Source organism: Streptosporangium sp. NPDC002524 (assembly GCF_040295985.1).
GTDB lineage: Bacteria > Actinomycetota > Actinomycetes > Streptosporangiales > Streptosporangiaceae > Streptosporangium.
Genome location: NZ_JBEOWK010000031.1, coordinates 1 through 113,880 on the forward strand (window position 1 = coordinate 1; position 113,880 = coordinate 113,880).

Sequence of the window (113,880 nt, forward strand, 5' to 3'; positions counted from 1 at the left end):
AGCAGGAACGCGAGGGCCGCCAGCAGCGGGACGCTCAGCACATCGAGCGCCGCCGCCGCGGCGGGTATGGCGAGCAGCACCGCACGCGCGGCGTCGGTGACCCACATCGTGCGGCGGCGGTCCCAGCGGTCCACCAGCGGGGGCGGCCGGAATACGCCGGAAAGACACCGCCGAGACTGTGTGCTGCCTGGGAGTGGCGTCTGAAGTGCTGAAACTTAGGTTTCAATGGATGCATGGCCTCCTCGCCGCGTAAGCCGTTGACCGCAGGTTCCGTCCGGACTGCCTTGCGCCGCTTCTTGCGCGAGCGGGCGGCCGAGACCCGTGCTTTCCCCGATGATCCGGTCCTGGCCCAGCTTGCCGCTGCCCGCTGGCTTGCCACCGAACTGGACCTTGTCGCCCGTGAGCTCGTGGTGACCGCCCGGCGGGGCGAGCGCCGCTACTCCTGGCGGCAGATCGGCGAGGCGATGGGCACCTCCGGCCAGGCCGCTGGTAAATGGGCGCGATCGCACGGTCTTCCCGTCGAGGAACCCGCCGACGGCCGCGCCGTTGAGGAGGGGCGGGCGCTCGTCGCGGCGCTTCTGGTTATGTCGGTGAGAAGCAGAGCCGAATATTGCTGACGGGCTCGCTTGATCGAATCGTCCGGGAAGCCGTGTCGGTGAGTTTGGGAGCCACCTCGATAGCTTGGCCTGCCCGATGGCAGTCCCTGGCCTTCCTCCATAGGTGCCGACCCCGCTGTCGACGAAGCCCCAGATCCAGGTGAAGCGGCCTGAGCGGAGCGAGGGACAACTGCCTGGGGCTTGAGGACTATCGCTCGGAAAAAGCGCGCGTGTTCCGGCTTCAGGCCGAGGATCTCGTCTCGGCGTCCGCCAACCGCTCACCCGCGTTCTGCGGGTGGGTCGGCTGGCTAAGGGCTGGTCGGCGGGGCGACGACCAACTTGGTGTCCGGGTCGTGGTCGATCTGCGGAGGGCCAGCGACGATCATGGTGGCTTGGGCCCACGGCTGTTCTCGCAGCAGGAACGGCAGTTCCTCCAGCAGCCAGTTCGCCACGTGCTCCAGCTGCTCGGGGGAGTCACCGTCGCGGACGACCAACAGGCGCCCTTGCTCGTCGAGGTCACCCTGCATCCACACCGAGGCGTCCAACCACGGGGCGAGCTCTTCGCGGATGATGCCGGTGCCCTCGACCCAGATGAAGCCGGCACCGGCGGGGATGGTGATCGATCCGGGCCGGTCGTGGGTGATCCAGGCATCAGGGCGGAAGTCCACCGCCTCACCCCGGTGCAGGGGTCGCAGGATGTTCTCGACGAGCATGGCGCCCCAGTCGAAGTAGGCGTGGTTCCAGGCGATGTCGTCGGTGTGCACAATGGCGGAGTCGGGCACCAGCTTGCGTAGCCGCTCGGCCAGGATCGTCTTGCCGGCGCCGCCCCGACCGTCGATCGCGATCACCCGCGGACGTCCGGTGACGCCCGGTGATGCGTCGCGCAACTGCCGGACGGCGTCGAGCACGGTCACCACCCGCCAGCCAACGGCCTCGGTCTCGCCTGGATGTAGACGCATCGACAACCTGTCTCCGGAGGCGAGGGCACAGGTCCGGCCTGCCCGGACGGACCGCCGGTCGCTCAACCTTATCGACGTCATGGTCCAGAGGCCACGCCGGTGTCTGCCGGCGGCGCTTGATCCATTTCGCAATCCACAAGATCACCCTCAGCGCGACTTTCCAAGCGATAGTCCTCAAGCCCTTACCAGGAGGTGAGGCGAGCGACGGCCATACTCGGCGACGAGGAAGGTCGGAGTGGCTCCCAGACTCGCCGACACAAATCTGGTCCCAGGACCGTAGCCCGGCTCTCAACGTGGCTGATATCTGGCTCTCGTAGTCACCGACATAGCCACGCTCCATACCCGTCGTCACCTCGGACGGCCCCCTGGTATGGCAGAAAGGGGCCACGGAGGTGTGATCGGGTGTTCGTCTAACGATCGTCTGATGAACGTCGGCGGGCTCACCCTCAGTGCGGCCGACGCGCCCGGCGCTGGCGTTCATTTTCCCGTTCGTTTTCAATAGTGTTCATCTAACCCGCACAGTACGTTTGATGAACGGAGAGGCGCTCCTCGATGGCGCTCATCAGCCCAGTCGAGGTCAGCACCGACAACCAGAACACCCAGCGGCAGCACGACGCCCTCAACCCCATCTGCCTGAGGGTCTTAAAAAAGATCAGCGGTAAGCTCGTCGCTGACGACCGGCCCGCGCTGTTCAACGCGTTGGGCTGGATACGCGAGAGAGACCTGTTCTGCGTCCAGAAGGTCGACCGCATTGGTCGCAATCTCCTGGAAGAACAGATCGTCCTCAACGATCTGTTCCAACGCCGACGTCGGCGTTAAGGTCCTGACGGCCTGGAAGCGGTCCCCAAACGCCGACGGGTCGGCGGTCGGCGACCTGTGGTTGACGATGACAAACGTGCCAACGCCGGGCAAGAGCATGAACTTTAGCCGCTGACACACTCACCATCGCTGGACACCTTCATGCAGATCACGGACAACTATCTGCAGACTCCCATTATTCCCAGTTTCTGGGGGCGCGGATGCGGTTCAGCACGTCGAGGATGGCCTCCTGCCCGTGCCGGTCGTCGAGGGCGCGGTACAGAGTGAGTGCCTCTTCCAGCAGGTCGATTGCTTGATGCTCGCTTCCGGTTGCTGCGCTGATGTGGCCTAGAACGCCAAGCGCGTTGGCCTGCCCGTACTGATCGCCGAGGGCGCGGTACAGGGTGAGTGCTTCTTCCAGCATGGTGGCGGCTCGGCCGTACTCCTGGGTCTGGAAATGAACATTGCCCAGGCTGTGGAGGGCGTTGGCCTGCCCGTACCGGTCGCCGAGGGCGCGGTACAGGGTGAGTGCTTCTTCCAGCATGGTGGCGGCTCGGCCGTACTCCTGGGTCTGGAAATGAACGTCGCCCAGGCTGTGGAGGGCGTTGGCCTGCCCGTGCCGGTCGCCGAGGGGACGGTACAACGTCAGCGCCTGTTCCTGAAGTTCGATGGCTTGATCGAAGTTTCCGGTGGCCGCACGGAAGGAACCCAGGTCGATGAGGGTTTTGGCTTCACCTGGGCCGTTGTCGAGTGCTCGGTGCAGCGCCAGCGCCTCCTCCAGCGCTTCGATGGCTTGATCGAGGTTCCCGGTCGCCGCACGGACGCGCCCCAGGTATTGGAGGGTGTTTGCCTCGCCTCCCTGGTCGCCGAGGATGCGGTACAGCGTCAGCGCCTGCTCCTGGAGGTTGCCTGCTGCCCTGAAGTCGTCGGTCATGTAGTGGTCGCGGCCCAGATGGTCGAGGGTGTTTGCCTCGCCTCGCTGGTCGCCGAGGATGCGGTACAGCGTCAGCGCCTGTTCTTGGAGTTCGATGGCTTCAGCGAAGTCACCGGTTGCCGCACGGACGCGCCCCAGGTAATGGAGGGTGTTTGCCTCGCCTTGCTGGTCGCTAAGGGTGCGGTACAGTACCAGCGCTCGCTCCAGCGCTTCGCTGGCCTGAGCGTAGCGCTGCCCCATCATGTGGGCCATCAAGCCCTGCTCGTAGAGGTCGTTCGCTTGGCGTTCGGCCTCATCGTCGAGTGGGAGGGTAGCCACCTCACTACGGTGCCGTTCGTCCTCCTCTGTCTCGGGTGGGAATTCGACGGCCATACTGTCAATGGTGACAACCAGGCGGGCACCGGCAGCTGTGAGGACCCGTGTCCACCAGGGAGAGGTGGTGATGTGTAGCCATGGTTGGGCGGGTCTGCTCGCGGCGGCGAGACGGGCGAGCAGGGTATCAGGCCCGGTCTTCACCGCTATCACCTCCCGGAAGCGCAGGCTTGGGCGAGGCAGGTTCACTTGCTTTGCTTTCGCTAACGTCCACTCCTGCCAGGATGCCTCGTACCGTGGCCGGTGCACCTATCCCGATGATGAATGCGGGCCAAGGGCCGCTGATCTGTGCGCTGGCCGCCGCAGCGACCAGAGCACCCAGCAGCATCCCTCCAGCTAGAACGAACAGACGAGGCCCGACCTCGGCCCGGTCCACCAACGGCCACCGGAACCCCGCCGCCGTCACCGCCGTCATCAGCGACACCAGCCCGGCCGCCAGTCCACCGGCTAGACCCCACCCGGCGGCCTGCACCCATCCCATGCCTCAGACAGTAACCACCCGCACGCTATCAGTACAGGCAAAGCCGTCTAATTGTCTGGAGTGTGTATAACCTCGGGGTCGGGGAACCCAAGAACAGCCGTCGGCGCTGCGAATGATCTTGCCTTTCCGGGATGAATTGGAGTTGATCATTTCTGGTGAGGAGCCGGATATCCGGCGTGGGCTTGATCCGGCTTGACGGACATCCGAGACCAGGGGTTCGTCCCCGGAAGGATGTCCATGATGGAGAGCATGGGAAGAAGGAACTGCGCCCTCGCCGTTCGTTCACCCGCGAGTTCAAGGCCGAGATCGTCGAGCTGTGTCGGCGCGAGCCGTGCGATGAGGCGTTCGTCATGTCTGGAGGCCAGAAGCGGGGAATTCTCGTCACAGCCTCATGCGCCTTCAGCGTCGGTAGGCCAATGTCGACCCGCGCCGCTCGGGAGTGTTTTCCACCCGCTTGCGATCTCACACAATGCTATTTATGTGATACTGGCGGGAGATCATTAGGCGTGTGAGCGAGATAGTTCTTTAAGCTTTTTTAAAGCATCACCCTAAGGCTCGCTTAAATTCCGCTTTTGCCCGCTCTGCAGTTATGCGCAATTCTTGCCATTTTTGATCTGCAGAGAGCGCCTCGTTACTCCAGAGATCGGGGCCTTCTTCAGTCATGCTCCTCAGTTGTGCATCAACTGGTAGGAGCGCCTGAAGCGCTTCATGATTAAGCGATCCATCGTGCACCCTTCCACGCACAAGTTGAAAAGCATCATCAAACTGCAGGGCAATTTCATCAGCCCCCACCTTGGCGGCGCGGATATAATCCAGCTGTCTCGCAGGGTCCCAGCTCAGCTGCTCCAAGACATCAGCGATCCACTGATAAAAACCTTTCGATTTCCACTCTTCAGTCACCGAATAATTCCTCCGATATCTCCGTTTTCGTCAACCACTCTCCAGTAGGGGGCCTCCCCGTGATGTCCCCCTCCCGGATGCCAGCGAAGGTGTCGTCCGGTGATTCCACCCTTTTCAGTGGGCTATGAGCTGCAGGGCGTCACGGAAGCGCTTTTGATCCGGCGGGCTGAGGGGGGAGAGCAGCGACCGCTCGGCCTCGTCGCTGGCCTGGGTGGCGCGGCGGACCGTGTCCTTGCCGTGCTCGGTCAGTTCGACAACGTTGCGGCGCCGGTCCTGTTTGTGCGGGTGACGGCTGAGGATGCCTTTGTCCTCGAGGGTGTCGAGAAGAGCGACCATCGTGGTGCGGTCGACGCCCAGTCGCTGCGCCACCTGGTGCTGGGAGGGCGGCTCCTGGCCGGTGAGGACGAGCAGCACCCCGAGTTGGCGCGCGTCGATGCCGAACGGCGCCAGGACTTGGTCGTGCAGTTCCTGAAGCCGCAGGGCCGCGTGTTTGAACAGGTATCCCAGGCGCGTGCCTATCTGGGAGGGCGCTTCGCTGTCGTTCGACATCTTGCAATCCTACGGCTACCCTGATTGTCAGTGAGACTGACAATCAGGAAAGCGAACGAAAGGGTCTTCGGTGATCTTGGTTACAGGAGGACTGGGCTTCATCGGCTCGCACACCGTGCAAGCGCTGCTGGACGCGGGCGAGGAATGCGTGCTCGTGCAGCGGCGCGCCGCCGAAACGCTGACCGGCCGCTTCGACCGGCCGGTTCTGGTGGAACAGGGCGACGTGAACGTTCCGGACACCCTGCTCGGCATCGGGAAGCGTCACCACATCACGGGAATCGTGCACCTTGCCGGTTCGATGCCCTGGCCGCCCAGTTCCGAGCCTCCGGTCGAGGCCGCGCGCCACGCGCTCGGCGGGCTGCTCAACATCATCCAGGCGGCTCAGGACTGGGGCGTACGGCGCGTGGGCATCGCGAGTACGATCGGCGTCTACTCCGGCATCGCGGCCAAGGACGCGCTCACCGAAGACCTGCCGCTGGCCATGGGCTCGTTTCACCTGATCCCGACGTTCAAGAAGATCGGTGAGTTGCTCAACGCCCACCTGGCGGATGCGACCGGCATCGACATCGTCAACTACCGCATCTCTGGCACCTGGGGGCCGCTGGGCCATTCCGACCCGTTCTTCCCGGCCCCCGAGCTGGTCCACGCCGCCGCCCGGGGGCGCGCCGCGGACCTGTCAGGCATGAGCCGCCCCGCGTACGCCGAGGACGCGCTTGACCTTTGCTACGTCAAGGACACCGGCCGCGCGATCGCGCTGCTGCAGACCGCGGACAAGCTGCGCCACCAGACCTACAACGTGGCCTCCGGCCGTTCCACGAGCAACGCCGAGATCATCGCGGCGATCAAGAAGGTCGTGCCCGACGCGCGGATCGACCTGCCCACGGGCGGAAACGCTTCAAGGGCCTACCTCGACATCACGCGTCTGCGCGAAGACACCGGCTACCGGCCGGAGTACGACAGCGAGCGTGCCGCCGCCGACTACATCGCCTGGCTGCGAGCGGGCCACGAGCGCTGATCTCCCGACGGACCTTCCCCGCCGCGTGCCCCCGTCCGAGGAAACGCCCGCGACCTCAAGGGCTTCCTGCCGGGCGTCAGCCACGCCCTCGACCCCCGCACCCTCACCGTCGACAACGCGCGGCGGGCGACGGTCGCCTGACGGATCGTCATGGGCCGGGTCGCATCGAGGTAGGACGCCGCCGCGGGCGCGGGCGAACTCGCCGACGGCCGCCCAACAGCCGGGGGAGTCAGGAGATGTCTCCTGACTCCCCCGCCGGAGGACAACCCGCAAGTCGTCCACGGGCTCGATCCGCCGAGCCCTGACGCAGGCGCCGGGAGCCTCGGTGGTCCTTCTGGGCGAAGGGGTCCTCCGGCACGCTCTCCGCGAGAGACCCCTTGCGCTCCGACGGCACACGCTGCCGGATGTCTTCCTCGAGATTGCGCATCGCCATGCGGAAGATCTCCGACTGCCCGGCGCCGACGAACGACAGGTGGCCGAAGAGCTCGAGTACCACCAGGCCGTGCATGTGCCCCACGCGCTGATGAAGAGCGCGGTCGCCGGGGCGGGAAGGACCCCGCGCTCCTCCTGTCCGGGCAGGTTCTCCAGGTGCGGGCGCAGCGCGGGGCTGAGGTCGGGCGCGTCGGCGCGGGCACCCGGGCGGCGGGGATGTCCCCGGCCGGAACGGGCGGGATGTCCCTGGCCGGAACGGGGGTGTCCTGCCGCGCGAGGCGGCGGGTCAGGGCGGAACGAGCTCGGTTCACTTCAAGGTGTACTTACACGTACTCTCGCCGCCGTCGTTGGCGGCGACCTCCTCGCCGTCGACGAGAATGCGGCACTTGGCCGGCTTGAGCATGCGGTTGGAGTCACGGACCGCGCCGGGGATGACGGAGACCGGGTAGCCGACCTTCTGTTCGGCCTTGGTGAGCTCGACCGTCACGGTCTTCTTCCAGGGGAGGGTGACATCCGACTCGCTGCCGTTGGTGTCGGCGAAATACGCGATCGGCTGGTAGATCCTGCCTTTTCCGTTCACCTCCAGAGTGACCTCGTAGGTCTTCGTCTGAGGCGCGGAGGATCGCGTGGGCGACTGGCTCGACGGGGAGGCCGCGGCGGAGGATGACGCGGGCGCGGCCTTGTCGGTACCGGTTCCGCCACAGGCGGCGAGGGTCAGAGCGACCGGTGCAAGCAGTCCGACGACTCGCCTGTTCATCATCAACGAGGACATGACGACCAAGATTATCCATGTCCGCGAGCGGTCGTGCGCAGTTCGGTGCCGTACGCGTCATCCGGCCTGGCCCGCACGGCGAACAGGGGCCCCGCCCCTCGGACGCGCGCGTCGTCTGCCGCGTGCCGCGTACTTTTCGACGGCTGCCACCGTCGGTTGCTGCCGTGACACGACCATGACGCGGCGCGGGCGAGGCGGAGACACGGCCGATCCACAGTGGACGGGGCCGGCGGGCGAGCCGCGGGTGAGGTACGGAGCGTGTGGCGAAGCCCGGGGCTGCGTGTCGTGAGTGTCGCCGGTCGGGGATGACCCGGCCGTACGGGAGGGCCCTTGGCTGGCCCGGACCCGAGCCGTCCACCGCGGACGGAAAGCCGTGTCCGGACAGGCCGGAGGTGGGCCGCGGCACGGTGACGGTCCCGGCCGGCCGGGCCATCCGGGTGGCCCTGCCCGGCGCGGGGCCACCGATCCGGGCCGGGCCGCACCGGGGCGGCGGTGTACGACCCCGGGCGTCCCAGCGTCGCCCTCGTCCAGCGGGGCGACGCCGGAGCCGCCGGGGCTGCTGTGACCGTCGGGCGGAAGGTTCCGGCGAAGGTGATCACGAAAGGGAGAAGGCATTGGTAAACGACGGAGAATGGGACCGGCGTTCGCTGTTGCGGGGCGCGGCCGTGCTGGCCGGTGCCGCCGCGACGGCGCCGCTGCTGGGCGGCGCGGCCACCGCGGCACCGGCCGGCAGCGGTGACGCGGACGCGCTGTTCAAGGCCGGGAGGTTCGAGCAGGCCGGTCGCGCGTACGAGAAGGTCCTGAGAACAGACCCCGCGAACCTGCACGCGGCCCGCCGGCGCGGCTATGTCGGGCTCCTCGCCAACAAGTTTCCCGACGCCGAGAAATACCTCAAGCTGGCCGTCGAGCTGGCGCCCGGCGACAGGGACGCCCACTACTTCCTGGCCGACTGCTACATCCGGCAGGACAAGTTCTCCCTGTCCGCACCACACTGGCAGGCGGCCGGAGAGGAGGCCTACGCCAAGTGGTTCGCGGCGGTCCGCGGCGAGCCGTACCAGATCCACGGCGACACCGCGCGGCTGCCGTGGCAGCAGATAGACCCGATTCCGCTGGTGGAGGCCTCGGTCAACGGCGGGCCGCCGAAGCGCTTCATGTTCTACACCGGTGCCCCGAGTCTGAGCGTGCGCGCCTCGGTGGCCAAGGAGGCCGGGCTGAGCCCGGTCGCCAGCCAGAAGATCGGGTATGAGAACGGCGTCATATGGGCGTACTGCGGGGTGCTGGACTCCTTCAAGCTGGGCGGCCTCGAACTGCGGAACGTCCCCGTGGGCTGGTCGTCGACGGAGTCGGGCGAGGACGTCGACACCGACTGCGACGGCCTGATCGGCACGTGGGTCTTCTACCACTTGCTGACCACCTTCGACTACGCGGGCCGGTCGCTGATCCTGCGCCGCAGGACCCCGGAGACGGCCAGGAAGGCACGCGCCGCCGCCGAACGGGCGGGCGCGGAGCCCCTGCCGCTGTGGCTGGCCCGTGAGCAGTATCTGCACAGCGGGGGAAGCGTCGCCGGCGCCTCCGGGTCCCGCACCGGGGTGGTGGGCGTGAACTTCGGCGGAAGGGGCGAGATGGCCGCGGTCGTGTTCGGGGACACGGCCGAGCGGCTGGGGATCCGCAGCGACCACGACCGCCCCATCGGGACCTTCGCGCACAGCCACCCGGCCGTCACCTACCCCTGCTATCCGGAGAGGATCCGCCTCGGCGACGCCGCGGCCGAGGAGATCTACTGCGAGAACCACCCGGAGGCCGAGCTCGCCCCCTTCGGGTTCGACGTGCCGGCCGCCTTCTTCCACAGCTTCTTCAAGCCCTACAACATCACCCTCGACTTCACGGACATGAACCTCTACATCGCCCGCGGCAAGGCCACCTGATCACCGCGACCGCACGGGCGTACGGGGAGCTGTCCGGAACCGACCCCGCGAAGGAATCCCGTCACGTCGAGTGACAGGCGTCCCCCGGCTCGCTCCCAGGGGGCCGATGCCCGGCAGGGCGTCCGGGGGCGAGCCGGATCGCGCGCCCGCCGAGCCGCCGCCGTCCCGGGAGCGTCGCGGCCGGCCGGACTCCGCGACCGTCGCGTCAACGCCGAGCCCAGCCCCTGAGCGGGATCGTCACGCGGCTCGACGACGCCGGTGGCCGGATGCGCCAGAACGAGCTCGCGGCGTCCATGGGCTGGCACCGCAGCCGGCTGTCACACCAGCTCACCCGTATGGTCGACCGGGACCTGGTGCGCCGGCTCGACGCCGGCGGCAAGGTCATGTTCGAGATCACGGACACCGGCCGCGCCGCGGCCGCACGGGCCCGCCCCGTACACGCCGCCGCCGTCCGCGAAAAGCTGATCGCTCTCATCCCCCCGGACCAGCGCGATCGGCTGGCCGAGATACTGCGCGCCCTCGCGGTCTGACCCGAAGTCGGCGGCTGTTCCGTCAGCACCGCACAGCTGCGGGCACGATCGGCTGCGGCACCTGCGACGGGACTCCATCCCGGCCGCCCACCGCCCCGCCGGTCTGGGAGCATCGATCAGGTCGGGTGAGCGACGGTTCTTGAGATGAGTCATCCCGTTTGCCGAGCCCCGAGTCGGTCAGCTGAGTCCGAGAGGATGCCTCGGGGTCAGGGCGGTAGCCTGCACTGGCCGGTGCTGTCGATCTCCGGTTTTGTCCAACGTGAAAGGCCAACCAGATTATGACGTCGGTGTCGGACCAGGGACCGGATGCGGCGGGGCCGGCGGGTACCGGACAGGCCGGCGAGGGGGACCTGCGGGCGTTGTTCGGGCAGTCCATCGCGGTGTTCGCCCTGCTGGCGGGGCCGGCGCATGTGGTGGAGACGGCGAGCCCGGCGTTCTTCGCCGCTTTCGGCGAGGAACGGGCGCGCACCGGGGTCCCGGTCGTCGACGTGGTGCCCGAGCTCGCCGGTCAGGGCTTCCTCGAGGCGCTGGACCGGGTCTACCGCACCGGTGAGCCGCGCACCGGCCGCGACGTCAGGATCGTGCTGGGCGTCGGCCCGGAGGCGCGGGAGGTGTTCTTCGACTTCACGTACGAGCCGCGGCGCGACGCCGAGGGCACCGTGACCGGGGTCCGGGTGATCGGGGTGGAGATCACTCAGGTGAAACACGCCCAGCGGCTGATGGCCGAACATCGGGCCCTGGTGGAACAGATCGCCCGCCAGGTGCCCCTGGCCGAGGTCCTGGAGGGAATGGCCCGCTGCATCGAGGACCTGGCGCCGCACCGGGTGCTGGTCTCGGTGCTGCTGGCCGATCCCGACGGCCGGCACCTGCGCCACGGCGCCGCCCCCAGCCTGCCCGACTTCTACAACGAGGCCATCGACGGCATCGCCACCGGCGAGGGCGTCGGCTCGTGCGGCACCGCCGCCCACCGGCGCGAACAGGTCATCGTCACAGATATCGCCACCGACCCCTTCTGGGCCGACTTCCGTCACCTGGCCGAGCCCGCGGGCCTGGCCGCCTGCTGGTCCACGCCGATCCTGGCCCGCGACGGCAGCCTGCTGGGCACCTTCGCCATGTACCACCCCGTTCCCCGCGCACCCCAGGACGCCGACCTCGCCCTGGCCCGCCTGTTCACCGACACCGCCGCCCTGGCGATCGAACGCCACCACATCGAACAGGCCAAACTCGCCGCCGAGGCGAGCGCCCGCTCAGCCCTGGAGGAACTGGCCAGAGCGGTCCGCGCCGAGCAGCGGTTGCGCGCCGAGGCCGAACAGCGCGCCACCGCCGCCGCCGAACTCGCCGCCCGCATCCGTGCCGCCGCGGCCGTCCAGGCCGCCGCCCCCCACCCTGAGAAGTGCCAGCTCGGCGGCGCCGCCGGATGCACCGCACCGGCCGAGATCAAGGTCGCCGACTCGTGGGGCGACTCGGCGTGGGGCTGCGTCGCCCACGCCGACGAAGCCCTCTTCAACGTGAAGCACGTGTTCATCGCCAACGAGGAGTCCGGCGGACTGGCCGCCTACCTCAACCGCTGACCTGGGCTCCCCCGAGACGGGCGGTACGGAGAAGGTCCTCCCGAGGTTTCTCAAACGGTTTCCGGGGGTGCGCGGGGCCGTGCTCCCCCGCTTCGTGCCGGCGCGGGCGGCGGGCTGCTGGACGGGACGATCTCCGTTGTGTGCCCTGCTGGTTCCAGCGCGACGCCGACCGGCTCTTGGCGGTCAGCCGACGGCGCTGATCTGGCGGTGCTGATCTGGCGGCGGCTCAGTCTCGCGCCCGCCGGTGACCGGTCTCCCACGCCCAGGCGGCGATGCCGACGCGGTTACGGACCCCCAGTTTGCGCTGGATGTGGGCCAGGTGGGTTTTGACGGTACCGGGGGTGATGTAGAGCTCGGCGCCGATTTCCGGGTTGGTCAGGCCGTCGGCGACCAGTGACACGATGTCGAGTTCCCGGTTGGTGAGCGGTGGCTTCGAGTCCGGCGCGTCACGTACGCCGGACAGCCGCCGCAGCAGCCGCACCGTCACCGACGGGCTGATCAAGGAGTCGCCGAGCATCGCGGCGCGGACGGCCTCGATCAGCAGCGCGGTCCCGGAGTGCTTGAGCAGGAAACCGCACGCGCCGTGGCGCAGCGCGGTGTGGACGTAGGCGTCCAGGTCGAAGGTGGTGACCACGACGACCCGTGTCACGGTGGGTGTGCCGGGCGCGCAGAGGATCCGGGTCAGTTCCAGCCCGTCCATCCGCGGCATCCGGATGTCGGCGATCACCACGTCCGGTCGCAGCCGCCTGGCCAGGGTCAGTGCCGCGACACCGTCGGCGGCCTGGCCGACGACGTCGATGTCCGGCGCCGAGTTCAGGATGGTCTGGAATCCGAACCTGATCCGTTCCTCGTCGTCGGCGACGAGCACCCGGATGGTCATGACACCGGCTCCGCGACATCGGCGGGAAACCGCGCGCACACCTGCCAACCGGCCGGTGGTACGGGGCCGGCGGTGAACGTGCCGCCGAGTGCCTCGACCCGCTCCGCCAGCCCGGCGAGACCGATCCCGCTGTGCCGTCGGCCGGCGGGGTCGCGGGCATCCCACCGGCCGCCGGGCTCGCGGTGCGCCCGGCCCGCCGCCGGGGCCCGGTCGTCGACCGTCAGCGAGATCCCGCCGGGACATCCGCGGAGCGTCACGGTGACCGCCGCGCCCGGGACGGCATGGCGGCGTGTGTTGGTCAGGCTCTCGACCACCACCCGGTACACGGTCGTGTCCGCCTGACGGTGCAGGGACGCGCCGAGCCCGGGATCCATCCTCAGCTCGATCGGGCCCGTACCCGAACCGGCGTACCGCTGGACCAGCTCCGGCAGGTCGGCGACGCCGGGCATCGTCGTGCGGGATCCCGCGGCGCCGTCCTCGAACTCGCGCAGCACCCGGATCGTGCTGTCCATGGAAGCCAGCGCGTGGGCGCCGTCGGACTCGATCCGTCGCAGCACCCGGGCCACCTCCTCGGGATCGGTGCGCAGCAGCAGCTGTGCGGCCTGCGCCTGGATGACCATGGCACTGACGTCGTGGGCGACGAAGTCGTGCAGGTCGGTGGCGAGTTGCAGGCGCTGCGCCCGTCGTGCGTGGCGTACCGCCCGGAGCCGGCGGGCATCGAGCCAGCGTAGGTACCCCCCGGCTCCCGCGCCGGCGAGCGCGGCCAGCGACCAGAACGCGCAGGACGCGACAGCCTCCCACCCTGCCCCTGGCGTCACGCCGGTGACCGGGAGGGCCAGGAGCGCCACGGCGAGTGCCGTGAGCGCGCCGGCGACCGCGGCGTGCGCGACGGGCGACCAGCGGCAGACCAGCGCGATGAGAACCATCAGTGCCGCGGTGTGCAGCAGGGGCCAGGGACCGCCGGTCCGGGGCGGGCCGGCGGACCAGATCGCGGTGGCGGTGAGCGAGATCAGCGACACCACGCCGGTGGCGGGAGCGACGAAGCGGCGGGTACGGGGCCAGCCCGCCGCGAGCGTGCCCAGCGCGCCCAGTGCCAGCGCGGCGGGCAGCACGAGCAGCGGATCGCCGTCCGGGCGCGTCGCCGCCGCCGAGGCGAGAACGGCCGCCAGGACGCCGACGGCCGGACCCACCCGCGCGGCGAGGCGTCCGGCGGCCCGCCGCCCCTGGTCGGCGGTTGTCCGGGTGGTCGACACGAGCTCACCCTAGCCACGCGCGGCGCCCGCCGCGTCTGCCGATCGGCGGATATCCAGCGGGCTGCCCCGGTCGGGATGCTCGACGTGTCGCCGCCCGGCCGGGGCGGGCAGAGCAGAGGAGACCTCATGACCCATCCGACACCGTCCACGCCGCGTCGCCGCGCACGAGGTGCCGCGCTGGCCGGACTCGCCGTACTGGCGGTGCTCGGCGCCGCCGCCCCGGCCCGCGCCGGTGGCCACGCGCCGGCACCGCGCGAGACCTCGCTGGTCGGCGCCGTCGACCTGAAGACGGTGCCCGGGGTCCGCCTGCACTTCGCGTTCGACGCCCACGCGGTCCGGGACAGGGAGAAGGAGGCGACCGGCACGTTCCGTATCAGGCACACCGAGGGTGCCGTCGACGTGTGGCAGACCGGTACGATCACCTGCCTGCAGGTCGGTGGCCCGGTCGCCGTGGCCAGCGGCACCGTGACCGCCTCGAACGAACCGGTTCTGATCGGAAACAAGGTCGGATTCACGGTGTACGACCACGGCCGGCGCGACCGGCTCAACGCCAGCTGGGACATGGGCTTCACGGGGACCCCGCCGCCGTGCATGAGCACCGCGCCCACGGGCGAGATCGGGGCGGGAAACCTCGTCGTCCGCGGCTGAGGTCCTTCCGGCCTACCACTGAGGTCCTTCCGGCCTACCACTCGAAGATCAGCTCGATGGCGATCACGACGTCGATGACGCCGCACCATTCGGCGAAGGACCGGGCCACCACCTTGTCCCGCCGGAGGTGGACGAAGTCCCAGACGCCGTGGAAGAACCATCCGGCCGCCACCAGGTAGCGGCCCAGATCCGGATGCACGGCCAGCCCGATCAGCCCGAGCGCGCCGAAGGCGAGCATCCCCAGCGCCTGCACCCGGAACGTCCCGGACCGGAACATGTGCCCGTCCACGACGCTCCAGAGCAGGACGATCAGCGCGACGGCGGAGAACACGACGGCCGGTTCGATCACGTCCAGCCAGCGCAGCGCGACGACGCCGGCCATCCCGGCCACGAGCAGCGGCCACGTCGCCCGGCGCGCCTCCAGCTTGGCGACCAGCAGGTAAAGCAACGGCAGGAGCAGGAGGATCGACGCGAACGACGCCACCCCCTCGTCCGACCCGGTGCCGCCGAAGGTCACCGCGGAAAGCGCCAGCGCCAGCGCCGTGGGCCAGCGGTCGAGCAACCGGCGGACCCGGTGCCCGCGTCCGTGGGGCACGCTCGACATGGGGTTCCTTTCGGTGAGGTGGTGGGTGACGGGTGACCGGTCGTGGTGCGCGGGCGGGGCGTCCATGCGGTTCCTTTCCTACGGGGGCGGGGTATCTTCCGCGCTCAGCCTGGCCGCTGGAGGCGGCCGTCAGTAGTGCCGGAACCGCAGGTGTGCGTGTGGCTTTGTCACTGGATCTCGTGACAACTGTCATGAATCGTCCGCGGCGGAGATCGCGACCGGCCCGCGGCGCGGCGTGCTGTCACAATGACTGTGTGCGCGACCACGGGACCGACGGCGGGACGGCGGCACTGCGGAGTTTTCGCCGCTACACGTGGTGGAGCCTCACGGGCACCACCGCGTTCTTCCTGGTCGCCGTGGTCGGCGCGGGGCTCCTGGCCTCCGGCGTACCGGTCTGGGCCAGGGGCGCGGGCGGCGCCGCGCTGGCCGTGACGGCCGTGTGCTGCGCGGTGCTGCTGCACCGCCGGCTGGCGTCCGGCCCCGCCGCGCCCGGCGAACCCCCCGGCCGCCCGCCCGTGGCGTGGATGGCCGCGAGTGCCGCCGGGGCGGCCACGCTCGGCGGCGTTCTGCTGGCCGTACGGGACGACGCGCTGTGGGCCCTGGCCCCGGCGATGACGGTGTCGGTCGTCGCGACGTTCCTGCCGCCGCCGCGCCGGTGGACACTGATCGCCGTGGCGATGGCCGCCGCGGCCGTGCCGGGCGCGGTCGCGGGAGGCGACGACCCGGTGCGCGCGGTGCTGTTCCCGCCGGGACTGGTCGCGTTCAGCGCCTGGATCACGCTCGGCTCGCTGTGGGCGTGGGACATCGCCGAACGGCTGAACGCGGCGCGCCGCCAGGACGGGGAGCTGGCGGTCACCCGGGAACGGCTGCGCTTCGCCGCCGACCTGCACGACATCCAGGGCCACCACCTGCAGGTGATCGCGCGCAAGAGCGAACTGGCCGCGCGGCTGGCGGCGGCCGACCCGGCCCGCGCGACCACGGAGATGCTGGAGGTGCAGCGGCTCGCCACCGACGCGCTCTCGGACACGCGGGCCCTCGTGCAGGGCTACCGCCGTACGACGCTGGACGCGGAGCTGGCCAACGCGGGCCGGGTGCTCGCCGCGGCCGACATCCGGGTCCGGATGAACGTCGAGCCCACTGAGCTCACAGCGGGCACCGGGCCGCTCCCCGACGCCGGCCGGCACCTGCTCGGCCTGGTCGTGCGCGAGGCCACCACCAACGTGCTGCGCCACAGCCGGGCACGTGCCGCCGAGGTCGACTACCGCCTCACGGACGGCCTGGCCCGGTTGCGGGTGCGCAACGACGGCACGACCGGCCCGCCCGGCTCGGGGGCGGGCACCGGGCTGCGCACCCTGGCCGGCCGGCTGCGAGCCGCCGGAGGCGAGCTGACCTGGGAGCACGAACACGGAAGCTTCGTCGTGACCGCCTGCCTGCCGGTCGACGCGAGCGCGGAGGCGCGATGATCCGGCTGCTGATCGCCGACGACGAGGACCTGCTGCGCAGCGCCCTGGCCGCGCTGCTCGTACTGGAACCCGACCTCACCGTGGTCGCCGAGGCCGCCACGTCCACCGACGCGGTACGGCTGGCCCGCGAGCACCGCCCCGACATCGCGGTGCTCGACCTGGAGATGCCGCCCGCCGACGGGTTGCACGCCGCCGCGCGGATCATGGCCGCGCTGCCCGGCGCCCGGGTCGTCCTGGTCACCCGGCACGCGCGGCCGGGGGTGCTGCGCCGCGCCCTGGCGGCCGGCGTCAGCGGCTTCGTGCCCAAGACCACGTCGGCGTCCCGGCTCGCCGAGATCATCCGTGACGTCGCCGCGGGCCGGCGGTACATCGACACCGACATCGCCGCGTCCGCCCTGACCGAAGGCCCCTGCCCGCTCACCGACCGGGAACTCGACGTGCTGCGTGCCTGCCGTGGCGGGGCGTCGATCGGGGAGATCGCCGCCCAGGTGCACCTCGCGCCCGGCACGGTGCGCAACTACCTGTCGGCGGCCATGACCAAACTGGGCGTCGGCTCCCGCCACGCCGCCGCCCACCGCGCCTGGGAGGAAGGCTGGATCTGATCCGCGGAAAGGCGTTCACCCTCTCCTCATGCGCGATCGGACCGGATTACGGCACCGGGAAAGGAAGGCCGCCCAGCGCGGGGTGGTGAGCCGGTCGGCGCGTTGGCCGGGGGAGACGGGCCAGCTGGTCGTCACCGTGCGCTGAGGCGGATGGCTCCGGCGCGGGCGGTGGACGTGTCCCGTGCCGAGCGTGCTCCGACGGTCCGCGCCCACGCCTCAAGACGGCAGGGAGCTCGAACCGGACGCCCCTCCCGCGGCCGGGACTCCATCGGGCCGTCGGTGTGCGGCAGCGGCGTCGCACCTGCTGGGCGTCGAGTCACCGAACCCGCAGGAACCTGACCAGCGGGCAAGGCGCGTGGAGCGCCCGGCGCGTGGAAACGCGCATGCCGGGTGCGGCGGGCGGCCCGGGGAAACCCACCGGGAGTAATCACGGCAGGGCGCCCGGTCCGCCCCAACCCGACACCCCGGCTCCGTTCGTGAGCTCACCATGAGGGCGAGGCGTTGACCTTGTTCCGAGAACATGGTTTTTCCTGTCAGACGGCCATCAAAGGGATGACAGGAAGAGGAGCCGAGTTCATGACGGTCGTCGAACCCGCCGAGAGCTCGCCCGCTGTCGCGCCTGGATCACGGTCATCGTGAGCGCCGCGCCCTTCGCTGTCGCGTACGGCGTCAATCCCGCCCTGCCCGTGGCGTTCGGCGGCGGCGTGCTCGCCGTCCTGCTGTTTCGCCGGTCGGGTTCGAAGAGGCGTCGCAGGCCATCCATATCCGATACTTCCACGACGTGTTCGAGAGAAGACCTCAACGTGAGCAGAACGACGAACAACGCGGGCCATCCGCCCCTTCGACGATTCGGTGTCGCGAGTCTCGGCCTGCTGGCCTGCGCGGCTTCGGTCGTGGCCTGCGGGCCCGGAGAGAAGGAGGGGGCGGCCCCCGCCAAGAGCGCGTCCGCCACCGCCACGCTGGAGCGGTACCACGCCCAGAAGCTGGAATGGGCGGGGTGCGCCGACTTCGCCACCAGCGAGCGCGAGGCGGAGATCCTCGGAGAGGCCCCGGCCAAGTGCGCGTGGCTGAAAGTGCCACTCGACTACGACGACCCCCAGGGCGCCGCCACGTCCGTCGCGGTCCTGCGCGTCGCCGCCCGCGGAGAGTCGCGGGGTTCACTGCTCTTCAACCCCGGCGGTCCCGGCGGCTCCGGTGTCCTCGGCCCCCTGGCCGTCGCCGGCGCGCTGGCGAAGAGCCGCATCACCGAGAGCTTCGACGTGATCGGCTTCGACCCGCGCGGTGTCGGCGCCACCAAGCCCGCGGCCGACTGCTGGTCCGAGGACGGCACGACCCGTGGAGACAAGGTGTTCCCGTTGCTCCCCACGAACGCCGCGCTGACGGAGGAGGACACCCGCGCGGTGCTCAAGCGCTGCGCCGACGGGTCCGGGGGCGTGAAGGCGCTCACGCAGATGGGTTCGCGCACGACCGCCCGGGACATGGACGTGCTGCGGGCGGCGCTCGGTGAGGAGAAGCTGAACTTCCTCGGCCAGAGCTACGGCACCCGCCTGGGAACGGTGTACGCGGAGCAGTTCCCGCGGCGGGTGCGGGCGATGATCCTCGACGGCGCCTTCGATCCCCGCCTGGGAACGGTCGAGCGGCGGCTCTCGGCCTACGGGGGCTTCCAGCAGACCTTCGAGGCGATGGCGGCCACCTGCGCCAAGGACGCGAAGTGCCCGCTGGGGACCGACCCGAAGGCGTGGACGTCGAGGTTCCAGGCGATCGTCCAGCCGCTGCGGGACAAGCCCGTTCCCGCCGTCGGCCAGGAGCTCGACTTCGACAAGGCGCTCGGCGGTGTGATGGCGGGCCTGTACGCCCCGGAGAAGTGGCCCGCCGTCGTGAGCGGTCTCGCGGAGGTGCGGCAGGGGCGTGGCGACAAGCTGCTGGAGCTGATGGCCGACACCGAGGGCGGCGACGCCGAAACCCTGGTGAACGGCAATATCACCGAGGCGATGTTCGCGATCAACTGCATGGACGAGCAACGCCTCACCCCGCAGGACATCGCGCGGCTGCGCACGAAGACCTACGAGATCGCCCCCTTCATGAATCCCGGCGGTGATGTCACGGAGGGCGCCCGCGACGGGTGCGAGTTCTGGCCGGCCCCGCCGACCCTCGGCATCCCGTACGCGCAGAATGTCGAAGGCCTGCCCGACACTCTCGTCGTCTCGATCACCGGAGACCCCACCACCCCGCACAAGGGCGCCATCAGCCTCGCCGACACCCTCGGCAGCTCCCTGCTGACCGTCAAGGGCGAGGGGCACACGATCGTCTCCTCCGGGAAGAACACCTGCGTCGACCAGATCGCCGCGGACTACCTCATCGACCTCAAGCTGCCGGCCAAGATGCCCACCTGCTCCAACTGAGCGCAGCGGCATGGCGATCGAGCCGACGGCACGAACCATGACGGCGCGCCGCCCTGCCGTCGGCCGCCCTCTCGTCATCGCCTCCCGGCCGGACCGCGGCGTGCCGGCGCGTCCTCGGACGACGCACCGATCGCCGAGACGGTCAAGGCCGTCATCGCGATCCTGCGAAGTCGTTCCAAGTGATCCGGGAGAGCGGAGAGCGATCTGTTCCGGGGTGTGCCCCGGCCACAGCGTGAACGTCTCGCCGACGAGGTCCGCGCGCTTGGTCATCCGCTCTCCCCGTCCTCCTGCCGCTGCCTGCGGAGGTCCTCCCGAGTCCAACCTGTGCTGCCGGAATACGGTCAAGACAACGGCCGGTGGGACACGCGGCTCGGCGTCGGACTCGGCGGATCCCGGCATGTGCGGGTTGACCATGTTGTCGGAACACGGTTTTCACTGATCCGCGTGGACGTGCGGCGAAGGCCGGGCGGCCGTGTGAACGGATTGTTGAGGCTCAACCGGGAGATGCGAACGATGCACTGGTGGACCCGCGAGTCGTCACGACAGCTCCTGTCGGTGCCGGCGATCGTATTCGGCCTGCTCGTCCCCGGCGAGGTGGTGGTGAAATGGCTGGCCGCCTGGGATTTCTACGCCGCGACGTATCTGGTACTCACCTGGCTGGCCTTCCGCGGCCGCACGCCGGGTGAGTCGCGGGCGATGGTCCTGATCAAGCGCCGCCGGAGCATGGCCGACCGTCTGCTGGTCGCCGCGCCGGAACAGTTCTCGCAGGCGGCCGCGGCGACCGCGTTGGTGGCCACCGCCGTCGCGATCCCGCAGGCCCGGCAGTTCGGCGCGCCGCTGCCGGTGGTGCTCGCCGTGTGTGCCGTCGCGGTGCTCACCTGCTGGCTGGTGCTGCAGGCCGGCTTCGGCATGAGCTACCTCCGGATGTACGCCGAGCACGGCGGCCTGGACTTCCCCGGGGACGAGGAACCGAACACCGTCGATTTCCTGTACTTCTCGGTCGCGATCGGCACCACCTTCGGCACGACGGACGTCAACGTCACGCAGAGCCGGGTGCGCCGCCAGGTCCTGGCGCACGGCGTCATGGCGTTCATGTTCAACACCCTGGTGCTCGCCGTGACGGTCACTTCCTGGAGCTCGTACGTCGCAAGGCCGTAACCGCCCGCCCCCCTCCGGCACCGCTGGGGCGGAGCGGCTGTCGTGGGCATTCGGTCACCCGGGGTCGCCTTGGGCGCACACTCATGAGTGTGATCAAGGAGGCGCTCGAGCGCGCCATGCGGGTGTCCTGGGAGCAGGGGGACGAGGGCTCCGGTCTCACCGGCCTGGCCGCGTGCACGCCGCCAACGGCCTCGGCCGCGCCGAGCTCGACGGGATCGTCGACCAGGCGATGCTTTTCCGGCCAGGCTCCCCCTGGCCGGCCCGTGCTGTCGTCCTCAGCCGCGGGCGAGGCGCAGTTGCCGCTGGGCGAGGACGCTGGCCCGGCCGAGCACGTCGACCTGCGCGGTGTTGTAGAGGGCGACCACGGCATCGACGAAGATCTGCTGGGTGACGTGCTCGCTCTTGGACAGGTGCCCGGCCGGGTCGCTCAGCCAGGGATAGTCGATGAGGTGCCGCACGAGGAGCGGTGCGAGCTTCTCGGCGAGGTTCTGCCGGGTCACCTCGTCGGCATCGGCCGGTAGAGCGTCCATGTCGGCGTTGACGGGGTCGGTGTCGGCCTCGACCATGCGTCGTAGGTCCTTCAGCGCGTCGACGTCGTACAACTGGGTGAAGACGTGGATGAGCGAGCTGTCGGACGCGGACAGGCGGAGCGCGACGGACTCGAAGCCCGCGGGCGCGTCGGCCGGGGCGCCGCCGCGCAGAATGGCGGCGATGTCGGAGCGGGTCCTGCGCAGGCGCTCGACCTCGGCCAAGAGATCGGCGTCGACTTGGCGTAGCACCTCCGCGGGGACGTCCCCGTCTGACCCGGCCGCGCCGATTCGAGACAGCGGCACCCCGAGCTCCACGAGCCGCCGGATCCGCAGCAGGCAGACCAGATCACGGACGCCGTACTGCTTGTATCCGTTGTACCGGCGCTCCGGCTCATCGAGGAGGCCGATCCGATGGTAGTGCCGGACGGTGTTCACCGTGGTGCCGGCGAGCTCGGCGAGCTCCCGGGTGCTCCAGGACACGTCCGCCCCTTCCTGAATCAGGCCGGGCCCGGTGGGCCTGGTGGGCCTGGTGACCGGCGGTGGGACCCACGCGATGATCTTCAACGTGGGTCTCCAGATTTGCCATCGTACTCCCACATACGAGCGCACCTCGTCGAGCTCGACGCGTGGCTCACGGCGTACGGCGACCAGGTCGGCTGGGTCGTCAGCGACCGAACCGAGCCGCATCATCCCTCCCGCGCTGCGGCGCCGTCCTCGAGGCGGATGCGCACGGATGGCGGTAATGCGCATACATGCGAGGATGATGACGCGGTCGGCACGCGTCGACCGGATCGGAGTCGGGTGATGCAGCGACCGCATCGGGTGGTGGTCCTCGTACTCGACGGGGCGCTCCCGCTGGACGTCGGGATCCCGGCGGAGGTGTTCCATCCGGAGTCGGGGTTCCCCTACGAGGTGTCGGCCTGCGGGGTCACCGCCGGAACGGTGCCGTCCCACGGGGGCTTCGGCTACGCGGTCCCGCGGGGCCTGGACGCACTGGCCGACGCGGACACGATCGTCGTCCCGGGGTACGCTCCGGCTGGTCGGCCGATACCGGCGCAGGTGCGCGAAGCGCTCCGGAGCGCCGCGTCCTGCGGGGCACGCATCGCGTCGATCTGCTACGGCGCATTCGCCCTCGCGGATGCCGGCCTGCTCGACGGCCTGCGGGCGACGACGCACTGGGATGCGGCGGAGAAGCTCGCGCAGCGGCATCCGCAGATCACGGTCGAGCCGAACGTGCTCTTCGTCGACGAGGGATCCATCCTCACCTCGGCGGGGGCCGCCGCCGGTCTCGACCTGTGCCTGCACATCGTTCGGCGCGACCTCGGCGTGAGCGCGGCGAACGAGATCGCACGAGGACTCGTCACCGCGCCCTACCGGGCCGGGGGTCAGGCCCAGTACCTGCCGAAGACCAGCTCGGCAGCCCATGGCGAAACCCTCGCCGCGACGCGCGAATGGGCCATGACGCGGCTCGACCAGCGGCTCACGATCGCCGGACTCGCCGCACACGCGCGGATGTCGCCCCGCACGTTCCTGCGCCGCTTCGCCGAGGAGACCGGCAGCACCCCGCTGCAGTGGATCCTGCGGGCGCGGGTCGACACCGCCCGCGAACTCCTGGAAAGCACGAGGCTGTCGATCGACCGCATCGCGGACCAGGTCGGCCTGGGAACCGGATCGAACCTCCGGCTGCATTTCCGCCGGCTCCTGGATGTGTCCCCCTCGGAGTACCGCGCCACCTTCTCCGGGCGGAGCTGACCACCGCGATCATCGCCCGGGTGCCTGGAGCGTTCCGCTACGAGATGCGAGGGGGAAGCGCAACGGTTTCGCCCGCCACATCGATCGCGACCTTGCCGCGAAGCGCATACGACCGCCTGTTCTCCAGGAGTTCGTGAGCCTCGCCCATTCGAGCGAGCGGAAGAGTCGCGCCGACGACCGGCCTCACGAGACCGCGCTCGACCAGCGTGGTGAGCGCGTCCAGCTTTCCTCGGTTCTGCCGGGTGAAGACGAAGTGATAGGCGGCGTTCCTGTCCCACGCCTCGATGAGGTTCTGCGGCTGCGCGATGTCGACGATGCTGACGACGCGTCCGAAGTCGGCGAGCGTTAGCGGGCTTCGTGTGAGCGTGTCGCCACCGATCGTGTCGAAGACGACATCGACCCCCTTGCCTCGCGTCATCTCGGCCACGGCATCGACGTAGTCCGTCGAAGTGAAGTCGATCGCCGCATCCGCTCCGAGAGAGCGCACGAACTCATGGTCGCCGGCTTTCGCGGTGGTGATCACTCGTGCGCCGATCGCCTTCGCGATCTGGATCGCGATCGTGCCGACACCGCCCGCGCCTCCGTGGATGAGGATCGTCTCCCCCACGGTGAGCTGAGCTCGCGTCACCAGCGCCTCCCAGACCGTCCCGCCGACGAGAGTCAGGCTCGCCGCCTCCAGGTGACTGAGGTTCTCCGGCTTCCGGCCGACGAGGTCGACGTCGGCGACGTGCTGCTCGGCGTAGGAGCCGGGGCCGCCGAAGATCCGGGGCGTGTAGTACACCGCATCGCCGGCGCGGAACTCGGTCACGTGGGATCCGACTTCCTCGATCACGCCGGAGATGTCGTGCCCGATGATCGCCGGGAGCGGCACATGATCCGCGTAGTCTCCGCGACGGATCTGATAGTCGAGCGGGTTGACGGCGGTCGCGTGGACGCGCACTCGTACCTGGCGGGGTTCGACGTGCGGTACGGAGACGTCGCGCAGCTCGAAGGCATCGGCCCCTCCGAAACGGGCGAGCACAACGGCCTTCATCGGATCAGTCATATCGGTGTTCCTCATCGTGGTTCTGGGTGCGACGCGCCGGGACGGGCGGTTCTCTCTCAATGTCGCGCGCACGATCCACACACTCCAGTGGCGGCAATGCCAATATCCGCGAGGATAGTGACACGCCTGTCGCGCGGCGCTCGGGCACGCTCCTTCCGCGGATGTTCGGGCGGCGCAACGGCCTTCGGAGGCCACTGGCAAGTGGATCCGGCGCTGAGCCGTAATCACCCTGGCCGGGGGCGGTAGAGGGTGGAGCGGCCCGCGCCCGAGATGTTGGGGCGTTGGTCCCGAAAACGTCCCGCGATCACGGGCCCGGCAGATCGGTTCCGGGACGGGTTTCGAGATTCGACGGGTTTCGAGATTCGCCGTCCGGGGCGAACGGCTCCTACTGGTGATCTTTTCAAGCCGTCCCGCAAAGGAGCGTTTCCGGGACCGACGTCGCTCGGTGCCGGATTCACAGCCGATGGTCCTCACGGGCCGAGAAGGCCCGGATTTCCCGCGAACCGAGCCGGAGCACGTTCCCCGGATCGGCCCCGGGCCGTCCGGCCTGGCGAACGGCCCGGTGGCAGCGGCTTCACCGATCAGAAATCCTCCGCCACGTCGTCAGTTCTGTTGGCCCTCGTACCGGTGGAAGGATTGACGACCATGACCGACGTTAGACCGCTGGGCGCCGACGAGGCCGCGTTCCTCGCGGCGGTCCGCGCGGAGGACACCGCGCGGTTCGCGCTCCTGACCGAGCGCCACCGGCGTGAGCTGCAGGTGCACTGCTACCGGATGCTCGCGAACTACGAGGACGCCCAGGACATGACGCAGGAGACGTTCCTGCGGGCGTGGAACAAGCGGGAGTCGTTCAAGGGCCACGCGGCCCTGCGGACCTGGCTGTACCGGATCGCGACGAACGCCTGTCTCGACTTCCTGGACAAGCGCAACGACCGCACACCCGTGCCGTCCGAGCTGCCGGACCCCGGCTCCGAGGTGCTGTACCTGCAGCCCTACCCCGACCGGATGCTCCCCGAGGACCCGCAGGAATCGGTGGTGGCGCGGGAGACGATCGAGCTGGCGTTCGTCGTCGCCGTCCAGCACCTGCCGCCGCGGCAGCGGGCGGCGTTCATCCTGCGCGACGTCCTCGGCTGGCCCGCCTCGAAGGCCGCCGACGCCCTCGAGATGACCGTCGCATCGGTGACCAGCGCACTGCAGCGGGCCCGGGTGACGATGCGCGAGCAGCTGCCCGGCCGCCGCCTCGACTGGCGGAGCCCCGCCACCCACGAGCTGACGGATGACGAGCGCGGCGTGGTGAGGTCGTACATCGACGCCCATGAGCGCAACGACCTCGACGGGCTGACGTCCCTGCTGCGCGACGACCTGCGCTTCGTGATGCTGCCCGAGCGGGGGACCTCGGTCGTCACGGCCAAGGACGCGGTGGAGGGCTGGGTCTCCGGCGGGCTCTTCCAGCGCGGCCACGACGACTGGCGCTGTGTCACCACGACGCTCAACCGCATGCCCGCCGCCGCGCTGTACCTCCGCACCCCCGACGACCCGGAGTACCGGCTGTACACCATCGCGGTCCTGCGCATCGTCGACGGGAAGATCGCCGAGCTCACCGGATTCGACGCCACCGGCAAACCATGGCTGGGCCTGCCCCCGACACTGTGATCGGACGAGTCCCCGTCGTCGACGAGTCCGGCGCGCGGGCCGCCGTCACCACCGTCACCGCCGTCACCGCCGTCATCGCCATCACCGACGTCACCGACGTCACCGCGGAATGAGCGCCCCGAGCAGCCGAACACCGACGCGGCAACGCGAACCCCACCGCCCCGCCGGCATCGCCGGCGGGGCGTCTTCATGCCCGAACAACATCGTCACGATCGACGACGCCCTCGTCCCTCGTCCCTCGTCTCCGGCAAGTCGGTCAACAGCTCACTCGGAACGCGAGGAAGGCCCCGGGGAAGGGCCCAGGGAAAGGGCCCGGGGAAGGGCCCGGGGGCCCGGGGAAGGTTCCCTCATGGCCAAGGGGCACGGTGAGCACGCCAGGAAGGATCTCGACCCGGCCTCACGAGCCCAGGACCGGGCTTCACGAGCCGAGGGCCTGGTTTCACGGGCCGGGCGTCTGGCCCGTGCTCATCTGCTCATCTGCTCATCGCCTCGTCTCGTACCGGGTCAGCAGCACGCCGCCGGGAAACATCCGCGTCTCCACCAGGTTCAGGTTCACCCAGCTGTCCAGGGTCGTGAAGAACGGCGCGCCGCTGCCCAGCAGGACCGGGTGGGTGACCAGCAGGTACTCGTCGATCAGCCCGGCCCGCATGGCCGTTGCGGCAAGTGTGGCGCCGACGATGTCCATGGGGCCGCCGTCTTCGGCCTTGAGCCGGGTGATCTCGGCGACCGCGTCGCCGGTGACCAGGCGGGCGTTCCAGTCGACCGTGGTGATCGTCGAGGAGAACACCACCTTCGGCATGTCCCGCCAGCGGCGGGCGTACTCGATCTCAGCCGGGGTGGCGCCGGGCTTCTGGTCGGCGGTCGGCCAGTGGGAGCTCATCCCCTCCCACAGTTTGCGCCCGTACAGCGCCAGGTCGGTCGCCCCCACCCGGTCGGACCACCACTGGAACAGCTCGTCGCTCGGTACACTCCAGCCGAGGTCGTCGCCGGGCGCGGCGATGTAGCCGTCCAGGCTCAGGCTCATTCCGAAGATCAGTTTCCGCATCGTGTCAGCCTCTCGTGAGTCGATCTCACACGTACAGACGGGCACGGCGCGCAAACCTAATCGGTGCGCGATCTGTGCCCGCGGGTGGTCCTCGCGCTCCGGACCCGGCACGGCGTACCCGGCCGGGCCCGAGCACCACCCACCGGCCCCTTGTCCGGTACGAAGGACCAGACCAGCACCCGGGATCGGATCGTCATCGCCGCCTCACGCCTTCTGCAGCGCCAGGGATACGTCGGCACGGGCATCAAACAGATCGCCAAGGAGGCGAAGGCCACTATGGGGTCGGTCTACCACTTCTTTCCCGACGGTAAGGAGGCCGTCGCGGTCGCCGCCATCGAGCACGGCGACCGGGTGCCACCGCGAGCGAGCGCGGGAGCCGGCTCGGGCGGATGAGGACGCGCCGGCCGAGGGGCCGGCGAGGGAGATCTGCCCGATTCCAACCTGGAGCCTCCCGGCGGAGTTGTTTCGATACATGGACCGTTACGAGGGGTTCCATGAGTTCGTACGCGCTCGCCAGCAATCGCTGATGCGGACGGCGTACCTGCTCACCGGGAACGCCCATCTCGCCGAGGACCTGTTACAGACGGTCCTCACCCGTGTCGCCTCCCACTGGGGCAAGCTCGCCAAGGGCGGCAACCCCGAGGCGTACGCCCGCAGGGCACTGGTGAACCAGAGCATCTCCTGGCGCCGGCGCAGGCACGTCGAGCTGCCCGGCGCCGAACTGCCGGAGCCCGCCGAGCCCGGGCAGCCGCACGACGAGGCGACCGTACGCCGTCTGGCCCTGCTCCAGGCGCTGGCCCTGCTCACCCCGAAGCAGCGGGCGGTGATCGTGCTGCGCTTCTACGAGGACCGCTCCGAGCACGAGACCGCGCGGCTCATGGGCGTCTCGATCGGCACGGTCAAGAGCCAGACGAACTACGCGCTGTCGAAACTGCGCGCGCTCACCCCCCAGGAGGTGTACCGATGAACATCCTGCGTGAGGATCTGCAGGCGCTGGCCGAGCGGGCGCCCGCCGTCGACCTGGCGGACCGGGCCGTGCGGGGCGCGCGCAGGAGGCGCGCGACCCGCCTGGCCGTGACGGCCGCCGCCGTGACCTGCCTGGTCGCGGGCGGTGGCGTCACGCTGCTCCAGCAGGTACGCCCGGCGCCCCCGGTCGTGCTCACCCCGCCGGAGACGGCGGTGCCTCCGCTGCCCGCCAGGGGGGCCGGGCCGGTCGAGCAGGCCTACCTGCAGCGGTGCCCGGCCCTTGAGGAGTCGTGCGCCGAGCGCGCCTGGCGGATCGTGACCGGCGGGGGCGACACCTACGAGCTGGACGAGGCGTACGAGAAGGGGCCGCTGGAGGTCACGGCGGACGGCCGCAGGATCGCCTACTACAGCTCGAAGCACCGCGGGATCGTGGTGCGCGACCTGGCGAGCGGCAGGATCTGGAAGGCGCCGCTGAAGCAGCCCGCGGAGGACTTCGCGGTCGAGTACGCCCTGCGGCTGTCCCCCGGCGGGCTGCGGTTCGTCGTGTCGGGGTGGGGCGGGCGGCGAGAGCCGAACAAGCTGGTGGACCTGGAACGGGGAACGGTGACCGACCTCAAGCGCGGGTGGTGGCCGGTGAGCGTCTCGGACGGGTCCGGGCCCGTCGTGCTCGCCAAGCCGTACGACAGGACCAGCCAGGTGTGGGTGCTCGGCCACGAGCCGATCACCATCCGGGACTTCACGTACGACTACAGCGCCCTCGCGCCCGACGGGCGGACGCTCGCCCGGCTGGGGCGGGTCGCCCCCGGCGATCGGGGCCGACAGCCGACGACGCGGCAGGGCGGCTCGATCGTCGTCTTCGACGCGCTGCGGGGAGGCGGGGAGACCCGTCTCCCGGTGTCCGGCATCGCGGAGGGGCTCCACCTGTCGAGGCTCGGCGGCTGGCTGAATCCCGCGGAGGTGACCGCACTGGCCGCCCCGGAGAAGCCGGACGGGCCCGCGTCGACGGTCTACGCGGTGGACGTGCGGACGGGCGGGAGCAGGGAGCTGTTCACGCTCCGCGAGGGCGGGAGGAACGTGGTGCCGGGCCTGGTGCGCTGACCCTATTTGACCATTAATGGCATTTCATGTCAGATCCTTCGGCAGAATGATCAACCGCCGGTCCCCCTGAAGACGGGAGACGGCCCGAGAAGGGATGGCCGAATGCGCGGGTCCACGAAGACGATCCTCCTCACCGCGGCACTGTCGTTCGGGGGGATCGTCGTCGGCCCCGCGCACGCGGCCGCCGCCCCCGCTCCCGGCCCGGAGCGGGTGTGCGGTTCCGGCTTCGCCCGGGTCGCCCAGGGCAAGCAGGCCGTGCGGACCCCCTCCGGGGCCGTGTTCGGGTACGTCCACCTGCTGTACAACCGCAGGACCGGCCACACCTGCGTCACCACGATCAAGAGCAGGAACCTCGGCGTCGCCACCTTCGTCTCCGCCACGGTCACGACGCAGAAGAGGGGGGCGAGCTCCAGCGGGGGCGGCAAGAACGAGGGCCGGCAGGTCAAGTACTACCTGGGCCCGCTGAAGGTCTACGGCAAGGGCCGGTGCGTGAGGTACTCCGGCACGATCTGGGACGACGGGCGCGGTGCCGCCGTCGCCACGGCCCGCTGGAAGTCCTGGGGCGACTGCGGCTGAGCCGGCGCACCGGAGCACGACGTCACCGAGGACCGGCGCGTCGGCGGGTGCCACCGGACCGCGTACGGCGGGAACGGGCCGCCGCACCCGGCCGGGGCGCGCCCGTTTCCGGCGACGGCGGGCGCCTCAGCGGTCGGCCGGGGCCGGGACGAGACCGTCGGCGACGAGACCGGCGAGGACCGCCTCCCCCAGGGCCTGGACCGCGGACTGCGGGCGGACCATCACGGTGAACTCCTTGATCAGGCCGTCCTGGTCGAACTGGAGGAGGTCCATGCCGTGGACCAGTTTGCCGCGTACCGTGGCCCGGAACAGCAGGACGGCCGACGCGGCCTCGGTGTCGTCGGCGCTGGTCAGCGCGGTGCCGTCGAGGTGCCCGACGTAGCGGAAGTCGTCCTCGAAGGTGCGCAGCAGGACACCGAAGAGCCCCAGGACCATGGGCCTGCCCTCGAAGGGGGTGAACTTCACCGGGCTGTACAGGCGAATGTCGTCGGTGAACAGGTCACCCAGGGCGGTGAGGTCGCGACGCTCGACGGCGGCCCGGAAGCGGTCTGTGGTGGTCATGGTTGCATCCCGGTAGTCAATAAAGTGATTAGTCACTTTATTGACTACCATGGCGGGCACTCGCCGGGAAAGAGGGAGGGGACGGCTCGATGGGGTTGCGGCACGCCGTGCTGGCGGCACTGCTGGACGAGGAGCTCAGCGGATACCAGCTGGCCAAGGCGTTCGACCTGGGCGTGGCGAACTTCTGGCACGCCCTCCCCCAGCAGCTGTACGCCGAGCTGGCCAAGCTGGAGAGGGAGGGGCTGGTCGCCGGCCGGGAGGTGGTCCAGGACACCCGGCCCAACAAGCGCCTGTTCAAGGTGACCGAGACCGGCCTGGCCGAGCTGGAACGGTTCGTGGCGACCGCGGGCAGGCCCTCCTTCATCCGCGACGACCTTCTCGTCAAGGTCCAGGCGGCCGACCACGTCGACACCGACGAGGTGATCGCCCAGCTCCTGGAGCGGGCCGCCTTCGCCGATGCCAAGATCGAACTGTTCGGCGGGCTGCTGCGGCGGATGCGCGGCGACAGGAGCGAGGAGGAGTTCCTGCGCCACGGTGACCGCGTCGGCCCCTACCTGACCTGCCTGCGCGGTCTCGCCTTCGAGCGGGGCAACCGGGACTGGTGCCGGCGGAGCGCGGCACTCCTGCGCGAGAGGCGGGCCGCCCGCACCCGGCGGTGAAGCACCCGCGCCACGTCACCCCGCACGACGTCACTTCGCGCGACATCACTCCGCGCGGCGTCACCTCGCACGACATCACTCCGTGCGCCGTCACCCCGCACGACATCACTCCGTGCCACATCACCCCGCACGGCGGCCGGACGTCCCCGGTCCCCCTCCCGGCCCCTCCCGACCCCCTCCGCGCAGCCGTGCCGTGCACCGGCGGTGGCGCGTCCCGTCTCCCCATGCCACACTCACTGTTATAGAACTCCTTGCAGAGTTATAGAACGATGGGAGAATGGCATGCAAGACGTGTCGCCGTGGCGTGAGTTAGTCCCGCCGGACGGGACGATGGGCGAGCCCCGGACACGGGGCCGATTCGGCGAGTACGGCGGGCGGTACGCGCCGGAGTCCCTGGTGGAGGCGTGCCGCGAGGTGGACGAGGCGTTCCGGGAGGCCTGGGCGGATCCGGGGTTCCGCAACACCCTGGCGCGGCTGCTCGCCGTGCACGCCGGGCGGCCGACCCCGCTCACCCCCGCCCACCGGCTGTCGGAGGCGCTGGGCGTGCGGCTGTACCTCAAGCGCGAGGATCTCACCCACACCGGATCCCACAAGATCAACAACGTGCTGGGTCAGGCCCTGCTGGCCACCCGGATGGGACGGCGCAGGCTGATCGCCGAGACGGGGGCGGGCCAGCACGGGGTGGCCACCGCGACCGCCGCCGCGCTGCTCGGCCTGGAGGCCACGGTGTTCATGGGCGAGCGCGACGTCGAGCGGCAGGCGCTGAACGTCTTCCGGATGCGCATGCTGGGCGCCGAGGTGGTCCCGGTGACCACGGGCAGCCGTACGCTCAAGGACGCCACCAGCGAGGCCATGCGGCACTGGGTGGGCGCGACCGGCGACTCCCACTACTGCGTCGGCTCGGTCGTCGGGCCGGATCCGTACCCGTGGATGGTCAGGGAGTTCCAGCGGGTCATCGGCGACGAGGCCCGCGGGCAGTGCGCCGTCGAGCTGCGGACCGGCGTACCGGACCACGTGGTCACGTGCGTCGGCGGCGGCTCCAACGCGGCCGGCACGTTCGCCGGATTCGCCGACACCCCGGCGCGCCTGGTCGGTGTCGAGGCGGAGGGCGGCGCCGGGGCGTCCCGCGGCCGGCTCGGCGTCCTGCACGGCTGCCGCTCGCTGTTCCTGCAGGACGACGACGGGCAGATCACCCCCGCGCGCTCCATCGCCGCCGGGCTCGACTACCCGGGGGTCGGCCCGGAGCACGCCCACCTGCGCGACCTGGGCCGGGCCCGCTACGTCACGGTGACCGACGACGAGGCGGTCGGCGCGGCGGTACGGCTGGCGCGCACCGAGGGCATCGTCCCGGCGCTCGAATCGGCGCACGCCCTCGCCTGGGTGATCCGCGCGGCCGGCGACGGCGACCTGGCCGCGGGATCGACGGTGCTGATGACGTTGTCCGGCCGGGGCGACAAGGACGTCTCGACCCTGAAGGAGCTGCTGTGACGAACCCGACCCTGACCGCGGGCGCGGTCGAACGCCACCTGCGTGCCCGCCGCGACACCGGCCGCGGCCTGCTCATGCCGTACGTCACCGGGGGCGTCGCGCCCGGCTGGACGGACTACCTGCGGGCGTTCGCCGACGCCGGGGCGGACGGGATCGAGGTCGGCCTGCCCTTCTCCGACCCCACGCTGGACGGCGTCACCATCCAGCGGGCCGGTGAGACGGCACTGGCCCGGGGGGCGAGCACCCGCCGGATCCTCGCCGACCTGTCCGGCGTGCCGGACCTGGGCGTGCCGCTGGTCGTCAGCACCTACTACAACCTGGTGCTGCATGACGGCCCCGAGGTGTTCTGCGCCGCGCTGCGCCGGGCCGGCGTCGGCGGCCTGATCGTGCCCGACCTGCCGATGCGCGAGGCGGACGAGCTGACGGACGTGGCCGCCGACGCCGGGATCGAGCTGACCCTGCTGGCCTCGCCGGCGACGCCGCCACCGAGGCTGGCGGAGATCTCGTCCCGCAGCCGCGGATTCGTCTACGCGGTCTCGCTGATGGGCACCACCGGCGAGCGGGCCGCCCTCGCCGCCTCGGCGGCGGAACTCACCGGGCGGATCAGGCGCGTCACCGACCGGCCGGTCTTGCTAGGATTTGGCATCTCCACCCCGGACCAGGCACGCGAGGCCCGCCGGCACGCCGACGGCGTGGTGGTCGGCGCCGCGGTCATGCGGCGGGTGCTCGACGGGGCCGGGCCGGACGATCTGCGGGCCTTCCTCGCGACCCTGCGCCAAGCCCTCGACCAGGCCCTCGACCAGGAGTGTGACCGACCACGATGACCCTCGACGCCGGGCACGAGGCGAGATACCGCGCCATCGCCGCCGACCTCGCCGCGAAGATCCGGTCGGGACACTACGCCCCCGGCGAGGCCCTGCCGCCGCAACGGGAGCTGAGCGCCTCCTACGGGGTGACCCTCATGACGCTGCGCCAGGCGTTGCGGGAGCTCAGCGACGAGAGGCTGATCGTGCAGCGGCCCGGCAAGGGCACGTTCGTCGCCCCGCCCCACCTGGCGTACCAGCTCGACTCGCTCCGCAGCCTCGTCGACGACCTGCGTAAACAGGGTCACGACGTGCGCACCGCGGTGGCCGGGCGGGCGGTGCGCCGGGCCCCGGCCCGGATCGCCGCGGAGCTGCGGCTGCGTCCCGGCGACACCGCCCTGCGGCTGGAGCGGGTCCGCGAGTTCGCGGGACGTCCCGCCGTGCACCAGGTGTCCTGGGTCCGCCGCCCGGTGGCCGACCAGCTCCGCGACCGCGACTTCACCGCCGTCTCCCTCTACACGGCCCTCGCCGACGCGGGGGTGACGGTCGCGCGGGCGTCCGAGGCGGTCCGGCCCGGCCTGCTCGACCCCGCCGCCGCCCGCCACCTCCACGAGCCGCAGGGCAGCCCGGTGCTCGTCAGCACCCGGATCACCTACGCGCTCGACGCCACGCCCGTGGTGTCCGACCACGCCACCATCCTCGGCAGCATGATGGAGATCCGCACCGAGCGCGCCGCCACCGGCCTCTCCCTCACCTGGGGCGCCACCAGCTGAGAACCCGGCTACGGGTCGGCCGCCGACCGCGACCCGGGCCGTCCCGCCCCGGCGCGGGTCACGACGGCGGTGACACCGTACGGCGAGATCCACCAGTGGCACACCAGCGGCGCGCAAGCCCGTCCGGCTATCCATGGGGTGTGAGGACGAGGAGGGAAACGACCATGGGGACGGAACCCGCGTTCGCCGTGCCCGCGTGCCGTGCCCGCCCGGCCCCGGTCGCCCTTCGCCGAGGTGACCATGGAGCAGGTGGGGCATTGGGTCGTGTTCGCGCCGCTCCGGTCACCACGGACGCCGCCGAACCGTCGCCGGGGACGCCTCCGTGAACCGGTACGCCTCCGTGAACCGGTACGCCTCCGTGAGCCGGTACGCCGACGACGGGGATCCGCACGATCCGGCCCTGTCGCGCGTCCCGGCCGACGTCGAGGGGCTGGCCGACCTGGTGCGCGCCCGGTACACCGGTGATCGCGGGCTCCGGCGGATCCGCGACCTGGCCGCCCTGCTGGCCGAGAAGCGGCCGGTCCACCGGCTGCTGCCGCTCCTGGAACGCGTCCCGGCCGAGCCCGGCCCGTGGGCGGAGCTGGTCGCCTGCCTGACGCAGGAACTGGTGGTGCGCCGCGTCGACCTGACCCGGGTGCCCGCGGCGGTGCGCTGCGCGTCCGCCCTGCGCAAGCTGGGCCACCCCCTCGCGGAACTCCCCCTCAAGCGCTCCCGGGGAGAACGTCACCTACGCCCCTGCGACTTCCCCTGGAGAGATCAGTGCGGGTTCTCCGTCCCGGAACACCCCCGGATCGAGGGGGACGCCCGGCCGGCGCGGACACCGGTGTGCGAGCCGAGGGTCGTGAGCACCGGGCGGGACGAGCGGCTCATCACCTCCGCCGTACGGCACTGGAGCAGCGCCTCGCTGGTGGTGGTCATCGAGCTCCCCCGGCGCTTCGATCCCCGGGAGATGGCGTCGGGGGTGAACGCGTTCCTGCCGGAGTCCCGAAGAGCCGAGGGCGTGCTGAACGGACGGCTGGAAAGCCTGGACACCGTGGTGGGCGAGCTGTTCACCGCGGCCTGCTGCGACGCCCTCTTCTCCTCGAAGGGGTCACGCGGTGGATACGGGAGGATGAGGGCGTGGCAGTCGGTCGCGGGCCTCGTCCGTGCCCCCGCCGACGCCTCCGTGCACCGGATCAACGAGCTCGCCGCCCGATGGACGTGGATGGCGTTCGGGATCACCAGGCGGGAACCGTACTGGGTGGACCGGGAACTCGCGATCGGCGCGCTCAGCCCGCGCGGGAACGTGCTGAGCCTGCTGATCTCCCACGACACCGACTGACATCGCGTGACCGGCACTCGCGTGAACGGCGACGCTCATCGCGATCACACTGGGCATGACCAGATGATCCCCGCTTCGGTCACCTGTCCCCCGGACGGTCCGATCACCCGTTCCATCGCGCGGGACGGCGACCCGGCGCCGCCCGCGAGCGACCCCGGTCAGGCGCCGACGTAGGCGGCGAGGTGCTCGCCGGTGAGGGTGGAGCGGGCGGCGACGAGGTCGGCGGGGGTGCCCTCGAAGACGATCCGCCCGCCGTCGTGACCGGCTCCGGGACCGAGATCGATGATCCAGTCGGCGTGCGCCATCACCGCCTGGTGGTGCTCGATGACGATGACCGACTTGCCGGAGTCGACGAGCCGGTCGAGCAGGCCGAGCAGCTGCTCGACGTCGGCGAGGTGCAGGCCGGTGGTCGGCTCGTCGAGGACGTAGACGCCGCCCTTCTCCGCCATGTGGGTGGCCAGCTTGAGCCGCTGCCGCTCGCCGCCGGACAGCGTGGTGAGCGGCTGGCCGAGGCTGAGGTAGCCGAGCCCGACGTCGGCGAGCCGGACGAGAACGGCGTGCGCGGCCGGGGTGCGGGCCTCGCCCGCGCCGAAGAACTCCTCGGCCTCGACCACCGACATCGCGAGCACCTCACTGATGTCCCGGCCGCCGAGATGGTGGTCCAGCACCGACGCCTGGAACCGCTTCCCCTCGCAGTCCTCGCAGGTGGTGGAGACACCGGCCATCATCCCCAGGTCGGTGTAGATGACGCCGGCGCCGTTGCAGCCGGGGCAGGCGCCCTCGGAGTTGGCGCTGAACAGCGCCGGCTTCACCCCGTTGGCCTTCGCGAACGCCTTGCGGATCGGGTCCAGCAGCCCGGTGTACGTCGCCGGGTTGCTCCGCCGCGAGCCGCGGATCGCCCCCTGGTCGATCGAGACCACCCCCGCGCCGGCCGGGAGCGACCCGTGGACGAGCGAGCTCTTGCCGGACCCGGCGACACCGGTGACGACGGTGAGCACCCCGAGCGGGATGTCGACGTCGACGTCGCGCAGGTTGTGCGTCGCCGCGCCGCGGATCTCCAGCGTGCCGGTGGGCTTGCGCACCGTCTCCTTGAGGGCGGCCCGGTCGTCGAGGTGGCGGCCGGTGATGGTGCCGCTGGCCCGCAGCCCCTCGACGGTGCCCTCGAAGCAGACGGTGCCGCCCGCCGTACCGGCGCCGGGGCCGAGGTCGACGACGTGGTCGGCGATCACGATCGCCTCCGGCTTGTGCTCCACGACGAGCACCGTGTTGCCTTTGTCCCGCAGCCGCAGCAGCAGGTCGTTCATCCGCTGGATGTCGTGGGGGTGCAGGCCGACGGTGGGCTCGTCGAAGACGTAGGTGACGTCGGTGAGCGAGGAGCCGAGGTGGCGGATCATCTTGACGCGCTGCGCCTCGCCGCCCGACAGCGTGCCCGACGACCGGTCGAGCGAGAGGTAGCCCAGCCCGATCTCCACGAACGAGTCCAGGGTGTGCCGCAGCGAGGCGAGCAGCGGCGCCACCGACGGCTCGTCGAGGTCGCGGACCCACCCGGCCAGGTCGCTGATCTGCATCGCGCACGCGTCGGCGATGCCGATCCCGGCGATCCGCGACGACCTGGCCGCCTCGCTGAGCCGGGTGCCGTCGCACTCGGGGCAGGTGGTGAAGGTGACCGCCCGGTCCACGAACGCCCGGATGTGCGGCTGCATCGCCTCCCGGTCCTTGGACAGGAACGACTTCTGGATCTTCGGGATCAGCCCCTCGTAGGTGAGGTTGACGCCGTCGACCTTCACCTTGACCGGCTCCTTGTAGAGGAAGTCGTGCATCTCCTTCTCGGTGAACTTGCTGATCGGCTTGTCCGGGTCGACGAGGCCCGACTCGGCGTAGACCCGCACGGTCCAGAAGCTGTCGGACTTCCAGCCGGGGATGGTGAACGCGCCCTCGGAGAGCGACTTGGAGTCGTCGTAGAGCTGGGTGAGGTCGATGTCGGAGACCGCGCCCTGGCCCTCGCAGCGCGTGCACATGCCGCCGACGCGGGTGAAGGTCGCCTTCTCGGTCTTGCGGGCGCCGCGTTCGACCGTGATCGCCCCGCTCGCCCGGACCGTGGGGACGTTGAACGAGAACGCGTTGGGCGAGCCGATGTGCGGCTGCCCGAGCCGGCTGAAGAGGATGCGCAGCATCGCGTTGGCGTCGGTGGCCGTGCCGACCGTGGAACGGATGTTGGCACCCATCCGCTGCTGGTCGACGATGATCGCGGTCGTCAGCCCTTCGAGCACGTCGACCTCGGGCCGCGCCAGCGTCGGCATGAAGCCCTGCACGAAGGTGCTGTAGGTCTCGTTGATCAGCCGCTGCGACTCCGCGGCGATCGTGCTGAACACCAGCGAGCTCTTGCCGGAGCCGGAGACGCCGGTGAACACCGTCAACCGGCGCTTCGGGAGCTCGATGCTGACATCCTTGAGGTTGTTCTCGCGCGCGCCGTGCACGCGGATCAGGTCGTGGCTGTCGGCATCGTGCGGCGCGGGCGACTGCGCGTCCGTCCCCGGGGGCATGCTCATCGTGTCTCCATCTGTGTTCGGCGTCGCCTGGGTCGATCTAACCAGTTTCGGGCGGTACGTCTGGTCGTTCTGGTGCGCGAGGGTTCTCACGTGCCACTCGTCCGGGTCATGACTGTGATCACCGGACGGCTCGGCGGAGCTCGTCGACGCTGATCGGGTCGCCCGCGCGGTCACGGAAGGCGCGGTCACGGGCAGCGTGCGCTCGGTCACGGACACTGTGCGCTCGGTCGCGGACGCCGTACGGACGCCGGGCCGCCTCTCGGACGCCCTCGGCACCGAGGGCCTCGCGGTGGAAGGCCGGTGAGGCGCCCGGGGCGTCGCGCGAGAGGAAGGCCGCGTGAACGGTGATGTCCATGGGGACCACGCTAGGCGCGGCCCGGAGGCCGGCGCTTCTCGAATACTGATCGGTCCGGCCACCCGTCTCGCCACGCACGGCGGCATCGCGCGAGATCACGCGGACGCCGCGCCGGGACGGATCCGCTGGTCACCGGCCCCGTCGTACGTCGCACCGGAGCCCTCCTCCAAACCCGGGACGGGCCCGGTGTGACGGCCGGTCCCGCTCACCCGTCACACCGGGCCGCCGCCGATGCTTCCGCGGCTCGGACGGCACTAACCTGGGGGCACTTTTCACGTTGAGTTTTCGTGTCGGATGAGTCGGATGAGGAGCCATTTGATGTCGCCGGTTCTGGAGAGTACGGCTCGGGCGCTGCTGCGCAGGATCGCGGTGGAGCAGGCCCAGGGACGCCTGCCCTCGCTGACCGCCGCGGTGGTGCGCGACGGGGAGCTCGCCTGGTTCGGCGCGCGGGGCCGGGTGGAGGGGATCGCCCCCACCCCCGTCACCCAGTACCGCATCGGCTCGATCACCAAGAGCATGGTCGCCGCCGTGGTGATGCGGCTGCGCGACGAGGGGAAGGTCGGCCTGCTCGACCCGGTCGGCAAGCACATCCCCGACCTCCGGTTCGGCGAGGTGAGCGTCGCCCAGTTGCTGTCGCACACCTCGGGACTGAGCGCCGAGTCCCCGGGACCGTGGTGGGAGCGGACCCCGGGGGTGCCGATCGCCGAGCTCGTCGCCGGGCTCGGCCCCGAGGCGGCCAAGCACCGGCCGGGGCGCCGCTTCCACTACTCCAACGTGGGCTTCGCCCTGCTGGGCGAGCTGGTGGCCCGGCACCGCGGCGTGAGCTGGGCCCAGGCCGTGCAGGAGGAGATCCTGCTGCCCCTGGGCATGCGCGACACCACCGCCCGGCCGCGCGCGCCGCACGCCACCGGCTACGCCGTGCACCCCTGGGCGGACGTGCTGCTGCCCGAGCCCGAGCACGACGCGGTCGCCATGGCCCCGGCCGGGCAGCTGTGGTCCACCCCCGCCGACCTCGCCCGCTGGGCGGCGTTCGTGGCCGGGGACACCGGGGACGTGCTCGCCCCCGACACCCTGGCGGAGATGCGCGAGCCCGCGGCCGTCGACGACGCCGACGCCTGGACCAGCGGGTTCGGCCTGGGCCTGCAGCTGGCCCGCGCGGGCGGGCGCCGCCTGGCCGGTCACAGCGGCTCCATGCCGGGCTTCCTGGCCACGGTGTGGGCCGACCCGTCCGACAAGGTCGGCGTGCTGTTCACCGCCAACTCCACCGCGGGCGTCAGCCGCAACCTGCTGACCGACCTGCTGGCGATCCTCGACCAGCACGAGCCGCGCCTGCCCGCCGAGTGGGAGCCCGTCGCCGACACCGCGGGCCTGCTGGAGCTGGTGGGTCCGTGGTACTGGGGTCCCAGCGCGTACGTGCTGCGGCTGCTGCCCGAGGGCGGCGTCTCCCTCAACCCGGTCGGCGGCACGGGGCGGGCCTCGCGGTTCGCCGCCCAGGCCGACGGGACCTGGCTGGGGCTGGACGGCTACTACGCGGGCGAGACCCTGCGGGTGGTCCGCAGAGCCGACGGCACGCCCGGCCACCTGGACCTCAACACCTTCGTCTTCACCCGCACCCCCTACGACCCGGAGGCGGAGGTGCCCGGCGGGGTGGACGAGGGCGGCTGGCGCAGCTGAGCGGCGAGCGCGGCGGCCGGGCCGGTGGCCTCGGCGTACAGGGCCTCCACCCGGTGCACCACGCGCGGCGCGCCCAGCGGCACCCCCCGCACCGCCCCGGCCGCCGTGGTACCTGTGGCCGCCTCGGTGGCCACGGACGCGGGCAGCAGGGCGAGCCCGTGCCCGGCGGCGACCAGGTTCAGCACCGTGCGCACGTCCTCGCCGTCGTAGCGGGACGCGGCGCGGAACCCGCCCCCGCCGGCCAGCTCGCGCAGCCGCTCCACCGGTACGGCGACCGGTGCCCGCAGCCACAGGGCGTCGGTCAGGTCGGCCAGGTCCAGGCCGCGCCGGTGCGAGAGCGGGTGACCGGCGGGCAGGAGTACCACCAGTCCCTCCTCCGCGACCCCGAAGCCCGCCAGCGGTCCCACGTCGGGGAGCCGCAGCGGGTCGCTGGGGGCGGCGATCCCGTCGACCAGGCCGAGACCGGCCGCGCCCGAGGCGACCTCGGCGGCGACGCGCTCGCGGGCGACGGTGCGCAGCACGCATCCCGGGGGCAGGCTCCGCACGATCGCCGGGACGCAGGCCAGCGGGGAGGCGGCCACGGTCAGCCGCCCGGCCGGTCCCGCCGCGGCGCGCAGCACGTCCGCGCGGGCGGCCCGGTGGCGCAGCAGCAGCGGCCCGGCGTGTTCCAGCAGGCGCTCCCCCGCCCGGGTGGGCGTCACCGGGCGGCGGTGCAGCAGCTCCAGCCCCAGGTCGGCCTCCAGCGCGGCGATCTGCTGCGAGACCGCCGACTGGGTGTAGCCGAGCTCGGTGGCGGCGGCCGAGAAGGACCGCCGGTCGGCGACGGTGACGAACGTGCGCAGCAGGTGCGGGTCCACGGTGCATCAGTATCGCTTATCGGCCCACCAGCAATCATCGTTGGCGCTTACCCGGACGCCGGGGCCAGGATCGGGGCATGACCACCGCGAGAATCGCCCTGGTGGGCGACAAGTCACCGTCCGTCCGGTCCCACGCCCGCATCCCCGTCCTGCTGGAGGCGCTGCGCGAGCGCGACGGGCTGGCGCTGGACGCGTACTGGATCCCCACCACCGAGGCCACCGGCCTGGAGGGGTTCGACGGCGTCTGGATGGTGCCCGGCAGCCCGTACCGCAGCGAGGCCGGCGCGGTGAACGCCGCCCGCGCCGCCCGCGAGCACGGCATCCCGTTCCTGGGCACCTGCGGGGGCTTCCAGCACACCCTGCTGGAGTACGCGCGCAACGTGCTGGGCCTGTCCGTCGCGCACGCCGAGAACGACCCGGGCGCCGAGGAGATGCTGCTGCTGCCGCTGGCGTGCTCGCTGGCGGGCCACGAGGACGCCGTCCGGCTGACCCCGGGATCGCTGGCCGAGAAGGTCGTCGGCGCCGAGAGGACCGTGGAGAGATACTCCTGCGCCTTCGGGCTCAACGCCGACTACGTGCCCGCGCTGGAGGCGGGCGGGCTGCGCTTCACCGGCCACGACGAGGCGGGGCTGGTACGGGTCCTGGAGCTGCCGGGCCATCCGTTCTTCCTGGCCACCCTCTTCCAGCCGGAACTGGCCGGGGACGGCAGCCGCCCGCACCCGCTCATCGCCGCCTTCGCCTCGGCCTGCGTCACCCACACTGATCACCGTCGCCCGAAGATTTCCTGGCTACCGCGATGACCGGTATACCTTTTCTCGGGCTTGAGTCTCAAGTAACCAGAGGCCCCAGGATCGGTGCTGTGAACGGCGAGCACTCGCTGGAGCGCATTCCGTCTCACGACCACGATCGAATTTCGGCCCTCTTGGAAGATGGAATCCTCATGTCCCGACAAGCGACACCGTCCGCCGAGGACTGCAAGCGCCTCATCAACGGCTTCATCGACGAGATCTTCGGCGATCTGGACGCCAACCCCGACTTCGTCGCCATGATGCGGTCGGCCGTCCCTGAAATGCCGGCCGATCCGACTTCCGCGCAGCTGGAGGCCTGGGCGGAACTGTCCGCCTTGGTCCAGGATCCCGCCTTCAAGGCCAGTGTCCGCCGCATGGCCGAACATCAGGCGGCCGAAAGGGCGGCCGGAGACCAGACCGGGCTCCACCATGAGGTGACCGATCTGGTCCGTGAACGGGTCCAGAAGGCCCAGGCCGACGGCGTCGAACCGAGTTCGCAAGCGGCACGGCCGCTCCTGACGGACCTGATCGCCGGATATACGGCGACGTTCGGTCACCCCGACAGCGCCGAGTATCGCCGGAAGCTGCTGACCCGCCTGGAGGTCGCGAACGACCCGCGCGCCGGGCAGTACTTCCGCCTGCTGTCCACGATCAACGGCTGGCCGGCACCACCGAGCCTGGCATCGGTGTTCGACTGGTTCATTCAGGCTCTTCGGCACCACCCCACCCCGTAGAAGGACGGCCCCGACCCGCCGAGTCACCCCGCCCTCCCGCAACAGGCGAGGGCGGGGTCTTGCGCCGGCGGCGCCGAGAGGGTGGCCGGTCGGGTGTAAGAACCTAGCAATCGGTCGAGATGCCGGCGGCCGCCTCAAGTGCGGTGAGGAACCAGCGGGCCGCCGGCACCGGATCGGATTTGGGGGGCCGGCCGTTGATCAGGGCCAGCAGACGCCAATATCGCGAGACCTGAGGGTCTGCCCCGATGCGGACGCGTTCGGCAAGCCAGATCCGGAACTCGGCGTCATCCTCGCGCCGGTGGGCGGCGGCGAACGCGGCGACCAGTTCCTCCACGATGGCCTGGGCCGGCACAGAGGTCGGAGAGATCCCGTCGGCCATGGCCCCACCGGCCAGGTCCACGACGGCCCGCTCGACCTGTCGCCAACTCTCCGGGTCGCCGTGGTCGGCACCGGAGGAACGGTCGGCGGCGTGTCGCTCGAACGCCCGACGAACGCTTTCCCGGAAGGAGGGGTCACTGACGAGGTGAGCCAGCTCCAGCCATGCCTCGATCTCCTTGACCGTGGGGTCGTCCGGCAGATCCGGCAGCATCGATCGCAGGTACGCGGCGAAGCCGGGCTCCATGTCAAGCCCGCGAGTCGCCTCGCCCGTGAGGTCGGCCACCATCTGACGGCGCTGCTCAGCGGTCAGCCGGGCGAGCCGGTTGGCGCGCGCGATTCCGGCCGCGTCCGCGCCATGAGTGGCGACGTAGCGCAGCACAGCCTGCCGTACCCGCAAAGTCTGGATCTGGGTCTCCAGAGCCGCGACCTGCCGATCGGCAACGTCGGCCAGGCTCTGCGCGTCCGTGAGCACCTGCGCGACCGTCGCAAGGTCGACGCCGAGATCACGGAGCGTCCGGACGAGTTCGAGACGGCACAGCGCCTCGTCATCGTAGAGCCGGTATCCACCGGGTGATCGGCCGACCGGCGGCACCAATCTTTCGTCGGAGTAGAAGCGAATCGTCGGCACCGACAGCCCGGTGAGTCGGGCCACCTGGCCGATCGTGTAAAGGCCGTCGACGTTCACGCGGTCCGGTCCGACTCGCCGACCGGCCCCGCATGACCGGCCTGCCCCCGGGCCGGCCGCTCAGGGCGGACGCCGGCGCCGCCAAGGGACATGACCTGAGCTGACGACCGACAACGGGTACGCGTAGCAGTCATTGACAACTCCCCAAGCCCGGGAACAGATGGATGCGCGAACGACTATGAGGCCTCACCTCACTTGAGACTCAACCCGGCAACGGCATCGGATGGCACCGAGGAGTCTGATGTCCACGTTGTCGGTCCGAGCGTGTCGTCTTCGGCGAGGATGCGGTAGACGGTGGCGCCTTGTTCTTGCCCGACGGGATGACGAGCTTGCGAGCGATCTCGGGGACGGGGACACCGTGGGCCCGCAGGCTGCGAGCGTAGGCGACCATGTCCTCATCGACGACCTTGGGGCGCCCGCCGTGCCGGCCGCGCTCGCGGGCGGACGCCTGGTCCTCCGAGGACTTCTCCCGGATGTGCTCACGTTCGGACTCGGCCATGCCGGCGAAGAAGGCGAACAGGGCGGCGCCGTGCCCGGACGGGTCATGAACGCCCTTGAGCGGCCCGGACAACAGCTCCAGCTCGATGTCGTGGTGGCGCAGGTCCTCGGCGATTGCCGGCAGCTCGGCCGCCCCGCGCCCCAGCCGCTTCATCTCATGCACCGTGAAGATCACCCGCTGATGCGGCACCGCCTTCTTGATCGTGCGGGCGAAGTCCATCGCCTTGGTGAACTCCGGCGCGCTTTGTCGAAGGCTTCGACGGCAGCAGCCGGATCGGCGAGCTCGGGCATGTCGCAGAACCTATCGCGAGGGGCATTGTGAGCAGCCGGTTTTGCGAGGGGTTATGAGAACGAAGATCATGGACAAACCGGACGGTATCCGACGGGGGTCCGGAACCTCTCAGAACTCGCCATTTCCGATAACACGAACCGTCACCATCGTCACACACAGCTACTTTGCGGCCCTGTGACCAAGAAGACCCTTGCTACCGCCGGATTTCGTTCCGAATCACTCCGCCCCCCGGCCCACGCGGACGGCTCACGCGGACGATTCGGCGGGGGCCGAAGCGTCCGGCGCCTAGCCTTTCGGACATCTCCGACCCACCGGGCGCCATATGGACGCCGCGTGGGCCGTCTCGCAGACCACCGCGTGGACCACCGTGCGGACCGGCCGCATGGGGCCGCCACACCGCGCGGTCCCGGCGGAAAGCGCGGCGGCCCCGCGTCTCCCCCTCTCCCCCTCTCCCGAGGAGAACCGATGACATCCGATCCGCTGGTCCTGAGCCGCCCCGCCGAGATACGGGCCGTGCTGGCCGATCCCCGCTTCACCGTCGACCCCGTACCGCGCCCGCCGTTCGCGCTGACCGTGGCGTGGCTGCGCGGAGCGGTCGGCCGCTTCGCCGAGGGATCCGCGCACGCCGGGCGCAGGGCCGCGGCGGAGGCGGTGCTGGCCGGGCTGGACCCGGACGCGCTGCGCGCCGAGGCGTCCCGGCTCGCCTCGCGGGACACCGATCCCCTCCCCTGTCCCCCGGAGGCGGTTCCGGTGCTGGTCCTGGCCGTCGCCCTGGGGGTACGGGCCGAGGACGGGCCGGAGGCCGTGGAGGCCGTGGCGGCGATCGCCCCGGCCTACCTCCCCGCGCCGGGACCGGGACCCGATGAGGCGGGCACCGGCACGGCCGACGAGGGGCTGGCGCGGCTCTCGCGCCTGCTGGGCGACCCGGCGCCGGAACGGCTGGCCGTGGTGGCGGGGCTGCTCGCCCAGGCGTACGCCCCGACGACCGCCCTGGTCCGCGCCGCCCTGGCCGCCGCACCTGCGCGGTTCGCGGAATCGTGTACGACCGGGGCGTGGGCGGTGCGGGAACTGCTGGACGAGACACTGCGCCACGACCCTCCGGTCAGGACACTGCGCCGCAGGGCGCCCGGCGACGGAAGGACCGTGGTGCTCGACGTCGCGGCGGCCGGCCGGGAACCCGAGACGGCCCGCGACCCGGACCTCTCGCGTACGGGAGTGGAACCGGAGCACCTGACGTTCGGGGCGGGGCCGCGCGCCTGTCCGGGCAGGCGGGTCGCGCTGGCCCTGGCGGCCGGGACGATCGAGGCGGCGGCCCGATGACGTTCGCGCGGTTCAGGGCGCTGCACCACGCGGACGAGCCGCTGCTGCTGCCCTGCGCGTGGGATCACGCCTCCGCGGCGGCCCTGGCGCGGGCGGGGTTCGCCGCGATCGGGACGACGAGCCTGGGAGTGGCCGCCGCGGCGGGCAAGCCGGACGCCGGGCGGGCGACGTGGCAGGAGACGCTGACGCTGGCACGGACGATGACGGGGCTGGGAGTCCCGGTGACGGTGGACATCGAGGCGGGGTTCGCCGAGGCACCCGGCGAGGTCGCCGACCTGGTGGCCGAGCTGGCGGGGCTGGGGGTGGCGGGGATCAACCTCGAAGACGGCCGCGGCGACCGCCTGGCCGATGTCCCGGCACAGGCGGCACTGGTCGCGACGGTCAAGCGACGGGTTCCCGAGGTGTTCCTCAACGCGCGCACCGACGCGTTCTGGCTGGGCCTGCCCGACGCTCGGGCCCTGGCGCTGGAGAGGGCCCGGGCCTACGCGGGGGCGGGGGCCGACGGGGTCTTCGTGCCGGGCGCGAGCGACGAGCGGGACATCGAGGCGCTGGTGGCCGGGGCCGGGGTGCCGCTGAACGTGCTCGTCCAGCCCGGCGTGCCGGTGGAGCGGCTGGCCGGGCTGGGCGTGGCCCGCCTCAGTTACGGGTCACTGCTGTTCCGGGCGGCGTTGCACGCGGCCGTCACCACGGCTCTCGCGGTGGCCCGGGGCGAACCGGTCACCGGCGAGGTGCCCTCGTACCAGGAGATCGAGGCGCTGCACCGGTACGGCACCCGCGAGACGGGTCACTACTGACGCGCGACCACGGCCGCGAGCCACCGTGTCGCGGTCGTTCAGCGATCGTCCCGGGCGTCGACGAACGTGGCGCCGATCTCCGCCATCCGCTCGACCGCGTAGGCGGGGTCGATCAACGCCTCGGGGGTGTGGATGCCCGGCGCCACGGCTTCGCCGCGCAGGCCGAGCAGCCGTTCGACACCGAGGGCGACGCCGAGCGCGGTCAGGGGGTTCTGCCCCGCCGGGTGGAGGAGGTAGCGGCTCGTACCGAGCGGTGCGCCCGTACGGTCCTCTCCTTCGAGGTCGATCCTGACCTCGGCGGAGGCGGGCTCGCCACGGCGCCTGCTCGCGGACTCACCGACCGCGAACTCGAAGCTGACGTTCGGCGCGCCCGTCGCGAGGGCCAGGCTCGGGACGTCGAGGGTGGGCATGATCTGGCCGGGCAGGACGGTGCCGTCGACGCTGGAGACCTCGGTCTGCGCGTCCGGGCCGCTGACCCAGCCGAAGACGCCGTCGCGGCGGACGAGCCCCGCCGAGGTCGAGGTCGTCAGGCGTTGCATGTCCTCTGTCGCCGCGGGCCCGCCGACGTCCAACTCGTCCAGTACGCCGCTGACCCGGACGGTGTCGACCCGGCCGAACTCCCTGGCGAGGTCCAGTGCCGCGAGGACGATGACACCGGCGTACCAGTGGCTGGCCAGCAGGATCGGCGCGGCGCCGGCCCGCTGGCCGCCCGCGACGACCTCGGGGGCGATGTCCGTCAGGCCGCTGGAGAGGCTGAGGTACGGCAGCCCGCGGTCTTGCGCGTAACGCAGTCCGTTGAGGTGCTTGTCCCACACCGTCGCCACGACCGCCGAGTAGCCGTGCCCGGCGGGGAGACCGGGAACAGAGAGGCCGGGATCCGGGAGATTGGAATCCGGGAGACCGGGATCGGGGAGGTCCGGATCCCGAAGGCCGAGATCGCTTCGCCGCAGGTCGATGGTGACGGCTGTCGCGGCGCCCAGCCCGTCGGCGACGCGCCGCGCGCGATCGAGGTCGCGGCCCGCGATCGTCAGCGGCAGCGTCGGGTACCACCGGCGCAGGAGGGCGGCGGTCTCCGCGCCCGTCTGGCCGGAACCGCCCATGATCAGTACTGGCTTCGAGTGCTCCACAGCGCTTTCCTCTCACGTTCTCGCTAAGTTACATTTTGTAACCTACATTTTGTAACCTAAGATGGGCGGCAACGCAAGGGGGGACGATGACCGCAGCGTCGACCCGCCTGTCCAAGCGGGCCAGGCGGGAGCAGTTGCTCGACACCGCGATGACGATCGTGCGCGCTCAGGGCACCGACAGCCTCACCCTGCTCACCCTGGCGGAGGCCGCCGGGGTGAGCAGGCCGATCGTCTACGACCACTTCGGCACGCGGCCCGGCCTGCTGCTCGCCCTCTACCGGCGACTCGACGAACGGCACCGGACCGCCTCGGAACAGGCGCTGCGGGAGGCCGCCCCCGTTCCCGGCGAGATAGCCCGCGTCATGAGCACCGCGTACTTCACCTGCGCCACCGACATGCCGGAGTGGAACGCCATCTCCGCCGCGCTGAGAGGAAACCCGGAGATGGAGGCGGTCGAGCGCGAGATGCTCGGCAGCCACACGGACTGGATGACCGCCGCGCTGCTGCCGCACTCCGGCCTCGCGCCTGAGGCCCTCCGGCTGCGCTGCGTCGGCGCTCTGGGCGCGGCCGAGACGATCGCCGCGGAGCTGAACCGGGGGCGGGCCACCGTCGCCGAAGCGGTCACCGCCCTGACCGACCTGATCGTCGGCAGCATCGGCACCGGGGCTGATCGATCGGCGGATGGTGCCTCACCGCCGCACTCCACCGGGAAGCCCCGGCAAGATTGATCCCACCGGAGCCCGCGAGCCGGGTCGGGGCCCACGTATTTCGCGGAGGCTTCCAGCTTGCGAGGTACGGCACCGGACCATGCCAGCCCCGACCCCGAGACCCCGGCTCCCCCTCCGGCCCTGCCCCCTTGAGCCCGGCCCTCGGCTTCAACCCCGGCCCCGCCCCCTGGTTTCGACCTCGGACGGGGGCACGCCCTTTCGGGCCGCGACCGAACACTCAGCCGGTGGCGGCGCCGAACCACCTGGGCAGCCGGTCGAGCAGCTCCCCCTGGTCCTCACCGGCCCACGCCACATGGCCGTCCGGTCGCAGCAGCACCGCGGGCACGTCCAGCTCCTCGCCGACGTCGCCGACGTCGACTACGTGGTCGACCCGGTCCGCCCAGCCCGCCACCGAGAGGCGTCCGGTCCGGTCGAGCAGCAGGCCGCGGCCGCCGTGCATCAGCTCGTAGAGGCGGCCGTGCTTCAGCGCCACGTCCCGCATCCGCCTGCCGAGCAGGTCGTGCCCCTCGCCGAAGTCGTAGCGGACCCCGATCGCGACGATCTTCTCGATCAGGTGGCGGTTCACGTCCTCGAAGTTCATCAGCTCCGCCAGCAGCCGCCGCACCGCCCGCGGCCCCGGCTCGGCGGACATCAGCTCCATCTGCGCGCGGGTGTTGTCCAGTACGTCGGCGGCCACCGGGTGCCGTTCGGCGTGGTAGCTGTCCAGCAGCCCCTCCGGAGCCCAGCCGTTCACCTCCGCGGCCAGCTTCCAGCCCAGGTTGAACGCGTCCTGGACGCCGAGGTTGAGCCCCTGCCCGCCGACCGGCGGGTGGATGTGCGCCGCGTCGCCGGCGAGCAGCACCCGGCCGGTCCGGTAGCGCTCGGCCAGCCGGGTGGCGTCGCCGAACCGGGACAGCCAGCGCGGCGAGTGCACGCCGAAGTCGGTACCGGCGAAAACCCGCAGCCGCCGCTTGAAGTCCTCCAGGGTCGGCGGGACCGAGCGGTCCTCGGCCACCCCCTCGGCGGGCACGACGACGCGGTACACCCCCTCCCCGAAGGGCCCGACGCCGAACCTCAGGTGGGTCCTGCGGACTTCGGCCACCACCGCGGCCACCGTCTCCGGCGGCACGGCCACCTCCATCTCGCCCAGCAGCGTGTCGGCTCTGGAGGGCTCGCCGGGGAAGCCGACGCCGAGCAGCCTGCGCACCGTGCTGCGTCCGCCGTCGCAGCCGACGAGGTAGCGCGAGCGCAGTCGTGTGCCGTCGGCCAGCTCGACGGTCACCCCGTGCTCGTCCTGGCTCAGCCCGGCCAATTCGTGGCCGCGCCGGAGGTCGGTGCCGAGTTCGACGGCGCGTTCGGCCAGCAGGCGTTCGGTGACGGGCTGCGGGATGCCGAGGACGTAGGGGTGCGTGGTGTCCAGCCGCGCGGGCGAGGGCCTGGTGATGGCGGCGAAGAAGCCGCCGACCGGGTGCCGCCGGCCGAGCGCGAGGAACCGCTCCAGCAGGCCGCGCTGGTCCATCACCTCGATGCTGCGCACGTGCAGGCCGAGCGAACGGACGTACGCGGCCGGCTCCGTCTCCTTCTCCAGCACGAGCGTGCGCACGCCGTGCAGCCGCAACTCGGCGGCCAGCATCAAGCCGGTCGGTCCACCACCGGCGATGATCACGTCGATCACGAAAACCCCCCATTCGACAATGCCGTGCCTCGGCCGGCCGTTCCGCGCGGTCCGGTGGCGCACGCCCGCGTCTCCGCGCCGTGGGTGCCACCGGCGGTCCGGCGTCCCGCGCGCCTCGGATCTCGGGCCTCGGGCTCCCGCGAGCCCCGCACGCCGACACGGCGCATCCGCTGCGCGAACCTCTCATTTCCCCAGGTCCTGGCCTCGGCCGACGATTCTGCAGCACGACCCGGGGCTTGCCGCAAGCCCCCCGGTGCGCTATACGTTGAAAGTGGCAGGGAGTGGCTTACCTCCTTGCATTTGCCTTTTGCCGTCCGCCGCGGACGGACAGGCTCCCCCCGAAGCGACGGCGCGAGCCCGGCCCGTCGCGTCCTCAGTCCAGGTCGGACATGTCGAGCACGAAGCGATAGCGGACGTCGTTGCGCCGCAGGCGGTCGAGGGCCGTGTGCGCCTGCGAGGAGGGGAGCACCTCGACGTCGGCGGCGATGCCGTTGCCGGCGCAGAACCGCAGCATCTCGGCCGTCGCGGGACGGCCTCCGCTGCCCGCGGAGCTGAGCTTCTTGCGGCCCACGAGCAGGTCCATGGCCTCGACGGTGACCGGGCCCAGGTGTCCGAGGAGGCTGAGGGTGCCGTCCATCGCCACCGTCTTCAGGTACGGGGCGAGGTCGTGGGGGGCGGAGATGGTGTCGACGACGACGTCGAAGGTGTCGCGTGCCGCGGCCATCCGCTGAGTGTCGGTGGAGGCGATGAGGTCGTGGGCGCCGAGCCGGTGGGCGTCCTCGCTCTTGTCCCGCGTACGGCTGATGACGGTCGTGGTGGCGCCGAGAGCCACGGCCATCTTGACCGTCAGGTGGCCCAGGCCGCCGAGCCCGGCCACGGCGACGCGGCTGCCCGGACCCACGCCGAGGGAGCGCAGGGGTTCCCAGACGGTGACGCCGGCGCACAGCAGCGGGGCGGCCGTGACCGGGTCGAGGCCTGGCGGAAGCGGGTAGGCGAACGCGTCGCGCACGACGTACTCGCGGGAGTAGCCGCCCAGGGTGGTCGTCCCGTCCTCGCGGTCGACGCCTCCGTAGGTGAGGGTCGGGAAGGAGTGGCAGAAATTCTCCTGCCCGGCTTCGCACATGGCGCACACGCCGCAGGAGTCGACGATGTTGCCCACCCCGACGCGGTCGCCGACCGAGAGGGCGGTCACCTCGGGGCCGGTCTCGGTCACCACGCCGGTGAACTCGTGACCGGGCACCAGGGGCGCTTTCACGTGCAGGTCGTGGTCTCGCAGGGCGTGCAGATCGGTGTGGCACACGCCGCAGTGGTCGATCCGCACCGCGATGTCGTCCGGGCGCAGGTCGCGGCGCTCCAGCGACGTACGCCGCAATGCCGTCGGGCCGGTCGCCCGCCATCCGGTGGTCGTTCGCACGGTCGAGCTCCTTAAACAGACTGTTCGGTCTATTTGAGACTAGGCGCGGTTGCACGGCAAAGCAAACCAACTGTTCTGTTTGATAGGGTCGGCCAATGCCGGAACATCCCCAGACCTCGCGAGGTGCCGCGACCTACCGGCGCATCCTGGACGCCGCCACCGAGGAGTTCGCCCAGCACGGCATCGCCGGGGCGCGCGTCGAACGCATCGTGACGGCGGCGCGCACCAACAAGGCGCAGCTCTACGCCTACTTCGGCGACAAGGAACGGCTCTTCGACGCGATCTTCCTCAGCTCGCTGGAGCGCATCACCAACGTGGTGCCCATCGACGCCGACGACCTCGCGGACTGGGCCGTGCGCCTCTACGACGAATACCTGCGCCGCCCCGACCTCATCCGGCTGGCGACCTGGACACGGCTGGAGCGCCGGTCCGCCGGGCACCTCGTCGAGAGCCACCGGCACTACGACGACCTCAAGCTCACGGCCATCGCCGAGGCCCAGGCCGCCGGGCGGGTCCGCGCGGGCGACCCGTTCGACATCATGGCCATGGTCATCGCGATGTCCATGGCCTGGTCACCGGTGAGCAACGTCTACGCGGCCAGCGGCCAGGAGCCCGAGGACGCGCACGAGCGGCGCCGCGCCCTGCTCCGCGACTGCGTCCGGAGGGCCATCGCGACCGGCGGCGACGCACCTGCCTGAATCCCCTCGGCGACGAGGAGGGCCGTCCGGCACGTCCCGCGGCCGGTCTTCCCGATCAGGTGGCCGGCCATGACGGCGGGTGAGGAGTTCGCCTTTTCGCCTTTTCGCCTTTTCGGCGTCGACCTCGGCCCGCCTCGCCGTGGTGTCGCCGTCGTACCGCCGCGCGTCGCCGCCGCGACCGCTGACGCCGGGACCCCGGAGCGGCGGGACCCCAGGGCGGCGAGCGCGGGCGGGGCTCGCGTCAGGCGGGTGGGCTCGTGTCAGGGCGGGTGGACTCGTGTCAGGCGGGCGGGGAGGAGGACTTCGCGTCGCGGCGGTTGGCGTACACGCTCGTGATCGTGACGGTGATCAGGACCACGACGATGACCCCCAGCGAGATCGGCGTGGGGATCTCCGGGACCCAGGTCCAGACGCCGTGCGCCCAGTGCAGGACGAGCTTGGTCCCGATGAAGGCCAGGATGACGCTGAGCCCGTGGTTCAGGTGCCGCAGCTTCGTCAGGACGCCCAGGAGCACGAAGTAGAGCGCGCGCAGGCCCAGCAGGGCGAAGGCGTTGGTGGCGAAGACGAGGAAGGGGTCCGCGGTCACGCCGTACACCGCGGGCACCGAGTCGACGGCGAAGACGATGTCGGTGGCGAAGACGGCCACCATGGCCAGTGCCAGCGGGGTCAGGGCGCGGCGGCCGTTCTCGCGGACGACCAGGCGGGGGCCGTGGTAGCCACCGGTGACCGGCATGAAGCGGCGCAGCAGCCGGATCGAGCGCATGGAGGAGATGTCGACCTTGTGCTCCTCCCCCCTCAGCGCGTCCTTGAGGATCTTCCAGGCGGTGACGATCAGAATCCCGCCGAACAGCAGGAACGCCCAGGTGCCGCTCCGCAGGACGGCCGCCCCCAGGGCGATGAAGATCGCGCGCAGCACCAGGGCCCCGATGATGCCGTACAGCAGGACGCGCTGGGCCAGCACGGCGGGGACCGCGAAGGCCGACAGCAGCAGCATGAACACGAACAGGTTGTCGACCGACAACGACTTCTCCACCACGTAGCCGGTGAGGAACTCCACCGCCACGCCGGACCCGAAGGCCCCCCACACGTAGGCGCCGAACAGCAGGGGCAGCGTCAGGTAGAAGACCGACCAGCCCACCGCCTCGCGCATCCGCACCTCGTGCGGGCGCCGGGTCAGCGTGAAGTCCGCGGCCAGCAGGGCCATCAGAGCGGCCACGGTGATCGTCCACAGTTTCGGTGAACCGATCGTTTCGAGATCGGCTGTCGACAGGATCGCCTCGGCGGACATGCAACCTCCTCGAACGCGCTCGGCTGTTCGAGGTCTCCTTCACCCGCGCCTGCTGGCGGCCGTCCGGGGACGTCGACAGACGTCCGTGCTGACCGGATCGGCTCTTGGGAAGTACTCCCCCCGTGCTCTCAGGCTAGGTGGATCCATCGGCGGCGCCCCACCCCGGGGTGGCGTTTGACTATGCCCTGAGCTGCACGGATAGTGGAATTGACACGGAGGAAAGTACCCACCGTCCGACACCCCGATCGTCATCACGGCCCCCGGTCGCAGGGAGGCCCGGCGGGGTGGCCCTCGTGTGACGCGGGGGTGTGGGAAGACCTTCGTCCTCGTCGTCACCCGACCGCAGCGAGGCCGAGGGAGGACTCGATGCCGACCACCGCGCTTCTCGAAATCCTGCTGGGCGTGCTGCTGACGATCTCCGCGATCGCCACCGTCGCCGTTCTGTGGCCGGGCAGGCCCCGGCCCCGGCCGCCACTCCCCCTCGAACCGCCCTCTCCGGGCCGCCCGCCGGCGGCCGGTACGCGGTGCCGGGGCGCGGCGGGCCGGAGGCGACGCCCACCGGTCCCGCGCCGGCCGAGCTCCGGTGCGGCCCGAAGGTCCAGAGGCTCCGCCCGTAGCTCGGCGGTCCAGAGGCTCAGCAGGACTCAACCCGTAACCCGGCGGTCCAGAGGCTCAGCCGGGCTCCGCCCGTAGCTCGGCGGTGATCGCGCGCTCCCTGAGCTGGGCGGACTCGGCGCGCAGCGCCTCCACCTGCTCGCGCAGGTCCGTCAGGCGCATCTGCTCCATGGCCAGCCGCATGCGCGCCTCGTCGCGTCCGGCGAGGGCCTCGGCGACCTTGGCCGCCGCGCTCTCCCCCGCTTCGGCGATCTTCTCGGCGGCTCGTTCCTCGGCCCTGGCCGTCCGGCGCGCCGTCCGCCGCTCCAGCTCCGCCGCCTGCTTGTCCACCCGTTCCGCCCGTGCGCGCGCCTCGGCCGCCTCGGCCAGGGCCCGGGCGCGCGCGGTCGCCTCGGCGTCGGCGCGCGCCAGCGCCCGGTCCCGCTCGGCCTGAGCCGCGTCGGCGCGCGCCGACGCGGCAGAGGCGACCCGTTCGGCCTGACCTCTGGCCTCCTGGGCCCTCCTGGTCTCCTCCAGCGCCCGGTCCCACTCGGCCCGCGCCTGACCGGACTGCTCCTGGTCGTGGAGGGCGCGCGTCTGGGCCCGGCGCGCCTCGGTCTCGGCGCTCTCCACCCGTTCGGCCATCTCCCGCAGTGCCGCGTCGCGGGCGGCCTCGGCCCGCTGGGCCCTGCGGGTGGCCTCCTGCTCGGCCTGCCTGGCCCGGCGTTCGGTGCTCGCCGCCTCGTGCAGCGCGGCCAGCGCCTGCTCCCTGGCGGTCTCCGCGTCGGCCAGCGCGATGTCGCGCTCGGCGTTGGCCTCCTCCACGCGGCGCGCCATCGCGTCCCGCTCGCGCCGGGCGTGCTCGGACGCCTCCCGCGCCAGGCGTACCTGCTCGAAGGCCTGTTCCCGCTCGGCGCGCGCGATCGCCACCCGGGTGTGGGCCTCGGCCTGCACCGCGCTCACCTTGGCCTCCACCCCCGCCGGGCTCAGCTCATCGGACAGCACCTGCGCCAGCGGGGCGATCGCCGCGATCATCCCCTTCTCCATGCGTTCGTAGAACTCCTCGGCCCTGGCCAGCGCCCCCTCGAGGCCCGGTGTCGCCCGTCGCATCTCGCGCTCGCGCTTGGCCACCGCCTGGCAGTTTCCCTGCGGGCAGTACGCCCTCGGCCGCCCTCGCCCGGGCCGCTGCTCGATCGGCGTCCCGCAGTGTCTGCACGGCGTCACCGCGCCCGGCTCCTGCATGCCGGAAGCCTACTGACACCATCGATTTTCCAGAAATTAGAAAATAATAAATAAGATTCGTTGCGTTCCGGCCTGATCGGCTGTCCTGTCCCACTCAATCCGAGGCGGCCTCACAGGAGGTCAGCGCCTCCCCCGACGTCATTGCCCTGTGGAGTGTCCTTGTCCTGTCTCACTCAATCTGAGGTATCGGGTGGTTCGTCTCACCCATCTGAGGCATGATCACTACTTGTCAATCAGCAGCAAGGAACACAGCGGGTTACCGTTGTAGGTCAGCACGTATTTCCAGGACCCCGCCGAGTGTGCTGAGCTGTGCAGTGTCCGGCGCCAAGAGATCTTCCTCGATGCCGATGAATCTTGCTCGCCCCTCTGGCCTGGTCGCTGATATGCGCTGTTGTGAGATGGTCCGACGGACGGTCGCCGTTCAAGGTTCCTCACCGCAGGTCAGGCCGGGCGTTGCGAGGGCGAAGTTCTGGCACAGGACATGCAGTTTCCAGCCGCAGGCGTTTTGCGCGCGATGTTCGCATGGCGTTGTCGCGCCAGTGATCGACGGCGGATGTAGTGCAGGACGACGAGGAAGCGATTCAGCAACTGTGTTTGACGATGACGGAGACAAGATACCTGGGGCGTCGGCACCCGACCGGGGGTAACGTCTTCTTCGGTGGCATCGTCATCCACGCAACGCCTTGCTGGCGGTGATATCGATGCCCTGCGGCGCGGGCGTTCCCCCTTGAACGTGGACACCTTGGAGACTGGATCTTGAGGTCCAGGGGAAGAGATGTCCCTGATGGTGATGAAGAACTACCCGCCCGAGTTCAAGGCCGATGCGGTGGCGTTGGTGCTGTCGAGGCCGGACCGGACGATCACGTCGATCGCGCGGGATCTGGGAGTCAGCCGCGAGACGCTGCGGGTGTGGGTACGCGCTGCGCAGGCTCGGGGTGAGGGCGGGCGGCGAGCGGTCGGCGGGGTCAGCACTGGCAAGGACACCTCGGCCGGGCCCCTACCCTCGGACGACGTGCTGGAAGAGGAGAACAAGCAGCTCAAGGCGCGGATCCGGGAGCTGGAGCAAGAGCGGGACATTCTGCGCAAGGCGGCCAAGCTTTTCGCGAACGAGACAAACTGGTGAACCGCTTCCAGTTTGTTGAGGATCACAAGGCGCTCTACGGGGTGAAGCGGTTGTGCCGGGTGCTGCAGGTGTCACGCTCAGGCTTTTACCGATGGGTGAAGGGTGTTGCGGCGCGGTTGGCCCGCTGCCAGGCCGACGAGCAGCTGGCTGGGCGGATGCGGCGGATCCATGCCGAGTATGAGGGCACCTACGGCTCGCCTCGGATGACGGCCGAGTTGCGCGCGGCCGGGATCGTGGTCAACCACAAGCGGGTGGAACGGGTGATGCGCGAGCACGGCATCGCCGGGCTGCGTCTACGCAAGAAGGTCCGCACCACCGTCTCGGAACCGGACGCGGCACCCGTGCCGGACCTGATCCGGCGTGACTTCACCGCCGAGCAGCCGAACACCCGCTACGTCGGCGATATCACTTATCTGCCCGTCAGCGGCGGCCGGTTCCTCTACCTGGCCACGGTCGTGGATCTGTCTTCGCGTCGGCTGGTGGGCTGGTCGATCGCCGATCACATGCGCACCGAGCTTGTTGTCGACGCGTTGCAGGCCGCGGCGCACACCCGAGGCGGCCGTCTGGACGGCGCGGTGTTTCACACCGACAACGGGGCGCAGTATTGCTCGCGGGAGTTCGCGCGGGCCTGCCGCCGGCTCGGCGTCACCCGCTCGCGCGGCGCGGTCGGCACCAGCGCCGACAACGCGGCGGCCGAGTCCTTCAACGCGAGTCTGAAACGCGAGACACTGCAGGGCGCACACCACTGGCCCGACGCCCGCACCGCCCGCCTGACCGTGTTCGGCTGGATCACCCGCTACAACACGATCCGGCGGCACTCCCAGCTCGGCCAGCTCAGCCCGATCGACTACGAGAAGACGATAGATAGCCTGAAGTCTGCTGCCTGAAATCGGTGTCCACGTTTATGGGGGAAGCCCCGCGATCAACATCCCCCTCAACGAGGACACCCCCACCAACCCAGGCGCCCTACGCCAGCCCCGGCCGCCCCTTACCTCCCATGGAAGGGATGCTCACCGACGAGGTGGGCACGAATCTCGACGCGGGAGCGTGGCCCGGATGCCGTCATGCCTCTATCTTCGCCGCGGCAGGGGAAGCGGGGGCGGCCGGTGGGCGGTGCAGCAGCAGGGTGAGGGTGGCGCGGGCATCGCGGCGGCGGGCAGGGGTGCGGGCGAACACCGACGTGGCGGCCAGGGCGGTGATGGTGAGGCCGTACAGCAGGCCTCCGGCGCCGAGCGCGGTCGCGGCGGGCAGCAGGCCGGTGAGGACGTTCACGTGAGACCCTCCTGAGGGGGTTGGGCCCTGGCCGGGGAGAGGGGCTGGGGCGGATGGGGGCAACCGCAGCGGTTCGGCCGGTTTCCGGCGATTGCCCCTGCCGGGTGCGGGCGGGTCTCTAGGCTGGTGGGCATCGGGGAAGTGAGTATTTCGGTGGGGGTCCGGTCCGGATCGTTCACCGGACGTTCGACGTTCACGCGAGGAGCCGCCCGGTGCCCGTCCCTCCCCCCGCCCCGTCCACGCTGGATGATGAGGAGCCGGGGTTTTCCCGGGCGCTGGCGCAGTTGTATGAGCGGGCGGGCAGGCCGACCTACGCCGAGCTGATCCGCCGGGCCGCTGCCCAGAAGCCGCCGGTGCCGATCGGGAAGTCCTCGTTGAGCGACTGGCTGGGCGGGGTGAGCATCCCCTCCTCGCCCCGGGTGGTGGAGTTCCTGGTCACCTACCTGCAGCCCAAGGCCTCCCGGCGCGGCCACCCGCCAGTGATGGCGCCGATCTGGTGGGAGGCGCAACGCGCGCGGGCGCAGCGGGCGCGCCATGCCAACCGCGGTGGACGCCCTACCCGCCGCCCGGTACCCGGCGACGGCCCGCATGATGGTGCACACGCCCCAGCCGACGGCGGGCTGGGGTGGCCGATCGAGCAGGTGGACCCGATCGCGCTAGGGGTGCATCCGGCGATCGACACGATCACGGTCAGGGTCGCCTTGGGCGGCGGGGCCAGGCTCGACCGAAGCACATTGCCCGTCTACATTTCCCGCGCCCATGACGCGAAGCTGGCCGCCGTGGTGGCCGAGTCGCGGGCCCGTGGGCGCAGCCGGATGGTGGTACTGGTCGGCGGGTCCTCGACCGGTAAGACCCGCGCCTGCTGGGAAGCGGTCCGCCAGCTGGGTGAGCCGTGGCGGTTGTGGCATCCGATCAACCCCGGGTGGGCACAAGCCACGCTGGCCGGCCTGGAGGCGGTGAAGCCATACACGGTGGTGTGGCTGAACGAGCTCCAGCACTATCTCAGCACCCCCGGCGATCCAGCCGGGGAACAGGTCGCGGCCGGGTTGCGGGAGCTGTTGCGCACTCCGGGGCGGGGCCCGGTGCTGGTGCTGGGCACGTTGTGGCCACCGTATTGGGCGGCGCTGACCGCTGTCCCCGCCCCGGGCGCCGCGGACCCGCACGCCGGGGCGCGGACACTGCTGACCGGGAAGGCGCTGGAGGTCCCCGCGGCGTTCACCGCCGAGAACCTCATAACCGCGGACGCAGTTACAAACAGCGTGCGAGTGGACCTACGGCTGACCGAAGCCATGATCCGGGCGCCAGGCGGACAGCTGACGCAGTATCTAGCGGGCGTGCCCGCGCTGATCGAGCGCTACCGCACCGCGAGCGCCGAGGCCCACGCGGTACTGAACGCGGCGTTCGACGCGCGCCGCCTGGGCCACGGCCCGATCCTGCCGCGCCTGTTTCTGGAGGAAGCCGCCACCGGATATCTCAGTGACGGACAGGAGGATCTGCTGGACGACGATTGGCTGGAGCAGTCCTTCGCCTACCTCACCGATGCGCGGTCGTGCCGTGGGGCCCGGCCGCCGCTGGCGCGAATCCGCTCCCGCCCAGGCCTGACGACCTCCCCCGCCGCGATCCCGCACAGCGGTGAGGTGTCCTACCGGCTGGCCGACTACCTCGAACAACACGGCTCCCGCGAACGCCGCTGGGAGTGTCCCCCGGCCAGCTTCTGGGAAAGCGCCGCCCGCCATGCCACCGCTGCGGACCGCGCCATCATGGCTGATGCCGCGCACCGCCGGGGCCGCTACCGCCACGCCTTCGCCCTGTGGCCACACACCACCCCCGCTAGAGAGCTCTATACGCTGCAAGAGCTGGTCCAGATAAAGGAGACGGCCGGCAATCGGCAGGAGGCTGAACGGCTGGCCTTCGCTACCGCCAAGGCCGGGTACTCCTTCGCGCTGGCTGTTTTGGTCCAGATGCGGGAGGAGGCCGGAGATCGGGAGGGGGTCGAGCGGCTGGCCACCGCCGTATTCGATGCCGGATACCCCTCCCAGATGCAGCTTCTGGTCCGACAGTGGGAGAAGGCCGGAGAGCGGGAGAAGGCCGAAGGGCTGGCCCGCGACGCCGTCGAGCTCGGAGAACCTTCCTGCCTGCAACACCTGATCTGGATGCGGGGAAAGGCCGGAGATCGCAAGGAGGCCGAGCGGCTCCAACGGCTGGTCGTCGACGCCGGACACCCTTTCGCACTGCAACGCCTGGCCGAGATGCGACAGTGGGCCGACGACGAGGCGGGAGCGAGAAATCTGTTGCGGTTCGGGCTGGAGCCCGACGGCCAGATCGCCGATCTCTGGTGAAACGGTTGGCGTCCCCGCCGCTGGGAAACCTCGAACGTCAGCAACACCTCACCCTCGCCGCCGGTGAACGGGCGCACCCCTCAGGAGAAGGAAGCCCAGAAGCATACCCCTGGCCGATGGGCGCGCTCACCTGCTGCCCGCCACGGCTGTCCCGGAGGGACGGCGTTCGCCGGTGAGCCGCTTCCTGGATGTCGTCTTGGCCGTCCTCCACGGAGCGCTGACCTGGCCCGCATACGATGCCCTTGCCCATTCCCGTGCTGGCCTCGACGAACGTGCGGGAACCGCTGCCTGACGCGCTTCAGGAGTTTGTGCCGTGCCCCACGCCCATGGGATCGCCTCCAGCAACGGCACCAACTGGGTGACATCGTTGCGGTTGCCGCCGGTGAGGATGACGGCCAGCGGGATGCCGGTGGCGTCGGTGATCAGGTGGTGCTTGCTGCCGGCCCGTCCTCGATCGACCGGGGACGGCCCGGTCTGCGCCCCCCTTTTAGGGCTCTGACGTGGGAGGAGTCCACCGCGGCCCGGGAGAGGTCAAGCGCGTCGGCCGCACGCAGCCTGGCCAGAAGCACCTCGTGCAGGCGTTGCCAGACACCTGCCTGGTTCCACTCCTTCAGCCGCCGCCAGCACGTCATGCCCGAGCCGTACCCCAGTTCCTGGGGCAGATGCTCCCAGGCGATGCCGGTGTGCAGTATGAACAAGATGCCCTGCAGAGCAAGGCGGTCATCCAGCCGCTTACGTCCTGGCCAACGGGCTCGACGCTGATGTTTGGGCAGCAGCGGTTCGATGACCGCCCACAACTCGTCACTGACCTCCCACGGCTTCAGCCGCGCCACCTGCCCACCCCTCTCACCGTCGCTACAGCGAGAGATCAAAGCACAGCAGAACTCATTCTGTTAGGCGCTCTAAGAGGCCAGGGGTGTCGGTCCATACCGCAGCCGATGTCTGGGTCCTGCTCGTGCCGGGCCGCGAGGTCTCACAGCCCGGTGTATTGATCATCAGGTGCCGTGACGAGGAAGTCGCAGGTGGCCATCACTCACCGTCAACATCCGGATCATAGTCCGGGGCTTCGTATAAGTCCTCTTCGCTGGCTGCGCAGGTGGGCTCCCAGATGAGCGTGACGTGTGCTCCTCCGTGTAGCTCACACCGCTTCTGAGGGGAAGTGGCAGACCTATCCTCGCGCTGCTTTTCCCGAAGGCTGTATCCCTTATGTGAGCACCTCGCCGTGATGCATCTGCTCACGTTGCGCCGCCGAAGGCGTCTCTATCAGAGCACTGATGCGGTCGACCACGTTGTAAGCGGCGCCGACCAGGTCGCCCAGCTCGTGGACGGAGAGTTTCACCGTCACACGCCAAGGCATACCGTCGAGACGTATGAGCAGGTCGGTACCGGCGGGTTCATAGACGATGTCGGTCAGTTCGCCCTGCCAGGAGCGGCCCTCGTGGTAGTCGGTCCACGCGCTGGTGTCGCAGAGCTCGTAGAGAACGTACCCGTGGCGGATCAGAGCAGGGCCGTGCGGGCGGGGTGTGACCACGGTGTAGTCATAATCGGCCGGTTCGGGACGGGCCGGCAGGCCCTGCGCGCTCAGGAGCGCGCGCAGAGCCTGCCGGGAGACGTCGTAGTCCACCTCCAGATGCAGCGGCGGGTGGTCGGGGTGTTCCACGACCAGCGAGGCGCTGTCGCCAGTGAGCCCGATGCGGGTGAAGCACAGTCCGGCTTCGGCGTTGAACCGCTGGACGGCTTGCACCTGCCCGAGCAGCCCGCAGGTTCGCTGAACCTGGACGGTGTCACCGATACGCACATCACCCTCCGCATGTCCTGAAGAGATCCCTACTGGGTTCAGCGAATGTTAACGGCGTTCTTCACGTAGCTGGGGCATCGGGTCACACCCACGCAGAAAGCGGTGACGACACCGAAGGTTCCCACATACGCGTCCGGGTCGGTTGCGTAGGAAACGACTACCCGTACTCGCTTGGAACTGTGCTTTTTGCACGTACGCCACCACAGCATGCCGCTGCATTTGACCTCGTAGGCGATCGTGTCGTACTCCCACCGGGAGGGGACCTGCAGTTGCTGGCGTTTGCCGCCGGGCATCTTGCTTTGGGTGGTGGCGCGTACTGCCCGCATGTTCAGGTTGTGCTTCTGGCGGATCTTCACGTCACCGAAACCGTCGTACGCCGTGTAGAACCCCTGACGGTAGTTGACCTTCTTGCCGTCGCGCTCTTTCCACGTGAACAGCAACTTGTGACGCTCGCTATTTGCTGCAGCGCTCATGGCGTCGGCCGGGGTGGCCTCGGCCGAGGTGGCCTCGTCCATGGGCTCCTCCGGCTGAGGAGCCTCGATCGGCGGATCGGTGGGGCTGGACTCTTGAGGCCAATCCTCGCCAGTGGCTTCACCGGGGATCTCTACGGCGTCAGAGAGCACTCCGGTGGCATGGAGTTGGTTAAGGTCGGTTTCCAGCACGCTGGGCTGGTCATACAGCTGGTCGTAGGCGAACTCCTGGCCGTCCAAGGGGATCGAACCGCTCTCGTCGGTGACCGACACTTCAACGTCGGCAGGAGAGGGGTTGGTGAAGTCAATGAACAGTGCCGGCCCGGTGGTCCCGCTTTCCGCAGACCGGTACATGCGCCAGTTCGTCGTCTCGGTCTCGTTGGCCGAGCGCAGTTGGAAGCCGTAGTCGGCCGCGCCGCCAACCCAGTCTTTGACGATCTCTTCGACGGAGTAGGTGATCAGGTTCTCGGCGCAGTCAGGTGCCCCATAGCCGTGCCTGACGGTGATGGCGTCTTCGGTGGTCGTCGGTGGCTGGTTGCTCAGGGTGAGGGCGGAGGGGGCCCAGTCGCCGGTGACGCGGCGAACCTGGACTCCGGAGCCGACCGAGGTGCCGCACGCGTTGGACTTGTAGCTCGTCAGGCGCAGGTCGGCGTTGAGAATGGTGGCGCCGTGCAGTGCCCGGCCGACATTGAAGCGGATGTAGCTGCGTGCGGTCTTGGCACCATTGCCGAACTTGCCGACATGCAGCCAGGTGGCTGCGGTCTGGGAGGCGGGGTAGTCGCTGCTGACGAAGGTGTCGACCTTCAGCCCGGCACCGACCCACTCGCTGGTGGACAAGGTCACCGGATATTGCACGGTCGAATCGGCGAAGAAGCGTTCATCGGCCTGGATCTGCAGTGCGGCGGTAGTTCCGGTTTGGCTCACCGTGCTCGCGACGGCGGCTTGGCGGCCTGCGTCCGGAAGGGCCGCCGCCGCGGCGTCTTGCAGGTACATCGGCGCGGCCGTGGCCACTACGTCACCGTCCGGGCCGGTCACGCGTAGCGCGCCCTTGGCGCTCTGGGCGTACTTCACGCCCTTCGGCAATGTGAGGGGCATCGTCAGGCGTACCGGCTCGTCTGGACGCCGGTACAGCACGACCTGCTGGCTGAATCCTTCGGGAAGGGCCTCCAGCACCAGATCGCCGCCGGCTACGACGCCCCGGTAGACGGCTTTACTGCCGGTGACCTCGGGGGCGGGCAGAGGCTTGTCCCAGCCAATGAGCCGGGTGGCAGCACCATCGGTGACGGTGACCAGCGGCTGTTTTCCACCAGTGGAGAAGCTGACGCCCCCCTTGGCAGCCTTGGGCCGCAACGTCCCGTTGTCGTTGATCAGGGTCGTGTCGACGGCCACCAGCTGGTTGTTCTGCTTGACGCGGATCGGACCGGCGTAGATCTCCGCTCGGAATGTCCCGTTGGGCAGAGCGTGAAGGGTGGTGTTCTCGGTGCGGGTGGCTTCGATCTCCACTGGTTTGCCCTGCACCCTGGCGGCGTCGAGGGCCTGCGCCAACTGCGAGGCGGGGGCAGCAGGAGCTGACGGCTCAGGTGGGGCGGCGTAGGCGGAAGGAACGGTCAGCCCGCACAGCACAGTGGCCGCCAACAGGCCGATCGCTGAGCGGGAGACAGTTTTGAAGGGAGGCAAAACACTCCTTTATCTTCATTCCCGGTGCCACCGGATTGGTGATCATCTACCGGGCACCTAAACATAAAGGACTCCATAACGACCCTGCGATGTTTAAGATCATTAGTGAGAATTGTGTAGCCGTCAGGAGTAGGTGATCTTTCCTTACTGAGCGTTACGGAAAACGGGCAACCTTAACGTCTTTAGAGGTCAGTAAAAATTTAAAAATCCGTCTTTTACCTGCAGTGATGTGACAGCAGTGAGGCCGTCAGTATGCGCGGGGAACAGGAGTGGGATCGCAACGAAATCGTTTCGTACGGTAAGCGCATTCCTGCAAGTTAGAAGGTCGCTCATCATGTTCACATAGCTCATGGGAATGCGCTTACCGTATGAAACGGTGGCGAGGGGGCGCATGCCGCGTCCTCCTTGATTTCGTATCGTCCCAGGTCAACCAGGCTGCCCAGAGGGCCGAACTAGGGCGCGTATTGGGTCGTGATCAATCTGTCGATTCGCTCTCGCGGTGAGGCCCGGATCGGTAGGCCTTGTTCCGTGACGCGAGTGCAACTGACGGACGCGGAGTGGGAGTTCATCGGGCCGTACCTGCCGATCGGCGAGTACGGCCCGTATCCCGAGCGGTTACGGCAGCAGTTCGAGGGGGTGATCTGGCGGTTCAGGACCGGCGGACAGTGGCGGGAGATGCCGCAGGAGTTCGGTGCCTGGTCCACTGTCCACAACCGCTTCCGGCAATGGCGTGACGCCGGCGTCCTCGAGGCGCTGCTGGAGGGCCTGATCGCGGAAACGGCCAAGCGGGGTGAGGTGGATCTGTCCCTGGTCAGCGTCGACTCCACCATCGCGCGTGCACACCACGACGCCGCCGGGATGCACCTGAGCCAGGACGTCCTCGGCGTGTTGGAGAAGGCAGCTGCCGAGGCGGAGAAGGTCAGGTCAAAAGGGGCAGTGGCGAAGAACAAGACGGACAGGACGCCGAGATCGATCCCGAGCGGGAAGAGCGACGGCGCGTCCGGCGTCGGCGAAAACTCCGGCTGAAGGCCGCCCTGCTGGGACGTTCCAGGGGCGGGCAGACCAGCAAGGTTCACCTGGCCGCCGACCGTAGGTGCCGTCCACTGGCGTTCGTGCTGACCGCGGGTCAGGCCGCCGACAGCCCGCAGTTCATCCCCGTGCTGGGGAGGGTACGGGTGCGCGTCCCCGTCGGGCGCCCCCGCACCCGGCCGGACGCGGTTGCCGCCGACAAGGCCTACTCCTCCCGCGGCAACCGGGTCCACCTGCGCAGACGCGGTATCAAAGCAGTGATTCCGCAGAAGAGAGACCAGGCCGCCAACCGGAAGAAGAAGGGCTCCGCGGGCGGTCGGCCTGTCAGTCACGACGCTGGCCTCTACAAGGAGAGAAACACCATCGAGCGCCTGATCAACAAGCTCAAGGCCTGGCGAGGCGTCGCCACCCGATACGACAAGACCCCAGCCAGCTACCTCGCCGGCCTCCATCTGCGCGCCTCAATGATCTGGGTCAAGCACCTCACCCGGACCACTAGCTGATCACGACTCGATACGCGCCCTAGCAACTTCCCAGACATGTTCGCTATGTTGTGTCCCAGGTCACAGCCCATCTGCGGACGCCCTCAGCCGGAAAAGTCCAGGAAAAACGGGGCCCCGGCCGTCGACGGCTCCGCGCTCACCTCGGCGTTGACCAGGCGAAGACGCGGCACTTGGCCGCTCCACGCATGACCCATCGTGATCACCTCTCTTCTGGGGGATCTGTCGCATTCAGCGTAGGCAGCGCCAATCCCAGGCGACGGATGATCCGCAGAGTGGTACGACCGGTTGCGGCCACGCGCAGAAGACCTGAGCACGGCGCCGAGTGTCAACAATCGTCAAACGCACCCGGTGCCGGGCTACCGTGGTCATATGGCGACCGACACCCCGACCTCCGCCGACGCGACCCCGCCGACATCGTCCGCGAGATAACCGCCCTCGTCGAAGCAGGCCACACGCTGGAGGAGATCGCCGACGTCCTCAACGAGAACGGCGCCCCGCCCCCCGCCGGGCCGGACCCGTCGTGGACGCCCGCTTCGCTGCGACAGAAGCTGGCTTCGCCCGCCGAACCCGGAACCTGACCCCGTTCCACCGCGAACGATCAGCTGGCGAAGCGGAACAGTAAGCCGTCCGCCCACCCCGACGGTACTTTGGGACGTGACGGCCCATCACTGGCCGGCAAAAGGGGGTTGTGATGGCGTCTCACCTGATCAAGGTCGCGCCGGATCGGGAGATCTATGTGATCTGGTCGGCGACCGATGACGCCCCCGAATGGATCGGCACCCGGGCCCAGACCGAAGCCGAGCTGGAGACGGCCGGCGAACACAGCGAGGCCCGGTTCGCCCGAGCCGACGACGCAGGCTCCTCGGCCCGCAGAACACAGGGCAGCGACGTCGTGCTCTACGGCTGGGACGACGCGTTCATCACCGTGGTCGAAGGGCTGCCCTCCGGCACCGGACCGCGGCGGCTACCGCGAGCGGCGCTCGAAGAGCACGCGTCGGCCGTCGAGGGCAGGGAGGACGCCATGCTCGCGATGACGCTCCCGTACGACTGGAGTACCGCCGCAGAAGCGCACCCTCGCGTATAGATCCCGACGTCAGGTCAGATGGGCTTGTTCTCGTCGAAGCTCATGACGCGCTCGATTCGCCCCTCGGCGACGTCCTGCTCCAGCGCCTGCCGTGACGAACAGCCGTCACCTGGCCCCGTGAGGATGGTCGCGTCAAGCCCTAGCTCGGCAAGAGCAACCCTCTGCTCAGCGATCGTCCGTGGAGTCTCCTCGCCGGATGCGAAACGGGGACTGAGGTTCTCCCCGTAGCCCGGCGCAAACACCACGGACCACCACGCCACCGCCCTGCGTAATCTCTACAACCGCTTCCTGGGCTGCCTGTTTCACTGCCTGATCACCCGCCAGAGCTACCAAGAACACACCGCGTTCCCCACCCTCCAGCAGCCCGCAACGGCCGGCCCACGGTTGAGCCACACCATCTGATCACCGTTACCGCTGGGAGCTTCGCAGCCCCCTAGACTCCCGCGCGCCGGAGCAACCACCGACGCGCATCCCGCCGCGCCCACAACTCGCCGATCGCGTCGGCGGCCACTCCGGACCGACTTGACGCACCCCGCCCATCGGATGTCTCAGCACGGTTCACCAGACAACGTGATTGCAGCCTGCTTCCGAGCCGAGTCAGCCATCTCTGGTAATTTTTCGGAAAATTTTGGTATTGCAGGGTATTAAGGTCAATGATACGATCATGTTGACTCCCAGTAATTAATGGTGTCAATTAATTATGTCGTCCCGTTATGGAGAGATGCTTGAGAGCACAATTAGCCCTAGTGATGGTCTCCGTCCTCACGTTAACGCTTACGCCTGAGCTAGCCGTAGCAAATACGGAGCCAGTGCCATCGGTCGGTGGAATTCAAGCGAATAAACTCCCGAACGGAACCCATCGAGTCACCCTTACGCGTGAGAGCCAGCCGAAGCCCGAGCGATCCACTATCAACCGCCTCGTCGCGGAAGCAAAGAGCGCTGACGTCGACCTCAGGCCGGCCCTGGAGAAGTACGCGCGCGATCTCGCAGCAGCTAACCCGTCTGAGGTAGCCGACCAGCCGGACGGCCCGGCCTATTATCCGCCGGTCAAGATCGACGGTATTCGAATCGAGGAACTCATCGACCTCGGCCAAGTCGCCGAGGACGAGGGCATCCCTCATGCTGAGGCCATCAACAGATATGCCTGGCAGGCCCCTCTGCAGGCGGTGCACAACAAATTGGAGAGCGCCTTCCCGGATGAGGCATCCGGCACCAGCCTTCTCAATGACGGTCGTACGGCGAGAATCGGGTTCAAAGGGAAGATTCCAGAACTGGCGCTCCAGCTAGCCAGGACGCTGCCGGGTGAAGTCGAACTGATAGGTGACAAGGGTTTCTCCAAAAAGGAGTTGCGGGAGACGCTCGAGTCAAGCTCCAAGGAACTCGGCAAACGTGCCGAGGTGGCTGCCTATGTGGGTAAATATGACATCGAAACCGGCGTCATTCACTTCGAGGTCGAGCCACAGAAGGGTCTAAAGGATCCCGGGCAGCGCGGCGCTGTGCTCTCCGCCCTGCAGCTGCAGCCTCCGGTCAACCCCCGGATGCGCATCGAGATCAAAGTCAGCGACGACCTGAACCTTCGTCCCGTCACGCTCGTTGGTCAAAAGGCCAGTGCCGCAGCCGTTGGTCAGAAGGCCAGCGCCGCAGCCGATGACCCCTACCTCCGCGGTGGCGGAATTCTCGCAAGCGGCACCACCGGAACGGTCTTTAACTGCACCAGCGCCTTCAACCTGATCCGTTCCGACGGCTACCACTCCGCCACCAGCGCGCGGCATTGCTGGGAACTCTCCGGCGATCAGTACTGGTTCTATTTCAATCATCCGAACTATACCTCAAACCGAACTACTCTCGGCTTCACTCAGAATGCAAGCCGACAATACGACTTCTCTCGGCTGGTCCAGTCGGGATCGGTGAATCTCACGTTCACCCGAACTTTTTACGCTGCGCTCAACCGGCCACGATATGTGACCGCCAACGGCACGAGTCCCGTTGAAGGTTCCCGCGTTTGCTTCTTCGGCCGGACGAGTCACACCACGGACGGCGAATACAACTGCGGGACTATCTTTGACTCGGATGTCACCTATCGCATGACCGGTATGTCCGGAGACTGGTTCGGCGGCATCGATGTGATATTCGATGGGTCCCCTCCCCCAATCGCTCAGGGAGGTGACAGCGGCGGACCGCTTTGGTACGGTAATACTGCTTGGGGAATTACCTCGTCAGCTAGAACGACGACTATGTTCGTCGCTACTGACCGCATCAACGATACAGACGGGCTTGGGACCGCCTGGAACGTATGGACGTGTCCCACCTGCTGACCAGAAAGCCGTAATCTGAATGGCCCAGCTTTGCCGCTGGGCCATTCTCTCATATTGATGATCTGGACTCGAATATGGTTTCCATATATTGGAAAAAGGGCGTGGCCCTGCTGCTCTGCTCGGCGGTCGCCGCCTGCTCGGCCACTTCCGGGTGGATCCAGGCAATCGGCAGTGATCCGGTTATCCTGGTGCACACCGGCGGAGACACTGGCGCGGTGGGGATCGAGAGTCGGCTCGTCTACCACGCGGCGAGCAAATGTGTGGTTCTGCAGGCGGGCGACGGCATCAACATTCCCATCTGGCCGCCTGGCACCGAACCGGTAGTCGTCGATGGTCGTCGCGGCGTGGACGTCAAGGGTGTCGGGAACTTTCTTGATGGAGACCGTGTTCAGCTTGGCGGAAACGCGGCCGATGAAAAGATGGTCCCGTCGGACGCTGATGTCCGTCGCTGCACGGGGCTTCCAGGCCGGCAGAAGCTCATCGTTGTCGGACAGGTTAGGCGCTGAGTCGGCGGCTATCTCGCGACTCCTGCCCACATTCGCTAGTAGATAGCTAAGAAGTCTGGGCACGCTGTCCTCATCGCCTCTACGAGGGGTCGCAGAGCAATTGTCAAATCCTGTGGATTGCGTGATTTACAGAGCTCGAAGCCATTGGTCGAGGACTGCGAAGTCTTCGTCGGCGAATCCCCGGAATGACTCCACGTGATGCAGGAGAGCTCGGCCGCTATGGTGCGCGGCGACCCAGTCTCGATCGGCATCGGTGATCTCATCGTCGACCCAGGCGAAGGGGCGTCCGGCCGCCCAGATCACCAAGGTCCGGGTCTTCCAGCAGAGTCCGAACCATCGGTCTTGGCGTACGTCCTCGTCGGATGACTCCGGCCAGTTCACGACCGGCAGTTGTGGCAGCCCGATCCGAGGTGCTATCTCGGCGTTCGCCTCGTCTTCCCAGGTCGTGGCCCAGACGAGTTCGCAGGGCAGCGCGACCAGCCGACGCCCCACCTCAGCGGTCAGCCGCGCCAGGTGCGAGTCCGGCGAGATATCTCGTGCTTCGCGCCGCGGGTTCTCACCGAACGGGAGAAGCGGCCCGTCGACATCGAGGAAGAGCAGCGGGCGTTCGGTGGGGCCGGTCATGCTGCGGTGACCTCGTCGCGCTCGACGAGTACGCCACGTTCGAAGCGGGCTCCGGCACGCACCAAAGCAACCAGGTGAGGCGCGTTGACCGAGCGCCAGCGCTGCTGGGCGGACTCGATGAGCTTGAACGTCATCGCCAGGGCTGCCGCCCGGGAGCCGGCACCACGGGTGACCCTGGTGCGCAGCCGGACGGTGGAGAATGTCGACTCAATCGGGTTCGTAGTGCGCAGGTGAATCCAGTGTTCGGCCGGGTAGTCGTAGAACGCCAGCAGCACGTCCGCATCGTCGACGATCTTCTTGACGGCCTTGGGGAACTTCGCCCCGTACTGCCGCTCGAATGTCTTGATGGCCTTGGCGGCCTGGTCTTTGTCCTCGGCGTTGTAGATGTCTGCGATCGCGGCCTTGGCCGCCGGCTGCGCCGACTTCGGCAGGCAGTCCAGCACATTCGCGGTTTTATGCACCCAGCAGCGCTGTTCCTTGGTCTCGGGGAACACCTCGCGCAGCGCCTTCCAGAAGCCCAAGGCGCCGTCGCCGACGGCAAGATGCGGGGCGCGCATCCCGCGTCGGGCGCAGTCGCGCAGCAGGTTCGCCCACGACTCCGACGACTTCCGATAACCCTCATCCAGGGCTATCAGCTCTTTGCTGCCGTCGGCTCGGACGCCTACCAGGACCAGCACGCACGCCTTGGCCTGGTCCAACCTGACCTTCAAGTGCACGCCGTCGGCCCAGACGTAGACGAAGTCGGTCGCCGACACATCGTGCTTCTGGAACGCCTTGTGATCGTCGGTCCACTGAGACGTCAGCCTCGACACCGTCGCCGACGACAGCCCGGCGGCCGACCTGGACGGTTTGCTGCTGGATGATCCGGAGATCGGGACGTCCCGGCTGCGGTGGCTGACGACGCCGGCGGTGGAGGCGAGTGTCCCGGCGATCGGGGTGTCGGTCGACAAGCTGCTGTATCTGCGGGGGATGGACGCCCACCAGCTGGACCTGTCAATGCTGCCCCGGGAGCGGCGCCGCTTCCTGGCCACGGTGGCCCGCCGATCCACGGTGCAGGGCTTGGAACGGCGGGAGGAGCGCCGCTACCCGATCTTGCTTTCGCTGGTCGCGCAGTCGGCGGTCGACCAGCTGGACGAGGACATCGCCTTGTTCGACCAGGCGGTATCGGCGCGCGAGTCCCACGCGAAGGCCAAGACTGACGAGGCCCTGGCGGAGCGGGCCAAGAGGGGCGAGGCCCGTCAGCTGCTGATGGATGTGATCTTGCCGGTGCTGAACGACCCGGGCATCCCGGACAAGGAGGTCGGCGGTCTGCTACGCGACCAGATCGGACTCGACAAGCTCCGCGAGGTCGCCTCGGTGTCGTGGAAGCCGTTGCCCCACGACCACGGGCGGCTGGCGGCGCTGGAGGCTTCCTACACCTACATGCGCCGCTTCACTCCGAGGGTGCTGTCGGTGATCGATTTTCAGGGTGGGCCCGGCGCCAGGATCTGATGACCGCGTTGATGATTTTGAAGGAACTGAACCGCACCCACGGGCGCAAGGTCCCGGCCGAGGCGCCGACGTCGTTCGTTCCGGCTCGGTACGCCGACTACCTGGCCAAGGCCCGTAAGGCTGGTGATGACACGGCGTTTCGGCACTACTGGGAGCTGTGCGTGGTACTCGCCCTGCGAGACGGGCTCCGCTCCGGAGATGTGTTCGTGCCCGGCTCGCGCCGGTACGCCGACCCGGGCACCTACCTGTTCACCCCGCAGCAGTGGGAGGGCAAGCGGGCGGAGTTCTGCCAGCTGGTCCGCAAGGCCGCCACCGCGTCCGAGGCGATCGACCAGGTCAGGGAAGAATTCCACCAGGCGTTGGAGGAACTGGAGGAGACCCTGGCGAACGCCGCTCCGAACGACGTGGGCGCGGTCCGCCTGGACGAGGAAGGTCGGCTGGTCATCCCGCCGCTGTCGGCCGAGGACATCCCCGCCGAGGCCAAGGCGCTGCGCGAAGAGCTGGCGGGGATGTTGCCGTTCGTGCCGATCGCCTCGCTGCTGATCGAGCTGGACGTCCGCACGAAGTTCCTGGACTGCTTCACCCATGCCGACGGCCGGAAGATCAACCTGTCAGTGGAGACCCGCCGCAACATCCTCGCGGTGCTCATCGCCGGCGCCACCAACCTCGGACTGACCCGGATGTCGGAGGCCTGCGGCGTCTCCTACGACACCCTCGCCTGGACCCAGGAGTGGTACGTGCGGGAGGAGACGCTGCGCGGGGCCAACACGGTGCTGGTCAACCACCACTACCAGCTGGAGCTGGCCGGGAAGTTCGGTGGCGGCACCATGTCCTCCTCCGACGGCCAGCGCTTCCCCATCCGCGGCAAGTCGTTGACCGGCCGTGACATGAACATCCACGGGGGAAAGGTCTTGTCGACCTACACCCATGTCTCCGATCAGTGGTCCACCTACGGCACCAAGCAGATCGTCCCCACCACCCGCGAGGCTAACTACACCCTGGACGAGCTGCTCGGCAACGAGACCGACCTGCCGATCCACGAGCACGCGACCGACACCCACGGCGCCACGCTCGTGAACTTCGGGCTGTTCGACCTCGTCGGCAAGGCGCTGACCCCGCGGATCCGCGATCTGGGGAAGATCACGATGCAGCGGGTCGACAACCCGACCGCCACCAACGCCCTCTACCCGCACGCCGGACCTTTGCTGGCCGACCGGTGGAACGAGGATCTGATCCGCGCCACCTGGGACGACATGCTGCGGATGGCCGGATCGCTGAAGTTCGGGGAGGCGACCGCGTCCCTGGTGGTCGGGAAGTGGTCGGCGGCCTCACGGCAGAACACTCTCGCAGCGGCGATCAAGGAATGGGGGCGCATCCGCCGCACGATCCATGCCGCCCGGTACCTGTCAGACCCCGTGTACCGGCGGAAGATCTCCCGGCAGCTCAACAAGGGCGAGAGCTTGCACGCGCTGCGCCGGGACCTGCACTACGCCCAGCAAGGCACGATCGTCCGGCCCCACCTGACCGACCAGACCGAGCAGTCCTGGTGTCTGACCATCCTCACCAACGCCGTCGACGGAGTACTACGCAATGGGCATCAAGGAGCTGCGCGAGCAGGGCCGCGAGGTCCCCGACGAGCTGCTGTCGTTCATCGCACCCGACCACCGAGAGAACATCAACTTCTTCGGATTCATCGAGGCCGACATCGAAGGCGAGACCGCCAAGCTCGACGACGGATGGCGGCCACTGCGCCCGACACTGGTGAACGAGGCCAGCACCACCTTCTTGCTTAACCCCTGACCTGGCGCATTGTCCTCCGTGAGCCTCATGTACGTGATAATGGACTATTATCACGTACATGAGCGCTGGGCGATCACGTCCGAGCTGGGGATCCGCCGTCGGGGCTGATGCGCGACTTGGGTACGTTATTCGGTACATCGCTCCCGCGCCGGATGGCGTGCGATGAGCGCGACCGCCGCTCGGAAGGTCACCGCGCGGCGCGGCGACGCGATCAACCTCGGCGACGCGGCCGACGAATTCCTGTCCACCCACCGGGTCGCCAACGACAACACCCGCCGCGCCTACGCCTCGGCGGTCGACCGGATCATCGCCGCGGTCGGCGGCCGCGAGCGGCTCCTGGCCGACGTCGCCGACACCGAGATCGGCGATGCCCTCACCATCTTGTGGGGCGGATGCGCGCCGGCCACCTGGAACCGCAACCGCGCCGCCGTCTCCTCCTGGCTCACCTGGTGCGCCACCAAAAAGAGATGGGCGGCGCCGTCGGTCCCTGCCGACGCCGAACGTCGCCGCGAGAGCGTCGACCACACCAAGGCCGTCGCCAAGACCAAGCTGGAGCGGCTGCTGTCTCGGCGCGACCTCCCGCTGCGGGACAAGACGCTCTACCGGATGCTGTACGAGACCGCCGCCCGCGCCTCCGAAGTCCTCTCGTTGAACGTCGAGGACCTGGACCTGGAGAACCGGCGCGCGCCGCTGCGGTCCAAGGGCGGCGACATTGAGTGGGTGTACTGGGACGCCGGCACCGCCCGCCTCCTACCCCGCCTTCTCCGACTGCCCGACGGGCCTGTCCGAATGCGCGGCCCGCTGTTCCTCGCCGACCGGCGCCCTGTCCCCGCCCGGCGTCCCGGACCCAAGCACATCTGCCCCCACACCGGGCGGCCCCGTTTGGGCTACGACCGGGTGCGCGTGCTCATGGAGCGGCATCTCGGCCTCGACCCGCACCAGCTGCGCCATTCGGCCGCCACCCACCTGGGCGAGCAGAAGGTGCCGCTCCAACTCATCATGGCCAAGACCCGCCACAAGAACCCCCGCACCGCCATGCGCTACACCCGCCCCGGCGGCGAGGCCGTGGCCGAGATCACCGGCATCCTCGCCCCATCAGGGGTGTCACCGGAATACGACAGAAACGGGCCACGGTCTTGATCAGCGGTCATTGGAATCCTGAGGTTCGCGCTGGTTGGTGGTGATTGACGGGAGTTCAGGTGGCGTCGATCGACCGGACGGTGTATCCGAGGTTCACACGGGCTGTGTCGGCGCGGGAACTGGCGGAGGTCTTCACTTCATAGACTGACGAGGTGAAGTGGGCCCGCGGCGAGACGCAGGATGATCAGCACTTGATGTCCTCGCTGGTGTGGTTAAAGGCCTACCAGCGGCTGGGGTACTTTTCAAAGCTGGCCGACGTGCCTGCAGCGGTCGCCGAGCACAGACGAGATCGATCCCGTCCGATCGAGGTGATCGGACGGGATCTCATCGGCCCTCTTCAGATCGGTTTAAAAATGGCCCTTTCTATGGGATGGGCTGTTTGAAGTCCGCCGCATGATCCGCCGCCCACCGCGCGAAGGTGCGACCGGGACGGCCGGTGAGACGCTGTACGACGGCGGCTCGCTCCTCGTCGACGGGTGCGGGGTCGCGTGCGGACTCCGCCCACATTCCGAACAGCCAGTCGACGACCTCCGCCGGATAACCATCCTGAATCCACTTGTCGCGGGCCTCTGTCGGATCCTGTTCCTCGAATCGGATCTCCTGACCAATCGCCACCCCGATCGCCTTCACCTGCTCGGCCACGGTAAGTGCCTCGGGTCCGGCGAAGGTGTACGTCATGCCCGCATGGCCGTCCTCGGCCAGGATCGTGGCGGCCACCGCGGCGACGTCGGCCTCGTGGGTGGGCTGGGTCACCGCGCCGCCGTAGGGCCGGCGTACCACCCGCTCGGTACGCACCCTCTCCGCCCAGTCCAGCCAGTTGCCCGCGAACTCACCTGGCCGCAGGTGCGTCCACTCCAGCCCGGACTCCTCCACTGCCCGTTCGACGACCTGGTAGCCGCTCCCGAACGCGTCGTTGTCGGCCTCCGCTCCGGACAGGACCACCACCTGCCGGACGCCGGCCCGCTTCGCCATCGCGACGACGCCGGAGACCGCGTGCGAAACGGGGAACAGGTACATCCGCTCGACGCCTCGCAGGGCGGCCCGCAGTGATTCGGGCCGCTCCAGGTCGCCCTCGACCACCGTGGTCCCTTCGGGCAGCCCGGCGGCTGCGGGCCGGCGGGTGAGTGCGCGCACATCGTGGCCCGTCTTCAGTAGTTGGCCGACAACCTCCCGGCCCACCAGACCGGTCGCTCCGGTCACCAGGATCGTCATGCCGCCTTCTTCGTACGTCGGGCCGGACGGAAGTCCGCCGCGTGGTCGAGGGCCCACCGCGCGAAGGTACGCGCGGGGCGTCCGGTGATCTGCTGGAAGGTGGTGGTCGGCGGGAGCGATCCCGGCCCGTCGACTGCCGCGGCCAGCAACTCGATCCGCCAGTCGGCCATCTCCGGCGGGTAACCGTCCTGAAGCCACTGCTCGCGGGCCTGCTCCGGTGTCAGTTCCTCGAAGCGGATCTCTTCCCCGATCGCCGCTCCGATCGCCTTCACCTGCTCGGCCTGCGAGATCTTCGCCGGACCGGTGATCGTGTACGCGGCGCCGACGTGGGAGTCGCCCAGCAGTGCCGCGACCGCCACCTCGGCGATGTCGGCCTCGTGGACCAGCGGATATCCGGCGGTGCCGTACGGTTCACGCACCACCAGCTCGGCGCGGATCCGCTCCGCCCATCCAAGGGCGTTGACCGCGAGCAGCCCCGGTCGCACATGGGTCCATTCGGCATCGGTGGCCTCCACCATCAGCTCCAGCTCCCGATGAGCCTGCCGTTCGTCGGCGAGGTGGCGCCGCAGGGGGCTGAGGCTCCGGTCACCCGGCTCGTCACCGGGGGCGAATCCAGCAGCTGCGGCGGAGTGCACCACGAACCTGCGAACACCCGCCTTTGCCGCCTGTTCGACGAACCCGGCCCCGGGCTCTGAGGCGACATAGGCGAAGGGGAACAGGTAGACGCGCTCGATTTCGTCCAGCACGTCCGGCCAGGTCTCAGGCCGCTCGAAATCCCCGTACACCACCTCGACCCCGTCGGTGAGGCGCGCAGCCCGCGGGTCGCGGGTCATGGCCCGCACCCGCTGACCGGCACCCACCAGCTGATCCACTACACGGCGACCGATGTTCCCGGTCGCACCTGTCACTAGAATCGTCACGTTGCTCCTTCGGTTGCCTGACTGGATGGCACAACAGACCGCCGTCGCGTTGTGGCCCTTCGCGGCGGCGGTCGTTTCCGGGATGCTAGGCCGGTTCCTGAGCAGCCGCATATGGATCGTTCCAAGGGCGCTTTGCATCGCTTTCGATGGTGACCGGCAGCGGCAGGCGTTCTGGATCGTCACCCGGTCGAGCCTGGCAGCGACTTCTCACCCGCACCATGTCGGAGTGTCGGTAAGACTCGCGCCACAGGTGCACGCGATTGCGTTGGTGCAGGTGGAGGCCAGGGCGATACCGGCCAACGCGCAGCCTGTCGGATCGATCCGGTCAGCAGCAGGAGCCGACGAACAGGCTCAATACGATCACGTGTACCTGTGGCGCGAGTCTTACTGGCACCCCAACCCGCGGCCCGTTTCTGCCGTATTCCGGTGGCACCCCACCACGCTGAACCCACTAACCGCAGGTCAGATCCATATCCGTTGGATTTTCGCTGTTCGCTACGGGGACCCCTAGATGGTCGGGCAGGCGAGTGGTCACCGTGTAGCCCGCCTTCACGAGGATCTCGACGAAAGCACTCAGTGTGGCGTTCACCACATCGAGTTCAAAACGGGTCATCGGGTGATCCGGATCAAGATCCAGAGTCATCGCGTCGAACGTCGGGTCAACGGCCCAGCGCACCCGGATCGCTCCGAGGTGTCGCATGAGATCGAATCCGCTGGTCTTCTCCAGGGCCATGCGAGGAAAACCCGCTGCCGTCAGCAGCTGCGCGACGTCGCGCTCTAACTGCTCCAGATCCACTTCGAAGCTATTGGCCATCCCGTGACACTACCGATGCGCTGTGCGACAGGCCCGAATTGGTGAAAATTTTGCCGGTACTACCCGGGACCTCGCAAAAGGCCGACATGCCCGAGGTGGTCTCGAAACTGTCCCGTATTGGTGATCGACACCTCTGGTAACGGCGTTGCGGTGACCGGCTGGACAACGAACCAGAACATGAGTGTTCGCTGTTATCGCGTCGGTGGTGCCGGACATAGACAGGTGTTGGCGGCGAACGGGAAGGTCCAGTTGTGCAAGAGGCGGTGAACAGATTCACTCAGCTCTTCGATGCGTGCTACGAGGATGTCTTGCGGTATGCGGCCAGGCGCGTGGACGCTGATACCGCTCGGGATGTTGCGGCTGAGACCTTCTTGATCGCTTGGCGGAAACTGTCCGCGGTGCCACGGGCCGACGAGGACGTCTTGCCGTGGCTGTATGGGGTGGCTCGCCGTGTTCTGGCCAACGAGCATCGTCGTGAACGCCGTGGCCGGCGCCTTGCTGCTCGCATCGCGGGGGCCTTGGGGATGGAGGCGGTGGTGGTCGCAGATCTCAGTGACGACGTAACCGGCCCGCTGGGGCTGGCGCAGGCCTTGCGGTCGCTGTCTCCCAAAGACCAAGAAGTACTCCAGCTCATCGGGTGGGAGGAACTGACCGTTCGTCAGGCCGCCGTGGTTGTCGGCTGCACGCCGGCCTCCATGGCCGTTCGGGCCCATCGCGCCCGCCAGCGCTTCCTGACAATCCTTAATGATCAAGGACTGCTCGGGCAGTCCCACACAGTCAACCCTCGAACGGAGGGGCGGTCGTGACCAGCGAATTCAATGACATCAAGCGCCTGCTCGGCGCTCTTGACCCGGTCTCGAGCGATGAGTTCGTCGGGGCCGCCCATGATGCTGCGGGCAGGGCCGCGCTGCATCACATCCTCGTCGGTGTATCCGAGGTGACGACGCCGGCGCCGCCGGTCGCGGCACCCCGATGGACGCGGCGCCGTTTCGTCGTGGTTGGCGCCGGTGCGGTGACAGGGATCGCAGCCTTGGCCCTTCATAACGTGAACATGGCGAATCCACGTGTGACACCCCCGATGCTGAACTACCGGCTGAGCGGAGCATCCATGCCAGCGACTTCATCTGCACGTGCTGTACTGATCGCGCTCGCCGCGGTCGCCGACCGGCAGCCGACCTCACCGCGGCCCGCCAACGCCGCCTTCAGTCACATCACGACCAACGAATGGGACCTCAACGTCTCGGTCGCCGACGGCGAGAGCACCTCGGCTATCGTGCCAAAGGTCGTTGAGCAGTGGTCCCCCACCACGGCGGGCGGGTCATATCGACGATTGGAGCGCCGAGGGGATCCAGAACTTTTTCGAGTCGGCGGCCGGCGCAGCGCCGCAGCGGTGACCAACACCGCTCCTTTGTCGGATATGCGCATGCCGGTGACTTCCGACCTCGGGCCGTGGAATCTGCAGCCAGCCTCCCCGCGTAGGCTACGGGATCAACTGCTCCAGGCAAGCGACGGAACCACTCAGCCGCAGACTTACCGGCTGATCCAGGCGATCCGCACGCTGTACTCCCATCACGTGGTCCCCGCCGCTTTGGCAGCGGGATTGTGGCGGGTGCTGGCCGAACAGCCCGACCTAAGGTTTCTCGGTGAGGTGACCGACCGGGCAGGACGCAGCGGGCACGCCATCGCCTTCGACGCCGACCTGTCCCTGCCGAAAAGATGGGTCCTCATCATCAGTCGGGACACCGGTGACCTTCTCACGGTCGAAGAGACCTTGACGACGGAGGCGGGAAACCTGAATGTCGATGTTCCCGCAGTCATCGGCTACGAAATGTTTCTGGCACAGGAATGGACACCAACCGCTGGTTAACAAAAGTTTAATACCTGCGTTCGGTAACTCCGGATGATTTGCCGGACGCGAGGAAAGGTGTCCCGTCTCATTCAATCTGAGGCACCGGAAGCCTCTGATTGAATGAGACGGGACAGCCGCCCTGCTGGAGGCCAATCCCCAGGTCGCGGCCTGGCGGCGTAACACCGCCGATGTCCTGGCGAACGATGACAGTTTGCGAACTGAGCGTCAGGCACTCCTGACAGGCAGTATGGAGGCGTGCCCGCGAGCGACCTTCTCGACATCGGCGACAAAGTCGCGTCGATCATCGGCGCGCTGGCCGCCATCGCCGCCCTCCTCGTGAACCTCTCCCCGCGCGCCCCGGATCGCCACCCGCACCCGTACGGCCGCCGATTGCGCCTGGGGGCGGCGCTCCTGGCAGCCGCGTCGGCCTGCGCGATCGTCGCCGCCAGGGCGGCGGGGTGGCTGGCGCCGGGGGCATCGTGGCCGGTGCTCGCGCTCAGCGTCGCCGCCGCCCTGCTGGTTCTGGCCGACTTGACCTTCTGGGGCCGGAGCCCGCTGGTCACCGGCGACCTGGCCACGCTGCTGCGAGCCCAGCACCTGTGGTCGGCCGAGCACCCCTACCGCTTCCTCGGCATGCGGCACGCCCCCTCGCTGTCGGCCATCTACGTCGAACAACTCGCCCGCCAGGCCGGCGACGGCCGCTACCGGGTCGAACGGGTCATCACCGTGACCAAGGCGCTCGGCCTGCACCGGCACGTCCTGCTGGTGGCCGGGCCCGGCGAGGGCAAGTCCACCTTCGTCCGGCAGGCCGTGGCCGCCTGCGCCCGCTGGTGGCTGCCGGCCCGCCAACGTTCCGATCCGCGTCGTGCGCCGCTGGGCCCGGTGGTGCCGATCGCGGTGCCCGCCCACCTGCTCGACGACGACCTGGACCTGGCCGCGGTGCTGGCCGCGGCCGCCAAGACGGTGCTCGGGCTGGAGTTGCCCACCGGACTGTTCGCCGCGGCGCCGATGCCGGGGGCGCGCTGGCTGGTGATGGTCGACGCCCTGGACGAGGTGAGCGACCAGGAGCGGCGCTCGCGCATCCTGTGGCGGCTGGGGCGGCTGCTGGCCGAGCCGGGCGAGCCCTACCGGGTGCTGGTCTGCACCCGCCCGCTGCGCTCGGCGGAGCTGGCCGAGCTGCGAGACGAACAGGCCGGTGAGTACCGGCTGCGTGGTTTCGGGCCCGCGGAGCTGGAGCTGTTCGCCCGGCGCTGGTTCACCGCCCGCCACCGCGGGCAGGCCGGCGCCGACGTCGGGCCGAGGGTACGCCGTTTCCGCGCGCTGGTCGGCGCCTCCCGGCTGACGGCCCTGGCGCGGGTGCCGCTGCTGGCCACCCTCGCCGCCTTCGTCGTGGACGCCGACGACACCGCCGACCTTCCGCTCAGCCGCACCGGCCTGTACGAGCTGTTCCTGCGCCACCTGCGCCACGGCCGCGGACCGGCCGACGAGACGATGGAGCCCCACGCCGACGAGCTCCTGGAGGCGCTGGCCCTCGCGCAGCTCGGCGGCGATGACCCCGACCTGCTGGGCGAGGCGATGCGCCGGGCACCGGCCGATCGGCGACCCGAGCAGGTACGCCAGTGGCTCACCCGCACCGGGCTGCTGACGATCGACGGCGACCGGCTGCGCTTCGCGCACCAGAGCTTCGCCGAATACCTGGCCGCCGGGCCGAAGGCCCGCGTCTTCGACGAAAAGGGCTGGCTGGCCGACATGGCCAACCCGGCCACCCGCAGCCTGGCCATGTTCACCCTGGGCCGCTCGGGCCGCCCCGCCGAGCCGCTGGTGCTGCGGCTGCTCGGCGACCCGGTGGCCGCGGGAGAGATGCTGATCGACGGCTTCGAGGTCGGCCCGCAAACGCGGCGGCAGGTGATCGAGGCACTCGCCGGTGACCTGGCCGCGCAGAGCGTGAGCGCGGGCTCCTCGCTGCGGCTGCTGACCGAGCTGATCGAGGAACCCCGCGTGCGCACCACGCTGGCCGAGCTGGCGCTGGACACCTCGGGAGAGGGATGGGCGCGGGTGGCCGCCGCCATCACGCTGGCCGACCACGACCCGGCCGACGCGGGCCTGGTGCTGCGCACGCTGGTCTGCCGCGGCGACCTGTCGCAGCACGGCGCGGGGGCCTGGGCGCTGCAGGACCTGGCGGCACGGGGCGACCCGTTCGGCCGGATGGTGACGCTGGCCCGTCGATACGAGCTGAATTTCGACCTCCTCGGTAACAGCAGGCCGCAGTACCGTTCGGATTTCGGTCCCGGGAAGGACCCCGTCTCGCAGACCATGCTGCGCCGGCACGTCAACGCGCCCGGCCTGCGGCGCAAGCTCCACTACGACATCGTGCTGGCGCTGGCGGCCGGTGGCGAGGAGACGGGTGCGCGCGCGTTGCGTGCGATGATCGACGACCGCGCGCTCTCGCCCCGGACGCGGGTGAGAGCCGCACGCGACGCCCTCCGTCTCGGCGACGAGGAGGCGGCGGCACGGCTGCGCGCGATTTTGCCCGAGCTGCGGCCGGCGCTGCGCTACCAGGCGCTGGACGGCCTGCGACACGCCGGGCACGAGGTGGCCGGCGAGCTGCGCGCGCTGGCCCGGGAGACGCACGGGCAGCACGACATCCGGGCCCAGGCGCTGTCCGACCTCTACACGCTCGGGCACGGGGAGGTCTACCCCGAGCTGGTGGCGCTGCTGACGAGACGCGGCGTGCGGCAGACCCGCGAGAAGCTCGCTCGGCAGGTCATGCGCGACGAGCGGTGCGACCAGCGGGCGCTGGCGGCGATCGTCGTGTCGGTCTCCGACAGGCACACCCGGCTCGACGCCGTGGACCGGCTGACCGATGTCGCGCTGCTGCGCAAGATCGCGGCAGAGGACGGAGAGGCCGACGTCAGATGGGCGGCGGCCGGGCGGCTGCCCGAGCACGAGCGCCTGGCGTCCCTGCGCGCGATCGCGTTGGACCCCGCGGTGAAGAACCACAGACAGCGGGCCTGGGCGGCGGTGTGCGAGCTGGATGCGGCCGCGGGCCGGGAGCTGGGACGGACACTGCTGCGTGACGGCTCCTACATGGACGAGGACGGGCTCACGGTCGCGATCGCGCTGGCCGACGAGCAGGAGGCTCAAGCATGGATCTCCCGGGCGCTGGCGGGCGAGAACGGCTTCGCCGTCGCCTACCGACTGGCGAGAGGCGGAGCCGTGGCGGGCGTCGAGACCTTGTGGCGGTGGGCGCACAGCGCCGGGCACCCCGACCGGGTCAGGGCCATCGGCCTGCTGCTGGATGAAGGGCACGAGGTGAGCGACGAGCTGCTCATGGCGGCCGTCGGCGATCCCGAGCAGGAGAACGCCGCTCGCGGTCAGCTGGCTGAGAAGGTGTTGAAGGCCGATCGGCCCGCTCTGCGCGCGGCGCTGGCGGAACTGGCCCAGGACCGCTCGGCGGCGGCCGCGACGCGCGGCGGGTTGTTGTGGCTGGCCTCCTACCGTCCCGGGCTGCTGGGCGAGGAGGTGCTGCGCACCATGGTCACCGACGACGAGCTTCCGGCACGCGAACGGATATGGGCGATGGACAAGATGCCCGAGCCTTCGGTGGAGCTGCTGCGCCGGATGAGCGAGGACGCGGACGTCGAGCACGGGGCCAGGTTGCAGGCCTGCCTGCGGCTGATGGCCGCGGGTGAGAACACCGACCGGCTGCGGCGCCTGATCGCCGAGCCGGGCGTTCCCGCCGCGGTCCGGTTGTCGGGCGCGCGGGCGCTGCTGCCTCTGGATGAGGACGCGGGGGCCGACCTGCTGGAGTCACTGACGGGTGATCCGGAGTTGGGGGATTACGAGCGGCTGCAGGTGCTGCGGGAGGTGGAGAGGATACGGCCCGGCGCCGCCGCGGGCCTGGCACGGTTGATCTTCGCCGACCGGTCCGTTCATCCCTACCACCGTTACCAGGCCGCCACCCTGCTGTGCGCGCATGTGCCCGCGGAAGGGCTCGCGGCGCAGGACGAGCTCATGATGGACCGCACGATCGAACATCGGGTGCGCAGGCTGGCCGCGCTCACGCTTCTCAAAGCGGCCGACGAACGAGGGTTGCGCGGGCTGGTCGCCGTCACTTTGGGCATGGCGTCGCCGCGGTGGACGCGGGGGGTGGTGGAGCGGTATCACCTGCGCCGGGTACGCGGCTGGAGCCTGCACATCACGGCGCTTTTCAACGGGGGCCTGAAGGAGTGAGCGACACGAGGCCCGATCCCGGGAATCCCCTGGGAGGAATCCCCTGAGACGAGGGCGGCGCCGCCACGCGGCGCGGTGACCCGGAGCCTGCCCGGGCTTCGATCCAGGTAGGCGGAAAGCTCGGCGAGTGGCCGTACGGCCGGAGCGCGAGGAAGGCGGGAAGGCTAGAGATTCTTTTAAGGAAAGTGAGAAGGAAGCCCTCCCATGGCCTCGCGAACCCCACGTTATCAGGCGGGGATCAGCTCGTGCAGCGTCCCGGGCGTGTACACCCGCGCGCCCTCCGGCAGATCGGCCGGTGCCCGCAAGCCGATGTAGGTGGTGTGCTCGCCCTGCGAGTCCCTGCGCCGCAGCAGGTCGGCCAGATGGCGGACGCGCAGGTGGTCGCGTTCGACGATCGAGCGCACCAGGAGGGAGGCGGTGACGCGGTTGCCCTCCACCTGGTTGAAGCCGGGGTGCCCCCTCAGATAGAGGTGCAGCCACTTCACCCGCCAGGCACCGTCGTCGCCACGCAGGAAGACCAGCGGCAGGGCGACCCGCCCCGCGCCGCGCAGGTCGGACTTCATCCGCACGGTGCGCGGCTCGAACGGCATGCCCTCCTGCTCGGCGTCCCTGGTCATGTAGCCGAAGAACGCCTCGGCGGCCTTGTCGAACGCCTCACCGGCGTAGATGTTCACCTGCGGGAGGATGATCGACCGCTTCGCCTGCGCGAGGCGGATGTCGATGAACTCGCTCGCGCCCTCGGCGGCGTCGACGAGGTCGCTGGAGTACTGCGCGAAGGCGTTGTGGTAGCTCGTCCACGAGATGTGCTGGGGATTGCCGTAGGAGGCGTCCAGCATCAGGGCCGACAGGTCGTAGTCGGTGCGCCGCTCGGCCTGCCGCCAGTGGACGAAGAACCGCAACAGCTCCCCGTCCACCGCCGACAGCGAGCCGCGCGGCAGCATGCCCAGCCCGGGCGCGACGGCCTTGGCCGACAGAGGCAGGGCGATGTCGAGCGCCTCGGGGTCGACGATCAGCGTGCCGGGGTCGGGAAGCCTGCGGGTGATCTCCTCGTCCAGGATGGCCACCGCCCGCGACACGACGTCCTCCTCGATCGGGGAGCGGGCGTCGTCCGTCGCCCACGCCCTGCCGTGCCGGTTGGCGAAGACCCGCCCGGCCTCGGGGGTGAGCCGGTTCTGCAGGTGCTCGCGCAACGACAGCAGGACCCGGCCCGAGGCGCCCGCCGCCGCCCTCTCGGCGGCCTCCAGCACCGCCGAGGCCGAAGTGCCGGTCCGCAGCAGGTGGTCGAGCCGGCGCAGCAGCGCGCCGGGCGCCTTCTCCAGCAGTTCGACCGCCTCACCGGTGCGGCCGGCCGACAGCGCCACCTCCACCCCGCTGTCGAGGCCGCGCGCCCGGCGTACGCCCCGGGCGACCTCGAAGACGTGCGCGGCGCGCGGGAACTGCGCATACTCGCCGGGGTGGAGCCGCTCGCCGAGCCGCTTCCACCGCTCCCGGTATCGAGAGACGTCGCCGAGCCTGGCCGGGGAGGCGACCTCGTCCAGGGCCCGCAGCAGAGCCCGGCGCTCGGCCCGGGAGAACGAGCGGAATTTCGTGGGGACGGCCAGCGTGACGTCACCGCCCGAGCACCCGCAGGCGAGCCGCAGCACGTCGGTCACCGTGTCCACGAGCAGCGGGCGGCCCGCGGCCAGGCGCGCCTCGTTGACGACGGCGCGGTTCTCACGCATCGGGACGCGTTCGGGCTCCTCGGCGCAGAACGCGGCCAGCGACCGCAGCGCCGTCAGGTCCTCGGCCGGCAGCGGCACCTCCGAGCCCGCCAGCGAGAAATACAGCTCACGCGCCTCCGCCTCCAGGCTCGCGCCCGGCTCCAGCACGGTCACCCGGTCGCCGGCCAGCGGAATCAGCTCGGCGTGCGCGGCCAGCAGGTCGGCGTAGGTGTGCCGGTAGCGGCCGTAGCCGGGCAGCGCGAGCAGGTCGAGCGCCGGTGACTGCCGGACGGAGGCCGCGGCGACCGGGTCGAGCATGGCCTGACGAAGCAGCCCGGCCCAGAACTCCACGGTGTCGGGCACGTTCTTCGGGAAGTCGACGAAGTACACGTTGTGCTGGACATGATCACCAACGAGCTGGCGGACGGCCGCCAGGACCCGCACGCCGAGATCGACCACCGTCTCCCCCGGCAGCCCGGCCAGGCGTTCGAGCAAGGCCGCCGAACACTTGAAGCCGACACTCAGCAGCACGGCGTCGAGCTGGCGGGCGGCCACCTCTCCCCAGCCAGGGACAGAGGCCGCGGGGGCGTCGACGGGGACTCGAAGCCGCCTGGCGATGACGAGGCTTTCCAGAGTGTCCACAGGTGCACCTTATCGACGAGAAGCGGGGCGTTCTGCGGGTTTTCCGCACCTGCGTGATCAAGGAGATCGGGACACCGCGCTGCCCCGCTCTCACCCGATCCGAGAACGACCCGAGTCCTCTGGTCGAGTCGATCCGGACTCGCAGGGACGGGGTCGCGCCGGATGGTCGCCGACGGGCCGGAGCGGGCGGGGGCTGCGCTCGCCGGTGGCTTGACCCGCGTGTGCGTCTGGACGAGCGCGTCCGCCGGTCGCGGCCGGAGGCCACGTGGCGAAGTCGCGGACACGGGGCTCAGCAGGCGCGGCCGACCCCGGAGGCAGGGGTCTCGTAGGCCTCGCGGGCGTCGAGCAGCTCGTCCCAGTGCCTCTCCGCCCAGGCGCACGCGACCGCCATCGGTCCCAGCAGGCTGCGGCCGAGCGGGGTCAGCTCGTACTCGACCCGCCGCACGGCCTCGTCGTGGACGGTACGCGAGACGAGGCCGTCCCGCTCGAGCCCCCGGAGCGACTGCGTGAGCACCTTCGCGGTGATGCCGCGCAGGGGGATCCGCAGTTCGGAGAACCGCCGCGGGCCGTGCTCAAGACAGCGGACGATCATCCCCGCCCACTTGTCGCCGAACCGGATCGGTGAGAGCGCGGACGGGCAGAGCTCGTCGAACATGTCGGGGGCCAGCGGTTCGTCCATGGCGTCACGATATCCGGTATCCCCTCGGTAACCACCGCCCCAGATAGCGTCCGGGCCACAGGCTGGAGCCCAAGCCCAGCCCTGGTGAGAAGGGTGATCCGATGAGCGATGTCAGGATCTTCGGGGCTGGTGGCCTGGCCGGGCGCGCGGACGCGGCAGGCCGCATCCCCTACGCCGACTTCGGCGCCTCAGGGCGCCACCGCACGCGTCTCGGCGTCGAAGAGGGGTGATGGACGGCCGAGCCGGTGAAGACGTCCATGACAGCCCGAATCCCTGGGTCGCCCGGCACATCCGTGGTTTCCTCGAAACCGGCGGCCAGGCGCGTCCGGGCATGAACGACCTGCTGCTGACGACCCGCGGCCGGAAGTCGGGCAAGTTGCGCCGCACGGCACTCGTCTACGGGCGGGACGGTGATCGCCTCGTGCTGGCCGCGTCCAACGGCGGTGCGCCGAAGCACCCGGCCTGGTACCTCAACCTGCTGGACGACCCCGAGGTCACGGTGCAGGTCGGCACGGAGAGGTTCGCCGCGCGGGCCCGTGTCGCCACGGCGGAGGAGAAGCCGCCGCTCTGGCTGCTGATGGTCTCGATCATGCCTTCCTACGCGGACTACCAGCGGCAGACCGGCAGGGACATCCCAGTGGTGATCGTGGAGCGGGCGTAGCGACCGCCCGCGCCGGTCACGCGGGCCACCACCGCGATCCCGCCCTGCCCCCGGCGAGCTGCGGCCCCGCTCATCCAAGCCTGTCCGGCATCCAGGCCTGTCCGGACGCCCACGCACACGGGTCGAGCGGTGGCGCGAGGCCGCCTGCCGCGCTCCCCCAGCTCAGCTGGCCGGGCCGGAGTACGTCAGGGCCAGCTCGTCGGCCAGGCCCGCCGCGACCTCCACGGCGATCTCGATCGCCCGCGCCGCCAGGGGCGAGTGCGTACGGCCGGCCCGCCAGTGCAGGCAGATCTCGCGCGGGGGGACGGCCGGTCGCAGCTCGTGGACGCGGAGCCGGTCGTCGGACCTCGCGTCGGCGGCGTGGACGGCGAGCCACGGCAGCACCGCCGATCCCATCCCGGCCCGCACCATCGACAGCAGCGTCTCGTTGCCCGCCGTACGGAAGACGATCTTCGGGTTCGCGCCGGCGCGGGCGAACGCCTCCTCCATCCGGGGCTGGTCGCAGGTCGACGGCCAGGCCACCAGCGGCGCGCCGTCGAGCCGGTCCAGCGGGACGGAACGCCCGGAGAAGGTGCCGCGCCTGGCCACCAGCAGGTACGGATCGTCGAGCAGCTTGACATGCTCGACGTCGCCGTCCAGGGGGCCGTCGTAGAACAGCAGGTCGAGATCGCCGATCCGCGGCGCCTCCGGCTCCTCCTCCGACAGCCGGATGTCGCAGCCGGGGTGCTCGTCGCGCAGCCGGCGCACGACGACCGGCAGGATCACCGTGGACACGCTCTGGAAGGTGCCGATGTCGATCCGGCCGTCGCCGGCCCGGAACCGGTCCACGGCCTCGGCCAGGGCCGCCGCCTTCGCCAGCAGCTCGCGTCCGTGTTCGAGGACGACGGCGCCGAGCGGTGTGATCCGTACCGCCCTGGGCCCGCCCGGCCGGTCGAAGACCGGGCCGCCGACGGACCTCTCCAGCGCGGCGATCTGCTGGCTCACGGTCGACTGGGTGTAGCCGAGGCGGGCCGCCGCCCGGCCGAACGAGCCCTCCTCGACGACGGCGGCCATCGCGGCCAGGTGCCTCAGTTCGAGATCGCTCACGGGTCCCAGCGTACCTTCAGTCATCGCTCTCGGCGATCATGTTGATCTGGAACAATCGCTTTTCACGATGATCCTCAGCCCCTAGCGTGGCCGGTATGACGGCGACCAGCGATGCGCCGGTGAAAACCCGGAGGCCGAACTGCGGGCAAGACGTGCCTGCTCCCGGCCTTCCGGGTGACGACGAGCCGAAAGGACCGGCCGACATGTCGAAGCGGTATCGAGAGGATCCGGTGACGGTGACGTCCGACCAGAGAGACACCGGGACGTGGCCGGACTCCGGACCGGACGCGGGCGAGCACGGGACCGGGCGGACCGGCCTGTTCGACTACGACGCGGAGTTGCGCCCGCACAACGAGCTCTTCCGCGCCGCCGCCCGCGTCGGCCCGCGCGACCGGGTGCTCGACATCGGCTGCGGCACCGGGCAGACCACGCGCGAAGCCGCCTGCGCCGCCGTCAACGGAAGCGTGGTGGGCGTCGACCTCTCCGCGCCGATGCTCGAACAGGCCCGCAGGCTCGGTGAGGACCAGGGCCTGCCCAACATCACCTACCTGCGGGCGGACGCCCAGGTCCACCGCTTCCCCTCCGCGAGTTTCGACCTCTGCATCAGCAGGTTCGGAACGATGTTCTTCGCCGACCCGGTCGCCGCGTTCACCAACATCGGGCGCGCCCTGCGCCCCGGAGCGCGCCTCGTGCTGCTGGTCTGGCAGGGGCGCGACCTCAACGAATGGGCCTCCGCGATCCGCCGGAGCCTCACCCCCGCGACGGCCGCGCCCGCCCCGCCCACCGCCGGCCCGGACCCGTTCTCCCTCGCCGACCCGGCCGTCACGCGAGACGTCCTGACGGCGGCGGGCTTCACGCACGTCGACTTCACCGACGTGCACGAGCCCGTCTTCTACGGCCCGGACACCGCCTCCGCCTTCGACAACGTGCTCCGCCTGCAGGGGTACGGGGACCTGCTCGACGGCCTCGGCACCACGGCGGCCGAGCGGGCACGCGCGCGGCTGCGCGCCACCCTCGCCGCCCGCGACACCGGCGGCGGCGTGTACTTCGACTCGCGTGCCTGGATCGTCACGGCCCGCCGCCGCTGACCCCACCCGATCCGGCACGTACGCGCCCGTCAGCCCAGCCTGACGGCCTGTTTGAGGAAGACGAGACCGTCGATCGTGCCGAGCCGGGCCGGGTCCAGCGGGAAGTAGGCGAAATCCCGGGAGACGCGCGGGGCGGGCTCCGTGACCGCCTCGGCCAGGCGGCGGGCGTCGACGAGCGAGTGCTCCCACGGAAGCGTGGACAGGATTCCCTCGATGGTGTCCGGGGGCGGGACGTCCTCGCCGGTCGTGCCAAGGACCGAGGCCAGGAAGGCGTACCGGTCGCCCAGGTAGGCCTCGGCGACCGCCCCCGCGCCCCACCACTCCAACCGCTGCTCACCGAACGGCATGAGGCTCTTGCCCCGCTGCAGGTGGAGGTTGTGGGCGAAGACCAGGGCCGGGCCGCGCTCGGCGACGGCACGCAGGTTGGCGGCCATCATCGCGTCCCGCAGGGCCGACAGCCGGGCCCACCGCACCGGGGAGTCGTCGGCCATCCAGTGGTGGTAGCGGAGCAGGCCGGTGGCGGTGCGCGCGTACAGTGCCGCCCGCTCCCTGTCCTGCGCGCTCAGCCGGGGCACCTGCGTCTCGAGCAGCGCCACCAGGTCGTCGGCGATCAGCCGCAGCCGCTGGGCGTCGGCGGAGCGGCCGATCGACTGTGCCGGATCCATGGCCGCGGCCTCGTTCGCCCATCGCTCGTCCGGGCCCAGCAGCGCGTCGAGGGTCTCCCCGGTGCAGGGCAGCGGGCCGTCGAGGAGGGCGTGCAGGGCGGTGAGCGCCTGGCGCGGGCTCGCCGCCCAGTACTCCAGCGGGCCGTCGAACCCGAAGAACCGCAGCCTTTCCTCGTGCTCCTCGTTGTAGGCCCGCATCCAGCGCACGAGCTCGCGGTTGGCCGGGAGCGCGCCGAAGCCGTGGCTGAAGCCGCGTTCCATGACCTCGTCGAGCGTGCCCGCGCCCGTCGTGACGTACTCGTCGACCACGAGGCCCATGAGACAGTCGCTCTCGATGGCGAACGACCGGTAGCCCTCCCGCTCGACCAGATGCCGGAAGATCTCGTTGCGCACCTCGCCCAGCTCCCCCACGAAGTGCCTGGCCTCGCCCAAGCCGAGCAGCAGCGGCTCGGCGGGAAGCGACCGCAGGAACGCCGAGACGCCCGCGCCGTCGAGCGGCCGGGCCGTGTCCTTGATATCCATGCCTTCAACGGTATCGTTGAACATTCGGTGTAAACTTTTCCCGCGAATCCCCAGCAACCCCCGCTTCCGTCGCGACGAACCTTCAAACGGTGGTGCATCCATGAGGCCAGTGGACCTGGCGCGCGAGCACGGCCTGTCCACCCAGGCGGTCAGAAACTACGAGGACGCCGGCATCCTGCCCGCCGCCGCGCGCACCGTCCACGGCTACCGCGCCTACACGCCGCTGCACGCGCGAGCCCTGGGCGCGTTCCTCGCCCTCGTCCCCGGGCACGGTCACCGCACGGCCACCGCGATCATGCAGGCGGTCAACCGGGGCGCCGTCGAGGAGGCGCTGCTGCTCGTCGACGAGAGCCACGGCCAGCTCCTCGACGACCGCCGCACCCTCCAGGCCGTCGAGGCCGCGCTCCGCGATCTGGCGCCCGTGCCGCAGGAGCGCGGCGACACCTTCATCGGCCCGCTGGCCAGGAGGCTCGGCGTCCGCCCCGCCACCCTGCGCAAATGGGAGAACGCCGGGCTGGTCCGGCCGCACCGCGACCCGCGGACGGGCTACCGGGTCTACAGCGCGGCCGACGTACGGGACGTCCGGCTGGCCCACCAGCTCAGGCGGGGCGGCTACCCGCTGGAGCGGATCGCCCCGCTGATCGCCCAGGTCCGCTCCGCCGGAGGCGTCGCCCCGCTGGAGGCGACCCTGCGCGACTGGCACACCCGCCTGTCCGCCCGGGGCCGCGCCATGCTCGGGGGCGCCGCGGACCTGGACGCCTACCTCCGCGCCCGCGAGCCCTGAGGCCGGGCCGTCCGCGCCGCGACGTGGTTTCACCGAAGGACCGGGGTCCCGCCACGCCGCGGACCTGCGCCGTTTAAGCGATGGCCGCGCACGGTCGACGCCCGGTAGGGTGCCGATCATGGCTTGTCGCATCTCCGAACTGGTGATCCCCTGCCGGGACCCGCAACGGCTGGCGGCGTTCTGGTGCGAGGCGCTGGACTTCGTCGTGCTCGACACCGGCGACGACGGCGCGGTGGAGATCGGGCCACCGGAGGGGTTCGGCGGCCCGCAGCCGACGCTGATCCTCAGCCCCACCACCGAGCCCAAGGCGGGCAAGCTGCGGCTGCACTTCGACGTCAACGCCACCGACCGCGACCAGGACGCCGAGCTCGAACGCCTCCTGAGGCTCGGGGCGCGCCCGGCCGACGTCGGCCAGACCGGCGAGGAGTCCTGGCACTGCCTGGCCGATCCCGAAGGCAACGAGTTCTGTCTCCTGCGAGCCCGCCTGAGCTGATCGGCCTGATCGGCCCGCACCGGCACACGACCCCCATGTGAGGACCTCGCGCGCATGACGCCGCCCGCTCTTCAGACCTGACACCTTCTCCGCGCACCGGTCGCCGACGTCGCCGTCGGCTCTGTTCTTCGCGCTCTTCGCGCTCTTCGCGCTCTTCGCGCTCTTCGCGCTCTTCGCGCTCTTCGCGCTCTTCGCGCTCTTCGCGCTCTTCGCGCTCTTCGTCAGGTCTTCAGAGAGATCATGTCTTCACATCCTCATATCGTGCTGCCCTGGGCGGTGCGACGCACCCGCCTGCCCCTGCTCGCCCTCCGTTGCGTGGCCTGCCCCTCGGGCCGCGCCACCGTCGGCGACGGCGCCTTCCGCGTCAACGCCAACGGCAAACTCCTCGACGTCTGGCTCCTGGTCAACTGCGTTTCCTGTGACCGGACCCGCAAGCTCACCGTCCACGACCGCGTCCCGGTCCGCTCGCTGCCCGCCGGCCTCCTGGCCGGTTACTCGGCGAACTCGCGCTCCCTGGTCGCGGACACCCTCCTGGACCCGTCGACCGCCCGGCGCAACCGGTTCGCGCTCGACTGGGACGGGCGCTGGGAACTGCACGCGCCTCCCGTTCCCGAGGATCCGTGGCCCCTGCGGATCACGGTCACCTTCGACGATCCCGTACCGGTGCGTCCCGACTGGCTCATCGCCCACGGCCTGGGCCTCAGCCGCAACGAGGTCGCCCGCAGAGTCAAGATCGATATCCCGCCGAACCGCAGGACGAGACTGGATTTCTCATTCGTCCTGATGCCGCCGGGTCAGTAGGTCCGATGCTCTCCGCCGGGGCAGGACGCGGTACGGCCCGTGTCCCGCCCCGGCCGGACCGGCGCGGCGGAGAGCCGGGCGGGGGCCGGGCGAGCCGGAGATAGGTGGTTCATCCTGGTTCGTCCGGTGGGCATAGGGTTGGCGGCATGGCGCTGCGACTCGTTCAGGTGAACTTCAAGGCTCGGGACGACTCGGCGCTCGGCCGGTTCTGGGCGGAGGCGCTCGGCTGGGGCGTCTCCAGCGAGGGACCCGGGGTGACCAACGTCGAACCCGTGGGTTTCACCTGGCCGGACCCCGCCGCCGTCTGCGTCGACGTCGTCACCGTCCCGGACCCCGAGACGGTGAGGTACCGCGTGCACCTCGATCTCGCCACCACCTCCGCGGCCCACCAGGCGGAGTTGGTCGCGCGCCTGAAGGGTCTCGGCGCGACGCCCGCCGACGTGGGCCAGGGCGACGTGCCGTGGACGGTCATGGCCGACCCGGAGGGCAACGTGTTCTGCGTGCTGGAGCCCCGGGAGGTCCACCGGGACACCGGGCCGATCGCCGCGGTGATCGTCGACTGCGCCGACCCGCGGGCCATGGCCCGGTTCTGGGGCGAGGCGATCGACTGGACCCTCCACGAGGTGACCGACGATCACGCGCTGCTGCGTTCCGCCAAGGGCGTCGGGCCCTACCTGGAGTTCCTGCGCACGCCCGACGGGGAGAACGTGCGGACCCGCGTCCATCTCGACCTGCTGCCGTACCCCGGTGACGACAAGGCGGCGGAGGTGGCCCGGCTGGAGGCCCTCGGCGCGACGCTCACCGACGTGGGCCAAGGTGACGTGCCGTGGACGGTCATGACCGACCCGGCGGGTAACGAGTTCTGCGTCATCGCCCCGTCCTGAGGCCGGAGTCGCCGCCCCCGCGGGGGCGGGCCGCGGGGGCAGCGTCACTGGCGATCGAGGATCCTCTCGACCGCGTCCGCCGCCGCCGGAGCCCCGCCCGCGGCGGTCATCTCCCGCCGCATCCACGCCAGCCGCTCGCGGACGCGCTCGTCACGGGCCACCTCCTCGACGGCCCGCCACAGCGCGCCGGGGGCGACCTCGCCCGGCGGCAGCACCGTGCCCAGGCCCAGCTCGGCGACGCGGTCGGCGTTGGCCCGCTGCTCGGCCATCTGCGGCACCGCCACCATCGGCACCTCGAAGTGCAGGCTCTCCATCGTGCTGCCCATCCCGGCGTGCGTGACGAACGCCCGCGCGTGCCGCAGCACGGCCAGCTGCGGCGCGTGCCGGTGCACCTCCACGTTGGGCGGCACCGGCCCCAGCGTCTTGGGGTCCATCTCCCCCACCGCGAGCACGACCTGCCAGGGCCGGTCCGCCGCCGCGCGCAGCACGGTGCGGTAGAAGTCGGGCCGGTCGTTGTAGCCGGTGCCCAGCGAGACCAGCGCCACCGGGAGATTACCGGAGGGCCGCCAGTCACCCTGGTAGGCGCGCTCGGAGATGCCGGGGCCGACGAAGGCGTACCCGTCGGTGAAGGTCTCGCCCGCGTACTGGAAGGCGCGCGGCAGCGTCACCAGCCTGAGCGCGGCCCCGTCGCCCCGCGTGAACGCCTGCACGTCACCGAACCCCTCCGTCTTCAGGAAGCGGCCCAGCCGGACGGCCATGAGCAGGAAGCGCGGGCTCAGCGGGTTGAACGTCGTGTACTCGGTGGCCATCGACCAGTGCGCGTTGCTGACCAGGTTGGGCCAGGTCTCCACCGCGGGCACCCGCCACCGCCCGGCCAGGATCCGGCCCCACCAGCACATCGGCCCGTCGTGGATCACCAGGTCGGGCCGCGGGCCCCCGCCCAGCTGCGCGAGCATCCCCCTCGTCTCGTCGAGCAGCAAGCCCATGGCGCGGACGAGCTCCTTGCCGTGCATCTGCGGCGCCCTGATGTCGTCGCGGCCGTCCCAGGCGGAGGTGACCGGGACGACCTCGGCGCCGGTCTCGGCGACGCGCTCGGCGTAGGCCGCGGTGGTGGCGTAGGTGACCGTGTGGCCGCGCCGTACGAGCTCGGCGGCGAGGGCCAGCGTGGGGTTGACGTGTCCGGCGGCGGCGGGGGCGAAGAACGCGACGGTTGCCATACCGCTGTATTATAATACGCACGTATGGAAAAGGGGAGGGCATGCCGAAGAAGGTCGACCACGACGAACGGCACCGGCACATCGCCGAGGCCGTGCTGCGCATCGCGGGCCGCCACGGGCTGGATCGCGCCACGCTGCGCGACATCGCCGTCGAGGCGGGCATCTCGCTCGGAGCCGTGCAGCACTACTTCCCCAGCAAGGACGAGCTGCTCCGGCACGTGATCGACTACCTGAGCGAGCAGGTCACCGCGCGGATCATGGCCGGGCTCGGCGACCTCGGCGACGCCTTCTCCGAGCGGTCCTTCCTGCGGCTGATGGCCGCCGAGATGCTGCCGCTGGACGCCCGCCGCCGGGCCGAACGCCGCGTCGTCCAGGCCTTCGGCGTCCGCGCCGCGGACGCCCCCCACCTGGCCGATCCCCTGCGGGAGGGATACCACTGGCTGCACGACAAGGTCGCCGAACTGATCGGCCAGGCCCAGCGCTCCGGCGAGCTGCGGCCCGACCTGGACGCCGAGCACGAGTCGATCGCGCTGCTCGCCATGATCGAGGGGCTCGCCTTCGACATCCTGCTCGGCGTACGCGATCCCGACCAGGCCATGAGGAGCGTGCACTACCACCTGGACCGGCTGGGGACCCGGTAGGCCCTCGGGGGTTTCTCGCTCGGCGGCGAGGCCGGACTCCCGCCACCGGAAAGCGCCACCGGAAAGGAGGCGGAGCCGTTCACCGGGCGGGCCGCTCACCAGGCAGGGCCGTTCACCGGGTGGGGCGCTCACCGGGTGGATCCGTTCACCAGGCAGGGCCGTTCACCGGGCGGACCCCGCGAGCGCGTCGAGCATGGCCGCCCTGGCGGCGGCCGTCGCCCGCGCCTGCTCGTCGAGCCCGTCCCGGTCACCGGCGGTCCGCGCGCGTGTCGTCCGGATGGCGAGCGCGCTCGCCTCGGCCTGGTAGCGGCCGGTGGCGCGAGCGGCGGCCCGGCCTGAGCGGCGACGCGCCTCCCGCCGCCGGCGACGGCGTTCCCCGAGGTCCGCGAGTGCCGCCACCTCCTCGGGGGCGATGTGCCCATCGCGCGCGAGAGCCGGCAGGGCCGCGGCGATCATCTTCCCCTCGCGGTTGCGCAGTACGAGCGCCACGACCAGCATCACCAGGAACACCGGCACCATCACGGCTCCGTAGAGCTTGTAGATCAGGAGCGGATCGCTTCCGGCGAGCCCCGCCCAGTCCCACACCCCGTGCAGCGTGATCGCGACGAGCAGGCCCGCGAGAGTGAACCCCGCGCGAGCGGCCCCGCCGCGCCTGCCCGCGGCGGCGGCGACGCCGAGCCCGGACACGGCGACCATGAGCGGGTGGAAGAACGGCACCATCACCACGCGCAGGAAGAGGCCGGCGCCGAGCAGGGCGACCGCGTTCACGTCGGACGTGTCCGAGGCGGCGAAGGTGGTGACGGCACGGCCGAGGTAGAGGATGTTCTCCGTGAAGGAGAATCCGGCGCCGGCGAGCCCCGCGTAGACGATGCCGTCGAGCAAGCCGGTGATCCGCCCGCGACGGTAGATCAGCAGCCACACCAGGAACAGGCCCTTGAAGACCTCCTCGGTGACGGGGGTGATCACGAGCGGGCGGAACCACGCGCCGAAGCCGGTGCCCACGGCGGTGTCGACGAGCGCCTGGAGCCCCGCCTGCGACCAGATCGAGCAGAAGGCCGCGAACGACGCGCCCCACGCGAACGCCGAGGCGAGACGGCGCGGACGCTCGCGCTCCCAGCGGTCCAGCCACAGGAACGCCCCCGCGACCAGGAGGGTGACGGGTACGGACAGCAGGAGGCCGGCGGCCACCCCGTCCACCCCGATCTGGCCGGCCACCCACGCCACGGACGCCAGCCACGCGGCACCCGCCGTCACCGGCCAGAGAGCCCGCCCCCGGCCCCGCCCGGGCCTTGAAGTCGTTTCCATCCCAGTTCCCTGTTCCCTGCTTCTCGTCCCGGCGCCGCCGTACGCGGCCGCCTTCCAGGAGGTCAGGAGACACCGTGCCGTTACGGCATACTCAAATCGGACGGTCGCGAGCCGCGGAAAGGGGGGCCGGATGGGCTGGAGCACGCGGGATATCGCGCGACTCGCCGGGACGACCCTGCGAACCGTGCGGCACTATCACGAGATCGGCCTGCTGGACGAGCCGGAACGGCTGTCGAACGGCTACAAGGTCTACCGCACCGAGCATCTGGTGCGGCTCCTGCAGATCCGCCGCCTCACCGGGCTCGGCTTCACCCTCGCGACGATCACGGCGATGGACGACGAGTCGGAGCATCTCGAAGCCGCCCTGCACGCGGTGGACGCCGAACTCGCCGCCACGATCACCCGGCTGGAGGAGGCGAGGCAGGAGATCGCCAAGCTGCGGCGCCACCCCGTGCCGACCGATCTCCCCTTCGACATGTCGGTCCCGGCGACCGACGCCCGGCTCTCCCCCGCCGACCGGTCGCTGTTCGCCGTGATCTCCCACGTGATCGACGACGGCGGCTCACAGCACTGGCAGGCCCTCCTGCGGGACTACGAGCCGGACGAGGCGACCGACGAGTTCGACACGCTCCCGCCCGACGCCGACGAGGAGACCCGCGAACGGCTCGCGCGGCGCATCGCCCCGCGGACGCGCGCGCTGGTCGAGAAGCACCCGGCGCCGCCACCGATCGTCGAGCAGGCGACATCCGGCCAGAAGGCGGGGGCCGCCACCGTCGTCGAAGCGCTGCTCGATCTCTACAACCCGGCGCAGCTCGACGTGCTCGTACGCATCTGGAGATCGGCGGGTTTGATCTGAGCCCACCCGCTCCTCGCCCCGGGCACCGAACGCGCGACGGGCGTCCGAGGCCGTGGCCGGAGGGGGCGGCATGGGGGCGCGTCCGTCCGGGCGCTCTCCGCGTCCGTCCGGGCGTCCCCCGCGTCCGTCCGGCCGCCTGATCGGATCGGATCGCGGCGGTCGGGTACGGCCGGGGTTCTTCCGGCAAAGTTGACTTCGAAAGGGGGCCCCGTGATCTCGGCGCTCAACCGGCTCGTCGTCCTCGTGGAGGAGCACCTCGCCGAGGGGTTCGACATCCACGGCCTGGCCAGGGAACTCGGCACGACCGAGTACCACCTGCGCCGGATGTTCTCGTCGCTGGCCGGCATGCCGTTGTCGGAGTACGTGCGCCGCCGCCGCATGACCGTCGCCGCCGCCGACGTCGTCCGGGGTGAGGACGATCTGCTGAGCGTCGCCGTCCGGTACGGGTACGGCTCGACCGAGGCGTTCGGACGCGCGTTCCGCGCGGTCCACGGCTCCGGCCCCGGTGACGTGCGCCGCGACGGAGGCCCCCTGCGCACACAACCACGGCTCAGGTTCCGCCTGACCGTCGAAGGGAGCATCCCCATGGACACCCGCCTCGTCGACCGCCCCACGTTCCGGCTGGTCGGACACGCGGCCCGCGTTCCGCTCGTCCACCAGGGCGTCAACCCGCACATCCAGCGGCACATCACCGCGCTGCCGCAGGAGGAGCACCTGCGGCTGAAGGAGATGAGCGACACCGAACCGGCGGGCCTGCTGCAGGTCTGCGACGACCTCGACCCCGACGGCACGGAGGGGAGCGAGCTGACCTACCTGCACGGGGTCGCCGTCTCCGGGGACACCCCGGCCCCCGGCGACCTCGACGCCATCGAGGTGCCGGCCGGCAAATGGGCGGTCTTCCGCACCGCCGGACCGCATCCGCAGGCCCTGCAGACGGTCTGGGCCGCGACCGCGACCGAGTGGTTCCCCTCCAACCCGTGGCGTCTGCGGCCGGGCCCCTCGATCGTCGCGGTCCTCGAACGCGCGGACGACTTCAGCACCGCGACCTGCGAGCTGTGGCTGCCCGTCGAACCGGCGTGAGGCACCGCCGAGGTCCCGGATACGGATGGCGGGCGGAGCCGGTCAGGCGTTACCGGACGATGACAGGAGGGCGATGACGTCTCCGGCCGCCCGGCGGCCCTCCGGGGTCGGCATGATCGGCCAGTCATGGATCATTCCCTCGCCGATGTGCAGGTGAAGCTCGGTCCCGGCCATGTTCTCGCTCCGGTCCCGGAGCAGGACGGCGTCGGGGAAGAGGACGTCGCGGGTCCCGGCGTACACGTGGACGAGTCCGAGGTGGTCCAGGTGACCGTTCAGAGGACTGACCCGAGGGTCCGAAGGGTCGCCTGGGACTGCCCAGCGGATCGCGAGAACTCGGATGTGCTCGAGATTCAGCAACGGGTCGTGTGGCGCGATGTCGGCGATCTTCGGATTGGTGAAGGTCAGGTCGAGGGCGGGTGAGATGAGAACGGTGACATCCGGGCGCTCACCCTGCGGGGTGAGGGCCTGGAGCACGGACAAAGCGATGTTCGCGCCCGCCGAATCGCCGATCAGAGCGGTCGGTCCCTGTTCCCGGACGTGCTGAAACAGGCCCGGCATGACCGGGAGGACGTCGGCGTGGGTGGCGGCGGGCAGGCGCGGGTAGAGGGGCAGGACGACTTCGCGGCCGGATTCGACGGCGATCCGGGCGGCCAGGCGCCAGTGCTGCCCGGTGATGGGGGCGGCCCAGGCGCCGCCGTGGATGTAGAGGGCGTAGTGCTTCACCGGATCGACGGGCGTCAGCCGATAGACCGGCCAGCCTTCGGCCTCCTCCCGCCGGACCGTGACACCCGGCAGGCGCGGCGGGGACGGGTTGGCCACTTCGGTGAGGAAACGGCTGGGCTCGAACTGGCGCTTCTTCACTCCTGCCACCCGCAGCAGACCGACAACGGCGCGGCTGGCCAGGCTGGGGCTCACGGGTTCACAACCCGGTAGGAGCCGGAGCGCACGTCGTCCAGCAGGGCGGGACCGCTCGTACTCCACCCGAACGTCTCGCGCGCCTTCCGGGAGGATGTGCGCGCCGAGGACCGAAGCAGCGCGGCCATCGGCCCCATGGCGCTCTCGGCCTGTTCGGCGGTGATCGAGGTCGCGGTGGTCCCGGTCAGATCCGCGATCGCCTCGGCGAGTTCGCGGAAGGTGAACCGCTGCGGCCCGGACGCGTTGTAGACGCCCGCCACCGGATGCTCCAGGGCCCTCAGGTACAGGCGGGCGAGATCGTCCGCGTGCACCGTGGTCCACTCGTTGTCGCCGGAGCCGATGTAGGTGGCGGCGCCCGAGCGGGTCGCGGCGCCGATCAGACCGGTCAGCAGCAGGGTGCCGCCTCGGCCGTAGACCAGGCTCGCGCGGATGACGATGCCGTTCAGGCCCGCCGCCTCGCGTACCAGGCGCTCGCCGACGAGCTTGGACGGCAGCAGGCCCGGCTCCGGCAGTTCCGCGTCTTCGTCGCGGGAATGGGCGGGGTCGAGCCCGTAGACCAGGTTCGTGCTGGTGTAGACGAACGGTTTGCCGGTACCCGCCTTTCCCGCCCCGCGGGTCAGCGCCTCCACGGCAGCGGCTTCCGCCGTGACCGCGTCATCGCCGCCGGCGTAGTCGACCGCGGTGTGCACCACGGCGTCGGCTTGTGTCGCGGCCCTTTCCAGGAGCGCGGTGTCGGTCAGGCTGCCGGGCAGAGGACGCGCGCCCGCCTGGGTCGCTTTCGCCGCTGATTCCGGGGACCGGGTCAGCGCCACCACTTCGTGGCCTGCCGCGAGGAAGTGTTCGACGAGCACCGAGCCCAAGTAGCCGGTGCCCCCGGTGATGAGAATCTGCATGTTCTCTCCAGAACCGAACGGACAGTGAAACGGATGACTCATCCGTTTGCCTCACCTTAGCACTAAACGGATGAGTCATCCGCTTTAATGTCCGAGCCGACCCACCCGGAGACTCCGAGCCTGGGCGGGGTAAGTGGAGCCGCTATCCGTTTATGCTGGAGAAGTGACCGCCCCACCGCTCCGTAAGGACGCAGCACGCAACCGTCAGCGAATCATCGAGATCGGACGGAAGCTGGTCGCGGACGGCACCCCGATTCAGCTGAACGAGGTGGCCCGCACGGCCGGCGTTGGCGTCGCCACGGTGTACCGGCACTTCCCAACGCCCCAGGCGTTGATCGAGGCGGTGGCGGTGGACGGACTGGAGGCGCTGATCCAGGCCGCCGAACAGGCCGTGGAGCGGGACGACCCCTGGACGGCCTTTCGCGATTTCCTGGCCATGATCGTGGACGCGCAACTGAGTGACGCCGCCCTGTCCCCCGTACTGTCCGCGCCCACGGCCGCCCTGCCCGGCACAGCGCATCTGCTCGACCGGTTGTCCTCGCTGTTCACCCGACTGTTCGAACGGGCCGGGGCCGCGGGGCAGCTGGCGCCCGGCATCACGCTCGCCGACATGACACCGTTGATCTGCGGAATCGCCTTCTCGGCCAGGATGCACCCAGCCGCCGATCCGCAGGAGCAAGCCGCAGCCGGCCGCCACTATCTCGACGTCGTACTGAACGGACTGCGGGCCCGCTGAGCGCCTCCCACAGGACGGTCTCCAGAGTCTCCAGAGGAGGATCGGCTGGATTTCGGTGCCACACGCATGCCTGAGCTTGCGTTCGGCACCCGGGTCACAGGTTCACCCTCGGGGATCGGTCCCATTTGCGGGAACGGCGAGGGCGGGGCCGTCGTTCAGGGTCTGCGGCCGCGGAAGGTGCGGCGCAGGTCGCTCACCCAGGCGTCGGGGTTCTCCCAGGGGATGAAGTGGCCGCCCTGGTCGTGGGCGTTGACGTTGACGTGGTTGAACCAACCGGCCTGCGGGCCGGTCTCGAACGCCCGGACGCGCTCGTCGGCGGTGTGGACGCCGGGCGGGTTCTCGTACGTGACGAAGGTGAGGCCGACCGGGGCCCGCACGACCGGGGTGCGGTCGTGGGAGGGGGTCCAGGGGTAGCGGTTGGCGTTGGCGTAGTAGCGCATCGACGTGGCGATGGAGTTGTTCACCCAGTAGATCGTGGCGTGGGTGAGCAGGTCGTCCCTGGTGAAGACGGACTCGACGTCGCCGCCGTTGTCGCTCCAGGCGTTCCAGCGCTCCAGCAGCCAGGCGAGCAGCCCGGCGGGTGAGTCGCTCAGCCCGTGGGCCAGGGTGGCGCCGTCGAGCATGTGCACGGCGAGGTGGGGCGCCCAGCGGTGGTCCAGCTCGACGATCCGGGCGCGGACACCGGCGGGCTGGTCGTCGGTGAGGGGCCGGTTGCGGGCGAAGTCCCAGGCGCGGTGGCCGGTGAAGAAGTCGAGCGGCAGCCCGGAGCCGATGTGGATGCCGTACAGCGCGTCGGCGTACTTGTGGCCGAGCTGGCTGGAGACGATCCCGCCGATGTCGCAGCCCCCGGCGGCGTACTTCTCGTATCCCAGGGTCTCGGTCATCAGGGTGTGCCAGAGGTCGGCGACCTTCCAGAAGTTGACGTCCGGAAAGCCGGTGAGCGGCCCGGGGAAGCCGAAGCCGGGCAGGGAGGGCACGATGACGTCGAACGCGTCGGCGGGGTCACCGCCGGACGCGGCCGGGTCGGCGAGCGGGTCGATCACCTTCGACCAGTGCCAGAACGTCCACGGCCAGCCGTGGGTGAGGATCAGCGGGATCGGGCGGGGGCCGCGGCCGGGCTTGCGCATGAAGTGCACCGGGACACCGGCGACGCTCACCCGGTAGTGCTCGTAGGCGTTGATGGCGGTCTCGGCCGCGCGCCAGTCGTAGCCGTCCCGCCAGTAGGCGACCAGCTCACGCAGGTAGCCGTCCGGGACGCCGTAGGACCAGTCCTCGTTCCCCTCGTCCAGCGGCGGCCGGGTCAGGGTGAGACGGGCGCGCAGGTCGTCGAGGACCTTGCCGGGCACATGGATCGGGGTGGGCTCCAGGGGGAAGGCCTGCGGGGTGGTCATGGCGGGGCTCCTTTCCGACGACAGGTTTCCACATCCGCCCCGGGGGCGTCGCACAGGTGGTCGCTCGCTGAAACACCCGGCCGCGCGGCACCCCTCTGCGGCTTCCGCACCGCCCGCTTCCACCCTGCGCCCCGGCCCGCCGGGGCCCGGCCTGCCGTGAGCACTTCCGGGAGCGGTGCCGGTACGACCTGCACCGTCCGGCCGTGCACGTTCAGCGGAACGTGGACGTCGCACGGCGGCACCGCGCCGGACGCCATGGCCTCGCCGGTCGTACGTGTAAATAAACTTTGACACCATGTCCGGTACGCTTTACATTGATTGATGTTAGCTTTGTTTTACATTCACATGAGGAGCGGGCATGACCCTTGAGGAAAAACGTGCCTGGGTGATGATCGTGGCCTCCGTCGGCGGGTACGCGATCTACGTGGCGGTCGTCCTGGGCCGGGCCGGTGGTGGCCCGCTCGCCGACGTCGCCTACGTGGGGCCGCTGCTGTGGATCATCGGCGGCGCCGTCGTCGCCGCGATCGTGGCCCACATCGCGATGGCCATCGCGGGTGGCCACGGCGCCGACCGCACCGACGAGCGCGACCGTGAGATCAACCAGGTCAGCGAGCGCATCGGGCAGTCGATCGTCGTCATCGGCGCGCTCGCCGCACTGATCATGGCCATGGCCGAGATGCGCCACTTCTGGATCGCCAACGCCATCTACCTGGCGTTCGTGCTGTCCTCGGTGCTCAGCTCGCTCGCCAAGATCGCGGCCTACCGCAAGGGCGGCTTCCAGACGTGGTGAAGCCGACGCGGGTCACCAACGCGATCCGGGCCCTGCGGTTCGCGCACGAGGAGATGACCCAGGCCGAGCTGGCCGACCGGGTCGGCGTCACCCGCCAGACCATCATCGCGATCGAACAGGGTCGCTACTCCCCCTCGCTGGAGATGGCGTTCCGCATCGCCCGGGTGTTCCGGGTCGGGCTCGACGACGTCTTCCAGTACCCCGACACCGAAGGAGACCCCCCATGAGGGCGATCGTCCAGGACGAGTACGGCCCGCCGCACACGCTGAGCCTCGGCGAGGTCCCGACCCCGGCGCCCGGCGCCGGCGAGGTGCTGATCCGGGTGCACGCGGCCGGCGTCGACTACGGCGTGTGGCACATCATGGCCGGGCTGCCGCTCGTCAGCCGCCTCGGCTTCGGCCTGCGCCGGCCCCGCAACCGCGTGCCGGGCATGGACGTGGCCGGCGTCGTGGAGTCCGTCGGCGCCAAGGTGACCGCGTTCCGCCCCGGCGACGAGGTGTACGGCGCGGCGACCGGCACGTACGCGCAGTTCGCGCTCGCCCGCCCGGGCAAGCTCGCCCGCAAGCCCGCCAACCTGAGCCTCACCGAGGCGGCGGCCGTACCGGTGTCGGGGGTGACCGCGCTGCGGGTCGTCGGCCGGGTCACCGCAGGCGAGAAGGTGCTGGTCATCGGCGCCGGCGGCGGAGTGGGCAGCTTCGCGACGCAGCTCGCGGCCACCGGCGGCGCCCACGTCACCGCCGTGTGCAGCACGGCCAAGGCCGACCTCGTCCGGTCCCTGGGCGCCCAGGCCGTCATCGACTACACGCGCGAGCCGCTCACCGGGACGTACGACCTGATCATCGACATCGCGGGCATCCGGCCGCTGCCCCTGCTGCGCGGGCTGCTCACCGAGCGCGGCCGGCTCGTCATCGTCGGCGGCGAGGGCGGCGGCCGGTGGTTCGGCGGGGTCAGCCGGATGCTGACCGTCCGGCTGCTCAACCTGTTCACGCGCCAGCGCCTGGAGGCGCCGATCGTGCTGACCCGCACCGCCGACCTGGACGCGCTACGCGACCTCATCGAGGCCGGGGCCGTGCGACCGGCCGTCGGGCGCACGTACTCCCTGGCGCAGGCCCCCACCGCGGTGGGCGACCTGGCGGCGGGCAACGCGCCGGGAAAGCTCGTCATCACGGTTGACTGACCCGGGGGCGCCGGGCCCCAACCCGCCGGTGACGGTTTCATCGGTCCCCTTCGGGCTCCGCGGTGCCAAGGGCAGCCGCAGCGCCGGGGGCAGCGGGGGCGGCGGGGTGCGCCCGCAGCCGTTCGATCTCGGCTCGTAGTTTCCCCACCTCGGCGTGCAGGGCATCATGGCGGGCCCTGAGGTCTTCTCGCTGGCCGCGCAGCTCGGCGAGCAGGTCCTGGGCGGCCTCGTGCAGTGTCCGCACCCGGACCAGGTCGGTGGCGCGGGCCTCGCCCTGCTGCCGGGCGGCCTCCAGCTCGGCGCGCAGGCGCTGGGTCTGCTCGTCGTGGCGCCCGCGTACCCGTTCGAGATCGGCGCGGGTGGCCAGGGTCTCCTCGCGCGCCGCAGTGGTCTCGGCGGTGGCGGTGGCCAGTTGCGCGGCCAGGGCCGCGGCCCGGTCACCGTGTTCGCTCAGCTGGATCCGTAGCTGGGCGTTGGTGTCCTGGGTGGCCTGCAGGTGGCGGCCACGCTCGGCGAGTTCCTCCTCCAGCGCCGTACGGGCGGCTCGCAGCCGCTGGTTCTCGGTGCGCAGTGCGCGGAGCTGGTTGGCCTGGTCGGCGCTCACGGCTTCGGCGAGCTCGGTGGCTTTTTTGGCGTCACCGAGCTTCTCACCGAGTTCGAGCACTTCGGCGCGGGTCTTCTCCCCGACGCGTTCCAGGTCGGCGCGGGCGTTGTCCTCACGTTCCTTGGCCAGCTGCTCGGCCCGCTCGGCCTCGCGCGCCCGCCGCTCGGCGGCGATGCGGCCGCGGTCGGCGGCCGCGGCCTGCTCGCGGGCGATCACGGCGTCCGCGCGGTCCTCGGCGGCCTCGGCCTCTGCGGCACCGATCCGGGCCAGCGCGCCGGCCTCGGCCAGGTCGATCTTCTCGGCGAAGCGGTCGACGAGCGTGCGCAGCGCCTCCTGTAGCGGGCGCGCTTCGGCCAGGACCGTGCCGGACTCGGTCACCGCGCTGGTCACCACGGCGAGCTGTTCTTTACGGCGAGCGCGGGAGGCGGCGGTTTTACAGGCGTCGCTGCAGTACTGACGAGGCCGGCGGCCGGTGGAGCGCGGCAGCGGCTGACCGTCCCAGGCACATCGGCCATGCGGGGCCGCCGCGTCGAGGGCCGGGAGCGATCCAGCCACCGCGTTTCCCGGGTGCCCCTGTTCCTCTGGTTCCTCCAGGTTCCCCGGGTGCACCGGGTCGCTGCCGGAGCGATCGGCACCGGCGGGCGGGTCGTCAAGCGGTGCCGCGGCCGGATCGGCCGGGCGCCCCCGTGGCGGGCGAGGGTCGAAGTCGGGATCGCCTGGATCGCCCACGGAATGGATCGGCGTGTCGTCGGTCACCTGAGCACTCTACCAAAACGTGTCTCGCAGACACGATCAAAAATCGTGTCGTCACGTTACGGTGGTGAAGACAGATGAGGGAATGCCGACAATCGGCATTATCGACATACAGGCTGCCTACCTATTTATGAGCCCGACGAGGATGAAAAGTGGCGCACCAGGGAGCGGGATGGCTCTCGCGCGGCGATGAGGAAACAGAACGGGACGGATCGGGCGGACCTGTAGCAGGCACCCGGGCCGGTCACGGGGCTTGAACAGCAACCGAACGGCCAGTCACGTTAAGGGGTGCCGGTAAGAAACGTGTCATGAGCCCCGAACGAGCGTGATCGGGGGAACAAGGTCCAGGAGATTGTCCGGCAACTCGACGCCCTCGAAGGGCGCATGTGGCGGGCAGCCACGCAGGTGCGTACCACCAGGCAGTGGGCGAGCAAAGGGACGAGCAGCGCAGGCCCCGCCGCGTTCGCCGATGCGTGGAAGAGTCACCCGGCCGCGCTGTCGGCCCAAGATGTCGTGGCGTTGTCGGGCCGGTCACCGATCACTGCCGCCGGTGACGCCTGGTTCAGCCGGACGGTTCCGCCAGCCGCTCCGGCCGGGTCCAACCGGCCCAGCCACGCTCGCGCATCAGGTCCGACATCCGCGGGTTGGACTCGGCGGCAAGAGCGTCGACAAGGTCGAACGCCAGATCGTGGTGCGTCATCTCGCCGGAGGTGTATGCCTGCTCGGCCAGGTTGGCCAGGATGTCGGCGGCTTCCCCCAGACGCGGGTCGTCGTCTGCGCCGCTTTCCAAGAGCTCCGACAGGATCCGATAGAGGCGGACGAGTTGCGGGTCATCAAGCTGCGCGAGTTTCCCGGGCATGACCTCGTGGATGTGATCGGGCCAGCGTGCCGCAAACAGGATCCACCCGTTCCGCTCACGCTCCACCACCCGCTCCGACGCCCCGATCTCGCGAAGTCGATCGAGAAAAGCGACCACGCTCGGCGGGAGCGCCAGACTGTCCCCGGAAGCGAGCTGCGCGATTTGCTTGCGGCTGGCCTCCAGCCGCTCGATCTCCTCGCGCAGGTGGCCGTCAATCCTTTGGACCGCTTCGGTAAAGGCCGACGCGTCGGCTTCGAGCATCTGACCGATCTGAGACAGCGGCACGCCCACGCTGGCGAGAGTGCGGAGCTTGATGAGGGACACGACCGCCGTTGCGCCGTACCGCCGGTAACCCGAGGCATCTCGCTCCGGCTCGGGCAGGAGTCCGATCTGGTGATAATGCCGCACCGCCCGCACCGTGACGCCGGCATAAGCCGCCAGTTGACCAATCGTCAGCATGCTCTGATCCTGTTCTCGAACTCGCCCGGACCCGGTCGACACCAGCTCGGAAGATCCTGCAACGGTGGAAGCGCAGGCGACGATGCGGATGCCGACGCACCAAGCATGGTGGCGGTGGGCACGATGATGGCGGCGTCCTCAGTTCCCCTCGTGGTCGAGGGCGGCGACCTCACGTACGGCCTCGGCGATGGCGCGATAGTCCTTACGCAGGATCGAACCGTGGTTGCTGGCGACTTTCGCGCTGATTTGGATGTTCGGATTGCGGGCGGTCACCGCGGGGAGGCTGGCGCGTATCCGTTCGTGCCCGCCCTGGCTTCCGAAGGACTCCCCAGAAGCGACCACGTAGCGCGCCGGGACGGTGATGCTGTCCAGCACGGGGCCCAGGTCACGCTCGCGGGCGATCTTGCCGACCTCGATGTTACTGTCTGCCAGCTGGTCGGCGGTCATCCGTGGAGCCATACCGAACGGGCGCAGCAGTTGCATGGGCCACCAGATCCGCTTCCATATCTTGCGCATCCCCGGTTCCATGGACTCCTCGAACCAGTCGTAGGGCTGCGCGCCCTCCACCAAGACTGCGCCCACGGTACGGGCCGGATTCCGGCTGGCCCAGTGCGCCGCGACAAACGCTCCATAGGACCAGCCCACCACCACCGCCCGGGCCACACCCCGGGCTGCGAGGACAGCATCGACATCTCGGATGTTCGTCTCGAACGAACAATCCGCCGAACGCTTCGACTTACCACGCCCCCGCATGTCGTAGGTGATATGCCGCCACTGCGTCCCCAACTCGGCAAGGACTCGCCGCCATTGCCACTGAACGGCGGCGTGGCCGTTGAGGTAGATCACGGGGACACCATCGCCAGCGCCGTCGGTGACGGCTAAGGCCGTATCGTCTACGGGGACCATGCCGGTCCAGGGGGATCGCTTGATGGTCATGGTCTCCCTTTCTCAGAGGTGAATCGCGAACGGTGGCTGGTGCCGGTGGCCAGGTCCCGGACGGCGCCCTCGAACGAACAGTCCGCCGAGCGCTTCGACTTGCCGCGGGCGCGCTCGTCATAGGTGATGTACAGGTAATCGCTGCCGAGGTCAGCGATGACGTTCAGAAGACACGCAAGTGGCCATCTCGAAGCCCATGCCGCGCAACACACGCAGTTCCTAGTACGACTTCTCCAGGCCTGCACGTGGATCGCCGGCCGCTGGCCCCGATTGCTTGTGGGAGGGCTGCTCATGACAGCCAGCATGGAGGGCTGACGCAGCGTCAAGGTCAAGCCCCAGGGCAGATTCGATTCGTCTGCGTACGCCGATCGTCCGGAACCCGGCGCCGTCCTGCCAGGGGCGCGCACCGCCCCTACCACGATCATGAAGCTAGTCCGGGTTGCCCGCCTCCGGAGCTTGCGCAGCGCCGCCGAGTGAGGTGCCTTGCAGATTCCGGACATCCCAGCCGATGCCAATGACGGTCTCGCCGGTGGCGGCGCTCGATGTCCTCTGCGACGGCCGCGCCGAGAGCGGAGTCCTGCTCGTTGTCATTGTGGGAGCCGTTCGGGCCTTGCCGTAGTAAATCCAGGATTTACTACGGCGAGTGCATTTTACGCTCACCGCATACTCTTGCGTTCATCGTAATTTCTTGCGCATGATGTAACTATGACTGTGTACGACGAGATCGCCGCGATCCTGCACCCGCTGCCCGAACCCGGCTCGATTGAGCCCGAAGAGATCTACAACGACGCCTGCTGGGAAGTCGACACCACACGCAAGGAAGCTGCCCTCGCATTGGAGATGGGCTGGGACGCGCAGGAAGCCGAGCCGCTGCTGAGCGCGATCGCCGCGGCCCGACGCCGCAAGGAGCAGGCCGAAGAGGAGATTCGGCTGCTGGTCGCCTACGGCCGTGAGTTCACCCGCCCCCGCCCCTACACCCTGGCCGAGTTGGCCGCCGCCGCCGGCATGTCGATCTCGGGAGTACGCACTGCCTACGACCACGGCCAGGTCGCCGCCGTCGCCGTCGCGATCGGTCGGCCGGGCCGCGACTGGCGGGCCGACGACCCGAGCGACCCACCCACCGGATCACTCGCGCCATGACCTGATGTGGCCATGGCAACGCGGGGGAACCGGTGGCAGGCGGTCATCACGCCGGTCAGCCTCAGTCGTGCGGTAGATAAAGCCGCATTTCCCAGAGAGGACGTACATGGCCATCGAGCCGACCGTAGAGCAGCAAGCCGCCCGGGAGGTGTTCGCCGCCGGCCGCGATCTAGCCCTGGTCGCCGGGGCGGGATCGGGCAAGACCTCCACCTTGATCCTGATGGGCGCCTCCACGCGCAAACGGGGCCTGTACATGTCGTTCAACAAGACGATCGTCACCGAAGCCCAGGGCCGCTTCGGTCCGAACGTGCAGTGCCGCACCGCGCACTCGCTGGCCTTCCGAGCCGTTGGGCGCACCTATCACCAGCGGCTGAACGCCTCCGCGCGCATCCCCGCCAAGCAGACCGCCCGGATCCTCGGCATTACCCGCGACCTGCCCATCGGCTCTCACCGCATCACCCTCACCCACCAGGCCCGCTTGGTGATGGGGATGGTCCGCGGGTTCTGCTACAGCACCGACCAGCAGGTGATGGCCCGCCACCTGGAAACGGTCAACGGCCTGGACGCCGCCGAACAGGAGTACCTCGCCCGCACGCTGCTGCCGTACGCGGCCACAGCCTGGCAGGACATCCGCTCCCCAGAGGGCAGGCTGCGCTTCGAGCACGACCACTACATGAAGCTCTGGGCGATGACCGCCCCTGCGTTGGAGGCCGACTTCATCCTGCTGGATGAGGCCCAAGACACCAACCCGGTGCTGGAGGAGGTCTTCTTGGCCCAGGACGCACAGCGGATCTGTGTCGGCGATCCCGCCCAGCAGATCTATGGCTGGCGTAGCGCCCGGGACGTGATGACCGGGTTTCCCGCCGAGCACCTGCACCTGACCCAGTCTTTTCGCTTCGGCCCGCAGATCGCCCAGGTCGCCAACCGCTGGTTACGGCACGCCGAATCCGACATGCAGCTGACCGGCTGCGGCCCCGCCACCTCCCGCGTGGGCGCGGCGCCTCGTCCCGATGCGGTGCTGTGCCGGGGCAACGCCGACGCCGTGCAGGAAGTCATGGCCTACCTTGACCTCGGCGTGCCGGTCGCCCTGAGCGGCGGCGGCAACGCGCTGCACCGCATCGCCACGGCCGCCCAGGAACTGAAAGCCGGCAGGCCCACGAGCCATCGGGAGCTGTTTTTGTTCACCTCCTGGAGCGAGGTGCAGGACTACGTCGACAACGACAAGGCCGGCCAAGACCTCAAAGCGATCGTGAAACTGGTCGACACCCACGGCCCCGAGGACATCATCCAGGCCGTGAACCGTCTCTCCACCGAGGAGAAAGCTCAGGTCACCGTCTCCACCGCGCACAAGGCCAAGGGCCGTGAATGGGACAGCATCCGCATCGGAGAGGGGTTCACCGCCCCGCCGGTGGACGACGAGGGCCTGCAGCGGGAGATGAACTCGGCCGAGGCCCGCCTGATCTACGTCGCGGTCAGCCGCGCCCGCCACCTGCTGGATCCGGCAGGCGTAGCGTGGATCGACGAGTACGAAAAATCCACCGCGCACGCCGATGGCATGGTCGCGGGACGGCCGATGATCGAGCTCAGCCTGACCGGCCAGCTCAAGCACCGCACCTCACCCATCTGGCGGTTCATGGCCGAACACCTGCCGGGCAGCCGCAACCTGGAGTGCGCCTACCTTGAGCACTTGGCCGGGTTGCCGCACCCCCTCCAGCCGATCGATGTGCAATACCCCGACTGGTCGGCTCTGGGGCACGCCATCGACTACCGGCTCCGCCTGTCCTTCGGCGGTGACCTCGGCCCCGCCGTCAGCTCCGGCGTCCAGGCCTTCGACGGCGCCTATCACTTCGCCGGGGTACCAGCCGCCCCCGTCCGGCGCGCCCTGCACGCCGCCGGCAAGCAACTGCTGGCGACGGTGGACGCCTATCTCGCTGCTCCCGGCCGCTACGACGAGGAGACGGTGGTGCGGTTGTGCTTCGTCGCCGCCTTCTTCGAAGACATCGCCCGCACCGGTCATCTGCGCCGCTTCAGCCTGCTCGCCGACGCCACCGCTCGCACCCAGCTGGCCGACCTCCTCGTGGCGGTCCCGACCTACGTCCTGGACGACATCGGCCGCCAGATGCAGCTCGCCGAAGCTTCCCTGGCCGCCTTCCGCGCATTGCCGTCATCGGCACGGGTGTGCGGTCCGCTGTTTAGCGGAAGCGGCGACATCGGTGGAGCCGACGCCGACTACATCCTCAACGGCCTTTTGCTGGACTGTAAAGCTACCCGCGACCCGCGGCGGCTGGGCCGCGAGGAGATCTATCAACTCGCTGGCTACCTGCTGCTCGACTACGGCGACCGCTACCACATCGACCGCGTCGGCCTGTATTTGTCCCGCCAAGGCGCCCTGATCACCTGGGACGTCCAGGAATTCCTGCACCGGCTCGGTGCACGCATGCCGCTTGCGCAACTGCGCGGCACGCTGCGCACCCACCTGCACAACGCGGCCAGGAGCCACGGCACAGCCTGAACCACACCAGCTGGGACGCCGCGGGGAAGATCGCCTCCCGAACTCATCCGAATCCGCCACTGGCGATAACCCGGAACCAGCGACTCACCATCGTCGGTGACGGTTCAGATGCTCCAAGCACCGCCACTCGATAGGTCTGGCTCGCTTGCCCTCTCAACTCGGCAGACAGCTGTGACGGGACTTTTCGTTCCGCTGTTCTCTGACCCCCTCCTCACCGGGGTGAGGAGGGGCGAGAGCCTTGGCCAGGCGCTCGATCGCGGCGGCCACAGCCAGGTGGCGGTGGCCTGCGCGCAGATGGCCATGGCCATCTTCTTGTCGTCGGAGAAGTGATCCTGCCTGGCGCCGGAAACGTGGTGCTCGGCTGTCTCGGCATAGGACTTGGGGAGGTCCATCAACGTGAGCTAGACCGTAGATGGAGACGGAGAGTCCGTCCCCCGGTTTCCCTATCTTCCGGCGCATGTTCTTCACGGCGTGGACGAACGTGATCGGTCGCCGGTGGCGGGTTCGCCCGCCGACCGAGCAGGTTGCGAGAGCGGTTTGGCATCCCGCCGGACTGGAGGCCAACCGGTCGTGGATTCAAAGACCGCACGCTGATCTGAGCATGGGGGCAGCGAGCCGATGCGAGCTGATCACGAGACGGGGCATGACGAGCATCCGAACGAAAAGTCCCGTTAGCGGGTGGCACACAGGACAGAACTTGGGCCTGTCCGGTCTCCGACCAGTTCGTTGGATTTTCCGTGATTACCACGGGGACCCCATCTAGGACGCGGGCGTGGTGTCGATGACGGTGGCGAGGCCGCGTTCCGCCCAGTGCAGGCGGTCGTCCAGGCCGGCCCGCGCGAAGGCGTCGGTGATGCCGTCGCGTCCCTGGGTGAAGTGCTCCCAGGCGTCGTAGTGCACGGGCACGACCGTTCCCGCGCCCAGTGACTGTGTCAGGCGCGCCCCTTGCTCGCCGTCCATGGTGATGTAGTCGTTGCCGAAGTACGGCACGACCGCGGCTCCGAAGTGGAGGACGGCGGCGCCGACGGTATAGCGGCGGCCGATCTCGTCGAGCTCGTCGTAGTAGACGGTGTCGCCGGAGATGTAGAGGGCCTCGTCTTCGCCGGGGACGCGGAGCAGGAAGCCGATGACGTCGCCGGCGTGGCGTCCCGGGGTGGCGGTGACGAGCAGCGTCCCGTGCTCGCCGGTGAGTTCGTGACTCTCCCAGGGGGCGAGGCCGACCGCGCCATCGCCGAGCCGCCTGGCGCCGCTGACGGTCGTCAGCACGGTCCGGCCCTCCAGCAGCGCCCGGCCGGCGGCGTCGAGGTTGTCGGGATGCTCGTCGTGACTGAGGAGGATCGCGTCGAGGACGGGCAGATCACCGGGCTCGACCGCGGGGCCGAGAAGGCTGCGCAGGGTGACGGGCCCTGTGGGGTACTCGGTGGGGGCGGGGTCGAAGGCGGGGTCGGTCAGCAGGTTCAGGCCGCCCGCTTCGAGGAGGACGGTCGCGGTTCCGATGTAGGTGAGGGTCGTCTTCATGGTTCTCCATGGAAGGGGTGGCCGGCCCGATACCGGGACTGGGGCACCGGACATGCCGCCCGGCGGTGAGCGGTCAGAACGTTCGTCAACGGGCATCAGCATGGGGGTTCGGTAGGAACGGAACGGCCAACCCGGGCTGGTGTCACATCCGTTGACAAGATCACCGCGAGCTGTTGTGTCACCAGGCACAACACCGTGTTTCCGGAAGCTCTTCGCGAGTTCTGCGCTACGTCCTCGGGCGCGTTTCCGGAAGCCGATGGCTGATCTACTTCCGGAATCGAGTGATTCCGGAAGTAGGACCTGACGTGCTGGCGACGCCTTCATGACACGGCAATCATGCTTTGAGCGTCAACGGATGTGACATCGACCCGGGCTCACCGTTCCGTTCCTACCGGACCCCAGCATGCGCGGATCACCGGTGAGACGTCATCAGTCAAATGACTCCACCTGGCTCGGCTGTGGCGAAACCGAGGAGTTCGCACCCGGCCGCGGCAGAGGTGGATGAGAACTCTGCGGGGAGCGCTCGGCACGGGACGGGCGGCAGCGTGAGGACGGCCGAGGAGCGCTCCGCGCGATCTTGGCAGTGCTGTGGGCAGGCGCGATGACCGCTGTACCTCCCGGCGGTGGGGTCCGGGGCCGCGAGGCGTCCCAAGCACGGGCCGACTTCGCCGAGCGCAAGGTAGACGCCTGACTGCATCACCGCAGGTCAGACTCATATCCGTTGGATTTTCGGCCAGGACCCCAGGGACCCCCCACAGCACCCCCGAACACCAACACCGCAACCAGCACGGCAGCCGGCGCGGTGACCACGGTGACGGCCGGTTCGATGGGTTCGGTGGTGGGCTCGGCACGGCCGAGCAGGTACGTGCCTGGCAGCGACACCTGCAGACCGCACCAGCTCCTGCGCTGCTGGCCGCCGCGGCCACCGACCCCGAGGCCGGGCCGGGCGTACGGATCGCCGCCCTCACCCTCGCCTCCCAGGTCCGCACCGATCTGGAAGCGGTGCTCGCCCGCCACGACCACACCGAACTCGCGCTGATCGCCGGGTTATGCGCCGACGGCACGGCCTGGGCCCAGATCGGCCGCGCGCCGGGCACCACCCGACAGGGCG

104 protein-coding genes and 3 pseudogenes (1 of these 107 only partly in view) are annotated in these 113,880 nt (G+C 70.0%); 60 read left to right on the forward strand and 47 right to left on the reverse strand.

Annotated features, from left to right (window positions below; all coding sequences use genetic code 11):
* Positions 1-233 precede the first annotated feature (233 nt).
* Positions 234-617, forward strand: coding sequence for a hypothetical protein (locus ABT053_RS36925; RefSeq protein ID WP_350975667.1), 384 nt, complete (start codon positions 234-236; stop codon positions 615-617).
* A gap of 287 nt (positions 618-904) precedes the next feature.
* Here ABT053_RS36925 and ABT053_RS36930 read toward each other — a convergent pair whose 3' ends face one another.
* Positions 905-1,555 carry a uridine kinase family protein gene (locus ABT053_RS36930; RefSeq protein WP_350975668.1) on the reverse strand — a complete coding sequence of 217 codons (651 nt, stop codon included), beginning with the start codon at positions 1,553-1,555 and terminating at the stop codon, positions 905-907.
* Between the two features lie 552 nt (positions 1,556-2,107).
* Here ABT053_RS36930 and ABT053_RS36935 point away from each other — a divergent pair.
* Positions 2,108-2,374, forward strand: a complete 267-nt coding sequence (locus ABT053_RS36935; protein WP_350975669.1) for a recombinase family protein — start codon at positions 2,108-2,110, stop codon at positions 2,372-2,374.
* A gap of 175 nt (positions 2,375-2,549) precedes the next feature.
* Here ABT053_RS36935 and ABT053_RS36940 read toward each other — a convergent pair whose 3' ends face one another.
* The 3 genes from ABT053_RS36940 to ABT053_RS36950 form a co-directional block, all read right to left on the reverse strand.
* Positions 2,550-3,659, reverse strand: a complete 1,110-nt coding sequence (locus ABT053_RS36940; protein WP_350975670.1) for a tetratricopeptide repeat protein — start codon at positions 3,657-3,659, stop codon at positions 2,550-2,552.
* A 1,024-nt stretch (positions 3,660-4,683) separates the two neighbouring features.
* Positions 4,684-5,040 carry a hypothetical protein gene (locus ABT053_RS36945; protein ID WP_350975671.1) on the reverse strand — a complete coding sequence of 119 codons (357 nt, stop codon included), beginning with the start codon at positions 5,038-5,040 and terminating at the stop codon, positions 4,684-4,686.
* A gap of 114 nt (positions 5,041-5,154) precedes the next feature.
* Complete coding sequence (locus ABT053_RS36950) at positions 5,155-5,589, reverse strand: MarR family winged helix-turn-helix transcriptional regulator (protein ID WP_350975673.1); 435 nt, start codon at positions 5,587-5,589, stop codon at positions 5,155-5,157.
* Positions 5,590-5,659: 70 nt separating this feature from the next.
* Here ABT053_RS36950 and ABT053_RS36955 point away from each other — a divergent pair, with 70 nt between their 5' ends.
* Positions 5,660-6,604: an NAD-dependent epimerase/dehydratase family protein gene (locus ABT053_RS36955; protein ID WP_350975675.1), complete on the forward strand. Its 945-nt coding sequence runs from the start codon at positions 5,660-5,662 to the stop codon at positions 6,602-6,604.
* Between the two features lie 229 nt (positions 6,605-6,833).
* Here the strand turns inward: ABT053_RS36955 and ABT053_RS36960 are convergent, their stop codons facing one another.
* Entirely contained in the window at positions 6,834-7,112 is a 279-nt protein-coding gene (locus ABT053_RS36960) for a hypothetical protein (protein ID WP_350975676.1), read from the reverse strand.
* A 231-nt stretch (positions 7,113-7,343) separates the two neighbouring features.
* On the reverse strand, positions 7,344-7,616 hold the full coding sequence (locus tag ABT053_RS36965) for a hypothetical protein (RefSeq protein ID WP_350975678.1): 273 nt from the start codon (positions 7,614-7,616) through the stop codon (positions 7,344-7,346).
* 806 nt (positions 7,617-8,422) lie between these two features.
* On the opposite strand from ABT053_RS36965, the gene ABT053_RS36970 reads away from it, so the two are divergent.
* The 3 genes from ABT053_RS36970 to ABT053_RS36980 all read left to right on the forward strand — a co-directional run bounded on the left by ABT053_RS36970 (position 8,423) and on the right by ABT053_RS36980 (position 11,834).
* Positions 8,423-9,733 (forward strand): aspartyl protease family protein, encoded by a 1,311-nt coding sequence (locus tag ABT053_RS36970; protein WP_350975680.1) that lies wholly within the window; start codon positions 8,423-8,425, stop codon positions 9,731-9,733.
* Positions 9,734-9,966: 233 nt separating this feature from the next.
* On the forward strand, positions 9,967-10,263 hold the full coding sequence (locus ABT053_RS36975) for a helix-turn-helix transcriptional regulator (protein WP_502991964.1): 297 nt from the start codon (positions 9,967-9,969) through the stop codon (positions 10,261-10,263).
* Between the two features lie 287 nt (positions 10,264-10,550).
* On the forward strand, positions 10,551-11,834 hold the full coding sequence (locus ABT053_RS36980) for a GAF domain-containing protein (RefSeq protein ID WP_350975682.1): 1,284 nt from the start codon (positions 10,551-10,553) through the stop codon (positions 11,832-11,834).
* A 226-nt stretch (positions 11,835-12,060) separates the two neighbouring features.
* On the opposite strand, the gene ABT053_RS36985 is transcribed toward ABT053_RS36980, so the two are convergent.
* A complete protein-coding gene (locus ABT053_RS36985) occupies positions 12,061-12,714 on the reverse strand; it encodes a response regulator (protein ID WP_350975683.1) in 654 nt (217 codons plus the stop codon).
* Positions 12,711-13,967 carry a sensor histidine kinase gene (locus tag ABT053_RS36990; protein WP_350975685.1) on the reverse strand — a complete coding sequence of 419 codons (1,257 nt, stop codon included), beginning with the start codon at positions 13,965-13,967 and terminating at the stop codon, positions 12,711-12,713. Before ABT053_RS36990 ends, ABT053_RS36985 begins: the two co-directional genes overlap by 4 nt.
* 126 nt (positions 13,968-14,093) lie before the next feature.
* Between ABT053_RS36990 and ABT053_RS36995 the strand changes: the two genes are divergently transcribed.
* On the forward strand, positions 14,094-14,615 hold the full coding sequence (locus tag ABT053_RS36995) for a hypothetical protein (protein ID WP_350975686.1): 522 nt from the start codon (positions 14,094-14,096) through the stop codon (positions 14,613-14,615).
* A 34-nt stretch (positions 14,616-14,649) separates the two neighbouring features.
* Here the strand turns inward: ABT053_RS36995 and ABT053_RS37000 are convergent, their stop codons facing one another.
* Positions 14,650-15,285 carry a hypothetical protein gene (locus ABT053_RS37000; RefSeq protein WP_350975687.1) on the reverse strand — a complete coding sequence of 212 codons (636 nt, stop codon included), beginning with the start codon at positions 15,283-15,285 and terminating at the stop codon, positions 14,650-14,652.
* Between the two features lie 188 nt (positions 15,286-15,473).
* Here ABT053_RS37000 and ABT053_RS37005 point away from each other — a divergent pair, with 188 nt between their 5' ends.
* The 4 genes from ABT053_RS37005 (at position 15,474) to ABT053_RS37020 (ending at position 20,844) form a co-directional block, all read left to right on the forward strand.
* Positions 15,474-16,682: a sensor histidine kinase gene (locus tag ABT053_RS37005; protein ID WP_350975688.1), complete on the forward strand. Its 1,209-nt coding sequence runs from the start codon at positions 15,474-15,476 to the stop codon at positions 16,680-16,682.
* On the forward strand, positions 16,679-17,284 hold the full coding sequence (locus ABT053_RS37010; RefSeq protein WP_350975689.1) for a response regulator transcription factor: 606 nt from the start codon (positions 16,679-16,681) through the stop codon (positions 17,282-17,284). Before ABT053_RS37005 ends, ABT053_RS37010 begins: the two co-directional genes overlap by 4 nt.
* An 803-nt stretch (positions 17,285-18,087) precedes the next feature.
* Complete coding sequence (locus ABT053_RS37015) at positions 18,088-19,686, forward strand: alpha/beta hydrolase (RefSeq protein ID WP_350975691.1); 1,599 nt, start codon at positions 18,088-18,090, stop codon at positions 19,684-19,686.
* Positions 19,687-20,190: 504 nt separating this feature from the next.
* Positions 20,191-20,844 carry a DUF1345 domain-containing protein gene (locus tag ABT053_RS37020; protein WP_350975692.1) on the forward strand — a complete coding sequence of 218 codons (654 nt, stop codon included), beginning with the start codon at positions 20,191-20,193 and terminating at the stop codon, positions 20,842-20,844.
* A 275-nt stretch (positions 20,845-21,119) separates the two neighbouring features.
* Here ABT053_RS37020 and ABT053_RS37025 read toward each other — a convergent pair whose 3' ends face one another.
* The gene (locus tag ABT053_RS37025) at positions 21,120-21,854 is read right to left on the reverse strand and encodes a MerR family transcriptional regulator (protein WP_350975694.1); all 735 of its coding nucleotides are present in this window, start codon (positions 21,852-21,854) and stop codon (positions 21,120-21,122) included.
* A gap of 324 nt (positions 21,855-22,178) precedes the next feature.
* Between ABT053_RS37025 and ABT053_RS37030 the strand changes: the two genes are divergently transcribed.
* A complete protein-coding gene (locus ABT053_RS37030; protein WP_350975695.1) occupies positions 22,179-23,126 on the forward strand; it encodes a GlxA family transcriptional regulator in 948 nt (315 codons plus the stop codon).
* 37 nt (positions 23,127-23,163) lie between these two features.
* On the opposite strand, the gene ABT053_RS37035 is transcribed toward ABT053_RS37030, so the two are convergent.
* Positions 23,164-24,171 (reverse strand): zinc-dependent alcohol dehydrogenase family protein, encoded by a 1,008-nt coding sequence (locus ABT053_RS37035; protein WP_350975696.1) that lies wholly within the window; start codon positions 24,169-24,171, stop codon positions 23,164-23,166.
* Positions 24,172-24,816: 645 nt separating this feature from the next.
* Here ABT053_RS37035 and ABT053_RS37040 point away from each other — a divergent pair.
* Positions 24,817-25,824: an RNA polymerase subunit sigma-70 gene (locus ABT053_RS37040; RefSeq protein ID WP_350975698.1), complete on the forward strand. Its 1,008-nt coding sequence runs from the start codon at positions 24,817-24,819 to the stop codon at positions 25,822-25,824.
* Between the two features lie 481 nt (positions 25,825-26,305).
* Here the strand turns inward: ABT053_RS37040 and ABT053_RS37045 are convergent, their stop codons facing one another.
* Positions 26,306-26,869, reverse strand: coding sequence for a dihydrofolate reductase family protein (locus ABT053_RS37045; protein WP_350975699.1), 564 nt, complete (start codon positions 26,867-26,869; stop codon positions 26,306-26,308).
* Between the two features lie 150 nt (positions 26,870-27,019).
* On the opposite strand from ABT053_RS37045, the gene ABT053_RS37050 reads away from it, so the two are divergent.
* The 4 genes from ABT053_RS37050 (at position 27,020) to ABT053_RS37065 (ending at position 29,509) form a co-directional block, all read left to right on the forward strand.
* A complete protein-coding gene (locus ABT053_RS37050) occupies positions 27,020-27,262 on the forward strand; it encodes a TetR/AcrR family transcriptional regulator (protein ID WP_350975700.1) in 243 nt (80 codons plus the stop codon).
* A gap of 79 nt (positions 27,263-27,341) precedes the next feature.
* Positions 27,342-27,836: a SigE family RNA polymerase sigma factor gene (locus ABT053_RS37055; protein ID WP_350975702.1), complete on the forward strand. Its 495-nt coding sequence runs from the start codon at positions 27,342-27,344 to the stop codon at positions 27,834-27,836.
* Positions 27,833-28,933 carry a hypothetical protein gene (locus tag ABT053_RS37060; RefSeq protein ID WP_350975704.1) on the forward strand — a complete coding sequence of 367 codons (1,101 nt, stop codon included), beginning with the start codon at positions 27,833-27,835 and terminating at the stop codon, positions 28,931-28,933. The genes ABT053_RS37055 and ABT053_RS37060 overlap by 4 nt, the downstream gene beginning before the upstream one ends.
* 102 nt (positions 28,934-29,035) lie before the next feature.
* Positions 29,036-29,509, forward strand: coding sequence for a hypothetical protein (locus ABT053_RS37065; RefSeq protein ID WP_350975705.1), 474 nt, complete (start codon positions 29,036-29,038; stop codon positions 29,507-29,509).
* Between the two features lie 126 nt (positions 29,510-29,635).
* Here ABT053_RS37065 and ABT053_RS37070 read toward each other — a convergent pair whose 3' ends face one another.
* Positions 29,636-30,070: a nuclear transport factor 2 family protein gene (locus ABT053_RS37070; protein WP_350975707.1), complete on the reverse strand. Its 435-nt coding sequence runs from the start codon at positions 30,068-30,070 to the stop codon at positions 29,636-29,638.
* A gap of 89 nt (positions 30,071-30,159) precedes the next feature.
* Here ABT053_RS37070 and ABT053_RS37075 point away from each other — a divergent pair, with 89 nt between their 5' ends.
* From ABT053_RS37075 to ABT053_RS37095, 5 genes are all read left to right on the forward strand, one after another.
* Positions 30,160-30,729 (forward strand): PadR family transcriptional regulator, encoded by a 570-nt coding sequence (locus ABT053_RS37075; protein ID WP_350975709.1) that lies wholly within the window; start codon positions 30,160-30,162, stop codon positions 30,727-30,729.
* A 282-nt stretch (positions 30,730-31,011) separates the two neighbouring features.
* Positions 31,012-32,217, forward strand: coding sequence for a tryptophan synthase subunit beta (gene trpB, locus ABT053_RS37080; protein ID WP_350975711.1), 1,206 nt, complete (start codon positions 31,012-31,014; stop codon positions 32,215-32,217).
* Positions 32,214-33,041: a tryptophan synthase subunit alpha gene (trpA, locus tag ABT053_RS37085; protein WP_350975713.1), complete on the forward strand. Its 828-nt coding sequence runs from the start codon at positions 32,214-32,216 to the stop codon at positions 33,039-33,041. The genes trpB and trpA overlap by 4 nt, the downstream gene beginning before the upstream one ends.
* Entirely contained in the window at positions 33,038-33,793 is a 756-nt protein-coding gene (locus ABT053_RS37090) for a GntR family transcriptional regulator (RefSeq protein WP_350975714.1), read from the forward strand. The genes trpA and ABT053_RS37090 overlap by 4 nt, the downstream gene beginning before the upstream one ends.
* A 322-nt stretch (positions 33,794-34,115) precedes the next feature.
* On the forward strand, positions 34,116-35,114 hold the full coding sequence (locus tag ABT053_RS37095) for a DUF6183 family protein (protein ID WP_350975716.1): 999 nt from the start codon (positions 34,116-34,118) through the stop codon (positions 35,112-35,114).
* Between the two features lie 158 nt (positions 35,115-35,272).
* Here the strand turns inward: ABT053_RS37095 and ABT053_RS37100 are convergent, their stop codons facing one another.
* Both ABT053_RS37100 and ABT053_RS37105 read right to left on the reverse strand, forming a co-directional pair.
* Entirely contained in the window at positions 35,273-37,657 is a 2,385-nt protein-coding gene (locus ABT053_RS37100) for an ATP-binding cassette domain-containing protein (protein WP_350975819.1), read from the reverse strand.
* 124 nt (positions 37,658-37,781) lie between these two features.
* Positions 37,782-38,018, reverse strand: coding sequence for a hypothetical protein (locus ABT053_RS37105; RefSeq protein ID WP_350975718.1), 237 nt, complete (start codon positions 38,016-38,018; stop codon positions 37,782-37,784).
* Between the two features lie 318 nt (positions 38,019-38,336).
* Between ABT053_RS37105 and ABT053_RS37110 the strand changes: the two genes are divergently transcribed.
* Positions 38,337-39,692, forward strand: a complete 1,356-nt coding sequence (locus ABT053_RS37110) for a serine hydrolase domain-containing protein (protein ID WP_350975720.1) — start codon at positions 38,337-38,339, stop codon at positions 39,690-39,692.
* Here ABT053_RS37110 and ABT053_RS37115 read toward each other — a convergent pair.
* Positions 39,635-40,549 (reverse strand): LysR family transcriptional regulator, encoded by a 915-nt coding sequence (locus ABT053_RS37115; protein ID WP_350975721.1) that lies wholly within the window; start codon positions 40,547-40,549, stop codon positions 39,635-39,637. The genes ABT053_RS37110 and ABT053_RS37115 overlap by 58 nt on opposite strands.
* A gap of 77 nt (positions 40,550-40,626) precedes the next feature.
* On the opposite strand from ABT053_RS37115, the gene ABT053_RS37120 reads away from it, so the two are divergent.
* Both ABT053_RS37120 and ABT053_RS37125 read left to right on the forward strand, forming a co-directional pair.
* A complete protein-coding gene (locus tag ABT053_RS37120; RefSeq protein WP_350975723.1) occupies positions 40,627-41,349 on the forward strand; it encodes a CTP synthase C-terminal region-related (seleno)protein in 723 nt (240 codons plus the stop codon).
* Positions 41,350-41,408: 59 nt separating this feature from the next.
* Entirely contained in the window at positions 41,409-42,071 is a 663-nt protein-coding gene (locus ABT053_RS37125) for a hypothetical protein (RefSeq protein ID WP_350975725.1), read from the forward strand.
* Positions 42,072-42,174: 103 nt separating this feature from the next.
* Here the strand turns inward: ABT053_RS37125 and ABT053_RS37130 are convergent, their stop codons facing one another.
* Positions 42,175-43,134, reverse strand: coding sequence for a MerR family transcriptional regulator (locus tag ABT053_RS37130; RefSeq protein ID WP_350975727.1), 960 nt, complete (start codon positions 43,132-43,134; stop codon positions 42,175-42,177).
* Positions 43,135-43,336: 202 nt separating this feature from the next.
* Complete coding sequence (locus ABT053_RS37135; RefSeq protein ID WP_350975728.1) at positions 43,337-43,852, reverse strand: recombinase family protein; 516 nt, start codon at positions 43,850-43,852, stop codon at positions 43,337-43,339.
* A 537-nt stretch (positions 43,853-44,389) separates the two neighbouring features.
* Between ABT053_RS37135 and ABT053_RS37140 the strand changes: the two genes are divergently transcribed.
* Entirely contained in the window at positions 44,390-45,244 is an 855-nt protein-coding gene (locus ABT053_RS37140) for a cytochrome P450 (RefSeq protein WP_350975729.1), read from the forward strand.
* A complete protein-coding gene (locus ABT053_RS37145; RefSeq protein WP_350975731.1) occupies positions 45,241-46,038 on the forward strand; it encodes an isocitrate lyase/PEP mutase family protein in 798 nt (265 codons plus the stop codon). The genes ABT053_RS37140 and ABT053_RS37145 overlap by 4 nt, the downstream gene beginning before the upstream one ends.
* 38 nt (positions 46,039-46,076) lie before the next feature.
* Here the strand turns inward: ABT053_RS37145 and ABT053_RS37150 are convergent, their stop codons facing one another.
* On the reverse strand, positions 46,077-47,165 hold the full coding sequence (locus tag ABT053_RS37150; protein ID WP_350975732.1) for a hypothetical protein: 1,089 nt from the start codon (positions 47,163-47,165) through the stop codon (positions 46,077-46,079).
* Positions 47,166-47,251: 86 nt separating this feature from the next.
* On the opposite strand from ABT053_RS37150, the gene ABT053_RS37155 reads away from it, so the two are divergent.
* Positions 47,252-47,893, forward strand: a complete 642-nt coding sequence (locus ABT053_RS37155; protein ID WP_350975733.1) for a TetR/AcrR family transcriptional regulator — start codon at positions 47,252-47,254, stop codon at positions 47,891-47,893.
* A gap of 217 nt (positions 47,894-48,110) precedes the next feature.
* On the opposite strand, the gene rox is transcribed toward ABT053_RS37155, so the two are convergent.
* Both rox and ABT053_RS37165 read right to left on the reverse strand, forming a co-directional pair.
* The gene (gene rox, locus ABT053_RS37160) at positions 48,111-49,547 is read right to left on the reverse strand and encodes a rifampin monooxygenase (RefSeq protein ID WP_350975735.1); all 1,437 of its coding nucleotides are present in this window, start codon (positions 49,545-49,547) and stop codon (positions 48,111-48,113) included.
* A gap of 373 nt (positions 49,548-49,920) precedes the next feature.
* Positions 49,921-50,961: an NAD(P)-dependent alcohol dehydrogenase gene (locus tag ABT053_RS37165; protein WP_350975736.1), complete on the reverse strand. Its 1,041-nt coding sequence runs from the start codon at positions 50,959-50,961 to the stop codon at positions 49,921-49,923.
* 95 nt (positions 50,962-51,056) lie between these two features.
* On the opposite strand from ABT053_RS37165, the gene ABT053_RS37170 reads away from it, so the two are divergent.
* Positions 51,057-51,659 (forward strand): TetR/AcrR family transcriptional regulator, encoded by a 603-nt coding sequence (locus ABT053_RS37170; protein WP_350975738.1) that lies wholly within the window; start codon positions 51,057-51,059, stop codon positions 51,657-51,659.
* A gap of 280 nt (positions 51,660-51,939) precedes the next feature.
* Here ABT053_RS37170 and ABT053_RS37175 read toward each other — a convergent pair whose 3' ends face one another.
* Together ABT053_RS37175 and ABT053_RS37180 are read right to left on the reverse strand one after the other, a co-directional pair.
* The gene (locus ABT053_RS37175) at positions 51,940-52,947 is read right to left on the reverse strand and encodes a TerC/Alx family metal homeostasis membrane protein (protein ID WP_350975739.1); all 1,008 of its coding nucleotides are present in this window, start codon (positions 52,945-52,947) and stop codon (positions 51,940-51,942) included.
* A gap of 672 nt (positions 52,948-53,619) precedes the next feature.
* The gene (locus ABT053_RS37180) at positions 53,620-54,783 is read right to left on the reverse strand and encodes a hypothetical protein (RefSeq protein ID WP_350975740.1); all 1,164 of its coding nucleotides are present in this window, start codon (positions 54,781-54,783) and stop codon (positions 53,620-53,622) included.
* A gap of 784 nt (positions 54,784-55,567) precedes the next feature.
* On the opposite strand from ABT053_RS37180, the gene ABT053_RS37185 reads away from it, so the two are divergent.
* A protein-coding gene (locus tag ABT053_RS37185) for an IS3 family transposase (RefSeq protein ID WP_350975820.1) occupies positions 55,568-56,793 on the forward strand; the annotation gives its coding sequence in 2 pieces (ribosomal slippage) (positions 55,568-55,880 and positions 55,880-56,793; 1,227 coding nt in all).
* A 175-nt stretch (positions 56,794-56,968) separates the two neighbouring features.
* On the opposite strand, the gene ABT053_RS37190 is transcribed toward ABT053_RS37185, so the two are convergent.
* A complete protein-coding gene (locus ABT053_RS37190; RefSeq protein WP_350975742.1) occupies positions 56,969-57,178 on the reverse strand; it encodes a hypothetical protein in 210 nt (69 codons plus the stop codon).
* Positions 57,179-57,390: 212 nt separating this feature from the next.
* Between ABT053_RS37190 and ABT053_RS37195 the strand changes: the two genes are divergently transcribed.
* A complete protein-coding gene (locus ABT053_RS37195; protein ID WP_350975743.1) occupies positions 57,391-59,517 on the forward strand; it encodes a hypothetical protein in 2,127 nt (708 codons plus the stop codon).
* Between the two features lie 221 nt (positions 59,518-59,738).
* Here ABT053_RS37195 and ABT053_RS37200 read toward each other — a convergent pair.
* The 3 genes and pseudogenes from ABT053_RS37200 to ABT053_RS37210 all read right to left on the reverse strand — a co-directional run.
* Positions 59,739-60,341, reverse strand: a pseudogene (locus ABT053_RS37200) (IS5 family transposase); the annotation flags it as partial.
* A 380-nt stretch (positions 60,342-60,721) separates the two neighbouring features.
* Complete coding sequence (locus tag ABT053_RS37205; RefSeq protein WP_350975744.1) at positions 60,722-61,315, reverse strand: hypothetical protein; 594 nt, start codon at positions 61,313-61,315, stop codon at positions 60,722-60,724.
* A gap of 38 nt (positions 61,316-61,353) precedes the next feature.
* The gene (locus ABT053_RS37210; RefSeq protein WP_350975745.1) at positions 61,354-63,462 is read right to left on the reverse strand and encodes a DNRLRE domain-containing protein; all 2,109 of its coding nucleotides are present in this window, start codon (positions 63,460-63,462) and stop codon (positions 61,354-61,356) included.
* A gap of 528 nt (positions 63,463-63,990) precedes the next feature.
* On the opposite strand from ABT053_RS37210, the pseudogene ABT053_RS37215 reads away from it, so the two are divergent.
* The 3 genes and pseudogenes from ABT053_RS37215 (at position 63,991) to ABT053_RS37225 (ending at position 66,078) form a co-directional block, all read left to right on the forward strand.
* Positions 63,991-64,994, forward strand: a pseudogene (locus ABT053_RS37215) (IS5 family transposase).
* A gap of 260 nt (positions 64,995-65,254) precedes the next feature.
* Positions 65,255-65,572 (forward strand): recombinase family protein, encoded by a 318-nt coding sequence (locus ABT053_RS37220; protein ID WP_350975747.1) that lies wholly within the window; start codon positions 65,255-65,257, stop codon positions 65,570-65,572.
* Between the two features lie 113 nt (positions 65,573-65,685).
* Positions 65,686-66,078 (forward strand): hypothetical protein, encoded by a 393-nt coding sequence (locus ABT053_RS37225; RefSeq protein ID WP_350975748.1) that lies wholly within the window; start codon positions 65,686-65,688, stop codon positions 66,076-66,078.
* Between the two features lie 14 nt (positions 66,079-66,092).
* On the opposite strand, the gene ABT053_RS37230 is transcribed toward ABT053_RS37225, so the two are convergent.
* Positions 66,093-66,323: a hypothetical protein gene (locus ABT053_RS37230; protein WP_350975750.1), complete on the reverse strand. Its 231-nt coding sequence runs from the start codon at positions 66,321-66,323 to the stop codon at positions 66,093-66,095.
* 564 nt (positions 66,324-66,887) lie between these two features.
* Here ABT053_RS37230 and ABT053_RS37235 point away from each other — a divergent pair.
* Both ABT053_RS37235 and ABT053_RS37240 read left to right on the forward strand, forming a co-directional pair.
* Complete coding sequence (locus tag ABT053_RS37235; RefSeq protein ID WP_350975751.1) at positions 66,888-68,393, forward strand: chymotrypsin family serine protease; 1,506 nt, start codon at positions 66,888-66,890, stop codon at positions 68,391-68,393.
* A 101-nt stretch (positions 68,394-68,494) separates the two neighbouring features.
* Positions 68,495-68,899 (forward strand): hypothetical protein, encoded by a 405-nt coding sequence (locus ABT053_RS37240; protein WP_350975752.1) that lies wholly within the window; start codon positions 68,495-68,497, stop codon positions 68,897-68,899.
* Positions 68,900-69,025: 126 nt separating this feature from the next.
* On the opposite strand, the gene ABT053_RS37245 is transcribed toward ABT053_RS37240, so the two are convergent.
* Both ABT053_RS37245 and ABT053_RS37250 read right to left on the reverse strand, forming a co-directional pair.
* Positions 69,026-69,523, reverse strand: a complete 498-nt coding sequence (locus ABT053_RS37245; protein WP_350975754.1) for an HAD domain-containing protein — start codon at positions 69,521-69,523, stop codon at positions 69,026-69,028.
* A pseudogene (locus ABT053_RS37250) lies at positions 69,520-70,362 on the reverse strand (IS256 family transposase); the annotation flags it as partial. The gene ABT053_RS37245 and the pseudogene ABT053_RS37250, both read right to left, overlap by 4 nt.
* A gap of 70 nt (positions 70,363-70,432) precedes the next feature.
* Between ABT053_RS37250 and ABT053_RS37255 the strand changes: the two are divergent.
* The 4 genes from ABT053_RS37255 to ABT053_RS37270 all read left to right on the forward strand — a co-directional run bounded on the left by ABT053_RS37255 (position 70,433) and on the right by ABT053_RS37270 (position 74,337).
* Positions 70,433-71,014: a hypothetical protein gene (locus ABT053_RS37255; RefSeq protein ID WP_350975756.1), complete on the forward strand. Its 582-nt coding sequence runs from the start codon at positions 70,433-70,435 to the stop codon at positions 71,012-71,014.
* Between the two features lie 11 nt (positions 71,015-71,025).
* The gene (locus ABT053_RS37260; protein WP_350975758.1) at positions 71,026-72,807 is read left to right on the forward strand and encodes a Tn3 family transposase; all 1,782 of its coding nucleotides are present in this window, start codon (positions 71,026-71,028) and stop codon (positions 72,805-72,807) included.
* Positions 72,808-72,976: 169 nt separating this feature from the next.
* On the forward strand, positions 72,977-73,954 hold the full coding sequence (locus ABT053_RS37265) for a tyrosine-type recombinase/integrase (RefSeq protein ID WP_350975760.1): 978 nt from the start codon (positions 72,977-72,979) through the stop codon (positions 73,952-73,954).
* A gap of 152 nt (positions 73,955-74,106) precedes the next feature.
* The gene (locus tag ABT053_RS37270) at positions 74,107-74,337 is read left to right on the forward strand and encodes a hypothetical protein (protein WP_350975761.1); all 231 of its coding nucleotides are present in this window, start codon (positions 74,107-74,109) and stop codon (positions 74,335-74,337) included.
* Here ABT053_RS37270 and ABT053_RS37275 read toward each other — a convergent pair.
* The 3 genes from ABT053_RS37275 to ABT053_RS37285 form a co-directional block, all read right to left on the reverse strand.
* Positions 74,318-75,166: an NAD(P)H-binding protein gene (locus tag ABT053_RS37275; protein WP_350975762.1), complete on the reverse strand. Its 849-nt coding sequence runs from the start codon at positions 75,164-75,166 to the stop codon at positions 74,318-74,320. The two genes, ABT053_RS37270 and ABT053_RS37275, sit on opposite strands and share 20 nt — an antisense overlap.
* Positions 75,163-76,269, reverse strand: coding sequence for an NAD(P)H-binding protein (locus ABT053_RS37280; RefSeq protein WP_350975763.1), 1,107 nt, complete (start codon positions 76,267-76,269; stop codon positions 75,163-75,165). Before ABT053_RS37280 ends, ABT053_RS37275 begins: the two co-directional genes overlap by 4 nt.
* Positions 76,270-76,537: 268 nt before the next feature.
* A complete protein-coding gene (locus ABT053_RS37285) occupies positions 76,538-76,900 on the reverse strand; it encodes a hypothetical protein (RefSeq protein ID WP_350975765.1) in 363 nt (120 codons plus the stop codon).
* 251 nt (positions 76,901-77,151) lie between these two features.
* Here ABT053_RS37285 and ABT053_RS37290 point away from each other — a divergent pair, with 251 nt between their 5' ends.
* The 3 genes from ABT053_RS37290 (at position 77,152) to ABT053_RS37300 (ending at position 82,982) form a co-directional block, all read left to right on the forward strand.
* Complete coding sequence (locus ABT053_RS37290; protein ID WP_350975767.1) at positions 77,152-77,706, forward strand: RNA polymerase sigma factor; 555 nt, start codon at positions 77,152-77,154, stop codon at positions 77,704-77,706.
* Positions 77,703-78,767, forward strand: a complete 1,065-nt coding sequence (locus ABT053_RS37295; RefSeq protein WP_350975769.1) for a CU044_5270 family protein — start codon at positions 77,703-77,705, stop codon at positions 78,765-78,767. The genes ABT053_RS37290 and ABT053_RS37295 overlap by 4 nt, the downstream gene beginning before the upstream one ends.
* Before the next feature lie 237 nt (positions 78,768-79,004).
* Positions 79,005-82,982: a hypothetical protein gene (locus ABT053_RS37300; protein WP_350975771.1), complete on the forward strand. Its 3,978-nt coding sequence runs from the start codon at positions 79,005-79,007 to the stop codon at positions 82,980-82,982.
* Between the two features lie 227 nt (positions 82,983-83,209).
* Here ABT053_RS37300 and ABT053_RS37305 read toward each other — a convergent pair whose 3' ends face one another.
* Positions 83,210-85,324 carry a TerD family protein gene (locus ABT053_RS37305; protein ID WP_350975773.1) on the reverse strand — a complete coding sequence of 705 codons (2,115 nt, stop codon included), beginning with the start codon at positions 85,322-85,324 and terminating at the stop codon, positions 83,210-83,212.
* 289 nt (positions 85,325-85,613) lie between these two features.
* Positions 85,614-86,003: a winged helix-turn-helix transcriptional regulator gene (locus ABT053_RS37310; RefSeq protein ID WP_350975775.1), complete on the reverse strand. Its 390-nt coding sequence runs from the start codon at positions 86,001-86,003 to the stop codon at positions 85,614-85,616.
* 101 nt (positions 86,004-86,104) lie between these two features.
* On the opposite strand from ABT053_RS37310, the gene ABT053_RS37315 reads away from it, so the two are divergent.
* On the forward strand, positions 86,105-86,233 hold the full coding sequence (locus ABT053_RS37315; protein ID WP_350975777.1) for a hypothetical protein: 129 nt from the start codon (positions 86,105-86,107) through the stop codon (positions 86,231-86,233).
* A complete protein-coding gene (locus ABT053_RS37320; protein WP_350975779.1) occupies positions 86,233-86,664 on the forward strand; it encodes a nitroreductase family deazaflavin-dependent oxidoreductase in 432 nt (143 codons plus the stop codon). Before ABT053_RS37315 ends, ABT053_RS37320 begins: the two co-directional genes overlap by 1 nt.
* Before the next feature lie 162 nt (positions 86,665-86,826).
* Here ABT053_RS37320 and ABT053_RS37325 read toward each other — a convergent pair whose 3' ends face one another.
* Entirely contained in the window at positions 86,827-87,750 is a 924-nt protein-coding gene (locus ABT053_RS37325) for a LysR family transcriptional regulator (protein WP_350975781.1), read from the reverse strand.
* Positions 87,751-87,953: 203 nt separating this feature from the next.
* On the opposite strand from ABT053_RS37325, the gene ABT053_RS37330 reads away from it, so the two are divergent.
* Positions 87,954-88,838 (forward strand): class I SAM-dependent methyltransferase, encoded by an 885-nt coding sequence (locus ABT053_RS37330; RefSeq protein ID WP_350975782.1) that lies wholly within the window; start codon positions 87,954-87,956, stop codon positions 88,836-88,838.
* A gap of 29 nt (positions 88,839-88,867) precedes the next feature.
* On the opposite strand, the gene ABT053_RS37335 is transcribed toward ABT053_RS37330, so the two are convergent.
* Positions 88,868-90,025 carry an erythromycin esterase family protein gene (locus tag ABT053_RS37335; protein ID WP_350975783.1) on the reverse strand — a complete coding sequence of 386 codons (1,158 nt, stop codon included), beginning with the start codon at positions 90,023-90,025 and terminating at the stop codon, positions 88,868-88,870.
* 100 nt (positions 90,026-90,125) lie between these two features.
* Between ABT053_RS37335 and ABT053_RS37340 the strand changes: the two genes are divergently transcribed.
* The 4 genes from ABT053_RS37340 to ABT053_RS37355 all read left to right on the forward strand — a co-directional run bounded on the left by ABT053_RS37340 (position 90,126) and on the right by ABT053_RS37355 (position 92,987).
* The gene (locus tag ABT053_RS37340) at positions 90,126-90,809 is read left to right on the forward strand and encodes a TioE family transcriptional regulator (protein ID WP_350975784.1); all 684 of its coding nucleotides are present in this window, start codon (positions 90,126-90,128) and stop codon (positions 90,807-90,809) included.
* A 118-nt stretch (positions 90,810-90,927) separates the two neighbouring features.
* Complete coding sequence (locus tag ABT053_RS37345) at positions 90,928-91,302, forward strand: VOC family protein (RefSeq protein WP_350975786.1); 375 nt, start codon at positions 90,928-90,930, stop codon at positions 91,300-91,302.
* 261 nt (positions 91,303-91,563) lie between these two features.
* Positions 91,564-92,103, forward strand: coding sequence for a DUF1062 domain-containing protein (locus tag ABT053_RS37350; protein ID WP_350975787.1), 540 nt, complete (start codon positions 91,564-91,566; stop codon positions 92,101-92,103).
* Positions 92,104-92,249: 146 nt separating this feature from the next.
* Positions 92,250-92,987: a VOC family protein gene (locus ABT053_RS37355; protein ID WP_350975789.1), complete on the forward strand. Its 738-nt coding sequence runs from the start codon at positions 92,250-92,252 to the stop codon at positions 92,985-92,987.
* A gap of 44 nt (positions 92,988-93,031) precedes the next feature.
* Here ABT053_RS37355 and ABT053_RS37360 read toward each other — a convergent pair whose 3' ends face one another.
* The gene (locus ABT053_RS37360; RefSeq protein WP_350975790.1) at positions 93,032-94,204 is read right to left on the reverse strand and encodes a macrolide family glycosyltransferase; all 1,173 of its coding nucleotides are present in this window, start codon (positions 94,202-94,204) and stop codon (positions 93,032-93,034) included.
* A gap of 41 nt (positions 94,205-94,245) precedes the next feature.
* On the opposite strand from ABT053_RS37360, the gene ABT053_RS37365 reads away from it, so the two are divergent.
* A complete protein-coding gene (locus ABT053_RS37365) occupies positions 94,246-94,845 on the forward strand; it encodes a TetR/AcrR family transcriptional regulator (RefSeq protein WP_350975791.1) in 600 nt (199 codons plus the stop codon).
* A gap of 162 nt (positions 94,846-95,007) precedes the next feature.
* Here ABT053_RS37365 and ABT053_RS37370 read toward each other — a convergent pair whose 3' ends face one another.
* Positions 95,008-96,150 (reverse strand): PrsW family intramembrane metalloprotease, encoded by a 1,143-nt coding sequence (locus tag ABT053_RS37370; RefSeq protein WP_350975793.1) that lies wholly within the window; start codon positions 96,148-96,150, stop codon positions 95,008-95,010.
* 130 nt (positions 96,151-96,280) lie between these two features.
* Between ABT053_RS37370 and ABT053_RS37375 the strand changes: the two genes are divergently transcribed.
* The gene (locus ABT053_RS37375; RefSeq protein WP_350975795.1) at positions 96,281-97,006 is read left to right on the forward strand and encodes a helix-turn-helix domain-containing protein; all 726 of its coding nucleotides are present in this window, start codon (positions 96,281-96,283) and stop codon (positions 97,004-97,006) included.
* Between the two features lie 210 nt (positions 97,007-97,216).
* Complete coding sequence (locus tag ABT053_RS37380) at positions 97,217-98,086, forward strand: AraC family transcriptional regulator (protein ID WP_350975796.1); 870 nt, start codon at positions 97,217-97,219, stop codon at positions 98,084-98,086.
* Between the two features lie 42 nt (positions 98,087-98,128).
* On the opposite strand, the gene ABT053_RS37385 is transcribed toward ABT053_RS37380, so the two are convergent.
* On the reverse strand, positions 98,129-99,001 hold the full coding sequence (locus tag ABT053_RS37385) for an alpha/beta hydrolase fold domain-containing protein (RefSeq protein ID WP_350975797.1): 873 nt from the start codon (positions 98,999-99,001) through the stop codon (positions 98,129-98,131).
* Positions 98,998-99,894 carry an NAD-dependent epimerase/dehydratase family protein gene (locus tag ABT053_RS37390; RefSeq protein ID WP_350975799.1) on the reverse strand — a complete coding sequence of 299 codons (897 nt, stop codon included), beginning with the start codon at positions 99,892-99,894 and terminating at the stop codon, positions 98,998-99,000. Before ABT053_RS37390 ends, ABT053_RS37385 begins: the two co-directional genes overlap by 4 nt.
* A 163-nt stretch (positions 99,895-100,057) precedes the next feature.
* Between ABT053_RS37390 and ABT053_RS37395 the strand changes: the two genes are divergently transcribed.
* Positions 100,058-100,630 carry a TetR/AcrR family transcriptional regulator gene (locus ABT053_RS37395; RefSeq protein WP_350975801.1) on the forward strand — a complete coding sequence of 191 codons (573 nt, stop codon included), beginning with the start codon at positions 100,058-100,060 and terminating at the stop codon, positions 100,628-100,630.
* 155 nt (positions 100,631-100,785) lie between these two features.
* On the opposite strand, the gene ABT053_RS37400 is transcribed toward ABT053_RS37395, so the two are convergent.
* On the reverse strand, positions 100,786-102,021 hold the full coding sequence (locus ABT053_RS37400) for an epoxide hydrolase family protein (protein WP_350975803.1): 1,236 nt from the start codon (positions 102,019-102,021) through the stop codon (positions 100,786-100,788).
* Between the two features lie 358 nt (positions 102,022-102,379).
* Here ABT053_RS37400 and ABT053_RS37405 point away from each other — a divergent pair, with 358 nt between their 5' ends.
* From ABT053_RS37405 to ABT053_RS37415, 3 genes are read left to right on the forward strand one after another with little or no spacing between them, the layout of a single operon-like run.
* Entirely contained in the window at positions 102,380-102,811 is a 432-nt protein-coding gene (locus ABT053_RS37405; protein ID WP_350975805.1) for a hypothetical protein, read from the forward strand.
* Complete coding sequence (locus tag ABT053_RS37410) at positions 102,805-103,038, forward strand: helix-turn-helix transcriptional regulator (RefSeq protein WP_502991963.1); 234 nt, start codon at positions 102,805-102,807, stop codon at positions 103,036-103,038. The genes ABT053_RS37405 and ABT053_RS37410 overlap by 7 nt, the downstream gene beginning before the upstream one ends.
* Positions 103,035-103,988: an NAD(P)-dependent alcohol dehydrogenase gene (locus tag ABT053_RS37415; RefSeq protein ID WP_350975806.1), complete on the forward strand. Its 954-nt coding sequence runs from the start codon at positions 103,035-103,037 to the stop codon at positions 103,986-103,988. The genes ABT053_RS37410 and ABT053_RS37415 overlap by 4 nt, the downstream gene beginning before the upstream one ends.
* 37 nt (positions 103,989-104,025) lie before the next feature.
* Here the strand turns inward: ABT053_RS37415 and ABT053_RS37420 are convergent, their stop codons facing one another.
* From ABT053_RS37420 to ABT053_RS37430, 3 genes are all read right to left on the reverse strand, one after another.
* The gene (locus tag ABT053_RS37420; RefSeq protein WP_350975808.1) at positions 104,026-104,985 is read right to left on the reverse strand and encodes a coiled-coil domain-containing protein; all 960 of its coding nucleotides are present in this window, start codon (positions 104,983-104,985) and stop codon (positions 104,026-104,028) included.
* Between the two features lie 922 nt (positions 104,986-105,907).
* Positions 105,908-106,663, reverse strand: a complete 756-nt coding sequence (locus tag ABT053_RS37425; protein WP_350975809.1) for a MerR family transcriptional regulator — start codon at positions 106,661-106,663, stop codon at positions 105,908-105,910.
* A gap of 138 nt (positions 106,664-106,801) precedes the next feature.
* Positions 106,802-107,599 (reverse strand): alpha/beta fold hydrolase, encoded by a 798-nt coding sequence (locus tag ABT053_RS37430; RefSeq protein ID WP_350975810.1) that lies wholly within the window; start codon positions 107,597-107,599, stop codon positions 106,802-106,804.
* A gap of 705 nt (positions 107,600-108,304) precedes the next feature.
* Here ABT053_RS37430 and ABT053_RS37435 point away from each other — a divergent pair.
* A complete protein-coding gene (locus ABT053_RS37435; protein WP_350975811.1) occupies positions 108,305-108,739 on the forward strand; it encodes a hypothetical protein in 435 nt (144 codons plus the stop codon).
* A 106-nt stretch (positions 108,740-108,845) separates the two neighbouring features.
* Positions 108,846-111,251, forward strand: coding sequence for a UvrD-helicase domain-containing protein (locus tag ABT053_RS37440; protein ID WP_350975812.1), 2,406 nt, complete (start codon positions 108,846-108,848; stop codon positions 111,249-111,251).
* Positions 111,252-112,010: 759 nt separating this feature from the next.
* Here ABT053_RS37440 and ABT053_RS37445 read toward each other — a convergent pair.
* Together ABT053_RS37445 and ABT053_RS37450 are read right to left on the reverse strand one after the other, a co-directional pair.
* Entirely contained in the window at positions 112,011-112,769 is a 759-nt protein-coding gene (locus ABT053_RS37445; protein ID WP_350975813.1) for an MBL fold metallo-hydrolase, read from the reverse strand.
* Between the two features lie 696 nt (positions 112,770-113,465).
* The gene (locus tag ABT053_RS37450) at positions 113,466-113,786 is read right to left on the reverse strand and encodes a hypothetical protein (protein WP_350975815.1); all 321 of its coding nucleotides are present in this window, start codon (positions 113,784-113,786) and stop codon (positions 113,466-113,468) included.
* Between ABT053_RS37450 and ABT053_RS37455 the strand changes: the two genes are divergently transcribed.
* A protein-coding gene (locus ABT053_RS37455) for a hypothetical protein (protein WP_350975816.1) crosses the window boundary here: on the forward strand, positions 113,772-113,880 show its 5' portion. It continues 59 nt past the right edge of the window; the window shows 109 of its 168 coding nt (coding positions 1-109); it begins with the start codon at positions 113,772-113,774; the stop codon falls past the right edge of the window. The two genes, ABT053_RS37450 and ABT053_RS37455, sit on opposite strands and share 15 nt — an antisense overlap.

What these genes read in the sequence shown, in the direction of transcription:
- ABT053_RS37315 (WP_350975777.1), top strand. Translation starts at nt 86,105, where the DNA reads ATGAGCGATGTCAGGATCTTCGGGGCTGGTGGCCTGGCCGGGCGCGCG.
- ABT053_RS37355 (WP_350975789.1), top strand. Translation starts at nt 92,250, where the DNA reads ATGGCGCTGCGACTCGTTCAGGTGAACTTCAAGGCTCGGGACGACTCG.
- ABT053_RS37340 (WP_350975784.1), top strand. Translation starts at nt 90,126, where the DNA reads ATGAGGCCAGTGGACCTGGCGCGCGAGCACGGCCTGTCCACCCAGGCG.
- ABT053_RS36940 (WP_350975670.1), bottom strand. Translation starts at nt 3,659, where the DNA reads ATGGCCGTCGAATTCCCACCCGAGACAGAGGAGGACGAACGGCACCGT.
- ABT053_RS37435 (WP_350975811.1), top strand. Translation starts at nt 108,305, where the DNA reads ATGACTGTGTACGACGAGATCGCCGCGATCCTGCACCCGCTGCCCGAA.
- ABT053_RS36950 (WP_350975673.1), bottom strand. Translation starts at nt 5,589, where the DNA reads ATGTCGAACGACAGCGAAGCGCCCTCCCAGATAGGCACGCGCCTGGGA.
- ABT053_RS36985 (WP_350975683.1), bottom strand. Translation starts at nt 12,714, where the DNA reads ATGACCATCCGGGTGCTCGTCGCCGACGACGAGGAACGGATCAGGTTC.
- ABT053_RS37430 (WP_350975810.1), bottom strand. Translation starts at nt 107,599, where the DNA reads ATGACCATCAAGCGATCCCCCTGGACCGGCATGGTCCCCGTAGACGAT.
- ABT053_RS37260 (WP_350975758.1), top strand. Translation starts at nt 71,026, where the DNA reads ATGATTTTGAAGGAACTGAACCGCACCCACGGGCGCAAGGTCCCGGCC.
- ABT053_RS37010 (WP_350975689.1), top strand. Translation starts at nt 16,679, where the DNA reads ATGATCCGGCTGCTGATCGCCGACGACGAGGACCTGCTGCGCAGCGCC.
- ABT053_RS37440 (WP_350975812.1), top strand. Translation starts at nt 108,846, where the DNA reads ATGGCCATCGAGCCGACCGTAGAGCAGCAAGCCGCCCGGGAGGTGTTC.
- ABT053_RS37070 (WP_350975707.1), bottom strand. Translation starts at nt 30,070, where the DNA reads ATGACCACCACAGACCGCTTCCGGGCCGCCGTCGAGCGTCGCGACCTC.
- ABT053_RS37265 (WP_350975760.1), top strand. Translation starts at nt 72,977, where the DNA reads ATGAGCGCGACCGCCGCTCGGAAGGTCACCGCGCGGCGCGGCGACGCG.
- ABT053_RS37310 (WP_350975775.1), bottom strand. Translation starts at nt 86,003, where the DNA reads ATGGACGAACCGCTGGCCCCCGACATGTTCGACGAGCTCTGCCCGTCC.
- ABT053_RS37330 (WP_350975782.1), top strand. Translation starts at nt 87,954, where the DNA reads ATGTCGAAGCGGTATCGAGAGGATCCGGTGACGGTGACGTCCGACCAG.
- ABT053_RS37135 (WP_350975728.1), bottom strand. Translation starts at nt 43,852, where the DNA reads ATGGACTTCGCCCGCACGATCAAGAAGGCGGTGCCGCATCAGCGGGTG.
- ABT053_RS37175 (WP_350975739.1), bottom strand. Translation starts at nt 52,947, where the DNA reads ATGTCCGCCGAGGCGATCCTGTCGACAGCCGATCTCGAAACGATCGGT.
- ABT053_RS37170 (WP_350975738.1), top strand. Translation starts at nt 51,057, where the DNA reads ATGCCGGAACATCCCCAGACCTCGCGAGGTGCCGCGACCTACCGGCGC.
- ABT053_RS37345 (WP_350975786.1), top strand. Translation starts at nt 90,928, where the DNA reads ATGGCTTGTCGCATCTCCGAACTGGTGATCCCCTGCCGGGACCCGCAA.
- ABT053_RS37375 (WP_350975795.1), top strand. Translation starts at nt 96,281, where the DNA reads ATGGGCTGGAGCACGCGGGATATCGCGCGACTCGCCGGGACGACCCTG.
- ABT053_RS37105 (WP_350975718.1), bottom strand. Translation starts at nt 38,018, where the DNA reads ATGGACATCACCGTTCACGCGGCCTTCCTCTCGCGCGACGCCCCGGGC.
- ABT053_RS37400 (WP_350975803.1), bottom strand. Translation starts at nt 102,021, where the DNA reads ATGACCACCCCGCAGGCCTTCCCCCTGGAGCCCACCCCGATCCATGTG.
- ABT053_RS37275 (WP_350975762.1), bottom strand. Translation starts at nt 75,166, where the DNA reads ATGACGATCCTGGTGACCGGAGCGACCGGTCTGGTGGGCCGGGAGGTT.
- ABT053_RS37445 (WP_350975813.1), bottom strand. Translation starts at nt 112,769, where the DNA reads ATGAAGACGACCCTCACCTACATCGGAACCGCGACCGTCCTCCTCGAA.
- ABT053_RS37020 (WP_350975692.1), top strand. Translation starts at nt 20,191, where the DNA reads ATGCGAACGATGCACTGGTGGACCCGCGAGTCGTCACGACAGCTCCTG.
- ABT053_RS37285 (WP_350975765.1), bottom strand. Translation starts at nt 76,900, where the DNA reads ATGGCCAATAGCTTCGAAGTGGATCTGGAGCAGTTAGAGCGCGACGTC.
- ABT053_RS37030 (WP_350975695.1), top strand. Translation starts at nt 22,179, where the DNA reads ATGCAGCGACCGCATCGGGTGGTGGTCCTCGTACTCGACGGGGCGCTC.
- ABT053_RS37140 (WP_350975729.1), top strand. Translation starts at nt 44,390, where the DNA reads ATGACATCCGATCCGCTGGTCCTGAGCCGCCCCGCCGAGATACGGGCC.
- ABT053_RS37415 (WP_350975806.1), top strand. Translation starts at nt 103,035, where the DNA reads ATGAGGGCGATCGTCCAGGACGAGTACGGCCCGCCGCACACGCTGAGC.
- ABT053_RS37055 (WP_350975702.1), top strand. Translation starts at nt 27,342, where the DNA reads ATGGACCGTTACGAGGGGTTCCATGAGTTCGTACGCGCTCGCCAGCAA.
- ABT053_RS37065 (WP_350975705.1), top strand. Translation starts at nt 29,036, where the DNA reads ATGCGCGGGTCCACGAAGACGATCCTCCTCACCGCGGCACTGTCGTTC.
- ABT053_RS37060 (WP_350975704.1), top strand. Translation starts at nt 27,833, where the DNA reads ATGAACATCCTGCGTGAGGATCTGCAGGCGCTGGCCGAGCGGGCGCCC.
- ABT053_RS37370 (WP_350975793.1), bottom strand. Translation starts at nt 96,150, where the DNA reads ATGGAAACGACTTCAAGGCCCGGGCGGGGCCGGGGGCGGGCTCTCTGG.
- ABT053_RS36925 (WP_350975667.1), top strand. Translation starts at nt 234, where the DNA reads ATGGCCTCCTCGCCGCGTAAGCCGTTGACCGCAGGTTCCGTCCGGACT.
- ABT053_RS37040 (WP_350975698.1), top strand. Translation starts at nt 24,817, where the DNA reads ATGACCGACGTTAGACCGCTGGGCGCCGACGAGGCCGCGTTCCTCGCG.
- ABT053_RS37405 (WP_350975805.1), top strand. Translation starts at nt 102,380, where the DNA reads ATGACCCTTGAGGAAAAACGTGCCTGGGTGATGATCGTGGCCTCCGTC.
- ABT053_RS37145 (WP_350975731.1), top strand. Translation starts at nt 45,241, where the DNA reads ATGACGTTCGCGCGGTTCAGGGCGCTGCACCACGCGGACGAGCCGCTG.
- ABT053_RS37075 (WP_350975709.1), top strand. Translation starts at nt 30,160, where the DNA reads ATGGGGTTGCGGCACGCCGTGCTGGCGGCACTGCTGGACGAGGAGCTC.
- ABT053_RS36960 (WP_350975676.1), bottom strand. Translation starts at nt 7,112, where the DNA reads ATGCACGGCCTGGTGGTACTCGAGCTCTTCGGCCACCTGTCGTTCGTC.
- trpB (WP_350975711.1), top strand. Translation starts at nt 31,012, where the DNA reads ATGCAAGACGTGTCGCCGTGGCGTGAGTTAGTCCCGCCGGACGGGACG.
- ABT053_RS37120 (WP_350975723.1), top strand. Translation starts at nt 40,627, where the DNA reads ATGACCACCGCGAGAATCGCCCTGGTGGGCGACAAGTCACCGTCCGTC.
- ABT053_RS37155 (WP_350975733.1), top strand. Translation starts at nt 47,252, where the DNA reads ATGACCGCAGCGTCGACCCGCCTGTCCAAGCGGGCCAGGCGGGAGCAG.
- ABT053_RS37360 (WP_350975790.1), bottom strand. Translation starts at nt 94,204, where the DNA reads ATGGCAACCGTCGCGTTCTTCGCCCCCGCCGCCGCCGGACACGTCAAC.
- ABT053_RS37335 (WP_350975783.1), bottom strand. Translation starts at nt 90,025, where the DNA reads ATGGATATCAAGGACACGGCCCGGCCGCTCGACGGCGCGGGCGTCTCG.
- ABT053_RS37390 (WP_350975799.1), bottom strand. Translation starts at nt 99,894, where the DNA reads ATGCAGATTCTCATCACCGGGGGCACCGGCTACTTGGGCTCGGTGCTC.
- ABT053_RS37090 (WP_350975714.1), top strand. Translation starts at nt 33,038, where the DNA reads ATGACCCTCGACGCCGGGCACGAGGCGAGATACCGCGCCATCGCCGCC.
- ABT053_RS36995 (WP_350975686.1), top strand. Translation starts at nt 14,094, where the DNA reads ATGACCCATCCGACACCGTCCACGCCGCGTCGCCGCGCACGAGGTGCC.
- ABT053_RS37100 (WP_350975819.1), bottom strand. Translation starts at nt 37,657, where the DNA reads ATGCCCCCGGGGACGGACGCGCAGTCGCCCGCGCCGCACGATGCCGAC.
- ABT053_RS37000 (WP_350975687.1), bottom strand. Translation starts at nt 15,285, where the DNA reads ATGGACGCCCCGCCCGCGCACCACGACCGGTCACCCGTCACCCACCAC.
- ABT053_RS37320 (WP_350975779.1), top strand. Translation starts at nt 86,233, where the DNA reads ATGGACGGCCGAGCCGGTGAAGACGTCCATGACAGCCCGAATCCCTGG.
- ABT053_RS37225 (WP_350975748.1), top strand. Translation starts at nt 65,686, where the DNA reads ATGGCGTCTCACCTGATCAAGGTCGCGCCGGATCGGGAGATCTATGTG.
- ABT053_RS37220 (WP_350975747.1), top strand. Translation starts at nt 65,255, where the DNA reads ATGATCCGCAGAGTGGTACGACCGGTTGCGGCCACGCGCAGAAGACCT.
- ABT053_RS37045 (WP_350975699.1), bottom strand. Translation starts at nt 26,869, where the DNA reads ATGCGGAAACTGATCTTCGGAATGAGCCTGAGCCTGGACGGCTACATC.
- ABT053_RS37035 (WP_350975696.1), bottom strand. Translation starts at nt 24,171, where the DNA reads ATGACTGATCCGATGAAGGCCGTTGTGCTCGCCCGTTTCGGAGGGGCC.
- ABT053_RS37180 (WP_350975740.1), bottom strand. Translation starts at nt 54,783, where the DNA reads ATGCAGGAGCCGGGCGCGGTGACGCCGTGCAGACACTGCGGGACGCCG.
- ABT053_RS36930 (WP_350975668.1), bottom strand. Translation starts at nt 1,555, where the DNA reads ATGCGTCTACATCCAGGCGAGACCGAGGCCGTTGGCTGGCGGGTGGTG.
- ABT053_RS37110 (WP_350975720.1), top strand. Translation starts at nt 38,337, where the DNA reads ATGTCGCCGGTTCTGGAGAGTACGGCTCGGGCGCTGCTGCGCAGGATC.
- ABT053_RS37425 (WP_350975809.1), bottom strand. Translation starts at nt 106,663, where the DNA reads ATGCTGACGATTGGTCAACTGGCGGCTTATGCCGGCGTCACGGTGCGG.
- ABT053_RS37365 (WP_350975791.1), top strand. Translation starts at nt 94,246, where the DNA reads ATGCCGAAGAAGGTCGACCACGACGAACGGCACCGGCACATCGCCGAG.
- ABT053_RS37245 (WP_350975754.1), bottom strand. Translation starts at nt 69,523, where the DNA reads ATGACCGGCCCCACCGAACGCCCGCTGCTCTTCCTCGATGTCGACGGG.
- ABT053_RS36935 (WP_350975669.1), top strand. Translation starts at nt 2,108, where the DNA reads ATGGCGCTCATCAGCCCAGTCGAGGTCAGCACCGACAACCAGAACACC.